Here is a 114,650-nt window from a genome sequence, read left to right on the forward strand (position 1 = left end):
CTCGCGCGGGTCACGGAACGAGCTTCAGCAGCCGGTTCGGGGAGCCGCTGCCGGGGCTGGTGACCACGTTGGCGGTGGCGCCGCCGGTGAGTGCGGAGGCCACCGCGGCCGGGGTGGCCGAGGTGTGGCTCGCCAGGTAGACCGCGGCGGCGCCGGCGACGTGCGGGGTGGCCATCGAGGTGCCGGAGAGCGTGGCGGTGGCGGTGTCGCTGGTGTTGTAGCCCGCGATGATCGACGAACCAGGCGCGAAGATGTCCAGCACCGAGCCGTAGTTGGAGTAGCTTGCCCGGGCGTCGGAGCTGGTGGTCGCGCCGACCGTGATCGCGGTGGCGACGCGGGCCGGGGAGTACGAGGAGGCGTTCGCGCTGCTGTTGCCGGCCGCGACCGCGTAGGTCACCCCGCTCGCGATGGAGTTCGCGACCGCGGTGTCCAGCGACGTGGAGGCGGAGCCGCCGAGCGACATGTTGGCGACCGAGGGGCCGGAGTGGTTCGCCGTCACCCAGTCGATGCCGGCGATCACGCCCGCCGTGGTGCCGGAGCCGCTGTTGTCCAGCACCCGGACCGCGACGATGTTCGCCTTCTTGGCGACGCCGTAGGTGCTGCCCGCGATCGTCGTGGCCACATGGGTGCCGTGGCCGTTGCCGTCGGAGGCGGTGGTGTCGCCGTCGACGGCGTCGTAGCCGTAGGCGGCCCGACCGCTGATCTGCTGGTGGGTGATGCGCACACCGGTGTCGATGACGTACGCCGTCACACCGCTGCCGGCGCTGTCCGGGTAGGTGTAGGTGCCCGAGAGCGGAAGCGCGGCCTGGTCGATGCGGTCCAGGCCCCAGGGGGCGCTGGTCTGCGTGGTGTCGGCCAGCCGGACGCGCTGGTTCTGCTCGACGGAGGCGACGGCCGGGTCGGCGGCGAGGCGTCTGGCCTCGGTCGCGGAGAGGGTGGCGGAGTAGCCGTTCAGCGCGGTGCCGAACGTCTTGTCCACCGAGCCGCCGTACTCCTTGACCAGGCTCTTGCCGGCACCGGAGGCCGCCTTGAGGCCGGCGCTCCTCTTCAGCGTGACGATGTAGCTGTCCTTGACGGCGGTGGGGGAGCCGGCGGCCAGGACCTTGCCCTCGGCCGGAGCGGCCTGGGCGGGGAGGGCGGTGAGTCCGCCGACGAGGGCGGCGGTCGCCAGGCCGGTTATCGCGGCGAACCGGAAGTTCTTGCTACGCAGTTGTGCCATTGCGAGGGAGTCCTCCTCCAGGCGGTGCGCATGTGGTGGGCGCACATGTGGGGGGTGCGTGCGGGGGCGCACGCACAGCCCGGAACGTCGCGTTCCCGTTCCAGGCCGAGGTAAAGGATCTGTGGTCCACCGGTGACGGACAAGAGAGTTGACGACCTGTCAACAAGCTTGTCATGAACACGAAATCAAACTCATAAGCCACTCATAGGTTGAGGGCCGCGATGCCCGGAAAAGTCTTGGCATGGACACTTCCCGTCAACACGCGTAGTTGGTACGACGGTTATGGCAGAGATCCTGCTATAGGGAGGTTCCATGAGACGTTCCCGACTTTCCGTATACGTCGCCTCACTCCTCCTCGCCGTCGGCACCGCCCTCACCGGGGCAGCCACCGCGCAGGCCGCCGACTCCGCCGCGATCGGCGGGTACGTGGCCCTCGGCGACTCCTACTCCTCGGGCCTCGGCTCGGGCAGCTACATCAGCTCCAGCGGCGACTGCAAGCGCAGCACGAAGGCGTACCCCTACCTGTGGGCGGCCGCCAACTCACCCTCGTCGTTCGACTTCACCGCCTGCTCGGGCGCTCAAACGGGTGATGTGACCGCGAGTCAACTCGGTCCGCTCAGCTCCGCCACCGCACTGGTGTCCATCTCGATCGGCGGCAACGACGCCGGTTTCGCGGACATCATGACGACCTGTGTGCTCCAGTCCGACAGCGCGTGCGTCTCACGCATCAACACCGCCAAGGCGTTCGTCGACTCCACACTGCCCGGCCGGCTCGACACCGTGTACTCGGCCATCCGGGCCAAGGCCCCCACCGCCCATGTGGTCGTGCTGGGCTACCCGCGCTTCTACAAGCTGGGCGCGACGGGGTGCCTCGGCCTGTCCGAGACCAAGCGCAAGGCGCTCAACGGAGCCGCCGACTACATCGACGCGGCCGCCGAGAAGCGCGCCCTGAACCACGGGTTCGCCTTCGGTGACGTACGGACCACCTTCACCGGGCACGAACTCTGCTCCGGCAGCTCGTGGATGCACGCCGTCAACTGGCTCAACATCCCCGAGTCGTACCACCCGACGGCCGCGGGCCAGTCGGGTGGCTATCTCCCGGTCCTGAACAGCGCGGCCTGAGACCCCCGCCGAGCCGGTTCCGCTACGACTCCGGTGACCCGCTCGGCGTCTGCGAGACCCCGCCCGTCGGGGTCTCCGTCTCACATGTCACCGAGAACGGCACCGAGTTGGACTTCGTCTTCACCGGGTCGCGGACCTCGACGCTGATCTGATTCTCGAAGGTCCCGTCGTCGTCGTACGTCGTCACGAACGCCCGGTCCTGCTTCGTCCGACCGCCGCCCTCCGGGAACGACAGGGTCTTCCAGCCCTGGTCCATCACCTTGCCGTCCTCGGACACCCACCGATAGGTGACCTCGGCCGGCAGCCGCCCCACCGTGAACGAAGCCGTGAAGGCGGGCGCCTCACCGCTCGGCGGCGGACACGCCCCCGAGTACTCCAGGTTCGAGCCCGTCAGCGCCACCTGCACCGTCTGCGGCGCCGGCGCGCTGGTACGGCTCTCGCTCGGACTCGGCGACGGACTGTCCTTCTCGCCCGAGCCGCCCTCGTCCTCGGTCTCCTTCTGCGAGGTCCCGCCGCCCGCCCGGCTCGTCGTGCCGTCGTCACCCGCGTTCCCGCCGCCGCCCCCATGGTTGAGGAGGGCGTACGTCAGCCCCGCCACTGCCAGCGCGAGGACGGCGATCCCCGCGATCAGGGTGAGCGCGGCACGCCGGTTGCGGTCGGGCCGGACGGGGCCCGTCGCCGGGCCGGGAGTCACGGGCCGGGTCGGCCCGGGCGCGGGGACCGGAGCCGTCGGGGCGGTCCGCGACGGCGCCGGGAACGCCGCGACGGTCGGGGCGTACGGGGTCGCCCGTACGGTGCCCGCGCTGGGCGTGCCTCCCGCGCCGACGATCCGCAGATCCTGCTCCGCCTGCCCGGCCGACAGCCGCTCGGCCGGGTCCTTGCGCAGCAGCCCCTCGATGACGGGGGCCAGCGGGCCGGCCCGGTGCGGCGGGGGCAGCTCGTCGTCGACGATCGCGCGCAGGGTGCTCAGCGGGGTGTTCTGGCGGAACGGGGAGTTGCCCTCCACCGCCGCGTACAGCAGCACCCCCAGGGACCACAGGTCCGACTCCGGGCCCGGTGTGCGGCCCAGCGCGCGCTCCGGGGCGAGGAACTCGGGGGAGCCGATGACCTCGCCGGTCATCGTCAGTGCCGAGCTGCCCTCGACCATCGCGATGCCGAAGTCGGTCAGCACGACCCGGCCGTCGTTCGACATCAGCACGTTGGCCGGTTTCACGTCCCGGTGCAGCACCCCGGCGTCGTGCGCGGCCCGCAGCGCGGACAGCACCTCGGCACCGATGTGCGCGGCACGCTGCGGGCTCAACGGGCCCTCGGCGTCCAGCAGCTCGGCCAGCGAGATGCCGCGGACCAGCTCCATCACGATCCAGGGCCGGCCGTCCTGCGCGGCCACGTCGTACACCGTGACGACATTGCGGTTGGCGACCCGCGCCGCCGCCCACGCCTCGCGCTCCAGCCGGGCGTACATCCGCTCGACCTCCGACGTCGCAAGGCCGGCCGGCGCCCGCACCTCCTTGACGGCCACCTCGCGGTGCAACACCTCGTCGCGGGCCCGCCACACGGTGCCCATGCCGCCCTCGCCGAGCGGGGACAGGAGGCGGTAGCGGCCCGCGATCACCCGTTCACTGCCGTGTTCTTCGGACACGGGCGTCCCCCATTCGCATCCGTGCGAAATCTCCACTCCGTGCGATTTCTTCCCAAAAGTAGCTCAGCCGAGTACTGATGCCGCCCCCTTGAACACCAATCCGGCCCCGAGCAGCACGACGAGGAGCGCGGACGCCAGCGGGGCCGTCCTGCGCAGGAACGTCGTGACCGGGTGCGCGGTCCAGCGCGGGCGCCTGTCCAGTACCCGGGTGACACCGGTACCCAGCTTCACGACGGCGAACCCGGCCGCGGTCAGGGTCAGGGCGAGCCCGACGCCGTACGCCACGACGAGCAGCAGCCCGAACCACGCCTTGCCGAGCGCCGCCGCGCCGACGAGCACGACGACCGCGGAAGGACTGGGGACCAGCCCACCGGCGAAGCCGAGCAGGATCGTGCCGCGGAGGGTGGGGGCGGTGGAGTGGGTGTGCGTGAAACCGCCGTGGGTGTGGGTGAGCATGCCGCGCTTGGGGGCGGGGTTGTGGGGGTGGTGGGGATGGGGATGTGCGGGGGCGTGCGTGTGGGCGAGGGGCTGGGTGGCTGTGGGGGTTTCGGTGGGGGAGTGGGTGTGGGCGGCGACCAGGACCGGTTCTCGGTCGTGGTCGTGGTCGGTCTCGTGGGTGTGCTCGTGGGGGTGATCGCTGTGGTCGTGCGGATGCTTGTGGTCGTGGTCGTGGTCGTGGTCGTGGGAGTGCCCGTGCCCGTATCCGTGCTGTCGGATGTGCCAGGCGCGGCGTACGAGGGTCGTGCCGGCCGCGAGCACCAGGGCGCCGCTCGCCATGCCCAGCCAGGTGATGACCGAGGGCGCGGCGGCCGAACCGGCCGTGATCAGCAGGCCCAGGGCGACCACGCCCAGGGTGTGGGTGACCGTCACCGAGGCGGCGAGCGGCATGACGTCCTTCAGGCGTGCCCGGCCGCCGCGGGCCGTGGCGACCGCGGCCATGATGGTCTTGCCGTGGCCGGGTGCGAGCGCGTGCATCGCGCCCAGGAAGACCGCGATGACCAGGGCGAGCGCGGCGAAGCCGAAGGTGAGTTCGTGCCGGGAGACCAGGTCGTCCAGGGCACGGGTCCAGCGGTCGGCACCACGCGGCAGGACCGAGGCGGCGGGGGCGTCCTTCTCGGACTCCGCGAGCGCGGGACCGCCGGGGCGCACGCGCAGCGAGGCGGTCGTGGTGTCCGCCGGGGAGGAGAGCAACTCCTCGGGATATTTGGTCAGCTCGCCGGAGACCGAAGTCTTCGGTACGTCCGACGCGGTGAGCGTCATACGGTCGCCGCGCGCCGTGACCTCCCGCCATCCAGGGCCGGAGTCCGCGCCCGCGCCGCGGAAACCGAGGGCGACGGTCGCGCCCTCGGAGACCGGTGCCGAGAGCCGGCACTCCACCCGGAGCGTGTCGAGGCCCGCCTGGCCGGGGCGCACGCGCGCCCGGCTGCTCCTGAGCTTCAGTTCGACCGTACGGCCGTCGACCGTGACCTCGCTGCCCCGCGCGGCGGTTTCGCAGCGCTGCCGGGCCCACGCCGTCATGCCCGCCTTCTCGATGTCGGGCTTCGCCTGTGTCGCCGGGATCTCGGCGAGGTCCTCCACGTGGTGGACGCGCAGTTCGCCGGGGGCGACGACCAGGCCGTCGTAGCGGTTGACGGTGAAGTTGCCGAGGGGGTGCGCGCTCGCGGGAGGGGAGGCGAACAGCGCGAGCGCGCAGGCCGCCGTGAGAGCGGCGGCGCCGGAGGCGAACAGACGACGGGGAGTCACTTGGCCGCCTCCAGGTCCTTCAGTGCCGTACGGGCCTGACGGGCGCCCAGCGGGGAGAAGCCGGGGTTCAGCTTCAGAGCGGCCGACAGGTGCTCGCGGGCGTCCTTCGCCTTGCCCGTGGCGTGCTCGATGACGCCTCGGTGGTAGAGGAACGCGGCGTTGCGGTAGCCGGTGGCCGTGGCCTTGCGGGCGTACGGGAGGGCCTCTTCGTCCTTGCCGTTGACGTGCAGCGCCCAGGCGAGGGCGTCCGCGGTGTGCACCGTCTGCCGGCGGTCCCACTCGGCCCGGGCGGCGCGCAGCGCGGACTTCGTGTCGCCGTGGTCGGCTGCCGCGAGTGCGGTGTCGAGGTCGGCGTTGACGCCGTTGGCGCGGGCGAGGGCCGTCCAGGCGTCGACGAGGGCGTACTGGTCGTCCGCCTTCACCTTGTCGCCGGCCGACTCGTACAGCTCGCCGAGTTCCACCAGCGGGCCGGGGAGGGGGTAGCGGGCGACGACGTCCTTGAGGCCCTTGAGCGCGCCGGCCCGGTCGCCGCTCGCGGCCTGGGCGCGGGCGCGGCCCTCCAGGGCGGGGAGGTAGTTCTCGTCGGCGGCGAGGGCTCGGGCGTAGTGCGTGAGCGCGGTGTCGTAGTCCCCCTGGTTCCAGGCGAGTTGGCCGAGCTGTGTCGCGACGTACGCGAGGTCGCCTGGGGAGATCGCGGAGGAGAGTGCCTGTCGCAGTACGCGCTCGGCCGTGCGGACGTCACCGCGCAGCTCGCGCACGTACGCGTAGCGGGTGAAGACCGGGATGCCGGGGCGGCGGTCGTCGGCGGTGTCGGCCGCCTTGGCCGCGTCGGCGTAGCGACCGAGTTCGACCAGCGCGTCGACGCGGGTGCACAGGGCGCGTTCGCTGTAGGGATTCACCTTCAGGGCCTGGTCGGCGTACTTCAGGGCGTCCTCGAAGTCGTGCCGGGCGGCGGCGAGGGCGGCCCGGCCGGCGAGGGCCTGGTCGTTGTCGGGGGACAGGGCGAGTGAGCGCTTGAACGCCTGTTCCGCCTGGGGGTAACGGGAGGGGTCGCCCTTGGTGCGGGCCTGCTCGACGTAGGCGAGCCCGAGGGTGGACCAGCTGCCGAAGTCCCTCGGCTGGTCGCGGAGGTGGGACTGGAGGGAGGCGATGCCCGTGTCCAGGTCGCCGGTGGTGAGGAGGCCGGGGGAGACGGCGGCGGAGGCCGGGGCGACGTGCTGGCCCGTGTTGTCGCGGGCGGCGCCGAGGGCGATGGAGCCGGCGGTGAGGGCGACGGCCAGCAGCGCCGCGCAGCCGGCGAGGTGCAGGGCCCGGTGACGCCGTGCGGCGGCGGCGAAACGCCGCAGTGCGGCGACACGTTCCTCGCCCCCGCCGCCCCTACCCGTCCCGTCCCCCGGGGCTGCCGCCCCTGGACCCCCGCTCCGGCCCTGAACGGGCCTCGTCCTCAAACGCCGGACGGGCTGAAAGGCCTCGTCCTCGGGGGCGTCGTCGTTCTTGCGCGGGGCCATGCCCTCTCCTCGATTTCTTCTCGCGTGCTGCGGCGCGGCCCGCGCCGTGGGGGATGAGTACTTCGCGGGCCGCGCCAGTAAAAGGGGCGTCCGGCAACGCCCTGAGGGGCGCGGGGAACGCACTCGACCTACGGCCGTTCCCCGCACCCCCGCGGAGCGTCTAGTACGCCCGGTCCCGCATCCGGCGCCACCACATCAGGGCCCCGCCGATGAGGAGGATGCCCAGGGCGCCGGCACCGGCAGAGCCGGCGATCAGGGCCATGTTGTCGGTGCCGCCGGAGGCGCCGGCCGGCTGGAGGGCGTCGCCGAGCTGGCTGCGGACGTCCGTGCCGCCGTCGGTGCCCTTGGCGAGCGGACCGCGCGAACCCTCGGTCGGCAGGGCGACGTACGGGAAGGCCTTCTCGAAGTCCTTGTCGTTCTTGTCGACCGCGTCGCCCAGGTCGTTCTTGGCGCCCAGCAGCTCACCCTCGACGACCTGGAGAGAGGCGTCGATGACGTCGTCGCTGAGCCGGCGGCCGTTCGGGAAGCCCGCGTTGTCGCCGTCGAGGACACCGAGCCGCTTGGGCTTGTCCGTCGGCTTGATCGACGTGTTCAGGCGCAGTTCCTCGGCCGGGCGCACGTGCGGCGGCTGGTTGAGGCCCTTGACGCCCTTGAGGAAGACGTCGACCAGGTCGTTGCGCGGCTCGTCGGGCGCCGGGATCTTGTAGATCCCCTCGATGAGCTTCGGCAGCTCGGGGTTGGTGACGTTCTTCAGGAACTGGGCGTCGTCCCAGGGCGCGGACGCGTTGAACTTGTCCTTGTCCTTGATCGGGTTGACGACCTCGTTCACCAGCGGGCTGCCCAGGCGCGAGACCTGCTCGTAGTAGCCCTTGGCGTTCTGCCGCTGCGTCGTCGACCAGATGCCGACGATCGGCTGGTCCGCCGACTCGGTGATCATGTGGGTCGGGACCTGGAGGGCTATGGAGTTGACGTTGTAGCCCTTGAGCGTGTCGTTGCCGACCTCGGAGAGGTTCCCGCCGTACAGCAGGTCGAAGACGCGCAGGTCCAGGAAGAACGGGTCGTCGGCCTGACCGGCGAACGTGGTCGTGCCGCCGTGCAGCTCGTGCACGGCCTGCTCGCGCAGCTTCGCGTAGTCCGGCATCGACGCCTTGCCGACGTTCGAGGGCGCCACCGGAACGTCGTTGGCGACCTTCGTCTTCGAGACCAGCTTCTGGTTCTTGAGCTTGATCAGCTCGATGTCGTACGTCTGCGTGACGTTGAGGTCCGGGTCGTCCAGCGACTCGACCGCACCCGTGTTGTACAGGAACGTCTTCTTGTTCTTGACGTGGGTGTCGAACGTGAACCGGTACAGCAGTTCGCCCTGCGCGTCACCGTTGTTGTCGATGTGGAGGTCGTACTGCGCGTCCTCCGCGAAGGGGAAGAAGTTCGGTCCGCCGGCCGGTTCCTCGAACGGGATCCAGTTCGCGACGATCGTCGTCGTGTCCGGCTTGTCCGGGCTGACGAACGCGTACACGTCCGTGTTGTCGTACTGCGGGGTCCCCGAGATGAGCGGGGCCTCCCGGTGGCTGGAGGCGGAGGCCGCCCCCGGTTCCAGCGCGGCGACGCCGGCGGCTGCGAGCCCCCCGGCGGCCAGCGCACCACATACGAGGGTCGCGAGGCCCTTGCGTCCCGCACCGCTCCTGGAATTAGGTGTCATGCCGTCCGTCCTCAGTGCCAACTTGCCTGACGCACCGGGATTCGGAGCGGGGGGCGGGCCGGATTGGTCGATCTCGAAAACAAATTTTTCGGCCGCCCGACCCGCTTTTTCGGTCCGTTGATCCGTAACCCCATCCGGAGGTGTGTTCGTTGCGAATACCTCGTGGGACAAGGCGGCCGAGATGCGGTCTGGCTGGAGGGGGAGACGAGTTGGAGGCGGACGAGCTGCTGGTGCTCGTGGCGGGCGGTGACCAGAAGGCCTTCGAGGAGCTGTACGGCCTGGTCTCCGGCCCGGTGTTCGGGCTCGTGCGGCGTGTGGTGCGCGACCCCGCCCAGTCCGAGGAGGTGGCGCAGGAGGTGCTGCTCGAACTGTGGCGGTCCGCAGCGAAGTTCGACCCGGGCCGGGGCAGCGCCCTGTCCTGGGTCCTCACCCTCGCCCACCGCCGCGCCGTCGACCGGGTGCGCAGCGCCCGCGCGGCCGGTGAGCGCGAGCAGCGCGAGGCCCTGCGCGCGAACCACCCCGCCTTCGACCATGTGGCCGAGGAGGTCGAGGCCGGCCTCGAACGCGAGTGGGTGCGCCGCTGCCTGGAGCGCCTGACCGCCCTCCAGCGCCAGTCGGTCACCCTCGCCTATTACGACGGCTACACATACCGTGAAGTGGCCGAGCGGCTGTCCCTGCCGCTGGGCACGGTCAAGACCCGGATGCGCGACGGACTCACCCAGCTGCGCAAGTGCCTGGGAGGAGTCGCGTGAGCTTCGTCGACCGTCTGCTGCGCCGCGAGGACCTGCACTCCCTCGCCGCGCCCTACGCCCTCGACGCGCTGGAGCCCGGCGAGCGGCTCCGCTTCGAGAAGCACCTGAGGGCCTGCGACAGCTGTCCCGCCGAGGTGCGCGCGCTGTCCGAGGACGCCGTGCGCCTCGCCTGGTCGACGGCCGCCGCGCCGCCGGCCGCGATGCGCGACCGGGTCCTGGCCGCCGTACGCGCGACTCCGCAGGAGCATGTCGGGCGGGAGTCGGCGCACGCGCGGGCGCCTCAGTTGCCGCCGCACGTGTGGGGCACCCAGCCGCCGCCGCGCTCCCGTGCGCCCAGGACGCGCCCCTTGTTCGTGCCGTTCGCCACGGCCACCGCCGCCGCGGCCCTCGTCGTCGCCTCCCTCTTCGCCGTCCAGGCGAACCGGACGCAGGATCAGCTGGACGCCCAGCAGGCGCGGGCGAGTGAGATCGCTAACGTTCTGGGCGCTCCCGACGCCCGGGCGGCCGCCGGCGAGGACGCCGAGGGCCGGACGATCGGAGTGCTGGCCTCCGCATCCGAGGGGCGCGCCGTCGTCACTCTGAGCGGATACGGCGATCTGCCGAGCGGCCGGGTGCACCAGCTCTGGCTCATGCGCCCCGATGTGCAACCACGCTCCCTGGGGCTTTTCGACGGCGACACGCCCTTGGTCGCGTCCGGTCTCGACAAGTCGGCGACGTCACTGGCTGTGACGGTCGAGCCCGACGGGGGATCACCGCAACCCACCAGCCAGCCAGTTGTCCAACTCGCCCTGAAATCGGTCGGATTCGGAGAGTAACCGCGAACGAATCGTCAACACCCTTACGGGGAAGGTGAATCCTGTGACCGCGATACACGAGTGCCCCACCGGGACGATAGGGTTAACCTGCCCGGGCCGGGTGGACTCGTACGGGTGGGGAGTGACATGGATCAGATAACAGTGCGCAGCAGGGCCAGGGTCCCTGCTATCACCTGCGGGAGCAGCGCGACCAGCTCGCGTCTCGACCGCCATCTCTCGGTGCTGGCGGGTCCCGCCGTGCCCCAGCGGGAGGCGGCCGAGGCCACTTCGCTGATGCTTGAGCTGACGACGCGTGACAAGACGCACGAGCGCAGCGACCGTGGTGCGCGCGTCCGTCGGGTCTCGCTCTTCGCCCCGCTGCGCCGGCTCCGGCGTTCGCTCTTCGGCGGGCGCTGAGCCGCACCGGCGTTCCTCGCGCGACTCACGAGGCCCGCGCCCGGTTGCAGGCTCCGTCCCGGCACCGCGCTGTCGCCGCCGTCATCCCCACGGCAAGCAGCGGTGCCCCGGAGTGCTACCCGAGCGCGGGCACGTCCCCCAAGTCCACCCCGCCTCGTTCACCGGCCCGCGTCCTGTACGCAACGCTCCAGCCGCGTACGGACGTTGACGAGACGGCCCTTGCGAACCCCGGTCCTCCCCACCCGGGGTGTCAGCCCTCGCCGCGCCCGTACCGCCGCACGGCGAGCGGCGCGAACACCGCGATCAGTACCGCGCACCACATCAGTGACCCGGCGACAGGGTGTGCGACCGGCCAGGCGGCGTCCCGCGGCACGGGCGCGTTGCCGAACAGGTCCCGCAGCGCCGTGGTGACCGCGCTGATCGGATTCCACTCGGCGACGGTGCGCAGCCAGCCCGGCAGACCGTCCGTCGGAATGTAGGCGTTGGACAGCAGCGGCAGGATGAACGTCGCCCCGCCCAGCTGGCCGGCGGCCTCCTCGCTCCGGGTGAGCAGCCCCAGGAAGATCCCGATCCACGTCGTCGCGAACCGGAACAGCAGCAGCAGTGCCACGGCGCCCGCCGCCTCCGGCGCGGACCCCTCGATCCGCCAGCCCACCGCGAGCCCGACCAGTAGGAACGGCACCGTCCCGGCGGCCGTCACGGCCAGATCGGCGGCGGCCTGCCCGAGCGGTACGGCGGCCCGGCTCATCGGCAGCGTCCGCAGCCGGTCCATCACTCCGCGGTGGGTGTCCTGGGCGGCCTGGAACATCCCGGTCATGATCCCGTTCGCCGCGGTCGCCACCAGGAGCCCCGGCACCAGGAAGGACCGGTACTCCTCGCCCGGCATCGCCAGCGCGCTGCCGAACACGTAGCCGAAGAACAGCAGCATGGTGATCGGCATCGTCTGGGTCAGGATCAGCAGCCCGGGGTTGTTGCGGATCCGCCGCAGCTGCCGGCCCAGCATCGCGCCGCTGTCGTACGCCAGGGTGCTCATGCGGCACTCTCCTCGGTGAGTCGAAGGAAGACATCGTCGAGCGTCGGCGGCTGGATGCTCGCGTCCAGCAACGGCACCCCCGCCGCGTCGAGTTCGCGCACCAGCCGGGGCAGGGTGAGCGTGGCGTCCCGGGTGACCGCCCCCACGGAGCGCAGGTCGTGGTCGAACGACGGCTCCGAACCGGTCAGTTGATCGAGCACGGCCGCCGCCTTGACCAGGACGTCCGCGTCGGCCACGACGACCTCCACATGCGCGCCGATGGTCGCCTTGAACTGGGCCGGCGAGCCGCGATGCGCGACCCGGCCCCGGTCCACCAGGGCGATGTCGTCGGCCAGTTGGTCGGCCTCCTCCAGGTACTGCGTGGTCAGCAGCACCGTCGTGCCGTCGGAGGTCAGTTCCCGTACGGCGTCCCAGATCCGGTTGCGGCTCGCGGGGTCGAGGCCGGTCGTGGGCTCGTCGAGGAAGAGCACGTCGGGGCGGCGCACCAGGCTCGCCGCGAGGTCGAGGCGGCGGCGCATCCCGCCCGAGTACGTGGACGCCGGCCGGTCGGCCGCCTCCATCAGGCCGAAGCGGTCCAGCAGCTCGGCGGCCCGGTCGGCCGGCCCGCGCACCCGGTGCAGCCGGGCGAACAGCCGGAGGTTCTCGCGGCCGGTGAGGTCACCGTCGACCGAGGCGTACTGGCCGGTGACGCCGATGCTGCGGCGGACCGCCGCCGGGTCCCTGAGCAGGTCGTGCCCCGCGACCCGGGCCGAGCCGGCGTCCGGCCGCAGGAGCGTGGTGAGCAGCCGTACGGCCGTCGTCTTGCCCGCGCCGTTCGGGCCGAGGATGCCGCAGACGGTGCCCTGCGCCACGGCCAGATCGAGTCCGCGCAAGGCGTGGACCTCTGCTCCTTTGGGTCCGAATCGCTTCTCCAGACCCTCACTAAGTACAGCGTACGTAGAAGTCATGGGTCGACCATAGCGCACTACGTACGGTGTACGTAACTAGGATGGTGGTCGAGGTGATGATCGATGGCAGGCAAGGCGGCCGAGCCCGGCGTGATCTGGGCGCGTCCCGAGCGGACCGGGCGAGGCCCAAGGCCCGCGTTCACGCGTGCGGACATCGCGGCCGCGGCGGTGCGCATCGCCGACGCGCGCGGGCTGGACGCCGTGTCCATGCGGCACGTCGCGGCCGAACTGGGCTGCGGGACGATGTCGCTGTACAACTACGTCCCCCGTAAGGAGGACCTGCACGAGCTGATGATCGACGCGGTGGGCGCCGAGCACGAGATCCGGGAGCCCTCGGGCGACTGGCGTGCCGACATGATCCGCAACGCGCAGGAGACGCGCGGCATCATGCACCGCCACACCTGGGTGCCGCGGCTGATGTCAGGGGTGTACGGCTTCAGCCCCAACACCCTGCGCTACCTGGAGCACTGTCTCGCCTGCCTCGAACCACTCGGCCTTCCCTACAGCGTGAAGATGGAGCTGGTCGCGCTGCTCAACGGGGTCGTGACGACGTACACCGCGAACGAGATCGCCACCGCCGAGCGCACCCGGTCCATGCCGTGGTCCGAGGAGGAGGAGAACGCGGTCCGTATCGCGTATCTCGGCAGTCAGGTGGCCACCGGCAAGTATCCGCTCCTTGCCGCCGCCTTCATGGCGGACAGTGGGCCGATCGATCTGGAGGGGGTGTTCCGGCGGGCGCTGGAGCGGGTGCTGGATGCATTTGACCCCGAGTGCCGTGATGCGTAGTTGTTCGGGTGCGGCGCCGTTGTGGCTGGTCGCGCAGTTCCCCGCGCCCCTTGGTTGGCTAGATCAACGCGAATTGGCCTTCTGGCCCTTCCTCGTGATGGTCCAGGACTGAGGCCGGGCGGCGGGCCGTTTCCGGCACCGGCAGGACGCCCGCCTTTCTCAGGTCCGTTGCCGTGATCGAAGCTTCTTCCGTCAACTCTTCCTGCTGGGGCCGCAGTTCCGCCAGCAGGGTCAGGACCGTGATCAGTTCCAGCAGTTCCGACGTCCACGCCTGCGGCCAGGTCGGCGGGCGGATAGCCGCCAGGGTGCCCGGCTCCGGGTCGGCGGTGCGGGTCGTGAACCACTGCTCCAGGACCTTCACGCCCGCCACCTCGTAGTCCCAGGCCTGCGGCGGGACCGGTGAGATGCGGCCCTCGTCCAGCAGCAGGGCCTCCTCGTCGCGGTCGTAGTCCAGCGTCAGCGGGCGGGAGGGGAGTGGCGCCCGGACGTACGGGCGGCGGCCGCCGGGCAGTTTCGGGCGGTCGCCGTTGCGCCGCATCAGCCACAGGGCGCGGCGGCCCGACTCCACGCCGCGTGCCCAGAGTTCCGCGTCGGCGGTCAGGGGGACGGTGAGATCGGGGCGTACGGCCGCCAGGGTCCAGGCGAGGAGGTCCAGCGGCTCGACCGGCCCGCCCAGCCGGTCCCGGAGGTGCTCCACGAGGCCCGGCGCCAGGTTGGGTTCCGTGCCGCCCGGGCGACGGAACAGCGGGCGGACGCGCCCCGGACGGACCAGCGGGAGCACGGAGGTCGCCAGCAGGCCGGACTCCGGCGTCTCCAGGACGAAGACCTGGTGCTCGTCGATCACCCGCCACAACTCCGGGCGGGCCGCGTCGATCAGACGCTGGTCGGGGATCAGCCACTGCTCGTCGAAGGGGGCGTGCAGGACGCGCACCGGCTCCGGGCAGGGGCCCGAGGCGCGGACCAGCTTCTCCGTACCGGCGGAACCGCCGGGCAGTCGGCCGACCGCGGAGTGCAGGGTGCGGGAGCGGGTCGGCTCCAGCAGGGCCTCCCGGTCCGGGCCCTCGGCCTTGACGAAGGCGTCCCAGCGGGCCTTCAGGGTCGCCGGGTCGGGGCCCGCCGGCCACCCCCGGCCGAGCCGCGGCGGTGCGACGGACCACGGCATGAGGTCCGCCAGCGGCGGAGCGTCGTCGTGCGTCACGCTGGGCATCGTACGGCCTGGGTCCGACACGGTGGTCAGTTGGCGTCCAGGGTCACCGTGAAGGAGAAGCGGTCGCCCCGGTAGTGGATGACCGCCGCGTCCAGCACGCACCCGGCCGCGTCGTACGTCACGCCCGTGTAGTGCAGGATCGGGCTCAGCAGGGGCACTTGGAGCAGCTTCGCCGTCTCCGGGTCCGCCAGGCGCGCCTCCACGGTGTCCGTGATGCGGCTGATGTCCGCCCCGACGACGTCCCGCAGCACCTTCGTCATCGGCCAGCGGACGAGGTCGCCCAGGTCGATGCGCGCCGCCAGTTCGGGGCGGACGTAGTTGCGGGCGTGGTTGGTCGGCTCGCCCGTCTTCTCGTCGCTGCGCAGGCGGTGGTACGTCGCCACCTCGTCGACGTCCGGGAAGTACTCCGCGAGTTCGGCAGGCACCTGCGCCCTGCCGTGGTCCAGCAGTTCGGTCGCCATGCCTGACTGCTGGGCCACGATCGCGTCCACCGAGCCGAGCAGCCGCACGGGGGCGCCCCGGCGGGCGTCCGGCTCGATGAACGTGCCGCGCCTGCGATGGCGTGTGATCAGGCCCTCGTCCTCCAGCTCCTTCAGCGCCTGCCGCATGGTCAGCACGCTCACGCCGTAGTGCTCCGCCAACTGCTCCTCGGTGGGCAGCCGCAGCGGGTCCTGCGGTCGGCGGCCCAGTATCGAGGCGCGCAGCGACTGCGACACCTGGTACCAGAGCGGCAGCTTGCGGTTCAGGACGATCGAGTCCGGGGCGAAGGAGGTCACTGGGCCATCCGTACCGGTAGGGGATCTCTACTGCAAGGGGCGGAAGTGACGCTCCATGCCGAGCCAGACGTCGTCATAGCGCTGTTGCAGGTGGTCGGCGCCCGCCGCCTGCGGGGTCAGCGTCACCGGCCAGCGGGTCTCGAACATGAACGCAAGACCGTCGTCGATCTTCTGCGGCTTCAGCTCGGCCGCGCTGGCCTTGTCGAACGTCTCCCGGTCCGGGCCGTGCGCCGACATCATGTTGTGCAGCGAGCCGCCACCGGGCACGAAGCCCTCCGCCTTCGCGTCGTAGGCGCCCTCGACGAGGCCCATGTACTCGCTCATCACGTTCCGGTGGAAGTACGGCGGCCGGAAGGTGTCCTCGCCGACCAGCCAGCGCGGCGCGAACACCACGAAGTCGACGCCGGCGAGACCCGGGGTGTCCGAAGGGGACGTCAGCACCGTGAAGATCGACGGGTCGGGGTGGTCGTAGGAGATGGTGCCGATCACATTGAAACGGCGCAGATCGTAGATGTACGGCACATGGTTGCCGTGCCAGGCGACCACATCGAGGGGTGTGTGGTCGTACATGGCCGTCCAGAGATTGCCGCAGAACTTGTTCACCACCTCCACCGGGCCCTCGACCTCCTCGTACGCGGCCACCGGCGCCTTGAAGTCACGGGCGTTGGCGAGGCCGTTGGCGCCGATCGGGCCGAGGTCGGGGAGGTGGAAGGGTGCCCCATAGTTCTCACACACATAACCCCGGGCCGTCGCGCTCCGCGCGCCCTCGGACGCGGCGTCCAGCAGCTCCACACGGAAGCGCACCCCACGTGGAATCAGCGCCACATGTCCTGGCTCCACATGCAGCAGCCCGAACTCCGTGCGCAGCAGCAGCCCGCCGCGCTCCGGGACGATCAGCAGCTCGCCGTCGGCGTTGCTGAAGACACGGTCCATGGAGGAGTTGGCGTGATACAGGTGCACGGCCATGCCGGTGCGCTGGGCCGCGTCGCCGTTGCCGCCCAGGGTCCACAGGCCGGCCAGGAAGTCGGTGCCGGGCGCGGGCTCGGGCAGCGGGTTCCAACGCAGACGGTTCGGGTCCGGCACCGACTCCGTGAAGGGCGCCGTCCGGATCGCGCCGTTGTCCGTGCGGGTGAACGCCGGGTGGGCGGCCGACGGGCGGATGCGGTACAGCCACGAGCGGCGGTTGTGCGCCCTCGGCTCGGTGAAAGCCGAACCGCTCAGCTGTTCCGCGTACAGGCCCAGCGGGGCGCGCTGGGGTGAGTTCCGGCCCTCGGGGAGGGCGCCGGGCACCGCCTCCGAGCTGTGCTCGTTGCCGAAGCCGGAGAGGTAGGTCAGCCCCTCCGCGGTCTTCCGCGCTGCCTCACGCCCGAACACGTCCGCGCGGGAGGTGCCCCCATCGCTCATGATCGCTCCCTAGTGATCTGATTCCTATGCTTCACCGTAGGATTGCGATTTCCCCGGCGCAAGAGATCGGCCGGTCCTCCTCTGCGGGTACGACCGGAAACGGACGCCGACCCGACTCAAGGGGGATTCGGCTGTCGGACCGGTGTTCTAGTCTCCGGGCATGCCATGGACCCGGACCCTGCTCGCCGCGTCGGCGGTCTGTGTCCTGCTGCTGACCGGATCCGCCGCCTGTGGCTCCGGCGACGCCCGGGACCGGGGCGACGGCGGCGTATCGCCCTCCCCGGTGGGCAAGGTTCTCGACGACACCGACGACGACGGGCGGCACTACCGGGAGGTCGACAAGGACGAGGCGCCCGAGGTCGCCATAGAGGTCCAGCCGGACCCGGACGGCGAAGGGAGCGGCTGGGACGTACGGCTGACGCTCCACGCCTTCCGCTTCTCGCCCGCCGGCGCCGAGGCCCGGGCGGTGGCCGGGCGCGGGCTCGCGTACCTGTTCGTGGACGGTCGCCTCGTCACCCGGCTCCGTACCCTGGAGCACCGCCTCCCGGCGGACCTCGTCCCGCGCGGCACGCACCAGGTCACGGTCCGGCTGTACGCCGACGACGGCACGGTGTGGGCGGTGGACGGCGACCCCGTGGAGAGCACGGCCGACGTCACGGCCTCGGAAGCGGAGACCGGAACGGGAACGGGAACGGAGATGAAGACGGACGCGGAGACGACCGAGGTGCCGGCACCGACGGCATCCGCCCCTGTACCGAGCGCAGCACTGAGTGCACCGGGTACCCGCCTCCGTACCGGGGGGCAGGGTTCACCGGACCGAGCCGGAAAGGCATCATGAAGACCGTGCCCCATCCAGCAACGCTTCGCCGGGCGCCCGTGCAGCGGCGCAGCGCAGAACGGCTCACCAGGATCCTCGACGCCTGCGCCGACCTCCTCGACGAGGTCGGCTACGACGACCTGAGCACCCGGGCCGTCGCCCAGCGGGCCGGCGTCCCGATCGGCTCGGTCTACCGGTTCTTCGGCAACAAACGCCAGATGGCCGACGCCCTCGCCCAGCGCAACCTCGAGCGCTACACCGCCCGGGTGACCGAGCGCCTGGAGAGGGCCGGCGGGGGAGGCTGGCGGGTGGCGATGGACGCCGTGCTCGACGAGTACATCGCCATGAAGCGCACCGCGCCCGGCTTCTCCCTGGTCGACTTCGGCAACCAGATCCCCGTCGGCACCCGCGGCGAACCCAACCACCGCGTCGCCGACCGCCTCACCGAGCTGCTCTCCGGCTACCTCGACCGCGAGCCGGACGAGGATCTGCGCCGGACCTTCCTGGTCTCTGTCGAAACCGCCGACACCCTGGTCCACCTGGCCTTCCGGGTGGCTCCGGAGGGCGACGACCGGATCCTGGAGGAGGCCCGGGAGCTGCTGCGGGCGTATCTGGCGCGCGTGCTGGACTGACCACCCGCCGCGGCCGGTCCCGCGGCGCGGGACCGGCCTCTCGCGAATTTCCGACCTCACCTCCGGAGAGGGCTCCCCTCCATGCATACCGGTCGGTATGCTCGGCCCGAGTCCCCGCGCCACTGACGCCGCCATCCGGGAGGACCCCGTGTCCCGCACCGCACTGCGAATCTGCCCCCTGTGCGAGGCCACCTGCGGCCTCACGCTCACGATCGAGGGAACCGCCGTCACCGGCGCCCGCGGCGACCGTGACGACGTGTTCAGCCGGGGGTTCATCTGCCCCAAGGGCGCCTCCTTCGGCGCCGTCGACGGCGACCCCGACCGGCTGCGCACCCCGCTGGTGCGCCGGGACGGCGAACTGCGCGAGGCCACCTGGGAGGAGGCCTTCGACGCGGTCGCCGCCGGACTGCGCCCGGTCGTCGAGCGGTACGGGCCCAACTCCGTGGGCGTCGTGCTCGGCAACCCCAACGTGCACACCGTGGCCGGCGCGCTCTACCCGCCGATCCTGATGGCAGGACTGCGCACCCGCAGCGTCTTCACCGCCTCCACGGTCGACCAGATGCCCAAGCACGTCTCCAGCGGGCTGCTCTACGGCGACGCCCTCGCGATCCCCGTGCCGGACCTCGACCGCACCGACCATCTCCTGCTCATCGGCGCCAACCCCCTGGAGTCCAACGGCAGCCTGTGCACCGCCCCCGACTTCCCGGGCAAGCTCAAGGCGCTCAAGGCCCGCGGTGGCACCCTCACCGTCATCGACCCGCGCCGCACCCGCACCGCCAGGCTCGCCGACCGGCACGTCGCGATCCGCCCCGGCACCGACGCGCTGCTGCTGGCGGCGATGGCGTACGTGCTCTTCGAGGAGGACCTGGTCGCCCTCGGCGAGTTGGCCCCGCACGTCCAGGGAGTCGAGGAACTGCGCGCGGAGGTACGGGACTTCACCCCGGAGTCCGTCGCCGACGCCTGTGACGTGGACGCCGGCACGATCCGTGCCCTGGCCCGCGAGCTCGCCGCCGCCCCGACCGCCGCCGTCTACGGCCGCATCGGCAGCTGCACCGTCCCGCACGGCACCCTCGCCAGCTGGCTCGTGGACGTCCTCAACATCCTCACCGGCAACCTCGACCGCCCCGGCGGGGCCCTCTTCCCGCAGGCCGCCACCGACAAGACACCCCGCCCCGCCGGCCCCGGCAACGGCTTCGCGCTCGGGCGCTGGCACTCCCGGGTCAGCCGGCACCCCGAGGCCAAGGGCGAGTTGCCGCTGTCCGCGCTCGCCGAGGAGATCGACACCGCCACCGCCGAGGGCGAGCCGATCCGGGCCCTCGTCGCCGTCGCGTCCAACCCGGTCCTGTCGGCCCCCGACGGCGACCGGCTCGACAAGGCCCTCGGCTCGCTCGACTTCATGGTCAGCGTCGACCCTTACCTCAACGAGACCTCGCGGCACGCCCATGTCGTGCTGCCGCCGCCCCCGCCCTCACAGAGCCCGCACCACGACTTCGCCTTCAACACCCTCGCCGTGCGCAACCAGGTCCGCTACACCCCCGCGGCCGTCCCGCTGGAACCGGGCCGCATGGCCGAGTCCGAGATCCTGGCCCGGCTGATCCTGGCCGCGACCGGCATGCACGGCGCCGACCCCGCCGCCGTCGACGCGATGGTCGTCGACCAGACCCTCGGCAAGGCGGTCAAGGAGCCGCACTCCCCGGTGCACGGCCGCGACCCCAAGGAACTCGCCGCGCAGCTCACCGGCGTCAGCGGCCCCGAGCGACGGCTCGACATGATGCTGCGCCTCGGCCCCTACGGCGACGGCTTCGGCGTACGCCCCGACGGGCTGACCCTTCAGAAGCTGCTCGCGCATCCGCACGGCATCGACCTCGGGCCGCTGAAGTCCCGTCTGCCGCAGCCGCTGAAGACCGTCAGCGGCAAGGTGGAGCTGCTGCCGGCGCCCATCGCCGGCGATCTGCCCCGGCTGCGGGAGGCGTTGCGGCACCGCCCCGAAGGGCTCGTCCTCATCGGCCGCCGGCATCTGCGGTCCAACAACAGCTGGATGCACAACGTCCCCGCGCTCACCGGCGGCTCCAACCGCTGCACCCTGCACATCCACCCGCAGGACGCCGAACGGCTCGGCGTACGGGACGGGGCGGCCGTACGCCTCAAGGGCGCCGGCGGAGAGGTGACCGCGCCCGCCGAGGTCACCGACGCCGTGCGGCCCGGTGTGGTGAGCCTGCCGCACGGCTGGGGTCACGACCGTCCCGGCACCCGGCTCGGCCACGCCGCCACCGACCCCGGAGTCAACGTCAACCAGCTCCTCGACGGCAGCCTGCTCGACCCGCTGTCGGGCAACGCGGTGCTCAACGGAGTGGCCATCGAGGTGTCCCCGGTGTCCGAAAAGATCACGGCTCTGACCTGAGCAAAGCTCTGACCTGGAGTTTTGCGCTTATTGCTCGCATGTCAACGTCTTGTTAACGCTGCCGAGCGAGTCCTAACGTCGTCGCACCCCCGGCCCTCGTGGGATGTTCAAGGGCGAACGTTAGGTATCCACATGCTGACCATCCTCGGCTTCGCCATGATCGCGACCTTCCTGGTCCTGATCATGATGAAGAAGATGTCGCCGATCGCGGCGCTCGTGCTTATTCCGGCACTGTTCTGTGTGTTCGTCGGAAAGGGCGCCAAGCTCGGTGACTACGTCATCGAAGGCGTCACCAGCCTCGCCCCCACCGCGGCGATGCTCATGTTCGCGATCGTCTACTTCGGTGTGATGATCGATGTCGGCCTCTTCGACCCGATCGTTCGGGGCATCCTGAAGTTCTGCAAGGCCGACCCGATGCGGATCGTCGTCGGCACGGCGATCCTCGCCGCGATCGTCTCGCTCGACGGCGACGGCTCGACCACCTTCATGATCACCGTCTCGGCGATGTACCCGCTGTACAAGCGCCTGAAGATGAGCCTGGTCGTGATGACCGGTGTCGCGGCGATGGCCAACGGCGTGATGAACACCCTGCCGTGGGGCGGCCCGACCGCCCGTGCCGCCACCGCGCTCAAGCTCGACGCCAGCGACATCTTCGTCCCGATGATCCCGGCCCTCGCCGTGGGTCTGCTCGCCGTGTTCGTGCTCTCGTACTTCCTCGGTCTGCGCGAGCGCAAGCGCCTCGGCGTGCTCACGCTGAACGAGGTCCTGGTCGAGGAGAAGGAGACCGAGACGGTTCTCGTGGGCTCCGCCGGCTCCGGCTCCGGTGCGGCCAAGTCCCCGGTGACGACCGGCGGTTCGGGCTCCGGCACCGACGCGGAGGACACCGAGGACGACGAGCGTTTCCAGGCCCTGGACCCCGACCGGCCCACCCTGCGCCCCAAGCTCTACTGGTTCAACGCGCTGCTGACGGTCGGCCTGCTGACCGCCATGATCATGGAATGGCTGCCGATCCCGGTGCTGTTCCTGCTCGGCGCCGCGCTCGCGCTCACCGTGAACTTCCCGCACATCCCGGACCAGAAGGCCCGTCTGGCCGCGCACGCCGACAACGTCCTGAACGTCTCGGGCATGGTCTTCGCCGCCGCCGTCTTCACCGGCGTCCTCCAGGGCACCGGCATGGTCGACCACATGGCCAAGTGGATGGTGGACGTCATCCCCGAGGGCATGGGCCCGCACATGGCCCTGGTCACCGGTGTGCTGAGCCTTCCGCTCACGTACTTCATGTCCAACGACGGCTTCTACTTCGGCGTCCTGCCGGTGCTCGCCGAGGCCGGTGCGGCGCACGGTGTCACCCCGCTGGAGATGGCCCGCGCCTCCCTGGTCGGCCAGCCGCTGCACATGTCGAGCCCGCTCGTCCCCGCCGTGTACGTCCTCGTCGGCATGGCGAAGGTGGAGTTCGGCGACCACACCAAGTTCGTGGTGAAGTGGGCGGCCCTCACCTGTCTGATCATCCTCGCGGCGGGCATGCTCTTCGGAATCATCTGATCCGCATCGCCCGGTCCACGCACACAGCTCACGGAGGACACGTTCAATGAGGCCCGGTGGGAACCGCGGCTGGCTGCTCCGCCTCGTCATCGCCTTCAGCTTCGCGCAGGGGGCGGTGTCGATGGCACGGCCCGCCGTCTCCTACCGGGCCCTCGCGCTGGGTGCCGACGAGCGGGCGATCGGTGTGATCGCGGGCGTGTACGCCCTGCTCCCGCTGTTCGTCGCCGTCCCGTTGGGCCGCCGGACCGACCACGGCCGCTGTGCCCCGCTGCTGCCGGTCGGCGTGGTCCTGATATCCGGCGGCTGTGCCCTCAGCGGCCTCGCGGACTCGCTGTGGGCGATGGCGGTCTGGAGCGGGGTGATGGGCCTCGGCCACCTCTGCTTCGTGATCGGCGCCCAGTCCCTGGTCGCCCGGCAGTCCGCCCCGCACGAACAGGACCGCAACTTCGGCCACTTCACGATCGGCGCCTCCCTCGGCCAGCTGGTCGGCCCGATCGCCGCGGGCGCGCTGATCGGCGGCCCGGACATGGCGGGGACCAGCGCGCTCGCCCTGCTGGTGGCCGGTGCGGGCGGCGCGGTCGCTTTCACCTCGCTGTGGCGCATAGAGAGCCCCGCGACGGCCGACTCCCGCAGGGAACAGGGCGAGCGGGTGCCCGTGCAGCGCATCCTGCGGGCCCGCGGCGTGCCCGCAGGCATCTTCATCAGCCTCGCCGTGCTGTCCGCCACCGACATTCTCACCGCCTATCTGCCGGTGGTCGGCGAGCACCGGGGCATCGCGCCGGCCATGATCGGCGTACTGCTCAGCCTGCGCGCGGCGGCCACCATCGCGTGCCGGCTGGTCCTGACGCCCCTGCTGCGGCTGCTCGGCCGCACCCTGCTGCTGACCGTGACCTGTCTGCTGGCGGCCCTGTTGTGCGCGGGCATCGCGCTGCCGGTGCCGGTGTGGGCGCTCGCCGTGATCCTGGCGGTGCTCGGCTTCTGCCTCGGCGTGGGCCAGCCGCTGTCCATGACGACGGTCGTCCAGGCGGCCCCCGAGGGCGCCCGCTCCACCGCCCTCGCGCTGCGGCTGACCGGCAACCGGCTCGGCCAGGTCGCCGCACCGGCGTCGGCGGGGCTGGTCGCCGGGCTCGCGGGGGTGGCGGCGCCGTTCGTGATGCTGGGCGCACTGCTGCTGGTGTCGGCGGGGACAGCGCTACGAGCGCCCGCGCGGCCGGCGGGGGAGCCCGAGGACGCCGGTAAGGCGAGCCTGCCGAGGGCGATCTTGCGTCGAAAGAGTGGTATCTGATGGGCCGTAAGGCGCTGCTTCCACGATTCGGCGTGCACATGTGAAAGAGAGTCAGAAGAGCGATTTGTACGAAAATCGTCTGACTCGGAGGACTCGCATGCCCACCACGCCTCTTCCACGCCGCGCCGCGCGCATCGCCGCCGTCACGGCGCTGACCGCCGCGCTGACTCCGCTCACCGGGATGCCGACGTCGGGAGCCGCGCCGATGGCGCCCGGCGACAATGGCACGCTCAAGATCCACACGGCGCCGTGGGACGGGGTCGCGCGCACGCCGTACGGGGACGCGATCGACGAGCCGAGGGTCTGCCGGTTCTACCTCGACGCGGCCAACTTCGAGACCATCACGGCCGTCACCTGGAACATCGGGACCCAGCCGAATGTGCCGGGCGGCGCCACGCTGCGCGGGACCCTCAACCTCGCGGGGGGCATCGGCCACACCGAGGACCTGAACCTGCCCGACGGGCAGTACCAGCTGACGTGGACGTTCACGGGCATCACGGGCGGCGAGCGGCAGAAGACCTTCTCGGTCGACTGCCGTACCTCGATGACGACGCCCCCGCCCGGCCCGCAGGGCGGTCCGCCGGCCGGCGGTGGTGGCATCGCGCGCGGCGAGGCCTTCACCACGGTCGCCGGTGCCGGCATCGTCGGCCTGGCCGCGGTGGGCGGGGTGATGTGGTTCCGGCTCCGTCGCCGTACGCATGGCGCGTAGAAGACGCAGGCCCTGGTATCGCCGGCGCGCCTACCGCCTGGCGAGGACGGCCGTACTGACCGTCTCGCTGGTGGTGGTCTGCGTCCGGTGCGACCACGAGCGGCCCGGAGCCGGTACGACCGCTTCGGGCTCCGCCGAGGCCTCCGAGGTCCGAGCCGCCGGCACCGGAGACGGTGCCGGCGGGGCGGGCGCCGACTCCCGCCCTCGCGCGGGCGATCCGCCTCCCGGCACCCGCGAGGCACCACCCGAACCACCCCCCGCCCCTGCCGTGCCCGCGACCGCCGGTACGGGCACGGCGAGCACCCCGGCCCCACTCACGCCCTCCCCGACACCCCAACCCGCCCGCGCCGGAAAGTCCGCCAAGCGCCCCGCCGGCCCCGCCCCCCTGCCCCGCTCCCGCGCGACCCGCCTCGTCATCCCCTACATCAGCGTCGACTCCCCGCTGATGGACCTGCACCTCGACAGCGAGCGGCGCCTGCCCGCGCCCCCGGAGGACGAGCCGAACCTGGTCGGCTGGTACGCGGACGGACCCTCACCGGGGGAGACGGGAACCGCCATCGCCGTGGGCCACCTCGACACCGATACCGGCCCCGCCGTCTTCGGCGGCCTCGGCGAACTGAAGCGCGGCAAGCGCATCGAGGTCCGGCGCGCCGACGGGCGCACCGCCGTCTACTCCGTCGACGCCATCAAGACGTACCAGAAGGACAAGTTCCCCAACCGGGAGGTGTACGGCGCCCGGTCCCGGCCGGAGCTGCGGCTGATCACCTGCGGCGGCAACTACAACCGCAGGACCGGCTACACCGGCAACGTCGTCGTGTACGCCCATCTGAAGGCGACCCGGGAGCCGAAGGGCGGCGGCCGGCGCTGAATCCGGCCGTCCGTTTGCCCGCCTGATGGACAGCGGCGCCCGATTCGGCCCGTTCCCTTCCCCCGGCCGCATACATTCCGTTAACTTCCGTGACTCACACACCCCGTGCGACCCGCACGAGGCGTTCGACCGCGGAGCACCAGGGCCCGTCCGGCGGAGCGCGTGCCGGACCGTACGCACCCATCGCCCGGCATGCCGGACGGGCCCCGGCGCCTGAATGAGCCCCCGGGGGCATCCGTCATGACACGCGCCATCTCCCTGCACGACGTGAGCAAGTCCTACACGCGGGGCACCCGTGTCGTGGACCGGCTCACACTGGACATCGAGCCCGGTGAGTTCCTCGTGCTGCTCGGGCCCTCCGGCTGCGGCAAGTCCACCGTGCTCAGGATGATCGCCGGTCTTGAGGAGATCGACGAGGGCGAACTGCTGCTGGACGGCGAGTGGGCCAACGACCTGCTGCCGGCCGACCGGCGCATCGCGATGGTCTTCCAGAATTTCGCCCTCTATCCGAGCATGACCAGCCGCGACAACATCGGCTTCCCGCTGCGCATCGAGGCGCCCGGCGAGGACCCCGGTACGCGGGTGGACGCCACCGCCCGAATGCTGGGCATCGAGGACCTCCTCGACCGCTTCCCCGCCCAGCTCTCCGGCGGCGAACGCCAGCGCGTCGCCATGGGCCGGGCCATCGCAAGGCACCCCTCCGCGTTCCTGATGGACGAGCCGCTGTCCAACCTCGACGCCAAGCTCCGCAACCATCTGCGCGCCGAGATCTCCGGTCTCACCCGCAAGCTGGGCGTCACCACGGTCTACGTCACCCACGACCAGGCCGAGGCGATGTCCCTCGGCGACCGGGTCGCCGTGCTGCGCGGCGGCGTCCTCCAGCAGGTCGGCACGCCCCGCTCGGTGTACTCGCTGCCGCGCAACGTCTTCGTCGCCGCCTTCATCGGCACCCCGCGGATCAACCTGCTGCGCGGCGTCGTGCGCGCTCCGCTGGACGGTGCGATGACCATCAGCCTGGGCAAGCAGTACCTCCGGCTGCCCGAACCCCTTTGCCTGGACCACCAGTTGCTGCGGGTGCAGCAGGGGCGCGAGGTGATCGTGGGCCTGCGTTCGGAGGCCGTCCGCATCGCGAAGCCCGCCAGTGCCCGCCCCGGCGAGGTGCACATCACCGGCCTGGTCGAGCATGTGGAGTTCCAGGGCCACGAGGTCCTCGTCCACTTCAACACCGGCTCCCGGCCGGCCGTCGTCCCCGACCTGGAGGCCCCGCGTCCGGCGCCGCCGGTCCGGCGCAGACGCCGTGACTCCGGCTCGGTGCTGGAGCGGCTGCGCAACCGCGCGGGCGCCCTGCGCGCCGGTCCTGTGGTGGCACTGGAGCACCCGGCCGACGGCGCCCACGACCCCGCGCCGCCCGAGGGCCGGCTGCCCGGCGACCTCATCGTCCGCACCACCCCGGACTTCGACCTCCGGCACGGCATGCACGTCCCGCTCCTCGTCGACCTCGCCCATCTGTTCGTCTTCGACCAGCACGGCGACCGCATCTGCCCGGCCCCGACGCGACTGCCGGATCTGGAGGAATGACGCACCTCGGACATAGGTAGTCATGGGTGCATGAACGTGCAACTCACCCGAACTCGGGCTTCCTTGGTGGTCGCCGGCCTGCTCCTTGCCGTCGGCGCCCCGACCGCCTACGCCACCCTCGACGACACCGCCGCCGCGGTGCCGGCGCGCGGAGAGCCGTACGTCGAGACCCGGTTGTTCTTCGGCACCGCACGCCCCGACGGCGGCCCGGCCGTCACCGACCGGCAGTTCATGGAGTTCGTCGACGAGGAGGTCACGCCCGGTTTCCCGGACGGGCTCACCGTGCAGAGCGGGCGCGGGCAGTGGCGGGACGCGAACGGGACGATCGAGAAGGAGACCTCGTACGAGCTGATCCTGCTCTACCCCGAGGCGCTGGCGCAGGACGGCGACCGCAGGATCGAGGGGATCCGGAGCGCCTACGAGAAGGCCTTCGGGCAGGAGGCCGTGGGGAGGGTGGACGACCGGGCGCGGGTCGACTTCTGATGTCATGGGGTCCGGCTGATCGGCCGGGGTGTCTGGCGCGCAAAAACTATCGCCGCTAGTTTATGAGCCCGGCGACCGCAGCCGGACGACGAGGCGCCCCGCCCGGGAGGAAGCGTGATGAAGGCACACGACGGCATGTACATCGACGGCGCGTGGCGCCCCGCCACGAGCGGGGACGTGATCGAGGTGGTGAACCCGGCCGACGAGCAGGTCATCGGGCAGGTCCCGGCCGGCACCGCCGCCGACGTCGACGCGGCCGTACGGGCCGCCCGAGCCGCCTTCCCGGGCTGGGCCGCCACCCCGCCCGCCGAACGGGCCGCACGGCTGGCCGCCCTGCGGGACGTCCTGGTGGCCCGCAAGGACGAGATCGCCGAGACCGTCACCGCCGAACTCGGCTCGCCCCTGAAGTTCTCCGAGGCCGTCCAGACCGGCGCGCCGATCGGGGTCGCGGGCTCGTACGCGGAACTCGCGGCGACGTACGCCTTCGAGGAGCGGGTCGGCAACTCGACCGTGTACCTGGAGCCCCTCGGTGTGGTCGGCGCGATCACGCCCTGGAACTACCCGCTCCACCAGATCGTCGCCAAGGTCGCCGCGGCGCTGGCCGCGGGCTGCACGGTGGTCCTCAAGCCCGCCGAGGACACCCCGCTGGTCGCCCAGCTCTTCGCCGAGGCGGCCCACGAGGCCGGCGTCCCCGCGGGCGTCTTCAACCTGGTCACCGGCCTCGGCCCGGTCGCGGGCCAGGCGATCGCCGAGCACCCGGACGTCGACCTGGTCTCCTTCACCGGCTCCACGGCCGTCGGCCGGCAGATCGCCGCGGTGGCCGGAGCGGCGATCAAGAAGGTTGCCCTGGAGCTGGGCGGCAAGTCCGCCAACGTCATCCTGCCGAGCGCCGACCTGGCCAAGGCGGTCAACGTCGGCGTCGCCAACGTGATGTCCAACTCCGGCCAGACGTGCAGCGCCTGGACGCGGATGCTGGTCCACCGCGACCAGTACGACGAGGCCGTCGAGCTCGCCGCGACCGCCGCCGCGAAGTACGGCGAGCGGATCGGCCCGGTGGTCAGCGCCAAGCAGCAGGCACGGGTCCTCGGCTACATCGAGAAGGGCGTCGCCGAGGGGGCACGGCTGGTCGCGGGCGGCACCGAGGCGCCGCGCGAGCAGGGCTGGTACGTCAGCCCGACCGTCTTCGCCGATGTGACGCCCGAGATGACGATCGCCCAGGAGGAGATCTTCGGCCCGGTCCTGTCGATTCTGCGCTACGACGACGAGGAGGACGCCCTGCGCATCGCCAACGGCACCGTCTACGGCCTCGCGGGCGCCGTGTGGGCCGGCGAGGAGGCGGAGGCGGTGGCCTTCGCGCGCCGGATGGACACCGGGCAGGTCGACATCAACGGCGGCCGCTTCAACGTCCGCGCCCCCTTCGGCGGCTACAAGCAGTCTGGCGTGGGCCGCGAGCTGGGCGCACACGGCCTGGCCGAGTACCTCCAGACCAAGTCCCTGCAGTTCTGAGGAGCCCGCACATGGTTCGCGCCGCCGTCCTGCCCGCCGTCGGGGCCCCGCTGGAGGTCACCGACATCGAACTGCCCGAGCCCGGCCCCGGCCGGGTCCGCGTCCGCCTCGCCGCCGCCGGCGTCTGCCACTCCGATCTGTCCCTGTCGAACGGCACCATGCGCGTCCCCGTCCCCGCGGTCCTCGGCCACGAGGGCGCCGGCACCGTCGTGTCCGTGGGGGAGGGGGTCGGTCATCTCGCGCCGGGCGACGGAGTCGTCCTCAACTGGGCCCCCTCGTGCGGCAGTTGCCACGCCTGCGGGCTCGGCGAGGTCTGGCTGTGCGCCAACGCGCTGAACGGCGCCGCCGACGTCCACGCCCGCACCGCCTCGGGCACCGAACTGCATCCCGGCCTGAATGTGGCCGCGTTCGCCGAGGAGACGGTCGTCTCCGCCGGCTGCCTGCTGCCGCTCCCGGACGGCGTCCCGCTCACCGACGCCGCCCTGCTGGGCTGTGCCGTCCTCACCGGCTACGGCGCCGTGCACCACTCGGCGCGGGTGCGGGAGGGCGAGACCGTCGCCGTGTTCGGCGTCGGCGGGGTCGGCCTGGCCGCCCTCCAGGCCGCCCGGATCGCGGGAGCCTCGAAGATCGTCGCCGTCGACGTCTCCCCGGAGAAGGAGGAACTGGCGCGTGCGGCGGGAGCCACCGACTATGTGATCGCCTCCGAGAACACCGCCCGTGAGATCCGGGGCCTGACCGGCAAGCAGGGCGTGGACGTGGCCGTCGAGTGCGTGGGCCGCGCGGCCACCATCCGCACCGCCTGGGACTCCACCCGCCGCGGCGGCCGCACCACGGTCGTCGGCATCGGCGGTAAGGACCAGCAGGTCACCTTCAACGCGCTGGAGATCTTCCACTGGGGCCGCACCCTCTCCGGCTGCGTCTACGGCAACTCCGACCCGGCCCGGGACCTGCCGGTGCTGGCCGAGCACGTGCGCGCGGGGCGCCTGGACCTGGGCGCGCTGGTGACGGAACGGATCGCGCTGGAGGGGATTCCGGCGGCCTTCGAGAACATGCTCGCGGGCAAGGGCGGCCGGGCCCTGGTGGTGTTCTGAGCCTCTGATGTCGCCCGGGGCCCTCGGGTGCCCCGGGCAACCTTCCCGCGCAACCGTTGACCCCATACCGTCCGGTCAGTACGTTCGCCGCCAACGTCCCCACCGCACCCACCGGAGTGTGCACGCATGGACATGGCCCCCTCCGCTCACCCAGCCACCACGACCGCCCTCCCCACGGTCAACCGGCGCCGCGTGGCCACAGCGGCGGCCCTCGCCTCGGCCGTCGAGTGGTACGACTACTTCGTCTTCGGCATCGCCGCAGCCCTCGTCCTCGGCGATCTGTACTTCCCGGCCGGTAGCCCCACCGCCGGAGTGCTCGCCGCCTTCGCCACCTTCGCGGTCGGCTTCCTCGCCCGCCCCATCGGCGGCATCGTCGCGGGCCAGCTCGGCGACAAGCGCGGCCGCAAGCCCATGCTGGTCCTCGCGCTCACCCTCATGGGCATCGCCACCACCGGCATCGGCCTGCTCCCGACGTACGAGACGATCGGCGTCGCCGCCCCCATCCTGCTCGTCGTGCTGCGCATCGCCCAGGGCGTCGCCGTCGGCGCCCAGTGGGGCGGCGCGATGCTGATGGCCACCGAGTACGCCCCCGAGGGCAAGCGCGGCGTGTACGGCAGCGTCGTCCAACTCGGCGTCCCCATCGGAGTGGTGACCGCCAACACCGTCTTCCTGCTGGCCGGAGCGTTCACCAGCGACGCCCAGTTCGCCGCGTGGGGCTGGCGGGTGCCGTTCCTGATCGGCCTGTTCGTCCTCGCCCTCGCCTGGTACATCCACACCCGCGTCGAGGAGACCCCCGAATTCCGGGAGGCCGAGCGTGCGTTGACCGAGAAGGAGAAGACGGAGCAGGGCAGCCCGCTCCGCACCATCCTCAAGGACCACCTGGGCACGGTCCTCCTCGCCGGCGGCTCCTTCGCCGTCAACACCGCGACCTTCTACATCCTGATCACCGGCGTCCTCGACTACACGACCCGGGAACTCGACATGGAGAAGAGCGCGGTCCTCACCGTCTCGCTCTGCGTCAGCCTCACCCAGCTGGTGCTGATCCCGGCCGCCGCCGCGCTCTCCGACAAGGTCGGCCGCATCCGCGTCTACGCGCTCGGCGCGGCCGGCATAGCCCTGTGGGCAGTCCCCCTGTTCCTGCTGATCGACACCGGTTCACTGCTGTGGCTGGCGGTCGGCAGCTTCGTCGCGAGCTGCTTCCTCAGCATCATGTACGGCCCCCAGGCGGCCCTGTTCGCCGAGCTGTTCACGCCCGAGATGCGCTACACCGGCGCCTCCCTCGGCTACCAGATCGCGGCCGTGCTCGGCGGCGGGCTCGCCCCGTTCGTCATGGTGCTGCTGCTGGAGGCCACGGGCACCTCGATGGCGGTGTCCGCCTACATCATCGTCCTCGCCGTGATCGCCCTGCTGTCCATCAAGGTGCTCGCCGACAAGGCGCGTTCACTGTGACTCGCGGGTCTGCTCGGGTCGCGGCACGCTCGCCACGACCCGGGCCGACCGGGTCCTGGACCGGGACACCGCCACACCCGCCAGACACAGCAACCCGCCCGCCAGCGTCAGCAGCCCCGGTACCTCGCCGAGCGCCAGCCACGACATCAGCACGACCAGCGCGGGCACCGCGTACGTGGTCGCGCCCATCCGGCTCGCGGTCGTCCTGGCCAGGGCGTACGCCCACGTCGTGAACGCGAGCGCCAGCGAGAAGACGCCCAGATAGACCAGGTTGAGCGTCGCGGACAGCGAGGCGTGGGCCGCGTCGTCGACGAGCTGCCCGGCGAACGGCAGGCAGAGCGCCGCGCCGACCAGACACCCGTACGTCGTCACCTGGAGCGCGCTCGCATGGCCGAGCGCCGGCTTCTGCGCCACCGCGCCGCCCGCGTAGCCGATCGCTGCGAGCAGGCACAGCACCACGCCGAGCATCGAGGAGCCGCCTTCGCCGGACATCGAGAGCCCCACGGTGACGGCACCGGCGAACGACACGGCCATGCCCGCCAGCAGTCGCGGCGGCATCGGATCGCCGAGCACCCGGGCGCCGAGCAGCGCGATGAGGATCGGCCCGGTGTTCACCACGAGGGCCGCCGTGCCGGCGTCCACCTGCTGCTCGCCCCAGCTCAGGACGACGCTGTAGAAGCCGAACCACAGCAGCCCCGATATCGCGATCCCGGGCCAGGCCGCCCTGGGCGGCAGCCCCTCCCGGCGAACCAGGCAGATGAGCCCCAGCACCACGGCCCCGACGAGCAGCCTCCCCAGCGCGAGCGCACCGGGCGAGTACTCGGCCCCGGCGCTACGGATGGAAACGAAGGCCGAGGCCCACATCACGACAGTGACACCGGCCGCCCCGGCGGCGAGCAGGTCGGGACGGCTGGCGGAGGAGGTGTTCATCATGCTCCAGAGGCTAGAAACGAAGGCCGACGAAGACCGGCGGATTTCGGACGGGGCATGGCTGCCGGGCCCGGCGAAGACCCCGCCGACCCCCGCCAACCAGGGGCGCGGGGAACTGCGCGACCAGCCCCCACGCACCCGCACTCGACACGTCGAAGGACACGCCGGGCCCGGCGAAGACCCCGCCGACTCCCGCCAACCAGGGGCGCGGGGAACTGCGCGATCGACCCCCACGCACCCGCACTCGACACGTCGAAGGACACGCCGGGCCCGGCGAAGACCCCGCCGACTCCCGCCACCCAGGGGCGCGGGGAACTGCGCGACCAACCCCCACCCACCCGCACCCGGCACACAACACAAGGCCCCGAGCCGCCGTCTCACCCCAACGCCCCCGCCTCGATCCCCAAGAGTTCCCCCAGCGCCCGCGCCCCCGCCGGAGTCACCTTCACCGCCCGCTCCGACCCGATCCGCACGCACCACCCCGCCTCCAGCGCATGCCGGCACAGGGCAGCCCCGGAGACCCCCGCGAGATGGGGCCGCCGTTCGGTCCAGTCGAGGCAGCCCCGGGCCAGCGGACGACGGCCACTGCGGTCGAGGGGGATGCCCGCGGCGTCGAACCAGCCGAGCCCCGCCTCGGTCAGCGCGAACCCCGTGTCCTGCCGCAGCAACCCCCGCGAGGTCAACGCGTCGGTGACCGCGATACCGAGCCGCCCGGCGAGATGGTCGTAGCAGGTCCGGCCGCGGGCCATCGCCGAACCGGCGCTGGACTCCCGCAGATTCCGGGGCCGGCGCACCGCCCCGGGGCTCACCTGCGCGGCCAGGTCCTCCACCAGCTGTGCGACCCGCTCGTCGGCCAGCCGGACGTACCGGTGCCGCCCCTGCCGCTCCTCGGTGAGCAGCCCGCCCCCGACCAGCTTGCCGAGGTGCTCGCTCAGCGTCGACGCCGCGACGCCCGCGTGCCGCGCCAGCTCACCGGCCGTCCAGGCCCGCCCGTCGAGCAGCGCCAGCAGACAGGCGGCCCGGGTCTCGTCGGCGACGAGTCCGGCGAGGCGGGCGAGCTGCGTCGCCTGGGGGTCCTTGGTGGCCATGCGTCCAGGATGGGGCACGGACACTTCGGCGCGGGCCGAAGAATAGGCCGAGCCGACGCCCGCAGGGTAGTGATCGACCGACCCACCCGGCAGGACACTCAGGCGTCCGGTGCCGCAGGACCAGGTGCTCACGCGTCCCGCATAGCCCCACAGGGCTCAGACGTACCGCACCACCCAGCCCCGCAGGGCTCACGCGTCCCGCATCGCCCCGCAGGGCTCACGCGTCCGCCCCGCCCCGCAGCGCTCAGACGTCCCGGCCGACCTGCTCGTACTGCCCGGCCAGCCCGTCCAGCAGCGCCGTCAGCCCCGTTTCGAACGCCCGCTCGTCGATCTTCTCCTGCTGCTCGGCGAGGAGGTGGGCCTGCCCGAGGTGCGGGTAGTCGGCGGGGTCGTACGCGCTCGCGTCGTCCACGAACCCCCCGGCGAACGAGCCCAGCGCCGACCCCATGATGAAGTATCGCATCAGCGCGCCGATGGACGTGGCCTGCGCCGCCGGCCACCCCGCCGCCACCATCCCGCCGTACACGGCGTCGGCGAGCCGCAGCGCCGCCGGGCGACGGCCGGGCCCGCGGGCCAGGACGGGCACGATGTTCGGGTGGTCGCGCAGGGCCGCACGGTAGGAGACGGCCCAGTCGTGCAGCGCGGTCCGCCAGTCCCGGCCGTCCTCGAACATCGACAGGTCGACCTGCGCGCTCACCGAGTCGGCGACCGCCTCCAGGATCTCGTCCTTCGTGCGGAAGTGGTTGTACAGCGACGGCCCGCTCACCCCGAGCTCGGCGGCGAGGCGGCGCGTGGAGACGGCCGACAGGCCCTCCGCGTCCACGAGTTCGCGAGCCGTCTCGACGATCCGGTCGTAGCTGAGGAGGGGCTTGCGCGGTCGGGCCATGGCGCACATAGTAGGGCTGCTCAACGGAAACTAGCAGTGCTAATTTAAATGTACGGCTTTCAATCTACGTCTGTGGGGTGACTCCGCATGAACCTGGAGCTCAGCGAGGAGCAGACCGCCGTCCGCCGCCTCGCCCGGGACTTCGTGGACCGCGAGATCGCACCGAACGTCGTCGAGTGGGACCGTGCGGAGGAAGTGGACCGTGCGCTCGTCAAGAAACTCGGCGAGGTCGGCTTCCTCGGCCTGACGATCGACGAGGAGTACGGCGGCTCGGGCGGCGACCATCTCGCGTACTGCCTGGTCACGGAGGAGCTGGGACGCGGCGACTCCTCGGTGCGCGGAATCGTCTCCGTCTCCCTCGGCCTGGTCGCCAAGACGATCGCGACACGGGGCAGCGAGGAGCAGAAGCGGCGCTGGCTGCCCGGGCTCACCACGGGCGAGCTGGTCGGCTGCTTCGGCCTCACCGAGCCGGGCACCGGCTCCGACGCCGGCAACCTGTCCACGCGGGCGGTGCGCGACGGCGGGGACTACGTCCTCAACGGCACCAAGATGTTCATCACGAACGGCACCTGGGCCGACGTCGTCCTGCTCTTCGCCCGGTCCACCGACGCGCCGGGCCACAAGGGCGTCTCGGCCTTCCTGGTCCCCACCGACACGCCCGGCCTGACCCGCCGCACCATCCACGGCAAGCTCGGCCTGCGCGGCCAGGCCACGGCCGAGCTCGTGCTGGAGGACGTACGGGTGCCCGCGTCGGCCATGCTGGGGGAGGAGGGCAAGGGCTTCTCGGTCGCGATGGCGGCCCTGGCCAAGGGGCGGATGTCGGTCGCCGCGGGCTGCGTCGGCATAGCCCAGGCCGCACTGGACGCGGCCGTCCGCTACGCGGGGGAGCGCGAGCAGTTCGGCAAGCCGATCGCCCACCACCAGCTGGTCCAGGAGCTGATCAGCGACATCGCCGTCGACGTGGACGCGGCGCGGCTGCTGACCTGGCGGGTCGCCGACCTGATCGACCGCGGGCAGCCCTTCGCGGTGGAGTCCTCCAAGGCCAAGCTCTTCGCCTCCGAGGCGGCCGTGCGCGCGGCCAACAACGCCCTCCAGGTCTTCGGCGGCTACGGCTACATCGACGAGTACCCGGCGGGCAAGCTGCTGCGGGACGCCCGGGTGATGACCCTCTATGAAGGCACCAGCCAGATCCAGAAGTTGCTCATCGGGCGGGCGTTGACGGGAGTTTCGGCGTTCTGAGTATCCGCGCCCGCCGGCTAGGTACTTCGGCGGATGTGGTTACGGCCACATCCGCCGACCCTTGTCCCCATGAGTGACGCATCGGGCAAGCAGCAGAACACCGCCGCCTTCTACGGCCAAGCGGTCGCCTCCTTCGCGGTCGCCATGGCCGCCACCGCCATCGGCATCTTCAAACTCAACGCCGACGCCTGGGTGCGGGCCTTCCTCGCGATCGCCGTCCTGTACCTCGTCACCTCCGCCTTCACGCTCGCCAAGGTGATCCGGGACCGCCAGGAGGCCGACCGGCCCGCCTACCACCCCTTCGAAAAGCTCTGAGGACCCCGGACACCGTGTCGGGCCGCTAAGCGCCCGCTCACCCTGGGCGGTATGGTGGTCCCTCTGTCAGCGAGAGGGGCGAGTGAGCGATGAGTACGGCGGAGGAGACGGCCGGCGGCGAGACGTCGGCGTGGGCCGAGGTCACGCCCGACGCGGCCCGGCGGCTGCTGATCGCCGCCGTGGAGGCCTTCGCCGAGCGCGGGTACCACGCCACGACGACCCGTGACATCGCGGGCCGCGCCGGCATGAGCCCGGCCGCGCTCTACATCCACTACAAGACCAAGGAAGAGCTGCTCCACCGGATCAGCAGGATCGGCCACGAGAAGGCCCTGGACATCCTGCGGACCGCGGCCCGGCGCGAGGGCACCCCCGCCGAGCGGCTCTCCGACGCCGTGAGCTCCTTCGTCCGCTGGCACGCCGGGGGCCGCACCACCGCACGGGTCGTGCAGTACGAACTCGACTCGCTCGGCCCGGACGCCCGCGCCGAGATCCTCGCGCTGCGCCGGCAGTGCGACGCCGAGGTGCGCGCGATCATCGAGGACGGGATGGGCGCCGGCGACTTCGACGTCCTCGACGTCAAGGGCACGACCCTCGCCGTGCTGTCGCTGTGCATCGACGTGGCCCGCTGGTTCAACGTCGACGGCCCTTGGACGCCCGACGAGGTCGGCGCGCTGTACGCCGACCTCGTGCTGCGGATGGTGGGGGCGAAGTAGGCCCGGCCGGGAGCCCTCGGGCTACAGGTAGTAGCGCGAGACGGACTCGGCGACGCACACGGGCTTGTCCCCGCCCTCGCGCTCCACGGTGAACGCGACGCTGACCTGGACGCCGCCCGTCACGTCGTCCACGCCGGTGATCGTCGCGGTGGCGCGCAGCCGCGAGCCCACGGGCACCGGGGCGGGGAAACGCACCTTGTTCGAACCGTAGTTGACGCCCATCTGCACGCCCTCGACCGTGATGAGCTGAGGGCCGAAGAGCGGGAGCAGCGACAGGGTGAGGTACCCGTGGGCGATGGTCGTCCCGAAGGGGCCGGTCGCGGCCTTCTCCGGGTCGACGTGGATCCACTGGTGGTCACCGGTGGCCTCGGCGAACAGGTCGATCCGCTTCTGATCGACCTCCAGCCAGTCCGTGTACCCCAGCTGCTCGCCCACCGCCGACCTCAGGTCGTCGACGGAGGTGAAGATCCTCGGCTCTGCCATGTCCCGGCCTCCCGCGTCACGTATGCCCAGTGTGTGATGTGCCCAGTGGGCAATGCCTGCGCCCATGTCTAAGCAACTGCTTAGCATGCTAGGTGACGGGGCCTCTGTCAACGGACCGGGAGGGTGACGCGGGTAGGTAGGTTTGAGGGGTGCCCCAGATCCCCGAGAAGATCCACGAGCTCACGGTCGGCCAGCTGTCCGCCCGTAGCGGCGCCGCCGTCTCCGCCCTGCACTTCTACGAGTCCAAGGGCCTCATCAGCAGCCGGCGCACCTCCGGCAACCAGCGCCGCTACACCCGTGACACGCTGCGCCGCGTCGCCTTCGTGCGGGCCGCGCAGCGTGTCGGCATCCCCCTGGCCACGATCCGGGACGCCCTCGCCGAACTGCCCGAGGAACGCACGCCCACCCATGAGGACTGGGCGCGGCTGTCGGAGGCGTGGCGCTCCGAGCTGGACGAGCGCATCAGGCAACTCAACCGCCTGCGCGACCACTTGACCGACTGCATCGGCTGCGGCTGCCTCTCGCTGGACAGCTGCGTCCTGTCCAATCCGGACGACGCCTTCGGCGAGAGGATGGCGGGGTCGCGACTGATGGTGGAGCGAGGGAGAGGGCGTCGGGGATGAGGCGTTGCAACGCCCGCTCCGTTCACTCGTACTCCGTGCCGCCCTTGCGTGTCAGATAGGCCGGGCTGACCGCCTTCGCTATCGCCCGACCGCCGGTCACCGTGCTGTACCGCTCGACGGCCGGACGTATCACCACGCCCTCCCGCAGATGCAGCTCCCGCCCGGACACGGTCTCGCGCCCGCTCGCGACCTGAAGCACCCGCTCGATGTCGAAGGGACCCTCGAACAGCCGCGGCACCAGGGGCAGTTCCCCGTCCAGGACTTCCGCCGCGTCCAGCCACCGCACATGCCCGTCGATCTCCGCGGACACGTCGAACGCGGCGTACCCGAGCGTCTCGCGTCGGCCGTCGGCGCCGTACGTCAGGTCCTGCACGCCGGCTCCGAAGACCTCGCCGAAGACGCCGACCCGCCGGGCCCCGAGCCGTTCGGCCAGCCGGGCCGCCGCCTCGGCGACGCCGTGCCCCCGGATCGCCCGCCAGTACAGGTTCCGCGACTCCTCGCGCAGCGCCAGCGACTTCGATCCGAAGCCCTTGGAGGAGACGTACACCCGCTCCTCGTCGGCGACGTAGGTCAGCAGGCAGGCGGAGCCGTGCAGCTTTTCGGTCAGGACCACCGGCTCGCCGGGCGTGAAGATGTCCGGATACCGCTGGATGTTCTCGATGTCGACCCACGGCAGCAGATCCGGCGCCGATTCCACGTCGCCCGACATCGTCGGAGGGATCGGCGGCACCCACTTGGTGATCCCGAGCAGCTCGGCGAAGTCGGTGCCCTCCGCGGCCGCCCGCGTCAGGTCCACGTCGCCGAGCGCCTTGGGCCGGCACACGATCCCCTGCGACAGCTCACCGCGCAGCCGCACCGCCTTGACCCGGTCGGACGCGCTGCCCGCCAGCCGCCCGGTCAGCCCCAGCTCCTCGATCAGGCCGGCCGGCAGCACCGCCTGTTCGGGGATGTACACCGCGGCCTCACCGGAGCGGTACGCGCCCTTGGCGACGACGGCCCGGTACAGACCCACCTGGGCCAGCTCCAGCGCGTCGGCGTTGGGATGTTCATGGACGGTCAGCACTTCGGCGGTGACGCGCAGCGTCGACATGAGGGAGCTCCTTCAGGTCCTCGGTTCTCGTTTCATCGCCCCCAACTGTCCGTACGGGAAAGGGATGGAGCGACCGATTTACGCCCTGCTATCGTCGCGGACCCCGGCCCGGCGCTCAGGGCAGCCGGCCGTACTGGACCAGCCCTTCCGCCACCAACCGGGCGTTGGACAGGGCCCGTTCGCCGTTCGGCAGGGTCAGCGTGTCCTCCAGGCCGATGCGCGTCGCGAGCCCCAGCCGTCCCGCCAGTCGCAGCACCGGCCATGCGCCCCCGTCCTCCCCGTGCAGCAGCACCGGGCGGCCGAACGCCGGGCCCAGGCCGGCAAGCAGCGCCCGCGCGCTCGCCTCGGCCGTCTCCGCCGAGGTATCCGTCACCTCCGCCAGCACCCGCAACACCCTTGGCCCCAGCGGCGAGGCGGCGAACCGGGCCGCTCCGTCCGTGCCGGACCAGATGCCCGCCTCCACGCCCACGCCCCGCTCGATCAGCGCCGCCGCGAGCTCCTCGGCACCCGCCTCGTGCCAGTTGACCGAGGCGTGGTCCGGCAGCACCGTCCAGCTGCGAACACGCTGTAGCCGCGCCACGGGATCCGGCTCGGTCCACGCGCCCGTCGTCACCCCGACCGGCACCGACACCCGGGCCCGTATCGCCTCCAGCGTCGGCGCGAGCACGCGGGGCGAGAGGCTGTCCTGCCCGCAGGGGGTCTTGGGGTGGACGTGGATGTCCGTGGCCCCGGCCGCGACGGCCCCGGCCGCGGATTCGGCCAGCGCCTCGGGCGAGAGCGGCACCACGGCGCCGTCGCCCGCTCCGCGCGGTCCGTTCAGACACACCTGGATCATGTGCCGATGGTGCCAGTCACCACTGACAGTCGTCGCTGCCCCGGCAAAGGGGGGTGCGGCATCCCCGGCGCACCCCCGTCGTACTAGGCGGACACCAGCAGCCGCCGTCCGCGCCTGGCCGCCGCCAGCGCCTCGGGCGTGAGAACCGGACGCGGCACCACGATCCCGCAGTCCGTGCAGACCGGGCCCGACGAGGGTTCATGGGCCAGGTCGTACTTCCAGATCAGCCGCCCCCCGCTGCACGCCGGGCACTCCGAGCCCGGTTCGCGCTCCAGCGCGGCGATCAGCCGGCGCAGCACCTCGCCCAGGGATTCCTGCGGGTGGACCCGGGGGTCGTCGCACCAGGCGACTCCGAAACCGCCCCAGGTCAGCCGGTGCCAGTCGTCCACGCTGCCCGGCCTGCGCAGTCCATCGTGCTTTTCCTTCTTGCGCCGCTCGGCGAACTCGACCTCGTAGGCCAGCCAGACCGAACGCGCCTCCTCCAGCTCCTCCAACGCGGCCACGAGCCGCGCCGGGTCGGGGGAGCGGTCCTCGGGACCGAATCCCGCCCGGGAGCACAAGTGGTCCCAGGTCGCCCTGTGCCCGTAAGGAGCGAACCGCTCCAGGCACTTACGCAGCGAGTAGCGCCGCAGCGCGAGATCGCACCGCGGATCGCGCACCTGTCTCGCCAGACTCCGGAAACCGGCCATCGCCCTGCACCTCCGTCACATCTGCACCTGTACTTCGGTCACTTCGGCGTTGCCGCACGGACTTCGTGCGACGTTGACGAATAGACGTATCGACAAGCGATTCGGCTCCATCCGATTTCCGACGGCCTCCAAAGCGAGTCCTGGTGACTCGAAAAGTGACGCATGTTCATCTTCAATCCCGGGGATACCGCCGGTAACACTCTCGGCCCACCCTCGTCGGTAGGAGCTGCCATGCCACGGCGTACCCCACGCACCGCGCCAGTCAGACTGAGAACTCCCGGCAGATCTCCCGGGTTCCTGAAGGCCGCATCCGTATGCGCGCTGATTGCCGGACTTTTGTCTCCTCTTTCCCCGGCGGCCGCGGCGCCCCAGGTCGCGGCGGCCGAGGCCACGGCCGCGAACGACCACTGCGGGAACCAGTGCGCCGACATCCTGCCGCCCGGCCAGAACGGCAACGCCACCCTCGCCCAGATCCTGCTCAACCAGGCCTTCGGCACCCAGCCCGAACACGCGGAGGACCAGCTCGGCCCCTACGCCAACCTGGCCAAGGGCTACTCCGGCCTCACCAACGCGACGATTCTCAACTTCTTCAACGACGCCTCGTTCGGCGTCCCGTCCGATCAAGTCGCCTCCACCGTCAGTCCCGCAGGGCGCGGCGATGTGACGATCGTCCGCGACAAGAAGACGGGCGTGCCGCACATCACCGGTACCACCAGATACGGCACGGAGTTCGGTGCGGGCTATGCCGCGGCCCAGGACCGGCTGTGGCTGATGGACGTATTCCGCCACGTCGGACGCGGCGGGCTCACCTCCTTCGCGGGCGGCGCACCCTCCAACCAGGGCCTGGAGCAGCAGTTCTGGCGCAACGCGCCCTACACCGAGGCCGATCTCCAGGCGCAGATCGACAACGCCGTCGCCTCCAACGGCGAACGCGGACAGCTGGCCCTCGCCGACGCCAAGGCCTACCTCGACGGCATCAACGCCTACATCGACGCCTCCGACAGCGGCCGCTACTTCCCCGGCGAGTACGTCCTGACCGGCCACAAGGACTCCGTCACCAACGCCGGCACCATCGAGCACTTCAAGGTGACCGACCTGGTCGCGCTCGGCTCGGTGATCGGCGCCCTGTTCGGCTCCGGGGGCGGCGGCGAGGTCAACAACGCGCTCTCCCTGCTCGCCGCCCAGGAGAAGTACGGCGTGACCGAGGGCACCAAGTTGTGGGAGTCGTTCCGCGAGCGCAACGACCCCGAGGCCGTCGTCACCGTCCACGACGAGAGCTTCCCGTACGCCACCAAACCCGCCGACCCGCAGGGCGAGGCCCTGCCCGACGCCGGCTCGGTCAACGAGGAACAACTGGTCTACGACCGCACGGGCAGCGCGTCCGGCGCGGCGGCGTCCGGCGCCACGACCACGGCCGCCCGGACGGCGATGACCTCGGCGAAGCGGGGCATGTCCAACGCCCTCGTGGTCGGCGGCGAGCACACCGCGAGCGGCCACCCGGTCGCCGTCTTCGGACCGCAGACCGGCTACTTCGCACCCCAGCTGCTGCTCCTCCAGGAGATACAGGGACCCGGCATCAGCGCCCGCGGCGCCTCCTTCGCCGGCCTGAGCATGTACGTCGAGCTCGGCCGCGGCCAGGACTACTCGTGGAGCGCCACCACCTCCGGCCAGGACATCATCGACACCTACGCCGTCGAGCTGTGCCAGGACGACTACCACTACCTGTACCGAGGCACCTGCACGGCGATGGAGAAGATCGAGCAGAAGAACGCCTGGAAGCCCACGACCGCCGACAGCACCCCCGCCGGCTCGTACACGATGCGCGTGTGGCGCACGAAGTACGGTCCCGTCACCCACCGCGCGACCGTCGGCGGCAAGAAGGTCGCCTACACCACCCTGCGCTCCTCCTACATGCACGAGGCCGACTCCATCATCGGCTTCCAGATGCTGAACGACCCCGACTACGTCAAGGGCCCCGAGGACTTCCAGAAGGCGGCGCAGCACATCAACTACACCTTCAACTGGTTCTACGCCGACTCCGAGCACACCGCCTACTACAACAGCGGCGACAACCCGGTCCGCGCGAGTGGCGTCGACGCGGAGTTCCCGGTGTGGGCGCAGCCGGCGTACGAGTGGCGCGGCTGGAACCCGGTGACGAACACGGCGACCTACACCCCGCCGTCCGAGCACCCCAACTCCATCGACCAGGACTACTACGTCTCCTGGAACAACAAGCAGGCCAAGGACTACACGACCGCGTCCTGGGGCGACGGCTCGGTGCACCGCGGCAACCTGCTGGAGAACCGGGTGAGGAAGCTGGTCACCGCGGGCGGCGTGACCCGCGCCTCGCTGGTGAAGGCGATGGCCGACGCGGCCCTCGCCGACCTGCGCGCCGAGGACGTCCTGCCCGACCTGCTCAAGGTCGTGGGCAGCTCCCCGGTGACCGACACCACGGCGGCCGCGGCCGTGAGCAAGCTCCGGACGTGGCTGTCGGCAGGCGGCAGGCGCACCGAGACGTCCGCCGGTTCGAAGAAGTACGCCGACGCCGACGCGATCCGCATCCTGGACGCCTGGTGGCCGCTGCTGGTGAAGGCCGAGTTCGAACCGGGCCTCGGCAGCGAGCTGTACACGGCGATGACCGGCAACCTGCCCGTCGACGAGGCCCCGTCGGCCGGGCACGGCCCGACCGGCTCGCACGCCGGCAGCTCCTTCCAGTACGGCTGGTGGAGCTACGTCGACAAGGACATCAGGGCCGTGCTCGGTGAGTCCGTACAGGGCCCGCTCGACCGGAAGTACTGCGGCGGCGGCAGCCTCAGTGCCTGCCGGGACCTGCTGATCAGCACCCTGAAGACGGCCGCCGGCCGGACCGCGGCCCAGGTCTACCCGGGCGACGACCAGTGCTCGGCGGGCGACCAGTGGTGCGCCGACTCGATCGTCCAGCGCACCCTGGGCGGCATCAAGCACGGCAGGATCAGCTGGCAGAACCGGCCTACGTATCAGCAGGTCGTGGAGTTCACGTCACACAGGTGACGGTGGGCGGCCGGCGGCGGGGTCAGCGGATGCGCCCCGCCGCCAGCACCAGCCGCGCCAGCTCGGGATGCACGATGTCGCAGTGCGCCCCCGCGGGCGGCCCGCCCCGCCGGACCACCGCCGCCGCGTCGACGTTCACGCACCCCGACGCCGGCAGCTTCGCCCGCAGCGCGCCGACCAGGTCGTACGACTTCGTACCCGGCACCGCCTGGACCCCGTCGTGCCCCATCGCACCCCACTTGGCCCCCAGCATCCGGCCGATGTCCGGCGCCGCGATCCCGCGCGCGTCCCCGGCCATCCGGGAGGCCAGCGGGTACATCGTGGACAGGGCCGAGTCGTGCCGTGAGTGGCAGCACACCAGCGGCCCGTCGATCCGGTTGTGCTGGCCCTCCAGCACCCCGCCCGCCCGGGCGTCGTGCGGCAGCCGGGACGCGAACGCGTAGTGCGAGAAGGCGCCTTGGAGCAGCGTCACCGACTTCACCGACCGCACGCCCTCGGGCAGCCCGCGCAGCGCGAACGACACCAGCCGCGCGCCGAAGCTGTGCCCGACGAGGTGCACCCGCAGCTCGGGCGAGCGGGCGGCGAGCTGCCCGACGATCCGGCCGAGTCCGCGCTCGCCGACGGTCCCCGCGCGCCGCTTCATCGCGTAGTACGTCGCCTGCCGCAGCAGCTCGTGCGCGCCCTCCCACGGGTTCGGCAACGAGAAGGACGCCACGCTCTCCGGCGCCGGGTCCGGGGCCTCGAGATGCGTCAGTGCCTGCGCGAAGTCCTCGCAGACCGCCGCCGTGGAGTCCGCGAAGAGGTCCGGCGAGTCCTGCGGCACCCCCTCGCACAGCGTGTCCGCCGCGAACAGCGCCTGCGGCCCCGGCGGCACGACGTCCACCAGCAGCCGCACGAGGCGCCCGAACTCCGCCAACTCGGCCTCCTCGCGCGGCTGCTGGTCCAGCATCCGCGCGATCTGCTCGATCACGGTCGCCCGCCCCGGGAACGTCTCCAGCAGGGCGTGCCGGGTGTCCTTGTCGAGCGCCGGCCGGCGCGGCATCTCGGCCGCCACGGCCCGCGGGAAGTCCGGGATCGGCTCGTCCGAGAACCGCATCGAAGGCCAGACCACCCCGACGTACCCGACCCTCGCCTCGGGCACGAGCCCCGGGATCGGCGCGAAGAAGGCGTCGTAGAGCCGCGTCGCGCCGGAGCGGTCGCTGTTCCAGCCGTGCGCGAAGACGATCAGATCACGGACGCCGTGCCGCGCCACCCCGGCGAGCAGCCGGTCCCGGCGGCCCGCGTCCGGGTCCCCGTCCGCGTCGAAGGTCAGCTCCCAGTACGGACTCACGCCCACTGCCGGTTCCGCCATGACAGGCCCCCTCGTCCCCCGTGACAGTGCGATACGGGCGCATCGTCCTGCCGGCGGGCGGGAATGGCCATACGTCGGCACCCCATCCGTGGACCGCTCATGTGTACAGCAGGTACTCCCGACGGGTCCGGCGGAACGCCGACAGCTCCTGCTGCCAGTCCGCGACCACCTCGTCGGCGCTCGCGCCCGCGTCGATCAGCGTCCGCACCCGGGTGTTGCCGGTGAGCTTGTCGATCCAGTTGTCCGGGCGCCAGGCGAACCCGCTCCACACCTTCTTGGCGGTCACCAGCAGGGCGATTCCGGTGCGGACGGGGTCGTAGGCGGCGCGGTCGTGGATGTGGATCTGCACCCCGCCGACGGTCTTGCCCTGGAACTTCGAGAACGTCGGCGCGAAGTACGCCTCCCTGAAATGCACACCGGGCAGCCCGAGTGCCTCCGCCGCCTCGGCCCAGCGCCGGTCGATGCCCTCCGCGCCGAGCAGTTCGAAGGGCCGGGTGGTGCCGCGGCCCTCGGAAAGGTTCGTGCCCTCGAAGAGACAGGTGCCCGAGTACACCAGGGCCGTGTCCGGAGTGGGCATGTTCGGGCTCGGCGGCACCCAGGGCAGACCCCAGGCGTCGTAGAACGAGGACCGCTTCCAGCCGGACATCCGTACGGTCTCCAGGGGGACCGGGGTGGTCAGGAACTCCCCGTTGAACAGTCGCGCCAGCTCGGCGACCGTCATGCCGTGCGCCTGCGAGACGGGCCTGCGGCCGACGAAGGTGGAGAACTCCATGTGCAGGACCGGACCCTGCGCGGCGCGGCCGGTCACGGGGTTCGGCCGGTCCAGCACGACGAAGCGCTTGCCGGCGAGTGCGGCTGCCTCCATGCAGTCGAAGAGGGTCCAGATGTAGGTGTAGAAGCGGGCGCCCGCGTCCTGGATGTCGAAGACGACCGTGTCGACGCCGGAGGCGGTGAAGATGTCCGCGAGCGGCTGACCGCTCTTGAGGTACGTGTCGTACACGGGGAGGCCGGTCGCCGGGTCGTCGTAGCGGCCCTCCGAGCCGCCGGCCTGGGCGGTGCCGCGGAAGCCGTGCTCGGGGCCGAAGACGGCCCGCAGGTTCACCCTTTCGTCGGCGTGCATGACGTCCACGATGTGACGGACGGTCCTGGTGACGCCGGTGGGGTTGGTGACGATCCCGACCTTTTGGCCTTCCAGGACCGAGTATCCGTCGGCCGCGAGGCGCTCGAAGCCGGTCCGCAGGCGGCCGGTGCGTTCGGCTGCCGCCGCTGCCGAAGGGAGGGATGCTGCTGCCGTGGTCGCTGCGAGGAGAGCTCGTCTGGATAGGCGCATGGGGGGCACGGTATTGCTCCCGCAGGTTGTGGGGAAGGTGCGGGTACGTCGTGGCTTGTCGCGCAGTTCCCCGCGCCCCTGAGCGGTGTTGCAGTCGCCCTTCCCTGGCACATACCGACCGGTTAGTCTGACGATCGCAGGAGAGCCGCAGCCGAAGGAGACCGATGGTGGAAGCCGTGCAGGGTGCCGGAGTCGTCGTTACCGGGGCTGGGGGTGGCATCGGCGCGGCGCTTGCCCGGCGGTTCGCCGCCGAAGGGGCTCGTGTCGTCGTCAATGACCTCGACGCCGCGAAGGCCGGGGCCGTCGCCGAGGAGATCGGCGGCATCGCGGTTCCCGGCGACGCCTCCGCGGTGGTCGCCGACGCCAGGGACGCGCTCGGCGGTGCCGTCGACGTCTACTGCGCCAACGCCGGTGTCGCCTTCGGCGGGCCCGAGCTCGACGACCTCGCGGACGAGAAGTCCTGGTCGGCGTCCTGGGACGTCAATGTCATGGCCCACGTCCGTGCCGCCCACGCCCTGCTTCCCGAGTGGCTGGAGCGCGGCAGCGGACGGTTCGTCTCCACGGTCTCTGCCGCCGGCCTGCTCACCATGATCGGCGCCGCGCCCTACGCCGTCACCAAGCACGGCGCCTACGCCTTCGCCGAGTACCTGTCGCTGACCTACCGCCACCGCGGGATCAAGGTGCACGCCATCTGTCCGCAGGGGGTGCGCACCGACATGCTGGACGCCACCGGCAGCGCGGGCGACCTGGTGCTCAAGCCCACCGCCATCGCGCCCGAGGACGTGGCGGACGCCCTGTTCAAGGGCATGGAGGAGGACCGCTTCCTGATCCTGCCGCACCCCGAGGTCGCCGGGTTCTACGAGGCGCGGGCAGGCGACCCCGACCGCTGGCTGGCCGGCATGAACCACATCCAGCGGAAGTGGGAGGAGACCCTGTGACCGACTCCCGCTACACCGCGAAGCCCTGGCTGGCGCTGCTCAGCGACACCCAGCGCGCCCCCATAACCCCTGACGACTCCCTGGTGCACGCTCTGCGCCGGGTCGCCGACCGGCACCCCGACCGCCCCTTCCTCGCCTACTTCGACGGCCGTCTGACCTACCGCGAGGTCGACGAGCTCAGCGACTCCGTCGCCGGGCACCTCGCCGCGCGCGGCCTGGAGCGCGGGGAGCGGGTCGCTGTCCTGCTCCAGAACTCCCCGCACTTCGTGCTCGCCGTGCTCGGTGCCTGGAAGGCCGGGGCGGTCGTCGTGCCCGTCAACCCGATGTACAAGTCGGGGGAGGTCACCCACGTCCTGCGGGACGGCGAGGTGGCCGCGCTGATCTGCTCCGACCGGGCCTGGGAGTCGTATCTGCGCGAGACGGCGGCCGACTCGCCCGTGCGGATCGTGCTCACCGGGTGCGAGCTGGACCTCCAGACCCGCGGTGACGCACGCGTGCTGACCTTCGAACGGCTCCCGCAGGCCGGCGACGCCGACGACCTCGTGGCGATCGCGCGCGGTGGGCACAAGGCGCCGGACGGCCGCGACCCCGGCCCCTCTGACATAGCGCTGATCAGCTACACCTCGGGCACCAGCGGCACGCCCAAGGGCGCCACCAACACGCACGGCAACATCATGTACAACGCCGAGCGGCAGCGCACCGGCCTCGCGCTGCCCGAGGCGCCCGTCTACTTCGCGATGGCGCCGCTGTTCCACATCACCGGGATGGTCGCCCAGTTCGCCGCCTGCCTCAACAGCGCCGGACTGCTCGTGCTGGCGTACCGCTTCGAGGCGGGCGTCGTGCTCGACGCGTTCGCCGAGCACGGGCCGCACTACACCGTCGGCCCCTCGACGGCCTTCATGGCGCTGGCCGCCCACCCGGACGTCCGCCGCGAGCACTTCGCGTCCTTCGTCAACATCTCCTCCGGCGGCGCCCCGCTGCCGCCCGCCCTGGTGGAGAAGTTCCGGGCCGGCTTCGGGCCGTACATCCGCAACGGCTACGGCCTCACCGAGTGCACCGCCCCCTGCGCCGCCGTGCCGCCCGGCCTGGAGGCCCCCGTCGACCCGGCCTCCGGGACGCTGGCCGTGGGCGTGCCGGGGCCCGAGACGGTCGTACGGATCGTCGACGACCTGGGCGAGGAGGTGCCGTTCGGCGAGCAGGGCGAGATCGTCGTGCGGGGGCCGCAGGTCGTCCCCGGCTACTGGCGGCGCCCCGACGCCACCGCCGAGACCTTCCCGGACGGCGAGCTGCGCACCGGCGACATCGGCTTCATGGACGCCGAGGGCTGGCTGTACGTCGTCGACCGCAAGAAGGACATGATCAACGCGTCCGGCTTCAAGGTCTGGCCGCGCGAGGTCGAGGACGTGCTCTACACGCACCCGGCGGTGCGCGAGGCGGCCGTCGTCGGCGTACCCGACGGATACCGCGGAGAGACCGTCAAGGCGTACATCAGCCTCCGTCCGGGTGCCGAAGCGGACCCCGACGCACTCGCCGCGTACTGCCGGGAGAGACTGGCGGCCTACAAATACCCGCGGCAGGTGGAGGTCCTGCCCGACTTGCCCAAGACGGCAAGTGGGAAGATCCTCCGTCGGGAACTTCGTTCCCGCGCGAACGACGGCTAGACAGCGGTCGGCACCACGGCAAGCGGAACATCTCGGAAGGGCAGGTGGCGGCACAGTGGCCAGGACGACGGACGGAGACGGTACGCCCGTCCCGCAGCGGCTGCTCGCCGCCGCCACCCGGCTCTTCGCCGAGCAGGGCTACGACCGCACCTCGGTGCAGGAGATCGTCGAGGCGGCCGGCGTCACCAAGGGTGCGCTGTACCACTACTTCGGCTCCAAGGACGACCTCCTGCACGAGGTGTACGCGCGCGTGCTGCGCGTCCAGCAGGAGCGGCTCGACTCCTTCGCGGACGCCGACGAGCCGGTCGAGAAGCGGTTGCGGGGCGCGGCGGCGGACGTCGTGGTGACGACCATCGACAACCTCGACGACGCGATGATCTTCTTCCGCTCGATGCACCACCTGAGCCCGGAGAAGAACAAGCAGGTGCGCGCCGAGCGCCGGCGCTACCACGAACGCTTCCGTGCGCTCATCGAGGAGGGCCAGGAAGCGGGCGTCTTCTCGAGGGCGACCCCGGCCGACCTGGTGGTCGACTACCACTTCGGCTCCGTCCACCACCTGTCGACCTGGTACCGCCCCGACGGCCCGATGAGCCCCCAGCAGCTCGCCGACCACCTGGCCGACCTGCTGCTGAGGGCCCTGCGGCCCTAGCGCACGGGTACCTCAGCTCACAGGTACTTCTTCAGCTCCCGCCGCGCCAGTGACCGCTGGTGGACCTCGTCCGGTCCGTCGGCGATCATCAGCGTGCGCGCCCCGGCGTACAGCTCCGCCAGCGGGAAGTCCTGGCTGACGCCGCCCGCGCCGTGCAGCTGGATCGCGCGGTCGATGATGTCGACGACCGCGCGCGGGGTGGCGATCTTGATGGCCTGGATCTCGGTGTGGGCGCCTCGGTTGCCGACGGTGTCCATCAGCCAGGCCGTCTTCAGCACCAGCAGGCGCAGCTGCTCCACGGTCACCCGCGCGTCGGCGATCCAGTTGTGCACCACGCCCTGCTGGGCCAGCGCCTTGCCGAACGCCGTGCGGGAGACCGCCCGGCGACACATCAGCTCGATCGCCCGCTCGGCCATGCCGATCAGCCGCATGCAGTGGTGGATGCGGCCGGGGCCGAGCCGGGCCTGGGCGATGGCGAAGCCGCCGCCCTCCTCGCCGATCAGGTTCGTCACCGGCACGCGCGCGTGGTCGAAGATCACCTCGGCGTGGCCGCCGTGGGAGTGGTCCTCGTAGCCGAATACCTGCATGGCGCGCTTGATCGTGACGCCCGGGGTGTCGCGGGGGACCAGGACCATGGACTGCTGACGGCGGATGTCCTCGCCGTCCGGGTCCGTCTTGCCCATCACGATGAGGATCTTGCAGTCCGGGTTCATCGCCCCGGAGATGTACCACTTGCGGCCCGTGATGACGTACTCGTCGCCGTCCCGCTCGATGAGCGTGGTGATGTTGGTGGCGTCCGAGGAGGCCACCTCCGGCTCGGTCATCGCGAAGGCCGAGCGGATCTCACCGGCGAGGAGCGGCTCCAGCCACTGCTTCTTCTGCTGCTCGTCGCCGAACTGGGAGAGCACCTCCATGTTCCCGGTGTCGGGCGCCGCGCAGTTCGTGGCCGTCGGTGCCAGGTGCGGGGAACGGCCGGTGATCTCGGCCAGCGGGGCGTACTGGAGGTTGGTGAGACCGGCGCCGTACTCGGCGTCGGGCAGGAAGAGGTTCCACAGGCCCTGCCTGCGGGCCTCGGCCTTGAGCTCCTCCACCACGGCCGGGGTGTCCCAGGGGGAGGCCAGCTCGGCCCGCTGCTCCTCCGCGACCGCCTCGGCCGGATAGACGTGCTCGTCCATGAAGGCCAGCAGCTTGGCGCGCAGTTCCTCGGTGCGTGCGTCGAACGCGAAGTCCATGTCCCGTCAGCCTTCCTGGATGCCTTCTTGAAGAGTGGTCAGGCCGTGCTCGATGAAGACCGGGACCAGGTCGCCGATGCGGTCGAAGCCGCGGCCGACCGTCTGGCCCAGCGTGTAGCGGTAATGGATGCCCTCCAGGATCACGGCGAGCTTGAACCAGGCGAACGCCGTGTACCAGGAGACCGCGGAGACGTCGCGCCCCGAGCGCTCGGCGTACCGCTGGATCAGCTCGGCGGGGGAGGGGTGTCCGGGCGCCTCGGCGGTCGTGGAGACCGGGGAGTGCGTCATGCCCAGCGGCATGCTGTACATCACCAGCAGGCCGAGGTCGGTCAGCGGGTCGCCGAGCGTCGACATCTCCCAGTCGAGGATCGCCTTGATCCGGTCGTCCTCGCCGATCAGGACGTTGTCGAGGCGGTAGTCGCCGTGGATCACCGTCGCCGTGGGGGAGGAGGGAAGCTGCCGGCCCAGCGTGGCGTGCAGCTCGTCGATGCCGGCCAGCTCACGGTTGCGGGAGGCGTCCAGCTGCTTGCCCCAGCGGCGCAGCTGGCGGTCCAGGAAACCCTCGGGGCGGCCGAAGTCCTCAAGTCCCACCGACGCCGGGTCCACCGCGTGCAGCTCGACGAGGGTGTCCACCAGCGACAGCACCGCGCCCCTGGTGCGCTCGGGGCCGAGCGGGGCCAGCTGGTCGGCGGTGCGGTACGGGGTGCCCTCGACGAACTCCATGACGTAGAACGGCGCGCCGAGCACCTCCTCGTCCTCGCACAGCAGCACCGGCCGCGGCACCGGCACGTCCGTCGGGTACAGGGCGCTGATGACCCGGTGCTCGCGCTTCATGTCGTGCGCTGTGGCGAGGACATGGCCGAGCGGGGGGCGTCGTACGACCCAGTTCGAGGCACCGTCGGAGACCGCGTAGGTGAGATTGGACCGTCCACCCTCGATCAGCCGGCCGGTCAGCGGACCGTGCGCCAGACCGGGCCGCTCGCGCTCGAGCAGGCCGCGCAGCCGGTCCAGGTCGAGGCCGGGCGGATGGTCGGGGCTCATACGTGGCTCCTAAAGGCAGGTGAACGCGACCTGACTCATGATGCCGACCAGTCGGTATGTCGTCCAGTACGGGAGCCGAACGTGATCGGGGCCACGATAGGCCGACAGCTCCCCGCGCCGGGCGCCGGGGAGCTGTCGTTGGGGAGCTTTTTGGACTCGGTGGGGTGCCTGTGACCTCAGTGGTCGTCCCAGTGGCCGTCGTGCGCGGCGTGCCGGTGGCCGTCGTGGAGGTAGTCGACGTGGTCGCCGTGCAGCACGCTCTCGTGCCCGCAGTCGGCGCCGTGCCGGTGGGTGTGGCCCTCGTGTGCGTTGTGGCCGTCCGTCTCGCACTCGTCCCAGTGCCCGGCGTGCTCGCGGTGCAGATGGCCGTCGTGCGCGTAGTCGGTGTGGTCGCCGTGCGGCACCGCGGTGTGCCCGCAGGAGGGGCCGTGGGCGTGCGCGTGGGAGCGGTGTTCCGTATGGAGGGTGGTCATGGTGCTCACCTTCGGAGGAGCGGGTGATGACGTCGGACAGGCTGCCACGCGAACGCCGCATATCGGGCTATTCGGCTTGCGTGGCGTCCGGTCACCCCGGAGGGTCGAAGCCATGAAGGGGATCAGCTACTCACGCTACGGCGGGCCCGAGACGCTCGCACACGGAGATGTGCGCGACCCGCGGGTCGGGCCCGACTCCGTGCTGGTGAAGGTGCGGGCGGCGGCGGTCAACCCGGTCGACTGGAAGTGCCGCGAGGGCTACCTGGACGGGCTGATCGAACCGGTCTTCCCGGTGGTCCCGGGGTGGGACGTCGCGGGCGTCGTGGTCCAGCCCGGCGCGTCCGTCACGGAGTTCGCCGTCGGAGACGAGGTCATCGGATACGTCCGAGAGGACTTCCTGTCCCGGGGCACCTTCGCCGAGTACGTAGCCGCTCCCGTACGCACCCTCGCCCGCAAGCCCCGCAACCTCACCTGGGAGGCCGCGGCCGGGCTGCCCCTGGTGGGGCTTACGGCGTACCAGGTCCTGACCGGGGTGCTCCAGGTCAAGCGGGACGAGACCGTCCTGGTGCACGCCGCGGCGGGCGGGGTCGGCTCGATCGCCGTCCAGCTGGCCCGCCATCTGGGTGCCCGGGTGATCGGCACGGCGAGCGAGCACAACCACGACTTCGTCCGTGGCCTCGGCGGTGAGCCCGTGGCGTACGGCGACGGTCTGATGGAACGCGTGCGGGGGCTGGCTCCCGAGGGCGTGAACGTCGCCTTCGACACGGTCGGCGGCGACGCGCTGAAGGCGTCCGCCAATCTGCTGGCCCCCGAGGGCCGCCTGGTGTCGATCGCCGACCCGGACGTCGTGGACTACGGCGGCCGCTACTACTTCGTGCGCCCCGACGCCGGGGACCTGCTGCGGCTGTCCGAGCTGGCGGAGCAGGGCGTGGTGAGCGTCCATGTCTCCGAGACGTTTCCGCTGGAGCGGGCGGCCGATGCCCACCGGCTGAACCAGGAGGGCCGCACCCGGGGCAAGATCGTGGTCACCGTGGACTGGGACACGGAGGAGGCGTCGGCGCCGGACGGGCTGTGGCAGGAGCGCGAGCAGGCGGAATAGCGGGCGAGCGGTCGGGGCGGGGGCTCTCGGTTCAGCGGCGACGCCCCGCAGGCGGCCAGGGTCACCGAGGGTTGGGACAGGGGAAGCGACGGCGCTGTACGGGCTGTGGCACGAGCCCGGGCGGACGGGGCGCCGGCGTCGCGGTGCCCTCAGAACAGCAGCGCCGCCCCGCACGCGGCCAGGGCCACCGTGATCAGTACGGTCGCCGTGGCGTGCCGGGGAGCCAGCGCGGCCGGCCGGGGCGACGAGGAGAGGTCGCGGATGCGCCGGTGCGCGAGTGCCAGGAAGCCCAGCCACAGCCCGCAGCACAGGGCGCTGACGAGGCCCCCGGCCACCGAGACCCCGCCGTGCAGCGCGGTCTTCATCGCGAGCACGGCGGCGACGGTGCCGGCCAGCGTCGTACGGCGCCACGCGAGGCGTGTTCGCTCGGGCTGGAGTCCCGGGTCCCGGACGGGCTCCGCCGCGGAGGCGCTCATCCCTCCCACCCGACGAGCACGACGACCACCATCGCCACCGCCACGACCGCGACCACCAGGCTCAGCACCGCCGGGAACCGCGACACCGGCAGGTCCTCGCCCCGGCGCATCGCCCGCTCGCAGCGCACCCAGTGATTGACCGCGCGCAGCGAGCACAGCACGCCGGCCGCGAGCAGCGCGAGCGCCAGGCCGACGCGCCAGCCCCAGCGCAGGTCCGGCAGGAACTGGTCGACGGCGAAGCCGCCGCCGATGAGGGCGAGCGCGGTGCGCAGCCAGGCCAGGAAGGTGCGCTCGTTCGCCAGCGAGAATCGGTAGTCGGGGGTGCCGCCTTCCTGGCGCACCTCCTGCGGCGCGAACCACAGCCGGACGTTTCGCACGAACTCGCTCACATGCCCGACCCTATCCGGGCGCTCCGCCGGGGGCTTCGCCGGATCCGCCCGCCGGGGGTCGGCTCAGCGGGCCGCCCGCAGGGCCTTGAGCCGCTCGTAGGCGGCCAGCCCGTCCGGCACCCACGGCCAGTCCGTGAGTCGCCGCTCCACCTCGTCCTCGGGCAGGAAGTCGTACCAGGCGACCTCCTCCACCTGAGGGTTCACCGGCAGCTCGCAGCGCACCTCGTACACCGCCGACCACCAGGTCTGCCCGGCACCGTTGTCGTACAGGAACTTGAAGAGCAGTGTCGGCCGGGGCAGCCCGTTCACCCCGAGTTCCTCCTCGGCCTCGCGCAGGGCGGCCTCGTCGTACGACTCGCCCGCGCCGACCACCCCGCCCACGAACATGTCGTACCGCGAGGGGAACACCAGCTTGGTGGGGGTGCGGCGGTGCACGAAGAGGCGGCCCTCCGCGTCCCGTGCCTCGATGAAGACGCAGCGGTGGCGCAGCCCCTTGGCGTAGGCCTCGCCGCGCGGGGACCGTCCGATGACCCGGTCCTGTTCGTCGACGATGTCGAGGATCTCGTCAGCAGAGCTCATGGGGCCATCCAAGCAGGGGCGGCCCGGACGCGTTCAGGGCGTCTGCAGAGCCGGCGTGCGCTTCGGCTGGATGACTCCGGACGGCATCGCCCTGTGCGTGCCGAGCATGATGATGCCGACCACGATCCCGGCGAGTCCGGCCGCCTCCCAGGCCAGCGCGCCCGCGTCGGTGCGCAGCCGGTCGCCGAGGAAGCCGACGCCGCAGAGGATGCCGGCCAGCGGCTGGGCGGCGGTCAGGGCGGGCAGGGACATGCGCAGGGAGGCCGTCTCGAAGGCGCTCTGCACCAGGATCAGGCCGGTCAGACCGAGCGCCACCACGGCGTACGGCTGCCAGCCGGTGAGGACCTCGGCCATGCCGCCCTCGGCGAACCGCTCGCCGGTCACCCGGGTCAGGGCGTCCTGCACGCCGTAGAGGAGACCGGCCGCGGTCGCCAGCAGTGCGGGGCCCGAGCTGAGCCGGGAGCGCTTGGCGTAGGCGGTGAGCAGCAGGGCCACGCCGACCATGAGGCCGATGATCAGCCAGTGCCGCATGGGGTCGCTGGTGGCTGTGCCGCCGGTCGGCTGGCCGGCCACGATGAAGGCCGTCACACCGCCCGCGAGCAGCGCGAGGCCGGTCCAGCCCTGGCGTCCGAGGGGCTGCTTGGTCTGGCGGCGGGAGAGCATCAGCGCGAACAGCAGGTTCGTCGCGAGCAGGGGTTCCACCAGGGAGATCTCGCCCTGGCCCAGCGCCATCGCGCCCAGGGCCATGCCGACCACCATCAGGCCGATGCCGCCGAGCCAGCGCGGCACCTTCATCAGGTCCAACAGGATCCGCGGCGAGAGGAAGTCGCTGAGCGGAGCCTTCTGGGCCGCGTTCTGCTGGAGGACGAAACCGAATCCAAGACAGCATGCGGCGGTCACGGCGAGTATCAGGATCTGGAGCGACACGCTGCGTACCTCGAATCCTGCCGGGCTGGGACGGGGTGCGTTAAGGGCCGACTGTAGCGGCCCCTGGCCCGGCGTGCGCGTTCCACCATCGTGCGATGCCCAAACGGACCTCGCCATGACGTACGCCACACACAACGAACAAATCCGGCATTGTGGACAGGTTGAATGCCACAACTGCCTCATCAGTAACACTAGTTGACGCGTGTAACGCGTCGGCGGCACTTGACGCGCACCCTTGGCGGGGGGTTTGCTGCGAGTGATCGCTTGATGACAGTCCACGATTTGCTCACAACAGGACCCAAGACGGTGTCCCCACCACCTCCTCTGGGCCGCGGCCGAAAGCGCGCTGCCCACGCCTACGACGCGGCCCTCGACGACGCCGAGCTCGCCGCCGCCCGCACCGCCCTCGCCCAGGGCAGGTGGCAGACCGCCCGCTCGCTGCTCGCCCGAACCGGCGACGAATGGGACCGCAGGGGCCACCGCGTCACCGTCCTCGCCCGGGAGCAGTACTGCGTCCCCTGGACCCGCGACTGGCTGCTCGCCGAGCCCGACTCCGCGGACGCCGCCGTCCTGCTGGCCCTCGCCCAGGTGCAGCGCGCGCTGCGCGGCAAGGAGAAGCCGCCGCGCGCCCGTGAGGCCTGCCATGCCGCCGCCGCGCTCGCGCCCGCCGACCCCACGCCCTGGCTGGGCCTGCTCATGCTGGAGAAGGCCCTGGGCGCCGAGCCCGAGGTGCGCCGCCTCTTCGCCGAGGTCCGCGCCCGGTACGCCGACCACCACCACGCCCACCACCTGATGATCGCCCGGCTCGCCGAGCACCAGTCCGGCACCGGCACCGACCCGCTGCACGAGGTCTACGACTTCGCCAACGCGGCCGCGGAACGGGCGCCCGCCGACTCCCCGCTCGCCGTCCTGCCGGTCATCGCGCACGCCGAGCGGTACCGCGTCCTCGCGGCGGCGGGCCACGAGCCGCGGGACGCGGCCGCCTCCGGGCACTGGACGGGCCGCCGGGCCCGCCAGGTGATGCGGGCCGCCTTCGACTGGTGGCTGGAGTGGGAGCAGGAGGGCCACCCGCGGCGGCTGATCGACCTGAACTTCCTGGCCCACGCCAAGGTGTGCGAGGGCCGGGGCGCCGAGGCCGCCGCCCTCTTCCACCGCATCGGCGAACACGCCACCCCGTCGCCGTGGTCCTACCCCGACCGCGATCCGTACCCCGCCTTCCGCACCGCCCGCGACACCGCGCTCGGCACGGCCTAGGGCCCGCGGGGAGCCGCTCGACATCGCCCGACCAAGACGCACCGCCCCGACGAACACGCACCGGCACCGACCGCACACCAGCGCCCCCGACCCGACGAAGGACGGTCATTCGATGACGACGGGCAGTTCCAGCACGAGCAGAGCCACCGCCGACGGCGGCATCAGTACGTTCAAGGGACAGGACCGCGCCCTGCGCGCCGACCGGCTGGGCACCACGGGCCTGCTGCTGTCCGTGCTCGCCGCCACCGCGCCCCTCATGGTCGTCGCGGGTGTCATGCCCACGACTTTCGGGGTCATGGGGGTCCTCGGCCAGCCGCTGCTCTTCGTGATCCTCGGCGTCGTCCTCGCCCTGTTCAGCGTCGGGTACGCCGAGATGAGCCGGCACGTCCACAACGCGGGCGCCTTCTACGCCTACATCTCCCGCGGCCTCGGCGGCACCGCCGGCGCCGGCGCCGCGATGGTCGCGCTCGTCGCGTACAACGCGCTCCAGGTCGGCATCTACGGCATCTTCGGCTTCGAGGTCTCCGGGCTGTTCGCCACCTACCTCGACACCGAGATCGCCTGGTGGATACCGGCGCTGCTGGCGGTGCTCGCCGTCGGCGCGCTCGGCTGGCTGAAGATCGACCTCAACGCGCGCGTCCTCGGTGTGCTGCTGATCATCGAGGTCGTCCTCGTGGTCATCTTCGACGTCGCCGCCATCGCCGACCCGGCCAAGGAAGGCCTGTCCCTGCACGCCTTCAACCCGGACACCCTCAGCGGCGCGGGCATCGGCACCGCCCTGTGCTTCTGCGTCGCCGCCTTCCTCGGCTTCGAGCAGGCCCCCGTCTACGCCGAGGAGACCAGCCGCCCGCACGTCCTCGTGCCGCGCGTGATGTTCCTGGCCATCGGCGGCATCGCCGTCTTCTACACGATCAGCTGCTGGGCGTACACCGTCGCCGCGGGTCCCTCCGCGATCGTCGGCACCGCGCAGGACCAGAGCGCCGGGCTGCTGTTCTTCCTCACCGAGGACCTGCTCGGCAACACCTTCACCGACGTGCTGCACGTGCTCTTCGTGACCGGCATGTTCGCGGCGATGCTCAGCTTCCACAACGTCGTCGCCCGCTACGCCTTCGCCATGGGCCGCGAGGGCCTGCTGCCCGCCGCGTTCGGCCGCACCAGCGGCGCGAGCGGCGCCCCCGGCACGGGATCGCTGCTCCAGACCGCGATCTCGCTCGTGGTCGTCGCCGTCTTCGCCCTCACCGACGACAGGCCGACCGGCGACCCGACCGCGCCGGTGCTGCACCTGTTCACCTGGATGGGCAACCTCGGCGCGCTGGGCGTCGCCGCGCTGATGGCCGCCGCGTCGGTCTCCGTCATCGCCTTCTTCGTGCGCCGCGGGGCCGCCGCCGCCCAGTTCTGGCGGCTGGCCGCCTCCGGGCTCTCGGTCGTCGGGCTGCTGTTCATCGTCGTCTACACCGTCAAGGACTTCGATGTCCTGATCGGCGCGGGCCCCGACTCCGCCCTCAGCTGGGCGCTGCCCGCCGTCATCGTCCTCGCCCTGGCCGCCGGCGTCGCCCAGGGGCTGCTCCTGCGCTCCCGCGCCCCCGAGCGGCACGCCCGCATCGGGCTCGGCAACGAGGCGTTCCAGCTGGACAAGGCGGCGGCGGAGACGCCGTAGCCGCGCCCCCGGCCCGCGGCCACGCAGGAACCGAGAGCCACGTAAGAACTGATTACGGAACTCTGACGAGCACCCGCGATCCCTGGCCCCGCCGGGGTCGCGGGTGTTCGAATGAAGAGGTGAACCCCGAACAGCCCGCACCGCGCGACGAGGAACCGGGCGAGGGGAAGGGCAGGCCGATCGGCCGCCGCGTCCTCCTCGGCACCCTCGGCCTGGGCGTCCTCGGCGTCGTCACCGCGCCCACCCTCCAGCGCGGCCTGGAGTCCTTCCTCGCCGGGGCCTCCGACAAGGACCCCACCGGCCTGACGGACCTGCTGCCCAACGGCGGCGGCTTCCGCTACTACTCGGTGACCTCCTCCGTACCCCGCAAGACCGCCACCACCTACCGCCTCACCGTCGACGGCCTCGTCGACCGCCCCGGGTCCTACACCCTCGCCGACCTGCGCGCCCTGCCGCAGACCCGGCTGGTGCGCGACGTCCAGTGCGTCACCGGCTGGCGGGTCCCCGGCACGCCCTTCGAAGGGGTGCGCCTGTCCCGGCTGCTGGACGCCGCGGGAGTGCGCGAGGGGGCCGGCGCGGTCCGCTTCACCTGCTTCGACGGCGCCTACAGCGAGAGCCTCACCCTCGACCAGGCCCGCCGCGCGGACGTCCTGGTCGCCCTGCGCATGCAGGACAAGGACATCGGCCACGCCCACGGCGGCCCCGCCCGCCTCTACGTCGCCCCCATGTACTTCTACAAGTCGGCCAAGTGGCTCTCCGGCATCACCGTCACCAAGGACGTGAAGCCGGGCTACTGGGAGGAACGGGGCTACGACGTCGACGCCTGGGTCGGCCGCTCGAACGGACGCGACGATGAGCCTACGACTTGACGCGCCCGGCGCGGCCACCGGCGTCCGGCGCTTCGGCCGGGCCACGCGCTGGGTGCACCGCACGACGGCCGTGCTGATGGGTGTGTGCGTGGCGACGGCGGCCTGTCTGTACATCCCGCAGTTCGCCGAACTCGTCGGCCGCCGCGAACTGGTGGTCCGTATCCACGAGTGGGCCGGCCTCGCCCTGCCGGTGCCCCTCCTGGCCGGCCTCGCCTCCCGGCTGTTCCGCGCCGACCTGGGCTTCCTCAACCGCTTCGGCCCGCACGACCGCGTCTGGCTGCGGGCTGCCGTGCGGCGCGACAAGCGTCGGTCCTCACGTCCGGCGGGGAAGTTCAACGCCGGGCAGAAGATCTACGCGGCCTGGATCGCCGGTGCGACGCTGGTGATGCTCGGCACCGGCCTGATCATGTGGTTCACGCATCTCACGCCCCTTCAGTGGCGCACCAGCGCGACGTTCGTCCACGACTGGCTGGCTCTCACGATCGGGATCGTTCTCGCCGGTCACATCGGGATGGCGCTGGGGGATCCGGAGGCCCGCCGCGGCATGCGGACCGGCCTGGTCAGCCGGGAGTGGGCCGAGCGGGAGCACCGGCTTTGGCGGCCGTGACGGGCGCCCAGAGGGATGGGGCGGCTTGTGTGCGCGGGTTCGTTGCGGCTGGTCGCGCAGTTCCCCGCGCCCCTTGGGGGGTGGGTGGACCGTCGGTTGCTTCGTCGGGGGCGTTCGGCTCGGGCAGGGCGACGGTGAAGGCCATCGGCAGCCGGACCTCCGTGCCGCCGTACCGTACCGCCACGTCCACCGGACCCGGCGCCAGTGCCGGTACGACCACCGACAGCACCCCTCGATCACTCAGCACCGGCACCTCCTGACCTCCGATACTCACGCCCCCACCGCGCGGCAGTTCGCCCGGGTCGAAGTACGTGTCCGCCAGCTCGATGCCGATCGTCTCGCCCGGTATCGCCGTTCCGTCTCCGCCCGTGTCCACCCCGGCGATCCGGTAGCCGCAGGCAGGCGGGCCGCCCGACGCGGGCTTCAGCCGCACCGAGGCTCCGGGATGCCGTCGATGGAAGTCGAGCAGCCCGCCGAGCACGGCGTGCGCGGCCCGCCCCTTGCAGGAGTCGCCCCCGCCCGCCGACGCGGCATGGTCCCGGACCGCCTGCGCCCAGTCGCCGCCCTCGCCCTGCACGGCGAGACACGCGGAGGCCAGGCCCCGCAGCAGGGCCCGGTCGCCGTCGGTGGTGAGCCGGGGGATCACGCCGAGGGCGGCCCGGCAGTCGGCGGGGTCGCTCAACAGGTCGTACACGCTCGCCGGGTCGGGGACGCCGTCGGCGTCCGGCGAGGCGGGGCCGGGCGGCAGCCAGCCGGGGACTTCGATAACCCTCCGGCTCACGGAAGGGCTGGGGGAGGGGCTCGGGAGTTCGCTCGGGGTGCGGCCGGCCGGAGGAGCGACGGGCCTCCCCGTGACCGCGGGTGCGCCGATGTGCCCGTCGGGCCGCTGTTCCGTCGGGGCCGAGGCATTGCCGGCCGGGTCGGTCGGCGGCCTCGCGGCGCCTGCCGTCGGTCCGGCGGTGACGACGGTGCCTCCGCCGCCCCTGCCGTCCGCCGTGCCGCGCCCGTCACCGGTGAAGGCCGCGGCGGCCACCGCCACACGCCCCTACCACCAGCAGCCCCGAGATGCGCATCCCGAGGGAAACCGCCATGACGCCCCCCGTCGTCCTCGCCCCCGAAGGCCGTCACCGCCTTCGGGAGTCTCCTCATCATCGGGCTCGCGGCGCTCCCGGGGAAGGAGCTTCAGCTGATCGTCGGGGCGAGTTCAGGCCCGCGTGGATCACGGACCGGGCAACCGGAAGCCGGACCGGTCAGCCCTCGAAGTCCAGCAGCACCTTGCACGACCGGCTCCGGTCGGCCGCCAGCGCGAACGCCTCCTCGGCCCGCCGCACCGGCACCACAGCGCTGACCAGCCCGTCGAAGGAGCCCTCGACGGCCAGCAGTTCCAGCGCCGCGTCGAACTCCGTGTCGAAGCGGAACGCCCCGCGCAGCTCGATCTCCCGGCTCACGACGAGGTTGCCCGCAAACGGACTCTGCCCCGGCGGCAGCATCCCCAACTGCACCACGACACCGCCCCGCCGCACCAGCCGCAGACAGGTGTCCAGTCCGGCGGCCACCCCGGACGCCTCGATCGCCACGTCCACCTCGGCGGGCCACCCGGCATCGTCCGGCTCGTCGGCCCGTACGACGGTGTCGGCGCCGGCGGCACGGGCGTACTCCAGTGCCGCAGGCAGCAGGTCCGTCACCGTCACGCTCGCCGCGCCGGCCGCCTTCGCCGCCGCGACCACCAGACACCCGATGGGCCCGGCGCCGGTGACCAGGACATGCCTGCCGGCCACGTCCCCGGCCCGCCGCACGGCGTGCAGCGCGACGGACAGCGGCTCGGCGAGCGCCGCCCGCCGCAGGTCGAGCCCCGCCGGGAGCGGCCGCAACTGGTCGGCGGGGACGACGACTCGGGCCGCGAATCCGCCCTGTACGTGCGGGAAGCGTGCCGCGCTGCCGAGATAGCGGGTGTCCCGGCAGACGTTGCGCCGCCCGTCCACGCACTCCGGGCAGCGCCCGCAGGGCGTGGCGGGGTGGACCGCGACGGCCGTACCGGCGAGGGGGCCCGACGCCCCGTCGCCGTACGCGACGACCGTTCCGACCACCTCGTGCCCGAGCAGCATCGGCTCCCTGAGCCGGAAGTCGCCGACCCCGCCGTGCCGCCAGTAATGCAGGTCGGAGCCGCAGACCCCGCCGTACCGGACGGCCACCAGTGCCTGTCCGGGGCCCGGGAGCGGCACCGGGAGTTCCTCGACCCGCAGGTCGTCCCGACCGTGGATCACACAACCGAGCATCCCTCGGGCCTCCTTCACAGCACGCTGGTCATGCCGCCGTCGACGTACAGCACCTGCCCGCCGACGAAGTCCGCGGCCGGGGAGGCGAGGAAGAGCAACCCGCCCACCAGGTCCTCGGTGCGTCCCCAGCGGCCGGCCGGGGTGCGGCGGCGCACCCAGGCGCTGAACTCCTCGTCCTCGACGAGGGGCCGGGTCAGCTCGGTCTCGATGTAGCCGGGGCCCAGGCCGTTGACCTGGACGCCGTAGGGGCCCCAGTCGGCGCACATGCCCTTGGTGAGCATCTTCAGGGCGCCCTTGGTGGCCGCGTACGGCGCGATGCCGGGGCGGACCACCTTGCTCTGGAGGGAGCAGATGTTCACGATCTTTCCGTGCCCGCGTTCCGTCATCCGGCGGGCCGCCTCCCGGCCCACCAGGAACGCGCTGGTGAGATTGGTGTCCAGGATGCGGTGCCAGTCCGCGTCCCCGAACTCCAGCAGGGGCGCGCGCAGTTGCATCCCCGCGTTGTTGACCAGGATGTCGAGCGGGCCCACCCGCTCCTCGACGTCCGCGATCCCGGCGGCCACCGACGGGCCGTCGGTCACGTCGAACGCGGCCGTGCGGACGTCGCCGGGGAGTTCCCCGGCGGCCTTCGCGAGGCGTTCCGAGTCGCGTCCGTTGAGGACGACCGTGCAGCCGGCCTCGGCGAGACCGCGGGCGAGCGCGAGGCCGATGCCCCGGCTGGAGCCGGTGACCAGGGCCGTGCGGCCGCCGATGTCGAAGAGCGGGTGGCTCATGGGCGTACCCCTAGATCACGAGCGAGAGCAGCAGGACCAGACCGCCGGCGACCACCGAGATGATCGTCTCCATGACGGACCAGGTCTTGACGGTCTGTCCGACGTTCAGGCCGAAGTACTCCTTCACCAGCCAGAAACCGGCGTCGTTGACATGGCTGAAGAACAGCGAGCCGGCGCCGATGGCGAGGACCAGCAGGGCCGCGTGCGTCGTCGACATGTCGGCCGCGAGCGGGGCGACCAGACCGGCCGCGGAGACCGTGGCCACCGTCGCCGAGCCCGTCGCCAGCCGGATCGCGACCGCGATCAGCCAGGCCAGCAGCAGCGCCGGGATCGACCAGTCCTTGGAGATCTCCAGGACCATCTGGCCGACGCCGGTGTCGATCAGCGTCTGCTTGAAGCCGCCGCCGGCGCCCACGATGAGCAGGATGCCCGCGATGGGGGCGAGGCTCTTCTCGACCAGCGGCGAGATCCGCTCCTTGCTGAAGCCCGCGGGCCTGAGCAGGGTGAAGATGCCGACGAGCACGGAGGCCAGCAGCGCGATCAGCGGCGAGCCGATGACGTCGAAGACCCGCTGGACGGTGTTCTCGGGGTCGTCGACGACTATGTCGACCAAAGCCTTCGAGAGCATCAGGACGACGGGCAGCAGGATGGTCGTGAGCGTCGCGCCGAAGCCGGGCCGCTTCTCCAGGTCCTCCGACGCACGCTGCGGAATCATCCGGTCCGGAGCCGGTACGTCGACCCAGCGGGCCGCGTACCGCGAGAACAGCGGCCCCGCGATGATCACCGTCGGGATGGCGACCAGGACGCCGAGCGCCAACGTCACACCCAGGTTGGCGCCGATCGCGTCGATGGCGACCAGCGGGCCCGGGTGCGGCGGGACCAGGCCGTGCATCACGGACAGGCCGGCGAGGGCGGGGATGCCGATGCGCATCAGCGAGTAGTTGCCGCGCTTGGCGACCATCAGCACGACGGGGATCAGCAGGACGACGCCGACCTCGAAGAACAGCGGCAGACCGATCACCGAGGCGATCAGCACCATCGCCCAGGGCATCGAACGGCCGCTCGCCCTGGCGAGGATGGTGTCGACGATCTGGTCGGCGCCGCCGGAGTCGGCGAGCATCTTGCCGAGGATCGCGCCGAGCGCGATCAGCACGCCCACGCCGGCGACGGTGGTGCCGAGACCGGTGGTGAAGCTGACGATGACCTTGTCGAGCGGTGCCCCGGCGAGGGCGCCGAGCACGAGCGAGCCGAGGGTCAGCGACAGGAAGGCGTGGAGCTTGAACTTGGTGATGAGCAGGACGATGACGGCGATGCCCACCAGGACGGCGACACCGAGCTGAGCGTGGCCGGCCGAGGTGATGGGCTCGACGGTGTCCGCTGCCAGCATCTCGACGCTGAGTCTGGTCACGGGGGTTCCCTTGCAGATACGGGGGTTGGGGAGGGGGTGCTGCCGTGGGGGGTTTCCGGCGGCTGCCGGAGGTGGAGCGCGGGTGGTGCGGGTGGTGCGGGTTACGCGGCCGACTCGGGAATCCCGCTCAGCGCTTCGACGGCCCGTTCGGTGATCTCCTCGGGGCTGCCTGCGACATCCACCGCGACCCCGGCCTCGTCGGCCTGGAGCGGCTGGAGCGTGGCGAACTGCGAGTCCAGCAGCGCGGTCGGCATGAAGTGCCCCTGCCGGTGCGCCATCCGGTCCTCGATGAGGGCCCGGTCGCCGCTGAGGTGCACGAACACGACTCCGGGCGCCTCGGCCCGCAGCCGGTCACGGTACGACCGCTTCAGTGCCGAGCAGCTGACCACCCCGCCGAGCCCGGCCCTCTCGTGCGCCCAGGTGCCGATGGCGTCGAGCCAGGGCCACCTGTCGTGGTCGTCGAGCGGGACGCCGGCCGACATCTTGGCGATGTTGGCCGGAGGGTGGAAGTCGTCGCCCTCGGCGTAGGGCACGCCGAGCCGGGCGGCGAGCAGGGGACCGATGGTGGTCTTCCCGGTGCCCGCGACGCCCATGACCACGACGACATGGGGGGTACTCATCGCTGCCTCACTGTCTGCTGTCCTCGTCGACACGTGATGTCGACGCCCATGAAACGCATTAGGTACGACGAATTCAAGAGTGTGTGATGTATAAGTCTGACTTTTTAAGATCGTGATCCACCGCGTACGCTGAGTGCATGACCACTCCGGGCCGGGGTCTGCACGGCCATGTACTGGAAACACTCGGCCCCGCGATCACCGCCGGCGAGTACCCGCCGGGCAGCGTCCTGCGCACCGACGAACTGGCGCAGCGCTTCGATGTGTCCCGCTCGGTGATGCGCGAGGCGGTCCGCGTCCTGGAGTCCATGCACCTGGTCGAGTCCCGCCGCCGCGTCGGTGTGACGGTCCGCCAGAAGTCCGAGTGGAACGTCTACGACCCCCAGGTCATCCGCTGGCGGCTGGCCGGCGCCGACCGCCCCCACCAGCTGCGCTCGCTCACGGTCCTGCGCTCGGCGATCGAACCGGCCGCCGCCGGCCTCGCCGCGAAGCACGCCACCGCCGAGCAGTGCGCCGAGCTCACCGAGTGCGCCCTCGGCATGGTCGCCCACTCCCGCGGCCACCAGCTGGAGGGCTATCTGATCCACGACATGGCCTTCCACCGCGTCGTCCTGAACGCCTCCGGCAACGAGATGTTCGCGCGCCTCGGCGACGTCGTGGCCGAGGTCCTGACGGGCCGCACCCACCACGAGATCATGTTCGAGGACCCCGACCCCGCCGCCGTCACCCTCCACGTACAGGTCGCCGAGGCGATCCGCGCCGGCGACGCCGCCCGCGCGGAACACCTGACCCGCGAGATCACGGTCGGCGCACTCCAGGAGCTGGACATCCTGGCGCCATGACCGAGGACGGCCGGCGGGCGGACATCGAGCGCGTCATCGCGCCGCTGACGGAGAACATGCTGAAGGCCGGCGACTTCGGCTTCGACGCGATCCGGCGCCTGGGCAACCCGATGCCCATGCTCGTGCACAACGAGGGGCAGGAGCGGTTGGAGCTGTGGCTGGAGCCGTTCGGGCAGGACTACTGGCTGGAGCCCGGGGAGGCCGTCCACGTCACGTCCTACGGGACCTGGAGCGACCATCCGTTCGAGACGGTCCACGAGCCCGGCCGTCTCACCGTCTGGGCCACGTCCTGGTTCGCGACCGTCACCGACCGCGAGGGCAACGAGTTCCCGCCGGGCCGGCGGGACGCCACCCCCTAGTCAGTCCAGGAACTCCCCGTCCACGTACACCCAGGCCCCGTCCACCCGCTCGAACCGGCTGCGTTCGTGCAGTGAGCCGCCCCGGTAGGAGGCGCGGAAGGTCACCGTGCCCGTGGTGTGGAACGCCGAGCCGTCCGTCGTGGCCACGATCTCGAGGCCGGTCCACCGCATGCCGGGATCGAGGTCCAGCCGGGCGGGACGCGTCCGTGGATGCCAGGTGCGCAGCAGGTACGCCGGATCGCCCTTGACGAAGGCGCTGTAGCGCGAGCGCATCAGCGCCTCGGCGGTCGGCGCGGCCGCGGCAACGGAATGGAAGCGGCCGCAGCACTCGTCGTACGAAGCGGGCAGGCCGCACGGGCAGGAACGCGTGGTCATGCGTGCCATTGTGCTAGCCCGCCGCCCGTGTCTCGGCCCCCGGCAGCGGCGGCAGCGCGGGTCCGTGCAGCCACGCCCGCAGCAGCTCGTCCACCGGCTCGCTCGCGAAGCGGGCCACATGGGACGTGAACGCCGTCGTCGTCACCGTGCCGCCCCGGTGCAGCTGACCCCAGCTGCGCAGCATGCGGAAGAAGGCGATGTCGCCCAGCGCGCAGCGCACCGCGTGCAGGGTCAGCCCGCCGCGCTCGTAGAGCCGGTCGTCGAACATCGCCTTGCGGCCCGGGTCGGCCAGCCGCAGGTCCTGCGGCATCGACGACAGCAACCGGTGCGCCGCGGAAGCGAGTTGCTGCGCCGTCCGCCCGCCCGAGCGCTCCGACCACAGCCACTCCGCGTACTTCGCGAGCCCTTCGTTCAGCCAGATGTGCCGCCAGTCCGCGATGGACACGCTGTTGCCGAACCACTGGTGCGCCAGCTCGTGCGCCACCAGCCGCTCCGAACCCCGCCCCCCGTCCACATGGTTGGCGCCGAACAGCGACAACCCCTGTGCCTCGACGGGCACATCGAGTTCCTCCTCGGTCACCACGACCGCGTACTCGTCGAACGGGTACGGCCCGAACAGCTCCTGGAAGACGTCCATCATCTGCGGCTGACGCGCGAAGTCCCGCGAGAAGTCCGCCAGCAGATGCGCCGGGATGTGCCCGTGCTGCGGCACCCCGCCCAGCCCCGGGTCGCCCAGCAGCACCGTCTGGTACTTCCCGATCGACAGCCCGACGAGATAGCTGGAGGTCGGCGCGGCCTGCTCGTAGACCCAGGTGGTGGTGCTCGCCTTCGTCGTCCGCGTCAGCAGCCGCCCGCCCGCGACCACCGCGTACGCCGACGGCGTGGTGATCGAGATCTGGTACGACGCCTTGTCGGCCGGCCGGTCGTTGCACGGGTACCACGACGGCGCCCCGATCGGCTGGCTCGCCACCAGCGCCCCGTCCTCCAGCTCCTCCCAACCGACACCGCCCCACGGGCTGTTCACCGGCTTGGGATTGCCCGACCAGTGCACCTCGACCGTGAAGGCGGCCCCGGCCCGGACCGGCTTCGCCGGGCGCACCCGCAGCCTGCCGCCGCGGTGCGTGTAGTGCGGCTGGCGCCCGTCCACCCGGACCCGCCCGATCTTGAAGTCGGCGAGGTTCAGCACGAACTCGGCCAGCGGCGAGCGCCCCGCGATCGCGTTGATCCGGGCCGTCGCCGACAGCCGGTTCGGGCCCGGGCGGTAGTCCAGCGCCAGCTCGTACCGGTGCACCCGGTAGCGGGAATCGCCGTGCTCCGGGAAGTACGGGTCCGCGCCCGCCGCCTGCTGAACTGCCACTGCTGTCTGTGCTCCCTGCGCCTTGCCGCTGCCACTCCGTGCCGGTCCACCGCTCTCCGGCCCGGGGTGGGCCGTGCTCAGGGACGCCATGCCTCGATCGGGTTGCCCAGCCAACGGGTGTCGTCAGGGACGGACTCCGCAGCCATGACGAGCGACGCGGGACCCAGAGTCGTGCGGGCCCCGATCGCGCTGCCGGGCAGGACGATCCCGCCAGGACCCAGCGTCGCGCCCTCACGGAGGACCACAGTATCCGTCCGCAAGATCCGGTCGTGGAAGAGGTGTGTCTGGAGCACACAGCCCCGGTTCACGGTCGCGGCGTCCTCCAAGGTCACCAAGTCCGTCTCCGGCAGCCAGTAGCTGTCCACCCACACGCCCTTGCCGATCCGCGCGCCGAGCCCCCGCAGCCACGCCGTCATCACCGGCGTACCCGGTACCGAGCCCGCCAACCACGGCACGGCGAGCACCTCGACGAAGGTGTCGGCCAGCTCGTTGCGCCACACGAAGGACGACCACAGCGGATGCTCCCCGCTGCGGTGCCGCCCCACGAGCAGCCACTTCGCGACGATCGACACCAGCCCGGCGGCGGCACCCGCCGCGAGCAGCACCAGCCCGGACAGCAGCGGCGCCCAGACCCCCAGCACGCACAGCGCGGCGACCGTCAGCACCGCGATGCCCGCCGAGCAGAACACCGGCACGATCCGGCACAGCTCCACCAGGCCGCGCGCCCACAGCAGCCGGGCCGGCGGGTCGTACGTCCGGCTCTGGTCGCCGTCGGACGCGGCACGCGGCAGCTTGACCGGCGGCAGCCCCAGATACGAGGTGCCCTTCTTGGCCTTCTTCGGCGTCGCCGACAGCACACCGACAAGCCCGCCGTCCGGCACGGTCCGCCCGGGCCCGGTCATCCCCGAGTTCCCGAGGAACGCCCGCCGCCCGATCTCCGCGCGCCCGATCCGCATCCAGCCGCCACCGAGCTCGTACGGCGCGGTCAGCGTGTCGTCGGCCAGGAACGCGCCCTCGCCGACCGTCGTCAGACTCGGCAGGGCGAGCACCGTGGACACCTCGGCGCCCCGCCCGATCCGCATCCCGAGCAGCCGCAGCCACACCGGCGTGGCCAGCCCGGCGTACAGCGGGAACAGGGTGTCGCGGGCACGGTCCATCAGCTGCGTCACGGTCCAGGCCTGCCAGCCGACCCTGCTGTGCGTGGGATGAGTGCCCTCGCGCAGCCCGAGGCTCAGCAGCCGTACGGAGACCAGGATCAGCAGCGCGTACGCCGCCCCGAAGGCGAGCGTCGCCGGTACGAGGGCCAGCGCGGCGCCCACCAGGGGCGAGCCCGGCGTGAAGAACACCCGGCCGACGAGGAACGCGGCCGCACCCGCCAGCACGGGCAGCGCGCTCAGCGCGAAACCGGTCAGGCCGTACATCACCCGCCAGTACGTGCCGCGCCGCGGCCGGTCCTTGGGCCAGTTGCGCTTGGCCTTGCCGAGCTTGACCGCGGGCGCACCCGCCCAGCGCTGCCCGGTCGGGACCTGCCCGGTCACCGCCGAGCCGGGCGCCACCTCGGCCCGCTTGCCGACCCGGGCGCCCGGGAAGAGCATGCTGCGGGTGCCGACGACGGCGTGCGCGCCGACCTTGACCGAGCCGATCTCCAGCCGGTCCCCGTCCAGCCAGTACCCGGACAGGTCCACCTCGGACTCGACCGCGGCGCCGCGCCCCAGCTTCAGCAGCCCGGTGACCGGCGGCAGCGAGTGCAGGTCCACCTCGGGCCCGACCTTGGCGCCCAGCGCCCGCGCGTACCGCTCCAGCCAGGCCCCGGTCAGCGAGGTCGCCCCGCTGAACTCGGCCAGCCGCTCGGCCGTCCACAGCCGCAAGTGCACACTGCCACCGCGCGGGTACCGGCCCGGCTTCACGCCCCTGAGCAGCAGCCGCGCCCCGCCGGCGGCCAGCGCGAGCCGCCCCGGCGGGCTGAACAGCGCCACCGCCCCGGCCGCGAGCAGCCACCAGGGCGCCGTCGGCAGCCACCCGTAGGCGGGCAGCAGGTTCCCGAGCGCGGCCAGCACGACCGTCCAGCGCAGGCCGAGCAGCGTGAACAGCGGAACGAGCAGCAGAAGCTGGATCAGCTGCGCACTCCGGGGCACCGGCGCGACGATCCGCTCCGCCCCGTCGTCGTGCGCGGACTTCTCCAGGTGCCGGGCCAGCTTCCGCAGCACCGGCTGCTGGTAGATGTCCAGGACGGCCGCGCTCGGATAACGGGTGCGCAGCCGCGTCGTCAGCTGTGCGGCGGCCAGGCTGCCGCCGCCGATCGCGAAGAAGTCGTCGGAGGCGCTGGTGACGGGGATGCCGAGGACCTCGGTCCACTGCTCCGCCAGCCATGCCTCGGTGCCGTACAGATGCTCCGCAGGTCCGCCCGTCTCCAGGCCCTCCAGCGGCCAGGGCAGCGCGTTGCGGTCCACCTTGCCCGAGGTGCGGGTCGGCAGGTCGTCCACCGGCGCCAGCAGCGGCACCAGCGCGGCCGGCAGCTCCGCGCGCAGCTTCTCCACCGCGGTCGCCTGGTCCCAGCCGTCCTGCGTGACGACGTACCCGACGAGAAGCTGATTGCCGCTGCGGGCCGTCCGCACGGCGGCCGCCGCACCGGCGACACCGGGCAGCGCCTGCAGCGCTGCGTCCACCTCACCGAGCTCGATCCGCCGCCCGCCGAGCTTGATCTGCTCGTCGGCCCGCCCGAGGAAGACCAGCCCCTCCGGCTCCGCCTTGACGAGGTCACCACTGCGATACGCCCGCTCCCAGCCCAGCGACTGAAGCGGGGCGTACTTCTCCGCGTCCTTCTCGGCGTCGAGATACCGGGCGAGACCGACCCCGCCGATCACCAGCTGCCCGCTCGCGCCCATCGGCACGGGCTCCCCGGCCTCGTCCACGACGGCCAGCTCCCAGCCGTTCAGCGGCAGCCCGATCCGGATCGGCTCCTCGCCGCTCATCAGCGCCGCGCAGGCCACCACGGTCGCCTCGGTGGGCCCGTAGGTGTTCCAGACCTCACGGCCCTCGGTCACCAGCCGCTGCGTCAGCTCGGGCGGGCAGGCCTCACCGCCGAAGATCAGCAGTCGTACGTCGTTGAGGGTCTCCGGCTCCCAGAGCGCGGCGAGCGTGGGCACGGTCGACACGACCGTGATCTCCTGCTCCACCAGCCACGGCCCGAGATCGGCACCGCTCCTGACCTGCGAACGCGGCACCGGCACCAGACAGGCGCCGTACCGCCAGGCCAGCCACATCTCCTCGCAGGAAGCGTCGAACGCGACCGACAGGCCCGCCATGACCCGGTCGCCGGGCCCGATCGGCTCCTCGGTGAGGAACAGCGCGGCCTCGGCGTCCACGAAGGCGGCGGCACTGCGGTGCGAGACGGCGACGCCCTTCGGCTTCCCGGTCGAACCGGACGTGAAGATGATCCAGGCGTCGTGCCCGACACCGGGGCGCGCGGCGGGAACGTCACTGCGGGAGTGCACGGTCAGCTCGTGCCCGGCGCCCACGACGGCCCGTACGTCCGCCTCGCCGAACACCAGCTCGGCCCGCTCGTCCGGGTCCTCGGCGTCCACCGGGACATAGGCGGCACCGGCCGCGAGCACGGCGAGGATCGCGACGTACAGGTCGTTGGTGCCGGACGGCACCCGCACGCCCACCCGGTCCCCGAGCCCGACCCCGGCCGCGCCCAGCGCGCGCCGCAGCCGCTCCACCTCGACCGCCAGCTCCCGGTAGGTCAGGCCGGTCGTGCCGTCGTCCAGCGCCGGCTCGTCCGGGAAGGAGCGCACCGACGCGTCGAAGACGTCGACGAGCGTGCGCGGGGAGGCCGCGGGGCCTCCGGAGAAACGGGCGGTGTCGCCGAACTTCTCGCGGAGTTCTTCGTCGAGCAGGCCGAGAGCATCGCTCTCGTGTATCGCTGCCATCCGGTCCTCGCGTCTCGATCCCGGATGCCTCCGGGGCGCTGGCGGGCCCGCAGGTTTGCCTGGGGTTGTCCGGCTCCAGCTCCGTAACAAGCCGGAAATTTTAGTACGACGCTAGGTTCGGGGTCGGGGAACGGCCACTCGGAGCACCCGTTCGAGGCTACACCGGAGCCCGGCGAACCCACGCTGACCTGGTGATCTTCTCTCGAACGAGACATCGCCCACACAGTGCGTGACAACGCGGTCGACGCAGCGTCCGGATGGCCCATCCCGGGATGCCGGGATCCCCGCGTTCGGCGGGAATGGACTTGAGCCGCGGCGGGTCGCGGCCGGTGTCCCGATGCCGGAGGGCGGATGACGAACCCACCACAGGGAAGTCGCGCGACCAAGATCCTGCGGAGCACGGCCTCGGCCGTACTGATCGTCCTCGCGTGCATCCTCGTCCCCGTCACCGTGATCACGGTGTGGGTGCACGACATCGCCCTCGACACCGACCGCTACGTCAAGACGATGAAGCCGCTCGCCACCGACCGCGACATCGAGGACGCCGTGCGCCACCGGCTCGTCGACGCGGTGGACGTCCGTGTGGACGGCAAGCAGGTCACCTCCGACATCTCCGACTGGCTGAAGTCGCAGGGCCTGCCGCCCCGCGCTGCCGACGCCGTCAAGGCACTGGCCCCGCAGGTGGACGAGGCCGTGAACGCCGCCGCGGACCGGGTGGCGAAGCGCTTCGTCGAGAGCGACCGGTTCGAGAAGCTGTGGGTCACGGCGAACCGGACCGCCCACTCGGCCGTGGTGCACGCCCTCACGGGCAAGGGCCGCGGGGCCATCGGCGTCGAGGAGGGCACCGTCACCCTCGACGTCGGAACCGCCGTGGAGCAGGTCAAGAAGGACTTGGTGAACGCCGGTATCCAGCCGGCTTCCAAGATCCCGGCCGTCGAGAAACAGGTGGTCCTGTTCAAGTCCGACAAGCTCGACCAGTTCCAGGACGGGGCGCGCGCGCTGGACCTGGCCGGCTACTGGATGCCGGTGATCACCGTGCTGCTCGGGGCGGTGGGCGTCCTGCTGGCCCGACGGCGACGCCGCGCCCTGGCGAAGGCGGCCCTGGGAGCGGCCTTCGGCTGTCTCGTCGTGGCCATCGCACTCGTCATCGCCCGCCACTACTACCTGGACCATCTGCCGCCGACCGTCCTGTCCGAGCCGGCCGCCGCCTCCGTCTTCGACACCCTGCTGCGCTTCCTGAAGGTCACCCTGCGGACCGTGATCGTGCTGGGTGTGGTGGTCGCCCTCGGCGCCTACTTCGTCGGTCCCGGGCGGCTGCCGCGCGCGGTGCGCGGCTGGGCCGAGCAGGGCGCGGACACCACGGCGGGATGGGCGGGCTCGCACGGCGTCACCACGGGCCGCGTCGGCACCTGGACCGAGGCCAACCGCAAGTGGCTCACCGTCGGCGTCCTGCTGCTGATCACGCTGGTGTTCGCGCTGTGGAACAACCCCACGGTCCTCACGGTCGTGGTGCTGGTGATCATCCTGCTCGCGGCGCTGGCGGTGATCGCCCTGCTCGCGGCCGACGGCCGCGGCAACGCGGGGAGAACCCCGGAAAAGCAAGAAACCCCTGGTTGACAGGGGTTTCAGCTGGTGTCCGAGGGGGGACTTGAACCCCCACGCCCGATAAAGGGCACTAGCACCTCAAGCTAGCGCGTCTGCCATTCCGCCACCCGGACAAGGTGTCTGTCGTGCGGGATTTCCCCCGCGGCGACAGAGGAAACATTACCAGGCTTTCGAGGGGTGCCCGATCACCCCCCGTCGCGACGTGAACGGCGTGTGACGGGTCGCGGCCGGTCTTGGGCAGGGCCGTGGTCGGGGGGAGGATGAGGGGGACCACCAGCAGCGACCGCGCGGAAGGAAGCAGCGTGAGCGACACGGACACGGCCAGGGGCGTCACCGGCGAGGACGAGGTCGTGGACCTCTGCCGCGAGCTGATCCAGATCGACACCAGCAACTACGGCGACCACTCGGGACCCGGAGAGCGCAAGGCGGCCGAGTACGTCGCCGAGAAGCTCGCCGAGGTGGGCCTCGAACCGCAGATCTTCGAGTCGCACCCGGGGCGCGCCTCCACGGTGGCCCGCATCCAGGGCGAGGACCCCTCCAGGCCCGCACTGCTGATCCACGGCCACACCGACGTCGTACCGGCCAACGCCGACGACTGGACCCACCACCCCTTCTCCGGCGAGGTCACCGACGGGTGCGTGTGGGGACGTGGCGCCGTCGACATGAAGGACATGGACGCGATGACCCTGGCGGTCGTCCGTGACCGGCTGCGCAGCGGTCGCAGGCCCCCGCGGGACATCGTCCTCGCGTTCCTCGCCGACGAGGAGGCAGGCGGCAAGTTCGGCGCCCGCTTCCTGGTCGACAAGCACCCGGACCTCTTCGAGGGTGTCACCGAGGCGATCAGCGAGGTGGGCGGCTTCTCGTTCACGGTGAGCGAGCAGCGGCGGCTCTATCTGATCCAGACGGCCGAGAAGGGCATGCACTGGATGAAGCTGACCGTGGCCGGCACCGCCGGGCACGGCTCGATGATCCACCGGGACAACGCGATCACCGAACTGTCGGAGGCGGTCGCGCGCCTGGGCCGCCACAAGTTCCCGGTGCGGGTCACCAAGACCACCCGGGCCTTCCTCGACGAGCTCGGCGACGCCCTCGGCACCGAGCTGGACCCGGAGAACATGGAGGGCACCCTCGCCAAGCTCGGCGGCATCGCCAAGCTCATCGGCGCGACCCTCAGCAACACGGCCAACCCCACCCAGCTCGGCGCCGGCTACAAGGTCAACGTCATCCCCGGCGAGGCCACCGCCCATGTCGACGGCCGCTTCCTGCCCGGCTTCGAGGAGGAGTTCCTCGCCGACCTCGACAAGATCCTCGGCCCCAACGTCAGGCGCGAGGACGTGCACTCCGACAAGGCCGTCGAGACGAGCTTCGACGGGGCCCTCGTGGACGCCATGCAGTCCGCGCTGGTCGCCGAGGACCCGGCCGCGAAGGCGATCCCCTACATGCTCTCCGGCGGTACGGACGCCAAGTCCTTCGACGACCTCGGCATCCGGGGCTTCGGCTTCGCCCCGCTGAAGCTGCCGCCCGAGCTGGACTTCGCGGGCATGTTCCACGGCGTCGACGAGCGGGTGCCCGTGGACGGGCTGAAATTCGGGGTCCGTGTACTCGACAGGTTCATCGACGCGTCCTGAAAGGGACGGCCGTTACAACCATCCAGTAATCGTCCAGACGTACTGGCCGTGACTGGCGAGAGTGAACCCGCTCATAGGGTCGTAGCCCTATTAGTTCCTCCTCGTTACAGGTGATGCGATCAGCTACTTGAGATCGCATTGCCAACAAGGAGGAATAATGATCAAGAAGGTCGTCGCCGCTGCGGCTGCCACCGGTGGGCTGGTTCTCGCGGGCGCGGGCCTGGCCGTCGCCGACTCGGGTGCCCAGGGTGCCGCGGTGCACTCCCCGGGTGTCCTGTCCGGCAACGTGGTCCAGGTTCCGGTTCACGTCCCCGTGAACGTCTGCGGCAACACGATCTCGGTGATCGGGCTGCTGAACCCCGCCTTCGGCAACACCTGCATCAACAAGTGACGTTGTGCCTCGCCCCGTGATTCGGGGCTGAGCCCGTCGGCCCCGGAGCGCGCGCCATGCGCTCCGGGGCCGACCGGCCTTTCGGACGTCGGTCGAATTCCGACGTCGTCCTCTCGGAACAACGTCGAAGGCAGGTAATCAGCAAATGCGACAGGTCACCCGCAAGGGCCTGATGACCGTGGCGGCCGCGACCGGCGTCATCGCCGCAGCGGGCGGCACGGCCCACGCGACCGGCGCGGGAGCGCACGGCTCCAGCGTGAGTTCGCCCGGCGTGCTGTCGGGCAACACGGTGCAGGTACCGGTGGACGTGCCGGTCAACGTCTGCGGCAACACCGTGAACGTCGTCGGCGTGCTCAACCCGGCGGTCGGCAACAAGTGCGCCAACGGGGGAGGCCACGGCGGCTCCAACGGCGGTGGTCATGGTGGTGGGGGCTCGTCCTCCGACGGTCACGCCAGTGACTCGCCCGGCGTCGGCTCCGGCAACCACGTCGAGGTGCCGGTCCATGTACCGGTCAACGTGTGCGGCAACAGCGTCGACGTCATCGGCATCGGCAACCCCAGCGCGGACAACGACTGCGGCAACGGCGGCGGTCACAACTCGCCGGGCGAGCCGGGCAACCCCGGAAACCCGGGCAACCCCGGGAACCCCGGCAATCCGGGGAACCCCGGTAACCCGGGAGAGCCCGGAAATCCGGGAGAGCCGGGGAATCCGGGGGAGCCCGGTAACCCTGGAAATCCCGGTGAGCCCGGCAACCCCGGTAACCCCGGGAACCCCGGAAACCCGGGCAATCCGGGGAACCCCGGTAACCCGGGGGAGCCGAACCAGCCCGGTACCCCGAGCACGCCGCCCGGAACCGGCGGCGAGACCCCGGGCGGTGGCCCCTCGAACCCGAATCAGCCGGGCGCGCACTTCGTCACCCAGCCCGGGGGCGACGCGGAGCTCGCCCAGACCGGCAGCGACCTGCCGCTGGGCCTCGTCCTCCCGGTGGGCGCGGGCGCGCTGCTGGCGGGCGCGGTGCTGTACCGCAAGGCACGGCCGTCGCAGTAGGGCGGCCCGCCAGGAGGCTCTGACCTCCGGTACGAACGGAGCGGGCCCCGCCTCGGCGGGGCCCGCTCCATATGTTTCCTGTCCGGCGCCCTAACTCACCACGTGGCCCGCACCTGCCGGATGATCCGGCGGCGCAACCGCACCCGGCGGCTTCCGTCCCGCAGCAGGCTCAGGCGGTCCAACTCCCAGTGTCCGTACTCGGCATGGTCCGTCAACAGGCGCGTGGCGTCCTTGCGGGAGACCCCGCGAGGTACGTACACGTCGACAAATTCGTATTCCGGCATCGCATCTATTGTGCGGGCTGGGGCCCGGTACGGATAGCGTCTGCACTATGTCTGATGCTGTGCAGCCCACCGCTGCCGAGGTACGCGCCGCCGCCGAGGCGGTCAAGACCGCGCTCGACCGCCATCTGGCCGCGGTCGAAGGCCGGTCGGGGGAGGACGACCCGGCCGTCTACGAGGCGTTCAACCAGCTGGCCGCGGCCGCCGAGGCCTACGACGAGCTGCTCTACGACCGCTACGACGAGGTCACACCCTTCGAGATCCCCGGTACGGAGGACGCGCTGCCGCCGTACACGGGCCCCGAGGAACCGAACGCGCTGAGCGTGCTGATCCGCCGCGACTACGCCGTGGCGGAGCCGCAGCGGCTGCTGGCACAGGCCCAGCGGGTCGAGGCGGCGGACTACGACGAAGGTGCGGACGGCGAGGCCTCCGGCACGGTGCACGGGGCGCTGGGCATCCTGTTCGGCGAGTTCGAGCCGGACGAGATCGCCTCCCGGCACAAGGAGTTCGGCCTGGAGGAGGGTGACTCGACGCTCTGGGTGACCGCGGCGGACGACCAGACCGATCCCGGCGAATGGCTGGAGGCGCCCTTCGAGGGGGTCGACCCGCAGCGGGTGGTCTGCCGCTTCGACGTCAGCACGGTGTTCGACGACGACCTCGACGACGAGGACAGAGCCGGCGGCACCCGCAGGCGGCTCCCGGTGGACTCCGAAGGGGACATCGAGGACGAGCTCGACACCGACCTCGACGAGGACGACCTCGAACCCATGGACGCGGATCGCTGATCCACGGCTGAGGCTGCCCGGGCGGCGGCGGTCACGGAGCCGATGCTTCCGTGACCGCCGCCGTCGCGCGTCGGGGGCGCCGGACGCCGTCGCGCCCGGCGGGGGTCAGCCGGCCGCCGGCGGCTGAGGTGCCAGCAGCGCCGGCAGGCGGGTCGTGCGCGGCTTGGCCGGGATCTCGGCGACCGCCCGGGCGAGAGCCTGCTCGACGCCGTGGACCACGGACAGATGACGGTCGGCCCGGCTGAAGGCCGTGTAGACCCACGGGCGGCTCAGGGCCTGGGCCGCGTCACCGGGCAGGACCACGACGACCGCGGGCCAGCGGGCGCCCGCCGCCTGGTGGGCGGTCAGCGCCCAGCCGTGCCGCAGCGACTGCTCCACCCGCTGCTTCGGTACGACCACGGCCTCGCCGGCGCAGGACAGGTGCAGCCCCTCGGCGTCGGCCTTCACCACCTGGCCCGGCACCGTACGGCCCGGCGCGGGGGAGTACGCGATGCGGTCACCGGGGTCGAACCCGCCGAAGCGCCCGGGGCCCGGGTTGAGCCGCTCCTTGAGCGCGGCGTTCAGCGCGCGGGTGCCGGCCGCGCCGCCGTGGCCCGGCGTGATCACCTGGGTCTGCTCCGCCGGGACACCGATCGCCCGCGGCACCGAGTCCGCGACGAGCTGCACGGTGCGGTGCACGGCCTCGCCCGCGTCCCGCACCGGCACGATCACGACCTCCTTGGCGGGCGCCTCGACCTGGTTCAGCTCACCGATGCCGACACCGGACACCAGCTCGCCGAGCGGGCCGGGATCCGGCCGGCGCGAGGCGATCTGCGGGCAGATCCGCGCCGCCAGCAGATCGGCGAACACCCGCCCGGGCCCCGCCGACCACAGCACCCCGGGATCCCCGGCGAGCACCAGCCGGGCCCCGTCCGGCAGCGACTCCGTGAGCAGCGCGGCCGTCTCGACGTCCAGCTGGGGTGCGTCGAGCAGGACGAGCAGGTCGAGGTCGAACGCCCCGTCCGCGTCCCTTCCGGGCCCCTCGCCGGACAGCAGCCCGGCCATGGTGGTGACGCTGGGCGACACGGCCCCGGTCCCAGTGGCGTCGCCGGGCAACTCGGCTGCGGTCCCAGTGGCGTCGCCGGGCTCGCTCAGCAGCGCCGAGAAGCGCTCCTTGCCCTGCGGGCCCGCTGTGGCCGCCCAGGCGCGCAGTCCGAGGGCCCGCGCGGCACGCAGCAGCGCCGCCGGTTCGGCGCGGGACGCCTCCCCACCGGTGTGCAGGACCAGGCCGTGGCCCGCGACCGCCCGGACCAGGTCGGCGGCGGAACCCGCGCCGCCCGCCTCCCGCTCCCAGTCCTCGGCCGAACCGTCCTGCTTGGGCGCCGAGTTGATCAGGCGGCCCAGTCCGTCGGCGAGGCTCTCCTCCGCCAGGGCGTACCGCTCCAGGCCGACGAGGACACGGACCGGCCGCTCCTCGCCCTCCTCCGCCTCCTCGTCCCGCCGGGCCGGGGCGCCGGGCTCGTCCAGGGCGTCCTGGAAGGCCAACGCCTCACCTTCGGCGAGGGTGTTCTGCACGGCCGCATCGGCGTCCGGCACGCCCCGCTGGGCCAGCGCGGCGGTGAGCGCCGGCAACTCCAGGGCCGTGTGCCCGGCCAGAGCCGCCTGCTCCAGGAGCCAGACGGTGACCGCGCGGCCGCGCCGCTCGTCGTCCGGTCCGGCCTCCGCGCCGAGCAGCGCCCGCGCGAACCCGTCGGCCTGCTCGGGCCGTACACCGGCGATACGCAGCAACTGCCAGGGGTCCGCCCGAAGCTGGTCCGCGGCGCCCTCGCCGAGCGCGGCGGCGACCTGCGCGGCCAGCGCCTCCGGGGCGCCGCCCTCGGTCAGCAAGGCTCGCACGGACTCCACGGTCTCCGACGCGGGGGCCGCGGGCGCGGCGGACCCGGGTGCGGGCTCCGGTCGGCGGGCCGGCTCCGCAGCGGGGCGCCGCGGCGGCTCAGGCTCGCTGAAGACGGTCGCCGTGGGCTTCGCACCGCTCTCCACGGCCCGTACGGCGGCGAGGAGATCGGCGGCCTGCCCGCTGAGCTTGGCCCCGCTGTCGACGGGCGCCGCCCGCTCGGCCTTGCGCCGCGCGATCCGCTCCCGCTCGACCCGCTGGGCCGCGAGCTCGGCCTCGGCCTCCGACTGCTGCGCCGCACCCTCGGAGGCTTCGCCATCGCCGCCGTCCGACTCGGCCCCGGTGACGTCCTCGCCGTCGGTGGACGTGCCGTCCGCGCCGTCGCCTCCCGACCCCGAAGCGGCGGCCCCGTCCTGGGCGGCGGCCCCCGGCTCCGAGTTCTCCGTGGTCTCGGGTGGCTCCGTGCTCACAGCGTGCTCCAGTCGTGATCGGGATAGCGGTGCACGGGCGCCGACACGTCGTCGAGCGCCCGGCAGATCTCGTCAGGAAGACTAAGGGCCTCCACTGACAACGCCGCTGTGAGCTGCTGGGCGTTGCGCGCGCCTATCACGGGAGCGGTCACGCCGGGCCGGTCGCGGACCCAGGCGAGGGCGACCTGGAGCGGGGAGACGGCCAGCCCGTCGGCCGCCGTCTGCACGGCGTCGACGATCCGGCTGGCCGTGTCGTCGAGGTACGGCGCGACGAACGGCGCCAGATGCTCCGAGGCGCCGCGCGAGTCCGCAGGAGTCGCGTTGCGGTACTTGCCGGTCAGCACGCCCCGGCCGAGCGGGGACGAGGGCAGCATGCCGATGCCGAGGTCGAGCGCGGCCGGCAGCACCTCCCGTTCCACACCGCGCTGGAGCAGTGAGTACTCCAGCTGTGTGCTCGCCAGCCGGGTGCGCGTGCCGGGCGCCGCGAGCTGCCATGTCGCGGCCTTGGCAAGCTGCCAGCCGCAGAAGTTGGAGACCCCGGCATAGCGCACCCGACCGCTGCTGACAGCGAGGTCGAGCGTCTGGAGGGTCTCCTCCAGCGGGGTGTACGGGTCGAAGGCGTGGATGTGCCAGACGTCGACGTGGTCCGTGCCGAGCCGGGCCAGTGAGGCGTCCAGCGCGGAGAGCAGATGGCCGCGCGAGCCGTCGAAGCGGCGGTCGGGGTCGGGCACGCTGCCCGCCTTCGTCGAGATGACCAGGTCCCGCCGCGGGATCAGCCCTTCCATCAGCCGCCCGAGCAGATACTCGGCCTCCCCGTCGCCGTACACGTCGGCCGTGTCGACGAGGGTGCCGCCCGCCTCCCAGAACGTCTTCAAGAGGTCCGCGGCGTCGTGCTCGTCGGTGTCCCTGCCCCAGGTGAGGGTGCCGAGCCCGATCCGGGACACGCGCAGGCCGGTGCGGCCGAGATGCCTCTGCTCCATGAACGCCGAGATTACTGGCCAGAACCTGCCATGTGGGGGCCTGTGGATAACCAGTTTTCCGGACCGTCACCAGGGATGGGCGGGGGCAGTCGGGCGACGCCCGCCACATCGGCCTCCCCGTGAGTGGCCCCCCGCGCTAAGGTCTGGCCCACAAGGGACGTTACTGATCGGTAAGGGGATCGGCCATGCAGCTCGGGATCAACCTCGGCTACTGGGGTGCCGGAATGGACGCGGACAATCTCGCCGTCGCGCAGGAGGCCGACCGGCTGGGCTACGCCGTGTGCTGGGCCGCCGAGGCGTACGGGTCGGACGCGGCCACCGTGCTCAGCTGGGTCGCCGCCCAGACCGAGCGCATCGACGTCGGCTCCGCCATCTTCCAGATCCCGGCCCGCCAGCCCGCGATGACCGCGATGACGGCCGCGACCCTCGACTCCCTGTCCGGTGGCCGTTTCCGGCTCGGCCTCGGCGTCTCCGGACCGCAGGTCTCCGAGGGCTGGTACGGCGTCAAGTTCGACAAGCCGCTGGCACGCACGCGTGAGTACGTCGAGATCGTCCGCAAGGCCATGACCCGCGAGCGCCTGACCTACGAAGGCCGGCACTGGACGCTGCCGCTGCCCGGCGGCCCGGGCAAGCCGATCAAGCTGACCGTGCACCCGCAGCGCGAGCACATCCCGCTGTACATCGCCGCCATCGGCCCGAAGAACCTGGAGCAGACCGGCGAGATCGCCGACGGCGCACTGGTGATCTTCCCCTCCGCCGACCACCTGGAGGACACCACCGTCAAGCACCTGCGCGCCGGGCGCGAGAAGGCCGGCAAGAGCCTCGACGGGTTCGACATCTGCCCGACCCTGCCGCTCGCCGTCGGCGACGACAAGGACGTGGCCACGCTCGCCGACACCTTCCGCCCCTACACCGCGCTGTACGTCGGCGGCATGGGCAGCCCCAAGCAGAACTTCTACAACCAGCTCGCCCAGCGCATGGGGTACGAGAAGGAAGCCGCCGAGATCCAGACCAAGTACCTCTCCGGCGACAAGCAGGGCGCCGCGGCCGCCGTACCGCACGACCTGATCGACCAGACCACGCTGCTCGGCTCCGTCGACCGGATCGCGGACCGGATGAAGGCCTACGCCGCCGCCGGGGTCACCACCCTGTCCCTCGCGCCGGCCGGCTTCACGCTCGACGAGCGGCTCGCCTCCCTGCGCGCCGGCACCGAGGCCCTGGAGCGTGCCGGACTGGCGTGACGCGAGGGCCGTACGGGCCGGGGAAGTTCTGCGGCCGTGGTGGGGGCTCGGGGGTCTTCCCCGCCACGGCCGTCACGCAGAACAACGCGCGCGTGCCCACCCGGTTACGCCCCCGTCGTGACCCCGATGGTCATTCTTTTGGCGGAGTTGTCCGACTCAGCTGTTGCAGCGGCTCTCTCACCGCATTTGACTCGTTCTTTGCGGAATCCTGCGGCGTCCTGAGAGAGGTGCCCCACGATGCTTTCGGCCAAGAGTCTGTTCCAGGAGATCCTCGACAACGACGATTCCTTCCGGCTGTTCTGCTCGATCGCCGCCAGCGGCGAGTCCCAGGGCGGCTGGGAGAACGCGCGCATCGCCGCGCTCGTGCCCGACAGCGAGCGCGCCATGGCGCCCAAGATCACCCGGCACGGCGCGGACGAGGACAAGCACGGGCGGATCTTCAACGCCCTGCTGAAGAAGCGCGGGCTCGACCCCGTCCCCGTCCCGCCCGAGACCGATTACACGATGCTGCTCGAGAAGCACGGCATCGGCCTCGCCCACGACAAGCTGAAGGCCGACAGGTCGCTCACGGTCGACGACATCATCACCTACCTCGCGCACAGCCGGGTCACCGAACAGCGCGCCTCGGAACAGATGATCATGCTCCACAAGTACTTCGCCGACGACCCCGTGATCGGCAAGGCCGTCCGGATGATCTCCAACGACGAGGACAACCACCTCGCCTACACGCACGAGGAACTCCTGCGCTTCGCGGCCGCCGGCCACGGCCGGCAGATCCAGGCCACCCTGCGCGAGTGCGCCCTCGCCGAGATCCGGGTCTACCGGGACGTCAGCCTCGCGGTCATGGACCACATGGGACGCGTCCTCGGCTGGCCCCGGGCCAAGGCCGCCGCGCTCGCCGCCGGCATCCACGCCGTGTACGCCTGGGAGCGGCTCGCGGGCTGGCGGCGCATGGTGTCCCTGGCGATGCCGGAACGCCGCGACGCACTCGGCGGACCCGCCACCTCGGCACCCGAGTTCGCCTGACCGCTACAACCAGCCCCGGCGTTTGAACAGCCGGTACAGCAGCACCTCGACGGCGGCCATGGCCAGGATCAGCACCGGATAGGAACCGGTCCAGTGCAGCTCCGGCATGTGCTCGAAGTTCATGCCGTAGATCCCCGCGATCATCGTGGGGACCGCGGCCATGGCCGCCCACGCGGAGATCTTCCGCATGTCGTCGTTCTGCCGGACGCTCATCTGCGCCAGATGCGCCGACAGGACGTCCGACACCAGCCGGTCCAGGCCCTCCACGGCCTCGTTCACGCGCGTGAGGTGGTCGCTCACGTCGCGGAAGAAGGGCTGCGCCTTGTCGTGCACGAACGGCACACGCGCGCCGATCAGGCCCGTGCCCGCGAGCCGGGACACCGGCTGCGCGAGCGGGCCGGTGGCCCTGCGGAACTCCATGATCTGCCGCTTGAAGGCGTAGATGCGCGAGGCCGTGTGCCGGGAGCCGCCGGCGGTCGGCGAGAACACCTCCGCCTCCAGCTCCGCCAGGTCGGTGCCCAACTCGCCCGCCACCTCCACGTAGTGGTCGACCACCGCGTCCGCGATCGTGTAGAGCACCGCCGTGGGACCGTGCCGCAGCATCTCCGGCTCGTGCTCCAGACGTTCCCGGACGACCCCCAGCGGCGCCTCCTCGCCGTGCCGGACGGTCACCACGAACGAGTCGCCGATGAAGACCATGACCTCGCCGGAGGAGACGATGTCGCTCTTCGGCTCGTAGCCGACCGGCTTGAGGACCATGAACAGCGAGTCGTCGTACACCTCCAGCTTGGGCCGCTGGTGCGCGTTCAGGGCGTCCTCCACAGCCAGCGGATGCAGCCCGAACTCCTCGGTGACCTTGTCGAACTCCGTCTCCGTCGGCTCGTACAGACCGATCCAGACGAACGCGTCGTCCTGAAGGCGGCACAGATCCAGGGCGTCGGAGAAGTCCGCGGGCCCCTCCGTCCGGCGCCCGTCCCGGTAGATGGCGCAGTCGACGATCACGGAGCGTATTCTCCCGCCCTCCGCCCGCTGACGCACCCCGTCGTGCGCCTACGCTGGGCGGCATGCCCACGCTGATCCTGGTCCGGCACGGACGTTCCACCGCCAACACCGAGGGAGTGCTCGCCGGGTGGACACCCGGCGTCGCCCTCGACGAGCGCGGCGGCGAGCAGGCCGCCGCACTGCCCGCCCGGCTCGCAGCCCTGCCGATCTCCGAGGTCGTCACCAGCCCGCTGCAGCGCTGCCAGGAGACGATCCGGCCGCTGCTGGAGGCCCGGCCCGGACTTACCGCGCACACCGAGGAGCGGATCGGGGAGTGCCACTACGGCGACTGGTCCGGCCGCAAGCTCGCCGACCTCAAGGACGAGCCGCTGATGGAGGTCGTGCAGGCCCATCCGTCGGCGGCGGCGTTCCCCGGCGGGGAGTCGATGCGGGCCATGGCGACCCGGGCCGCGGAGGCGGTACGGGAGTGGAACGCGCGCGTGGAGCGCGATCACGGTGCCGACGCCGTGTACGTGATGTGCTCGCACGGCGACATCATCAAGTCCCTCGTGGCGGACGCACTCGGTCTTCATCTCGACCTCTTCCAGAGGATCTCCGTTGAACCGTGTTCCATCACCGCGATCCGTTACACACGCCTGAGGCCGTTCCTCGTACGTCTAGGGGACACCGGGGACTTCGCGTCCCTCGCCCCGCGCGAGGAGCCGCCGGCCGGTGACGCGACGGTCGGGGGCGGCGCGGGCGCACCGTGATCGTCGGGCGCAGTAGGGTGAAGCGGTCGAAGCAGCGCCGCACTCACGAGTCGTCGCACTCACGATTCGCCGTACCCACGATTCCAATGGAGACAGGACGTGTCCCGTCAGGTGTTCCTCTACGACCCCCCGGACCGCTTCGTGGCCGGCACGGTAGGACTGCCCGGACGCCGTACGTTCTTCCTCCAGGCCGTCGCCGGCTCCCGCGTGACCAGCGTGGCCCTGGAGAAGACCCAGGTCGCCGCACTCGCCGAGCGCATGGACGAACTGCTCGACGAGGTCGTACGGCGTAGTGGCGGAAGCGCAGCCGTCCCCGCCATGACGCCCAGCGAGGTCGCCGACACCGGCCCGCTGGACACCCCCATCGAGGAGGAGTTCCGCGTCGGCACCATGGCTCTTGCCTGGGACGGCGAGGAACAGCGCATGATCGTCGAGGCGCAGGCCCTCGTGGAGCTCGACGCCGACTCCGAGGAGGACCTCGCCGAGGCCGAGGAGCGGCTGCTCCAGGACGAGGAGAACGGTCCCCCGATGCTGCGGGTCCGGCTCACCGGCGCGCAGGCGAGGGCTTTCGCCAAGCGTGCCCTGGACGTCGTCAACGCCGGGCGGCCGCCGTGTCCGCTGTGCAGCCTCCCGCTCGACCCGGAAGGACACGTATGTCCGCGCCAGAACGGATACCGCCGCGGAGCGTGACCTCGGTGGAGCTGCTCACCCGGGGTGAGCTGACGGTGCGCGGACGTATCCGCGAGGCGTCCAACGCCGCCCTGTACTGCACCGTCGCGCACGAGGGCCGTGAGGCCACCTGCGTCTACAAGCCGGTCGCCGGTGAGCGGCCGCTGTGGGACTTCCCCGACGGCACCCTCGCCGGGCGCGAGGTCGCCGCGTACGAGATCTCCGAGGCGACCGGCTGGGGTCTCGTACCGCCCACCGTGCTGCGCGACGGGCCGTACGGCGAGGGCATGTGCCAGCTGTGGATCGACGTGACCCCCGAGGCCGAGCTGCTCGCGCTGGTGGACGGCGAGGAACCCGAACCGGGCTGGAAGGCGGTCGCCTTCGCCGAGGTCGGCGACGGGAAGACCGCGCTGCTGGTGCACGCCGACGACGAGCGGCTGCGGCGCCTCGCCGTGCTGGACGCCGTGATCAACAACGCCGACCGCAAGGGCGGCCATCTGCTGCCCACCGAGGACGGGCGGCTCTACGGCATCGATCACGGCGTCACCTTCAACGCCGAGAACAAGCTGCGGACGCTGCTCTGGGGCTGGGCGGGGGAGCCGCTCACCCAGGAGGCCGTCGAGGTCCTCGGGACGCTGCGGGAGGGCCTGAAGGAGGGCGGCGAGCTGGCCGTACGGCTGGCCGGGCTGATCACCGGCGCCGAGGTGGACGCCACGCGCGCGCGTGTGGACGCCCTGCTCGCCTCCGGCAGGCACCCGGAGCCGAGCGGGGAGTGGCCTGCCATTCCGTGGCCGCCGGTCTAGCCGCACCCACGGACACGACTGCGACCCAGGGCGTCTAGCACAAGGGCCGGTGTCGCGCAAGAACGCCTCTCCGGCCATCCGGCCCGGTCCGGTTCGTGTACGGAACATCAGTCCGGTTAGGCTCATGACATGTATGCCTGGCCCGCTTCTGAGGTCCCCGCCCTGCCCGGTCAGGGCCGCGACCTGAGGATCCACGACACCGCGACCGAGGGTCTCGTCACCCTGGACCCCGGTCCCGTCGCCCGTATCTACGTCTGCGGTATCACGCCGTACGACGCGACCCACATGGGGCACGCGGCGACCTACAACGCGTTCGACCTCGTGCAGCGCGTGTGGCTCGACACCAAGCGGCAGGTCCACTACGTGCAGAACGTCACCGACGTCGACGATCCGCTCCTGGAGCGGGCCCTGCGCGACGACATCGACTGGGTCGCCCTCGCCGAGAAGGAGACCGCCCTCTTCCGCGAGGACATGACCGCGCTGCGCATGCTGCCGCCGCGCCACTACATCGGTGCCGTCGAGGCGATACCCGGGATCGTCCCGCTCGTCGAGCGGCTCCGGGACGCGGGCGCCGCGTACGAACTCGACGGCGACATCTACTTCTCCGTCGAGTCCGACCCGAACTTCGGCAAGGTGTCGAACCTCGACGCCGCCGCCATGCGCCTGCTGTCCGCCGAGCGCGGCGGCGACCCCGAGCGGCCCGGCAAGAAGAACCCGCTCGACCCGATGCTGTGGATGGCCGCCCGCCCGGGCGAGCCCAGCTGGGACGGCGGTTCGCTCGGACAGGGCCGGCCCGGCTGGCACATCGAGTGCGTCGCCATCGCCCTCGACCACCTCGGCATGACCTTCGACGTCCAGGGCGGCGGCTCCGACCTCGCCTTCCCGCACCACGAGATGGGCGCCTCGCACGCCCAGGTGCTGACCGGCGAGTTCCCCATGGCCAAGGCGTACGTCCACGCGGGCATGGTCGGCCTGCACGGCGAGAAGATGTCCAAGTCCAAGGGCAACCTCGTCTTCGTGTCCCAGCTGCGCCGCGACGGCGTCGACCCGGCCGCCATCCGGCTCACCCTCCTCGCCCACCACTACCGGGCCGACTGGGAGTGGACCGACCAGGTGCTCCAGGACGCCGTGGACCGCCTCGGCCGCTGGCGGGCCGCCGTGTCCCGGCCCGACGGACCCGACGCGGAGGTGCTCGTCGAGGAGATCCGCGAAGCCCTCGCGAACGACCTCGACGCCCCGGCCGCGCTCGCCGCGGTCGACCGCTGGGTGACCCGGCAGGACACCGAGGGCGGCACGGACATCGGCGCCCCCGGCGTCGTGTCGCGAGCCGTCGACGCACTGCTGGGCGTGGCCCTGTAGCGGACGCAGCACGAGAGAGAGGGGGCGCTTCCTCCCCGCGGGTGGAAGCGCCCCTTTTCGGTGGCCGGCCGGTTCGGCTACGGCCGGTCAGATCCTGCGGATCTGGATGCTCCGCAGGACCAGCGGCTGGCTGCTGTCCCAGACGCCGACGACCTGGTGGCCGTGTGCGAAGGCCTCCTGGACCTGGCTGTGGATCTGCGGGTTCGGGTTGTTGAAGACCCGGAACACGTCGTGGATGCGCAGGAAGATCTGCGCCGGCTGCCCGGGCAGCGGCTGGACGATGTCGATGTAGCCGTCCGCGACGCCGGCCTGCGGGGCCTGCTGTACGGCGGCCTGCGTGACCTGCTGCATCAGGTGCAGCACCTGCTGCTCGGACTGCTGTTGCTGCTGCTCGCCCTGGAACGCCTGGCCCTGGACCTGCTGCTGCCCGTAGCCCTGCGGCTGGCCGAGCTGCTGGAGCAAGTGCTGGAACGGCTGCTGCCGGCCGAGCTGCTGGAGCTGCTCGAGGGAGCCGCTCATGCCGTACGCCTGCTGCTGGCCGTAGCCCTGCTGCTGCCCGAAGGGCTGCTGGTACGGCGACGTGCTCGGGTACTGCTGGCCCTGCTGTTGTCCCATGTGACTCATCTGCGGGGTGGTGCTCATACGGGTGTCACCTTCCCTTGATGCGATGGGCTGCGTCAGCCGGTGATGACCAGGCCGACGATCTCGTCGTCCGAGAACCACACTCGGACCTCCGGCCGTCCCCCCGCGAAGGCGGTATGGACTGCCTGGCGGATCTCGGGGGACGGATGGTTCAGGTTCCGCCACTCACCGGCCACGAACAGCCGGAGCCGGGGCGGAAGTTCGCGGGGATACGGCAGCAACTCGTCCCAGTACCGCTCGGCGAGGCCGGAGCCGACCGCCTGCGGCACCAGATGGGTGACCGCCGCCTTGATGTCGGGCCGGTTGCCGATCCGTTGCGAGGCCGGCCGGCCCGGCGCGTCCTGCTGCGGGGAACCCGTCGCCCGCAGCACCGCACGCGCCTGCTCGGGGGACATCGGAGGCTGCGCGGCGGCCTTCAGCATGCCCTGGAGCGCGGCCAGCGCGCCGACCACCACCGGGGACGCGGACGACGTACCCGAGAACGTGTCGGTGTACCAGGCGATCTCCTCGGGTCCGCCCTGGAGGTCGCCGGGCCGGTCCCAGAAGCCGCCGGTCGTCGTCACCTCGCGGCCCCAGCCCTGCGCGTCCACCCGGGCGCCGTAGTTGGAGAAGGCGAGCCGGGAGCGGTCCGGGCCGTGATCGCGGCCGTGCGTGCCGGGGGGCGGGGCGCCGGCGCCGACCAGGACCGCCCCCGAGGACGGGTTGGACGGGTTGAACGGGTTGCGCCACGACTCCGGGAACTCGTCCGGGCGGCGCTCGTAGACCGCGTCGTCGAGGGACTCGCCGCCGTTGCCCGCGGCGGCCACGACCAGCACGCCCCTGGCGGTGGCGCAGCGGATCGCGGCGTGGTCGTCCGGCCACCATTCCAGCGCGACGTAGCCGCACTGGTCGTCGCGGTCGGCGAACTCGAACCGGGGTCCCGGGCGGTGCAGTTCGACCAGCACGATGTCGCCGGGGCCGAGCCGCTCGGCCGCCGCGTGGATCGCGGCCGCCGTGCCGATGCCGTGGAAGGAGGCGGCCGCGGTCACCGTCTCCGGCACGATGCCGGTGACGCCGTGGTCGTTGCGGTCGCCGCCGATCACGCCGATCACCGCGGTGCCGTGGTTGCGCCAGGCCAGGTCGGTGAGAGGGGTGCCGACGACGACGCCGGCCAGCTTGCCGGCCAGGTCCTCGTGGCCCAGCTGCCAGGAGCCCTCGACGTCGATCACGGTCACGCCCTGACCGGCGCCGCCCGGCCGCTGCCAGGCCCAGAGCGCGTCGACGCCCTCGGGCGCCGGGCGCAGATAGCCCTGCCGGCCGCTGTAGTCGGGCGTGAGGGGCGCGCCCTCCTTCAGGCGCCCGCTGCCCTCGCCGAACTGCCCGAGAGAGGCGGGCACCGCGCCCGGTTTCACGTACGCCGTGTCGATGCCGGGCAGCGCGGCCATACGGGCCCGCAGTACCTCGGCGCGGCTCTCCCCGCCGCGCACCCGGTAGAACAGGGCCAGGTCGGACGTGTCCTGCGTGTCCGTGGTCTGCTGAAGCCGTTCCTCGCTGCCGAACAGCGGCTCCAGCGCGAGCTGTTCGTCACTGAGGAACATGTTGAGAGCCGACACATCGGCGCCCGCGACCGACCGGACGCCCTCGGCCTGGGCCCGCAGCCGGGCCTCGGGACGGGCGACGACGATCAGTTCCGGCTCGGCTCCTCGATAGGTGAATCCCGCTCCGTCGGGCCCCGGCCCGGCCGTTCCCGGGCCCTGCGCCGGCTGTCCCTGGTCGGTCATGGTCTGCCGCTCCCTTCGGTCCTGGGGTTGCCAAGTGCGGTTGGTGCGGCGCGCCTTCGGTGGACAACCAAGCACGCGCGGGCCGGTCCGTCCAGACTAATTTCGCCAACTTGGTTTGGGAACAAGTTGAATTGGGCAACGTGTGCAATCCGTCCGGAAAGAGATGTCACGTCATAATCCGGCCAGCTGCTGTCCAGTCCCTGTCGAGACACCGGCCTCGGCTGCGGAGGTGCCCGGCGTGTGGTGGGGTGGGGGAGTCAGTTGACCGTTGGACCAGCTGTCGGCCGGTCCTCTCAGCGGAAGGACGCACAGTGGCCCCCGAACACCGCTCCTTCGCACCTCGTCCCACCCGCCGCAGACTCCTCGCGACGGGCGCCGCGACCGTCGGCGCCGCACTCGTCCCGGCCACCGGCACCCCCGCCGCCGCGGCCGGAAAGCGCCGCCCCACGGTGCTCCGCCTCCCGAACGGCTTCCGCCCGGAGGGCATCGCCGTCGGCGGCGGACCGTACGCCTATCTCGGCTCGCTCGGCGACGGCTCCCTCTACCGCGCCGACCTGCGCACCGGCGAGGGCGCGATCTTCTCGGCGGGACCCGGCACGCCCTCGGTCGGTCTCAAACTTGACCACCGGGGGCGCCTGTTCGTCGCCGGACGCGGGCAGGGCGCCCGCGTGGTGGACGCCCGCAGCGGCGCGATCCTCGCCTCCTACGCCCTGACCTCGGCGACCCCGACCTTCGCCAACGACGTGTTCCTCACCCCGCGCGCGGCCTGGTTCACGGACTCCTTCCAGCCCGCGCTGTACGCCCTGCCGCTCGGCCGGAACGGGCAACTGCCGGACGCGGACGAGGTCGTGACGCTCACCCTGAGCGGCGACTGGAGCCAGGTCGCGGGCGAGGTCGTCAACGCCAACGGCATCACCGCCACGCCGGACGGCTCCGCGCTGCTCGTCGTGCAGTCCGGGGTCGGCGGGCTGCACCGGGTGAACCCGCGCACGGGCGTCACCGAACTCGTCGACCTCGGCGACGCGGCACCGCTCACCAACGGCGACGGCCTGCTGCTGATCGGTCGGACGCTGTACGTCGTGCAGAACCGGCAGAACGCCATCGACGTCTTCAGGCTCGCCGCCGACGGCCGCAGCGGCGTCTTCCAACGCCGCGTCACCGACCCGCTGTTCGACGTGCCGACCACGGTGGCCGCGTACAAGGGCCGCCTCTACCTGCCCAACGCCCGCTTCACCACGACACCTACACCGGACACGACGTACGACGTGATCTCCGTGCCCTTGTGACGCATGCGCCGATCGAGGAAGAGGGCGGTGCGCATATCCGGCGCACCGCCCTCTTCCTCGATCAACCGGCTTCAGTCGTCCGACGAGTCCTCGTCGTCCCTGTTGCCCGGCTTCGGAGGCATCGGCGGACGCGTACGGTCCTCGGGCGACGGGCCGCCGTCCCGGCGCCGCAGATATCGCTCGAACTCGCGCGCGATGGCCTCGCCGGACGCCTCCGGCAGCTCCGCGGTGTCGCGGGCCTCCTCCAGCGTCTGCACGTACTCCGCCACCTCGCTGTCCTCGGCGGCCAGCTGATCGACGCCGACCTGCCAGGCGCGCGCGTCCTCGGGCAGCTCGCCCAGCGGGATGCGGACGTCGATCAGGTCCTCCAGCCGGTTGAGCAGCGCCAGTGTCGCCTTCGGGTTCGGCGGCTGCGAGACGTAGTGCGGTACGGCGGCCCACAGGCTGACGGCCGGAACGCCTGCGTGCGTGCACGCCTCCTGGAGGACGCCGACGATGCCCGTAGGGCCCTCGTACTTGGTCTCCTCCAGATCCATGCGGCGGGCCAGGTCCGGGTCGGACGTGGTGCCGCTGATCGGGACCGGACGCGTGTGCGGGGTGTCACCGAGCAGGGCGCCCAGGATGACCACCAGCTCCACGCCCAGCTCGTGCGCGAAGCCGAGGAGCTCGTTGCAGAACGAGCGCCAGCGCATGGACGGTTCGATGCCTCGGACGAGAACGAGATCACGTGGCTTGTCGCCGCCGACCCGGACCACCGAGAGCCGGGTCGTCGGCCACGTGATCTTGCGGACGCCCGCGTCCATCCACACCGTGGGGCGGTTCACCTGGAAGTCGTAGTAGTCCTCGGCGTCCAGCGCCGCGAAGACCTCGCCCTTCCATTCCCTGTCCAGATGCGCGACCGCGGTGGAGGCGGCGTCGCCGGCATCGTTCCAGCCCTCGAACGCGGCCACCATGACCGGGTCGATCAGCTCGGGAACCCCCTCGAGCTCGATCACCCAGTGCCTCCTTCCGACGTGCCCTCGCCTGACGAACCAACCTTACGGCGTGCGACGGGGGCGCCCGCAGCCCCCTTGCACGGGGACATGAACGGATCACTGCCCCGTTCGTCCCCCCGAAACACCCCACAGTCATCCGAGCTGTGCCCGGGCGGGGGCGGGGGTTGATCTGGGGGGTTCGGCGACTGCTCAGGTCGTCTCCGGGCCGCCGCGCGCAGGAACGCATCATACGTCGGATGATCGTTCAGAGGTCCGATGTCCGGCCCGTGCCGGGAGCCGGGCGGCCCGCATCCGCCCGGACCGGTCACCCACTCGTGTGGCCGCGGCCGGAACGGCTCCGGACGGGGGAGCGGCTGCGGAACTCTACGTCGGGTGAGCGGAGTTGCCCCCAGGTCGCGTGTGCGGCGGGTCGGGATCGGGTATCTGACGCTGCTTGGGGTGGGGACGCTGGGGGCACTGCTGGTCGCGCCGCGCGTCGAGGACCCGGCGGCTGTCGTCGCCGCGCTGCTGCCCACCCTGGCCGGCGCCTACCTGGCGTGGAGCGCCTACCGGGCGGACCGCGCCGAAGCGGCGTTCACGCCCGCCGACCCGGGCGACGTCGCCGACCGGCTCGCCGTCGCCGTACGCCGGCAGTGGGAGGCGGAGGCGCGGGCACGGCGGCTCGCGGACCCGTACCCGCTGCCGGTCGCCTGGCACGGCGCCGATGCCGGCCTGGCCGAGGTGACCGAGGGCCTGGCGGGCCGGGACGGCGAGATCGGCACGATCCTCGCGGGCCTGATGCCCGATCCACGGCTGCTGGTGCTGGGCGCCCCGGGATCGGGCAAGACGCTGCTGCTCGTACGGCTGCTGCTCGCGCTGATCGAGGACCGCGCGGCCGGCGATCCGGTGCCCGTGCTCTTCCCGCTGGCCTCCTGGAATCCGACGGCCCTGGACCTACGGGGCTGGATGGAGCGCAAGCTGGTCCAGGACCACGCCGAGCTGGGCGTGCCGGCGCCGGGGGAGTACGGGGACGTCACGCTCGCCAGGATGCTGCTGGAGCGGAGGCTGGTGTTCCCGGTTCTGGACGGGTTCGACGAACTGCCCGCCGGGACGAGCGGGTTGGCGCTGCACCGGATCGGCGAGGCGTTGCCGTACGGCTGCGGACTGGTGCTGTCGAGCCGGCCGGCCGAGTACCGGGCGGCGCTGCGGCCCCGCACGGGCGTGCCGGCGCGGCTCTCCGGCATGGCCGGAATCGAACTGGAACCGCTGGACGCCATTGATGTCTCCCGCTATCTGCTGCGCGACGCGGGCGGCGACGGCACACCGGCTGCGGAGCGGTGGGCGCCGGTCGTCTCGACGCTGGGCACGGGTACGCCCGCTGCGAGGGCACTCACGAGCCCGTTGACGGTCTCGCTGGCCCGTGCCGTGTACAACCCGCGGCCCGGGGAGCGTGAGGGGGAACTCCCCGAGCCGGCCGAACTGCTGCGGCATCCGACGCGGGCCGCGGTGGAGCGGCGTCTGCTCGACGCGTTCGTCGATGGCGCCTACCGGCCGGGGGCGGAGCGGCGCTGCCCGTGGACCGTTCGTGAGGCGCGGCATGCGCTGCGGTTCCTGGCGCGGCACATGGAGCGCGGTGCGGACGGAGCCGCCGAGGTGGCGTGGTGGAAGCTGGGCCGTGCCGTGCCGGACGTCCTGTTCCAGGTGCTGGGCGGCATCCTGCTGGGTGCGCTCGGATGGCTGGTCGAGGGCGTGGTCATGGAAGTCATCCATTCCTTCGCTCCACAGTTGCAGTCGTCGCCACGCTGGGAGGAGCGCGGAGGGCTCGGAGTCGTGGCGGCCGGGATCTGCGGCGGTCTGGCGGGGGGTCTCGCGGCGGCCCTGACCGTCACGCTGCTGTGTGTGGCGGTCGCCGCTCCCGAAGTCCTCGACGAACTCGTGCTGCGCCGCCTGGCCGACGGTGGTTCCCTGGCGCTCGTCGGAGTGATCATCTGCGGGTTCGCCTTCGGCGGCCGGACCGACGTGCGGCCGCCCGCCGACTGGGACTGGAGGCTCCCGACGACCGGGTTCGCGGCCGCGATCTGTTACGGACTCTGTTTCGACAACGCCTGCGGAACCGTCAGCGCACTGCTCTACGGCATCACGGCGGCAACCGTCGGCAGGGACGGCGTGGGCACGGACCCGGCCTGTCCTGTCGCCCGGGTGCGCTGGCACTGGAGCCGGAGGGGCGTGTGCCGCGGGCTGCTGGGCGGGCTGCTGCTCGGGGGCAGCATCCTGCTGGAGGGCCTGCTCGCGGATGTGCTCTCGGGAGGGTCCACCCAGATGTACATCGCGCCCGCCGATCCCGTCGCGGCCACTTGGGCGGCACTCCAGGTGGGCGCTGTGTTCGCGGTGGCCGGTCTGCTCCTGAACGGCCTGCGGACGGTTCCGGTCGACCTCGGCGCAGATGTCGAGGGCCGCGCCCTGCTGGTCAACGACCGGCGAACGCTCGGCACCTGTGTCCTGACGTCGGTCGTGGTCGGTGCTCTGGTGATCGGTACGCAAGGTTGGTGCGCGACCGTATGGGGGTCCACGGGGGTGTGGGGCGCGACCACCGGCGAGAGCGGGCAGTGGGCCTACGCGGTGGGGCTGATCCCCTCGCTGCTGACGGGCCTGGCCATCGGAATCCGCCAGTCGGCCTGGACCCGCTACGCGGTCGCCCGCTGCTATCTGGCCCTGCGCGCCAGGGCGCCCTTCGACCTCATGGCCTTCCTCGCCGACGCTCACGAGAACCGGGGTGTCCTGCGCCGCACCGGCGCCGTCTACCAGTTCCGCCACATCGAGTTGCAGCACCGCCTCGCCGAGGCCGAACCCGGCACCGTGAACCCTTCACCACGGCCCTGACTCACAGCGTGGAGCGCAGCCACTGTTCCACGCTCGCGATGTGCACCGTCGCCCACGAGCGTGCCGCCTCCGCGTCCCGGTCGCGCAGGGCCGCCAGGATCGCCCGGTGTTCGTGCAGGGTGCGGCTGACCGCGTCCTCCTGGGTCAGGCCGCGCCAGATGCGTGCCCGGGTCGTCGGTCCGGAAAGGCCGTCCAGGAGCGAGCACAGCACGGAGTTGCCGGAGCTCTGCACGATGCCCCGGTGGAACTCCAGGTCGCAGGCGACGAGTTCCTCCACCGACGGGGCGTCGCCCAGCTTCTCCAACTGGGCCGACAGCGCGTCCAGTTGCTGCTCGCTGATCCGGGACGCGGCCATCGCCGTTGCCGCCGGCTCCAGGATGCGGCGCACGGCGAGGAACTCCAGCACCGTGTCGTCGCGGTGGAAGTCGACGACGAAGCTCAGCGCCTCCAGCAGCAGTTGCGGGTCCAGGCTCGTGACGTAGGTGCCGTCGCCCTGCCGTACGTCCAGGATCCGGATCAGCGACAGGGCGCGCACGGCCTCCCGCAGGGAGTTGCGGGACAGTCCGAGTTCGGCGGCCAGCTCGCTCTCCTTGGGGAGCCGGTCGCCGGGGCGCAGGGCGCCGGAGACGATCATGCCCTTGATCTTCTCGATCGCCTCGTCGGTGACTGCCATGGCCGGCCTCCCTGTCGTTCAGGATGTCGTGATGAGACATCCGACGTATCCCGCCATTATGCGGGGCTCCGGTCCGGGCCCCCGAGCGGCTACCGGCGGGCGTGCGGCCGCTGATCCTCGGTATGGGGGGCCGGCTCCGAGGCCAGTTGCCGCTGGAGCCGCAGATGCCGGAACTCGTAGTACGCCCCCGACTGCCGCAGCACCCCCCGGCGGTGCGCCTCGTCCAGGAACGCCATGAGCCGCCAGGGCATACGGCCGGACGCGGCCAGCCAGACCCGCGTGACGGCCAGACGGCCCCAGGCGCTCAGGGCGAGTGCGGCGGTGCCGACGGGAACCCACAGCTGGGTGCCCGCGTGCATGAACCCGCCCCAGTCGCGGGAGAAGGCCACGACCGGCAGGCAGACGGCCCCGGTGACCAGGGCCGCGACCCCGCCCCGCGCGAGGGTGGCCGTGCGGTCGGTGCGCAGCGAGGACCGGGGACCCGCCGCTCGTATCACGTCGGACGGCGCGCTCAGGGCGTGATGCACACCGCACACGCAGCCGCCGACCACCCCGACCAGGAGGCCCGCCGCCAGGATCGGCGGAAGCAGCCGCCCCGCGACGCCCCACGCGGGCCCCTCGGTGAGCCAGTCACGACCTCGCGGCGGCAGCGCGTCCCGCATGCCCGCCGCCTCGGCCGTCACCGGCCCCCGCGAGGTGGCCAGGCGGAGGACCACGGCGCCCCGGTGCGACCGGAACTCGGTGCGGGCGGAGACGAAGGCGCGGCACCGCCGACCGGTCAGCAGCGGCACCTCGCAGTTCGGCGGTGTGGTCCCCCTCGGATAGGCCACCGGCCGGGTGCGCTCGGCGGGGTACAGCAGAGTGCCTCGCACCGGCCGCTCGGTGTCCGCGATCCGCACGCCGTGCCGCTCCCGGAACTCCCAGCTCTCGATCCGCCGCCCGTCGAGGTCGTCCCGGGACCCCGATTTGAGGACCGTGACACTCACCGCGACGGTGCCTCCGACGCCCGTCGCGACCAGGCCGATCAGCAGCGTCGCAGCCGTACCGCGCGCCAGCTCCGCCGCGAGGCGCCGGGTCGTCCGGCCGGGCCGGGCCCGTGGGACGCTGTCCCGTTCGGCCCGCCGGGTGGCGCTCAGCAGCAGCACGGCCCCCGCCACCGCGCAGACCGTGCCGATGAGCGCGGTCCAGGGGCTGTCCGCCACTCCGAGCAGCACCCCGCCGACCACCGAGAGACCGCCCACCAGGAGCGCGCCCCCGCAGCCCCGTGCGGCGGCCCGCCCCCGGTGATCGCCCGTCCAGGGCAGGCTCAGCGGCACGGGACGCCTCGGCAGCCCCGCGATGCCGAAGAACAGCGTGAACAACAGCGCGAACAGACAGCCCCCGAACATGTCCGGCATCCAGCCGTCGGTCACCGCGCCGAAGCGGTAGCCGAAGCGCAGATCGTCCCCGAGCGCGAAGCCCGCCCACAGCACACCGGCGGCCGCCGTGGTGATCGCCAACTGCCGGCGCAGGAAGACGATCCGGCGCACCCGGCCGGCCACCGGCTGCAGCAGGAAGGCCACCCCGAGCGAGTAGCCCAGCGTCTGGCCCACCAGGTTCATCACGAACGAACCGGTGTCCTCCACCGTGGCCAGATCCGCCGACGCACGGCTCAGCAGCCCGGGGACCAGCAGCACGGCGGTCGCCGCGATCGCCACCAGCCCCGGCGCGTACACCCGCAGCACCCGCGGCGCCATGGCCTCCAGCTCCCACCACCCCAGGCGCCAGGTCCCGCGTTTCTGCAACTCCCGCGCCAGCGCCCCGAGTCGGCGCCGCGCCTCCACCGCGCCCCGGTCCCCGGCGTCATGGAACGCCGCCGGCACGAACGCCTCCAGCAGGTGTTCCTCGATCCGCTCGGCGCTCTCGAAGCGGGCGTCGTCCAGGAGTTCGGCCGGATCCCGGGACCTGTCGCCGTAGACCGTGCGGGCCAGGGCCACCATCAGCGGCACCGTCAGCACCGCGGCCAGCGGGTGCCCCGGCTCCTCCTCCAGGTACCGCAGCACCGGCGTCCACACGGTCGCCCGACGGCCACCGTCGGCGGGCAGGGGCCGGGCTGTGCGCTCCAGATACGCCGCCGACTGCCCGATGTCCAGCGGCAGCAGCTTCACGACCTGGGCGGCCGTGAGGACATCGCCCTCGTCCACGGCCGTCGCCCAGGCCTGCGGACGGCTGGTGAGCAACAGCGGCAGGTCGTCGTCGAGTTCGGCGTTGATCCGCCGTACGGCCTCCCCGTACACGGCCTGCGGCAGTTCGTCGAAGCCGTCGAGGACGGGCAGCACCAGCCCGGTGTCGAGCAGGGCGCGTGCCATGGTGCGCCGCCCGTCCGCGGGCGCGGCCAGGGGGCGGTAGTCGGCGGCCAGGCGCTCGGCGAGCCAGTCGCGCAGCCCGCTGTGCCGGGGGTCCCAGCCGGCCAGTGGGAAGATCACCGGCACCGCGCCGCCGGGTCGCCGGACTGCCAGCCGGCCCAGGGTGAACCGCAGGGCCAGCACGCTCTTGCCGGAACCGGGGCCGCCGAGGACCACGAGCCGGCGGCCCGGCGCGGCCGCGAACGCGTCCACGATGCCGCCCAGTTGCCGTTCGCCGTCGCGGGGCGCGGGGATCCGCCGGACGTTCTCCGGATGGTCGGCCAGCCGCGGATCCGCAGCGATCCACCGCACGTCCACCGGCTCCGGGTCCTGGAGCCTGCGCAGCCGGAACTCCGCCGCCCACTGCTCCCGTACGGCGTCGGCGAGCGCGTCCGCGGCCCGGTGCCGTAACTCCGCGGCCGGCCGGGGCAGGGGATCGGCGTCACCGCGCAGCACGTCGGCGAGGAGTGCGGCGACCGACACGACCGCGCCGATCACGGAGACGAGCACGCTCGCGGCACTCACGTCGTCGATCGTGCGCAGCACGGCCGCCAGCGCCACCAGCGCGGCTCCGCACACCCCGAAGGCCACGCGTCGGCGCAGCCGCGCACTCCGCCATCCGCCACTCATGACCGAACGCTCCCCGTGCCGAACCGAACCCTGTGCAAAGGCACTTTTCTAGCGGCCGTTCCAGGTGCGGATCACCGATTCACCGGTCCGGGGGAGGGGCGCGCGGAAGCAGTCGGAGGGCTGCCGGAAGCTCGGGCCGCCGGCCTCGTGCATCAGTTCCGCACAGACGGAAGGGGCGGCTCCCATCGGCGTGGGGCCGCCCCTTCCGGTGGTGGCCGGCCCCGGTGCGGAAGGGGCCGCCCTCGTACGGTCCGGCGTGGTCAGGGGAGTGGCCGGACCCTGCGCGGCGAGTGGCTCATCCGGCGAAAATCCGCCCGCCGCGCGTGCGAGGTCACTTCTTGTCGAGCAGGTCCTGCACCTTCGCCCGGACGTCGTCCGTCGCAAGACCGCGGATCGTCAGCGTCGTACGGCGGCGCAGCACGTCGTCCTGCGTCTCGGCCCACTCGTTGTCCCGGGCGTAGACGACCTGCGCCCAGATCTCCGGGGCGTCCGGGTGGACACGCTCGCCGAGCTCCGGGTTCTCGTTGGCGATGCGGGCGATGTCGAAGGCCAGGGAGCCGTAGTGCGTCGCCAGGTGCTTCGCCGTGTCGGCAGCCATGCGCGGACCCGGCGCCGGACGGTCGGTGAGCAGCCGGTGGGCGACCGCGCGCGGGTTGGCGATACCCGGCAGCGGCAGCTTCTTCGGCAGGGAGGAGATGGGCTCGAAGTCGTCGCCGAGCGGGTGGCCCGGCAGCGCCTCCAGCTTCTGCATGATCGTGCGGCCGATGTGGCGGAACGTCGTCCACTTGCCGCCCGCGACGGACAGCATGCCGCCGGTGCCCTCGGTCACGACCGTCTCGCGCTTGGCCTTCGCCGTGTCACCGGGACCGCCCGGCAGCACACGCAGACCCGCGAAGGCGTAGGTGATCAGGTCGCGGTCGAGCTGCTGGTCGCGGATGGAGAACGCGGCCTCGTCGAGTATCTGGGCCGTGTCCTTCTCGGTGACCGCGACATCCGCCGGGTCGCCCTCGAACTCCTCGTCCGTGGTGCCGAGGAGCAGCATGTCCTCCCAGGGCAGGGCGAAGGTGATGCGGTACTTGTCGATCGGGGTCGCGAGCGCCGCCTTCCAGGGCGCCGTCCGCTTCAGGACCAGGTGCGCGCCCTTGGACAGCCGGATCGACGGGGCGGCGTTCGGGTCCTCCATCTTGCGCAGGTGGTCGACCCAGGGGCCGGTCGCGTTCAGCACGAGACGGGCGTTGACGCCGAACTCGTCACCGGACAGACGGTCCTTGAGGTCCGCGCCGGTCACCCGGCCCTTGGTGAAGCGCAGGCCGGTGACCTCGGCGTGGTTGAGCACGACCGCGCCGGCCTCGACGGCCCCGCGGACCGTCATCAGCGCCATGCGCGCGTCGTTCATCTGGTCGTCGCCGTACACGGCCACGGCCTTGAGGTTGTCGGTGCGCAGCTCGGGCACGTCCTGTGCCGCCTTGGCGGGGGACAGGAGGTGGCCGACGCCGTCACCGAAGGCGGAGAGCGCGGAGTAGGCGAAGACGCCCGCTCCGAGCTTCGCGGCGCCGTGCGGCCCGCCCTTGTACACGGGGAGGTAGAACGTGAGCGGGTTCGCCAGGTGGGGAGCCACCTGACGGGAGACCGCACGGCGCTCGAAGTGGTTCTCCGCCACCAGCTTCACCGCGCCGGTCTGCAGGTAGCGCAGACCGCCGTGGAGCAGCTTGGAGGAGGCGGAGGAGGTGGCGCCGGCGAAGTCGCCGGCGTCGACCAGAGCCACCCTGAGGCCGGACTGCGCGGCGTGCCAGGCGGTGGAGATGCCCAGGATGCCGCCGCCGATCACGAGAAGGTCGTACGACGCCTTGGAGAGCTGCTCCCGGGTCTCGGCTCGGCTCGGGTTGAAGCCGGAGGCCGGGCGCGTACCGAGGGCAGGCACGGACTGCAGGGTGGTCTGACTGGTCATTTCGGGTTCTTACTCCTCATCAGAGTTCGAGGGCCGGCGAGTGCTGTGGTCAGCTCTCGTCGTCCTCGATCCAGCCCATGGTCCGCTCGACGGCCTTGAGCCAGTTCTTGTACTCACGGTCGCGGGTCTCCGCGTCCATGCGGGGGGTCCACTCGGCGGCCCGGCGCCAGTTGGCGCGCAGTTCGTCCGTGCTGGACCAGAAGCCGACGGCGAGACCGGCGGCGTAGGCGGCACCGAGGCAGGTGGTCTCGGCGACCATCGGGCGCACCACGGGGGCGTCCAGGAAGTCCGAGAGGGTCTGCATCAGCAGGTTGTTGGAGGTCATGCCGCCGTCGACCTTGAGGGCCACCAGCTCGTCGCCGGAGTCCTTGACCATGGCGTCGGCGATCTCGCGGGTCTGCCAGGCGGTGGCCTCCAGGACGGCGCGCGCGAGGTGCGCCTTGGTGACGTACCGGGTCAGACCGGCGATCACACCGCGGGCGTCGGAACGCCAGTGCGGGGCGAACAGACCGGAGAAGGCCGGCACGAAGTAGGCGCCGCCGTTGTCTTCGACCGAGAGCGCGAGCGTCTCGATCTCGGCGGCGGTGGAGATCAGCCCCATCTGGTCGCGCATCCACTGCACCAGGGAGCCCGTGACGGCGATCGAGCCCTCCAGGGCGTAGACCGTGTCCTGGTCGCCGATCTTGTAGCCGACAGTGGTCAGCAGCCCCGCGTAGGAGTTGATGATCTTGTCGCCGGTGTTCATCACCATGAAGGTGCCGGTGCCGTACGTCGACTTGACCTCGCCCTCGGAGAAACAGGTCTGGCCGAACAGGGCCGCCTGCTGGTCGCCGAGCGCGGAGGCGACCGGGATGCCGCCGAGCAGGTCGCCCAGCTTGCCGCCGGTGACCTCGCCGTAGACCTCCGCGGAGGAGCGGATCTCGGGCAGGATCTGCAGCGGCACGCCGATCGACTCGGCGATCTTGTCGTCCCACTCCATGGTGTGCAGGTTCATCAGCATGGTGCGGGACGCGTTCGTGACGTCGGTGACGTGCTTGCCACCGTTGACACCGCCGGTCAGGTTCCAGATGACCCAGGTGTCCATGGTGCCGAAGAGGATGTCGCCGGCGGCGGCGCGCTCCTGGAGGCCCTCGACGTTGTCCAGCAGCCAGCGGGCCTTGGGACCGGCGAAGTAGGAGGCGAGGGGCAGACCGGTCTCACGGCGGAAGCGGTCCTGCCCGACGTTGCGCCCGAGCTCCTTGCAGAGCCCGTCGGTGCGGGTGTCCTGCCAGACGATGGCGTTGTGGACGGGCTCACCGGTGTTCTTGTCCCACAGCACGGTGGTCTCGCGCTGGTTGGTGATGCCGATGGCCTTGATGTCGTCACGGGTGATGCCGGCCTTCTGGATGGCTCCGGCGACGACCTCCTGGACGTTGGTCCAGATCTCGTTGGCGTTGTGCTCGACCCAGCCCGGCTTCGGGAAGATCTGCTCGTGCTCCTTCTGGTCGACGGAGACGATCCGGCCGTCGCGGTCGAAGACGATGCAGCGGGACGAGGTCGTGCCCTGGTCGATCGCGGCGATGAAGGGGCCGGCGGTGTGGGCGTCGGTCACAGTTAGCTCCTGGAAGTTCCGTGGTTATGGGGCTTTACGTACGGCGCGCGCTGAGAGTTTCGGTGCATCTCACCCGGATGGGTGAACTCACTGTTCCTAAGCGAAAGCGACGTTGTAGATGCCTGCCGCGATGGCGCCGCCGACGAGCGGACCGACCACGGGGATCCAGGCGTAGCCCCAGTCGGAGCCGCCCTTGTTGGGCAGGGGCAGAAGGGCGTGCACGATGCGCGGACCGAGGTCACGGGCCGGGTTGATCGCGTAGCCGGTCGGGCCGCCGAGCGACAGACCGATCGAGACCACCACGAGCGCGGTGATCAGGGCGCCCAGGGTGCCCAGGCCCTTGCCACTGTCGTTCAGGCCCTGGGTCAGGACCGCGAGCACCAGCACGATGGTGCCGATGATCTCCGTGAGGAGGTTCTGCACCGCGTTCCGGATCTCAGGACCGGTGGAGAAGATGCCCAGGACCGGGCCCGCGCCCTTCTCCTGGGCCTCGACGGCCTTGGCGGCCGTGGCCTGTGCGCCCGGACCGCCGACGATCTCCTTGTCGGTGAGGTGGGCCTGGAACTGCCCGTAGTAGGCGACCCAGACCAGAGCGGCACCGATCATGGCGCCGAGGAGCTGACCGGCGAAGTACGTCGGAACGTTGCTCCAGTCGTTGTCCTTGATGGCCAGAGCGACCGTCACGGCCGGGTTCAGGTGGGCGCCGGACAGCGGCGCCGAGGTGTAGACCGCCGTGAGCACTGCGAAGCCCCACCCGAAGGTGATGGCGAGCCAGCCGGCGTTGCGAGCCTTGGAGGCCTTCAGCGTGACGGCGGCGCAGACGCCCCCGCCGAGCAGGATGAGTATGGCGGTACCGATGGTCTCGCCGATGAAGATGTCGGAGCTGGACACCCGCGACTCCTTTGTCCTTCGTCCAGGGGAAGCCGAACCCCGGGTCCCACCGGTGGTTCGCGTTGCCCTCGGGGGTGAGGGCGATGCCGGCCCTTGGCACTGTCACACTCTAGCGCGTATTGCCGGTAGGTGTTCGACAATGCCGACCGATGGACGGGAGCTTGCCCCGGTGTAAGGCGTGCGTCAAGGGTCCTGTTATCGAATGCTCGATCGTTATCGGATGTGTTGATTTGTCGACACGGGTCGATCGAATGCGTACTGCCGCGTAGGGAACACGGTGAGTTCCCGGAGGGTGATTCGCCCGGCTGTGTGTGGTTATGCCGAAGACCGGAACGTCCTATGACGTCCCGGTCGGTAACTACTTGTCCGTACGGCGCTCAGAAGCGTCCGGCGCCCAGATCCCGTGACACGGCCCGCGCGCAGTCCCGCACCGCCGCGATCAGCTCGGGACGCAGCTCGCCGTCCCGGCACAGCCGCTCCACGGCGCCGGTGATGCCGACGGCGCCGACCGGCATACGTCGGCGGTCGTGGATGGGGGCGGCCACGGAGGCGACGCCCTCCCAGGTCTCCTCGACGTCGGCGGCGTACCCACGCGCGCGTGTCATGTCGAGGATGTGCTCGAAGCCGTCCAGCTCGCACATGGTGCGGTCGGTGAAGGCCTTGCGGTCGGCCTCGATCGCCTCGCTGTGCGCGACCGGGTCGTACGCGGACAGGACCTTGCCGAGCGCCGTGGAGTGCAGCGGCTGCATGGCGCCGATCTCCAGCACCTGCCGGCTGTCGTCGGGGCGGAAGACGTGGTGGACGATCAGCACGCCCTGCTGGTGCAGGACGCCCAGATAGACGCTCTCGCCGCTGGAGCGGGCCAGATCGTCCGTCCAGACCAGGGCGCGTGCCCGCAGCTCGTGCACGTCCAGATAGGTGGTGCCCAGGCGCAGCAGCTCGGCGCCCAGCTGGTAGCGCCCCGACGCCTCGTCCTGCTCGACGAAGCCCTCCTGCTGGAGGGTGCGCAGGATGCCGTGGGCGGTGCCCTTGGCGAGGCCCAGTGAGGAGGCGATGTCCGACAGGCCGAGGCGTCGCTCGCCGCCTGCGAGAAGCCGCAGCATCGCGGCCGCCCGTTCGAGCGACTGGATGTTCCGTGCCATCCCCGTGCTGCCTCCGTCCCCTTCGAGCGTCGACCCTGCGACGTCGTTGCCGCCGTTCGGCAATGTCGAACACTACCGGTCGATGCCGACCTCTCGCTAATGGTCGGCCGGTATCGGTCCGCTTCGGTCACCGCACCCGTGGCCGAAGATCGACCCGGGCATCATGCCCGTCCCGCGTCGTGGACTGCCCGACCACTTCCGCACGGACCCGGCTACGCTGGCGGCGTGCGCCCACAGCGGACCGTTCCGTGCCGGGCGCAAAGCCGACAGCCGTCGCACTCCAGGGAGCCCTTTCATGGCCTCGTTGCCACCGACCCCTTCCGCCGACAGCCGGACCCGTGTGTCCGCACTCCGTGAGGCGCTCGCCACCCGAGTGGTGGTGGCCGACGGAGCGATGGGCACCATGTTGCAGGCCCAGGAACCCACCCTGGAGGACTTTCAGAACCTCGAGGGCTGCAACGAAATCCTGAACGTCACCCGTCCGGACATCGTCCGCTCCGTCCACGAGGCGTACTACGACGCCGGCGTGGACTGCGTGGAGACCAACACCTTCGGCGCCAATTACGCCGCGGCGGCCGAGTACGACATCGCCGACCGGGTGTACGAACTGTCCGAGGCCGGCGCCCGTATCGCCCGCGAGACCGCCGACGCGTTCGGGGCCCGGGACGGCCGCCAGCGCTGGGTCCTCGGCTCCATCGGGCCGGGCACCAAGCTGCCCACGCTCGGCCACATCGGCTACACCACGATCCGCGACGCCTTCCAGCAGAACGCCGAGGGCCTGATCGCGGGCGGCGCCGACGCCCTGATCGTGGAGACCACCCAGGACCTGCTCCAGACCAAGGCCGCCGTGATCGGCGCCCAGCGCGCCCGCGAGCTCGCCGGCCTGGACGTGCCGATCATCGTCTCCGTCACCGTCGAGACCACCGGCACCATGCTGCTGGGCTCCGAGATCGGCGCCGCGCTCACCGCGCTGGAGCCGCTCGGCATCGACATGATCGGCATGAACTGCGCGACCGGCCCCGCCGAGATGAGCGAGCACCTGCGCTACCTCTCCCGGCACTCCCGCATCCCGCTGTCGTGCATGCCGAACGCGGGCCTGCCGGTCCTCGGCAAGAACGGCGCCACCTACCCGCTCACCGCCCCGGAACTCGCCGACGCCCACGAGACCTTCGTACGGGACTACGGCCTCTCCCTGATCGGCGGCTGCTGCGGCACCACCCCCGAGCACCTGCGCCAGCTCGTCGAGCGCGTCCAGGGCGTCACCCCGACCGTTCGCGACCCGCGCCCCGAACCCGGCGCCGCCTCCCTCTACCAGACGGTTCCGTTCCGCCAGGACACCTCCTACCTGGCCATCGGCGAGCGCACCAACGCCAACGGCTCGAAGAAGTTCCGCGAGGCCATGCTGGAGGCCCGCTGGGACGACTGCGTGGAGATGGCGCGCGAACAGATCCGCGAGGGCGCGCACATGCTCGACCTGTGCGTGGACTACGTCGGCCGCGACGGCGTCGCCGACATGGAGGAGCTCGCCGGCCGCTTCGCCACCGCCTCCACCCTGCCGATCGTCCTGGACTCCACCGAGGTGCCGGTCATCCGGGCCGGCCTGGAGAAGCTCGGCGGCCGCGCGGTCATCAACTCCGTGAACTACGAGGACGGCGACGGCCCCGAGTCCCGCTTCGCGAAGGTCACCGAGCTCGCCCAGGAGCACGGCGCCGCCCTGATCGCGCTGACCATCGACGAGGAGGGCCAGGCCCGCACCCCGGAGAAGAAGGTCGCGATCGCCCAACGGCTGATCGAGGACCTGACCGGCAACTGGGGCATCCACGAGTCGGACATCCTCATCGACACCCTGACCTTCACCATCTGTACCGGTCAGGAGGAGTCGCGCAAGGACGGCATCGCCACCATCGAGGCGATCCGCGAACTCAAGCGCCGCCACCCGGACGTCCAGACCACCCTCGGTCTGTCCAACATCTCCTTCGGCCTCAACCCGGCCGCCCGCATCCTGCTGAACTCCGTCTTCCTCGACGAGTGCGTCAAGGCGGGCCTGGACTCGGCGATCGTGCACGCCTCGAAGATCCTGCCGATCGCCCGCTTCAGCGAGGAAGAGGTCCAGACGGCCCTCGACCTCATCCACGACCGCCGCAGCGAGGGCTACGACCCCCTCCAGAAGCTGATGCAGCTCTTCGAGGGCGCCACCGCCAAGTCCCTGAAGGCGGGCAAGGCCGAGGAACTGGCCGCCCTCCCGCTGGAGGAACGCCTCAAGCGCCGCATCATCGACGGCGAGAAGAACGGCCTGGAGGCCGACCTGGACGCCGCGCTCCAGGACCGCCCCGCCCTCGACATCGTCAACGACACCCTCCTGGACGGCATGAAGGTCGTCGGCGAACTCTTCGGCTCCGGCCAGATGCAGCTGCCGTTCGTCCTCCAGTCCGCCGAGGTCATGAAGGCCGCCGTCGCTTACCTCGAACCGCACATGGAGAAGACCGACGCCGACGGCAAGGGCACCATCGTGCTGGCCACCGTGCGCGGCGACGTGCACGACATCGGCAAGAACCTCGTGGACATCATCCTGTCCAACAACGGCTACAACGTGGTCAACCTGGGCATCAAGCAGCCCGTCTCCGCGATCCTGGAGGCCGCCGAGGAGCACCGGGCCGACGTCATCGGCATGTCCGGCCTGCTGGTGAAGTCCACGGTGATCATGAAGGAGAACCTGGAGGAGCTCAACCAGCGCGGCCTGGCGGCGGACTACCCCGTCATCCTCGGCGGCGCCGCCCTGACCCGTGCCTACGTCGAGCAGGACCTGCACGAGATCTACGAGGGCGAAGTCCGCTACGCCCGCGACGCGTTCGAGGGCCTGCGCCTGATGGACGCCCTCATCGGCGTCAAGCGCGGCGTGCCCGGCGTCCAGCTGCCCGAGCTCAAGCAACGCCGCGTGCGGACCGCCGCCACGGCGGCCGTGGTGGACGAGCGGCCCGAGGAGGGCCACGTCCGCTCCGACGTCGCCACCGACAACCCGGTCCCCGAGCCCCCCTTCTGGGGCACCCGCGTCATCAAGGGCATCCAGCTCAAGGAGTACGCCTCCTGGCTCGACGAGGGCGCCCTGTTCAAGGGGCAGTGGGGCCTCAAGGAGGTCCGCAGCGGCGAGGGACCGTCGTACCAGGAACTCGTCGAGACCGAGGGTCGCCCGCGGCTGCGCGGTCTGCTCGACAAGCTCCAGACGGAGAACCTCCTCGAAGCGGCCGTCGTCTACGGCTACTTCCCGTGCGTCTCCAAGGACGACGACCTGATCCTGCTCGACGAGCACGGCAACGAGCGCACCCGCTTCACCTTCCCGCGCCAGCGCCGCGGCCGCCGGCTGTGCCTCGCGGACTTCTTCCGTCCGCAGGAGTCCGGCGAGACCGACGTCGTGGGCCTCCAGGTCGTCACCGTGGGCAACCGCATCGGCGAGGAGACCGCCCGGCTCTTCGAGTCGAACTCCTACCGCGACTACCTCGAACTGCACGGCCTGTCCGTGCAGTTGGCCGAGGCGCTCGCCGAGTACTGGCACGCGCGCGTGCGTTCGGAACTCGGCTTCGCCGGTGAGGACCCGGCCGAGATGGAGGACATGTTCGCGCTGAAGTACCGGGGTGCCCGCTTCTCGCTTGGCTACGGCGCCTGCCCGAACCTGGAGGACCGGTCCAAGATCGCCGACCTGCTCCAGCCGGAGCGCATCGGCGTCCACCTGTCCGAGGAGTTCCAGCTGCACCCCGAGCAGTCCACGGACGCGATCGTGATCCACCACCCGGAGGCGAAGTACTTCAACGCACGGTGAGGCGCCCCGCGCCGCCGCCCCCGGGCCCGCTTCCACGCAGGTCGGAGCGTCCCCCGGCGTGTTTCCGGTGTGCCCCGGGGCACACCGGATAAACCAGGCGCTTCGGCGGCGCACGTCGTACACTGGACGGTCCACCGCAGGCCGGTTCCCTTAGTGGGAGCCGGCCTGTCCGCCCCTCAAGGAGGTGCGCCAGGATGACCAGCACGGTCCCCGCGCCAGGAACCCTTCCCCAAGCTCTCGGCTCCGCTCGAGCAGGGGACACCCCAATGGCCGATGGGTCGGCTCTTCAGGCTGTTCTCCTCGACATGGACGGCACTCTGGTGGACACGGAGGGCTTCTGGTGGGACGTCGAGGTCGAGATCTTCGCCGGCCTCGGTCACACCCTCGACGACTCCTGGCGTCATGTGGTCGTCGGCGGCCCCATGACCCGCAGCGCCGGCTTCCTGATCGAGGCCACCGGCGCCGACATCGCGCTCGCCGAACTCACGGTGCTGCTCAACCAGGGCTTCGAGGACCGTATCGACCGCGCCCTGCCGCTGATGCCGGGAGCGGCCCGGCTGCTGGCCGAACTGGCCGCGTACGAGATCCCCACGGCCCTGGTCTCCGCCTCGCACCGGCGCATCATCGACCGCGTCCTGACCTCGCTCGGCCCTCAGTACTTCGCGCTGACCGTCGCGGGTGACGAGGTCGAGCGCACCAAGCCGCACCCGGACCCCTACCTGCTCGCCGCGGCCGGACTCGGCGCCGACCCGGCCAGATGCGCGGTGGTCGAGGACACGGCGACCGGCGTCGCCGCGGCGGAGGCAGCCGGCTGCCATGTGGTGGCCGTACCGTCGATCGCCCCCATCGCGCCGGCCGACCGCCGCACCGTCGTGTCCTCCCTCGAAGAGGTCGATCTGGCATTTCTGCGCGGGCTGATGGCCGCCTGACAACGCAAATGCGCCGGACGTTCACCCAGCGTGCAACATCGATAACGCGAGAATTCCACGGGTGAATTCGAACGTGCCGGATGGCTGAATTCCGGTGCCTCCGAAGACCGTTCAGTTTGTGATGTTCAACACTTCAACGGGGGTCGACAGAAGCCGCACGCTGTGCCGTCGACCCCCGGCCGGGGGTGCCGGACGCACCTTTGTGTCCCGATTGATGGACCGGTGCACGAATCCTTCCCCGGTCAGGTTTTCGTTGCGTCCGCGCCCGGTTCCGCTCCGTGATGGATCCTCAACTCCGGTCGCTTCGAACCGTCCTGCGCGCGCGGACTAATCTCATCGCGAGAACATCGAACTTACCCCGTGATCCGCCGCGACACCCCTGCATGCCGGGTACACGGAGTCGACCGCTGGAGAAACCCGAGCATGAACCGCAAGACTTTGGTGCTGCCGGCCGTCATCGGCCTGCTCGTGCCGGTTCTCGCCGCCTGTGGCGGGACCGACAGCGGCAGCGACAATGGCGACGCGATCGTCGTCGGCACCACCGACGCGTTCACTGCCTCGAAGGACGCTCCCGCCCCCCTCGACCCGGCCTTCGCCTATGACGTCGGCACCTGGAACATCCTGCGCCAGACGGTGCAGACCCTGATGATCCAGCCGCGCGGTGAGGGCGAGCCGGTCCCCGAGGCCGCCGAGAGCTGCGGTTTCACCGACAGCGGCAACGAGCGCTACGCCTGCACGCTGCGCAAGGACCTGAAGTTCGCGAACGGCGACCCGGTCACCGCCTCGGACGTCAAGTACTCCATCGACCGCGCCCGCGCCCTCAAGGCCGACAGCGGTGTCTTCGCCCTGCTGTCCACGATCGACACCGTCGAGACCCAGGGCGACAACGAAGTCATCTTCCACCTGAAGACCGCGGACGCCACGTTCCCGTTCAAGCTGTCGACCCCGGTCGCCGGCATCGTCGACCCCGACATCTACGACAAGAGGAAGCTGCGCGACGGCTTCGAGCTCGACGGGTCCGGCCCTTACACGCTCAAGGCCGAGGTCGAGGACGACAAGCTGGTCTCCGCCGTGTTCACCAAGAACCCCAATTACCAGGGGAGCCTGAAGGTGAACAACGACAAGGTCGAGCTGCGGAACTTCAAGGACGCCGACGAGATGGGCAGCGCCCTCGACAAGGGCGACATCGACCTGATGACCCGCACCATGTCGCCCGAACAGATCCAGAAGCTGTCCGCCGACTCCGACGACAAGGTCGACCTCGTCGACATGTCCGGCCTGGAGATCCGCTACCTGGCCTTCAACACCAACGCCCCGACGGTGAAGAGCAAGGCCGTCCGCCAGGCGATGGCCCAGGTCATCGACCGCGGCGAGCTCGTCTCCAAGGTCTACGGCTCGCAGGCCGAGCCGCTGTACTCGCTGGTCCCGGCCAGCATCACGGGCCACTCCAACTCGTTCTTCAACAAGTACGGCGACCCCGACGTCGACAAGGCCAAGTCGATGATGGAGCGGGCCGGCGTCACCACCCCGGTGAAGCTGACCCTGCACTACACGACCGACCACTACGGCTCGGCCACCGAGAAGGAGTTCGAGCTGCTGAAGAAGCAGCTGAACGACAGCGGTCTGTTCGAGGTCGACATCAAGGGCACGCCCTGGGCGACGTTCCGCCCCGCCGAGCAGAAGGGCGCGTACGACGTCTACGGCATGGGCTGGTTCCCGGACTTCCCCGACGCCGACAACTACCTCGCGCCGTTCCTCGACAAGGACAACTTCCTCGGCTCGCCGTACGCCAACTCCGCGATCCGCAGCGATCTGATCCCGGAGTCCCGCCGGGTCGCCGACCGGCTGTCCGCCTCCGGCAGCCTGACGGAGATGCAGGACATCGTCGCCAACGACGTGCCGGTGCTGCCGCTGTGGCAGGGCAAGCAGTTCGTCGCGGCGAACGACGCCGTCACGGGCACGGCCTACGTCCTCAACTCCTCCTCGACCCTTCAGCTGTGGGAGCTCGGCCGTGGCGTGAGCGGCTGACGTCTCTCCGAGCCCGGCGCCCCCACCGGGACGCCGGGCCTGGCCCGGGGACCCGGGACGGGTTCCGCACAATCGACGACAAGGCACTCGTAAGTGAACATGCGCAACCAGTGGCCAGTCCTGCCCGTAGTGGCAGGGCTGGCCTCCGGCCTGTTGACCGGCTGTGGCACGGAGACGGGGGACGCCGGCGGCACCGGCACCTCGGTGGTCATGGGGATGTCGGACGACGTCCTGGCCACGGACCCCGCCTCGGGCTACGACCCCGGCTCCTGGCTGTTGTTCAACAACGTCTTCCAGTCGCTGCTCAGCTTCCCCAAGGGAGCCACGGAACCGCAGCCCGAGGCCGCCGAGGAGTGCGCCTTCTCCGACTCCAAGGCCACGGTCTACGAGTGCACGCTCAAGGACGGCCTGAAGTTCAGCAACGGCGACGAGCTCACCTCGAAGGACGTCAAGTTCTCCTTCGACCGCCTGCTGAAGATCAATGACCCCGACGGCCCCGCGGTCATGTTCCCCACCCTGAGCAAGGTCGAGACGCCGGACGACAAGACGGTCGTCTTCCGGCTCAACTCCTCCGACGCCACCTTCCCGAGCAAGATCGCCTCGGGTGCCGGCTCCATCGTCGACGAGGACCAGTACGACGCCGCCGGCCTGCGCAAGGACGGCCAGGCGGTCGGCTCCGGCCCGTACAAGCTCGACAAGTTCGACGACGACGAGGCCGTCTTCTCGGTCAACGAGAACTACAAGGGCACCGCCGAAGTGCAGAACTCCGGCGTGACGATGAAGTTCTTCCACGGCGACCAGGAAGCCCTGAAGAAGGCCATCAAGGAGAACGAGGTCGACATCGCCTACCGCGGTCTCACCGCCGGCGACATCACCGACGTCGAGAACTCCGGCGGCGACTCCGGCATAGAGGTCGTCGAGGGCGGCAGCGCCGAGGTCCAGCACCTGGTCTTCAACATGGACGACCCGGTCACCGGCAAGCTCGGCGTGCGCAAGGCCATCGCCTACCTGCTCGACCGCGACGCCCTCATCAGGGATGTCTACCAGGGCACGGCCACGCCGCTGTACTCGATCATCCCGGCCGGCATCGGCGGCCACAACACGGCCTTCTTCGACACCTACGGCGCCCGCCCCTCCCGCTCCAAGGCCGCCGCGGCGCTCCAGGACGAGGGCGTGAACGGCAAGGTCAAGCTGACCCTGTGGTCCACCCCGTCGCGCTACGGCCCCGCCACCGACGACGAGTTGAAGGCGATCGCCAAGCAGCTCAACGCCAGCGGCCTGTTCGACGCGGACGTGCAGTCCGTCGCGTTCGACCAGTACGAGAAGGACATCGCCGACGGCAAGTACGGCGTGTACGTGAAGGGCTGGATCCCGGACTACCCGGACGCCGACAACTTCACCGCGCCCTTCTTCGGCAAGGGCAACGTGCTGAGCAACAACTACAGCAACAACGCGATCACCGGCACGCTCATCCCGCGCACCGCGGCCGAGAGCGACCGCGCCGCGACAGAGGACGACTTCGGCCAGCTCCAGGACATAGTCGCCAAGGAGCTGCCCGTCCTGCCGGTCTGGCAGGCCAAGCAGTACGCCGTCGTCCGGGACAACGTCTACGGCCTGGAGTACTGCCTCGACGCGTCCACCGTGTTCCGCTTCTGGGAGCTGAGCAAGGGCTGACGGACGGCTGCACACGGCCCGAACGCACCGAGGGCGCCCCTTCCTTCCGGAAGGGGCGCCCTCTTCGTCGTGACCCGGCCTCCTACTGCGCGCCGGGGCGCACCAGACCGCTCTCGTACGCGTACACCGCGGCCTGCACCCGGTCCCGCAGACCCAGCTTGGTCAGCACATGACCCACATGGGTCTTCACGGTCGTCTCGCTGACGAACAGGTCGGCGGCGATCTCGGCGTTAGACAGCCCACGCGCCACCAGCTTGAGCACCTCGACCTCGCGCTCGGTCAGCGTGTGCAGGGTGTCCGGGACCGGCTCGTCGCCCGAGGGCAGATGCGTGGCGTACTTGTCGAGCAGCCGGCGCGTGATGCTCGGCGCGAGCATCGCCTCACCGGCGGCGACGACCCGGATCGCCTGCACCAGCTCGTTGGCCGGGGCGTCCTTCAGCAGGAATCCGCTGGCGCCCGCCTTCAGCGCCTCCACCACGTACTCGTCGAGATCGAAGGTCGTCAGCACCAGAACCTTCGCCGGGCCGTCCCGCCCGGGCCCGGTGATCTGCCGCGTCGCCTCCACCCCGTCCATGCGGGGCATACGGATGTCCATCAGGACCACGTCGGGCTGCAGAGCCCGCACCTGGTCGAGGGCCTGGAGGCCGTCACCGGCCTCGCCCACGACCGCGATGTCCTGCTCGGCCTCCAGGATCATCCGGAAGCCGGTTCGCAGCAGGGGCTGGTCGTCGACCAGTAGGACGCGGATGGCCACGTGAGTCTCCTTCGCTAGTCCGGCCCCATTCTGCCCTGCGCACCGCCACCGGACTCGCCCGCCCCGACCGGCAACGGATACGGCGGGGGAGTGCCCCCGAATTCCGGGCAGTGGGCCTGGTGATCGCACCAGCCGCACAGCTTCGTCGGCCGGGGCCGCCAGTCGCCCGACTCCGTCGCCTGCCGGATCGCGTCCCACAGCGCGAGCAGCTTGCGCTCGACCCGCTCCAGGTCCGCGAGCACGGGGTCGTACGTCAGTACGTCACCGCTGCCGAGGTACACGAGCTGAAGCCGGCGCGGGACGACGTTCTTCAGCCGCCAGACCACCAGGGCGTAGAACTTCATCTGGAACAGCGCGCCCTCGGCGTACTCGGGCCGGGGCGCCTTGCCCGTCTTGTAGTCGACGATCCGCACCTCGCCCGTCGGCGCCACGTCGACGCGGTCGATGATCCCGCGCAGCTTCAGGCCCGAGTCCAGCCGGGCCTCGACGAACAGCTCGCGCTCGGCGGGCTCGAGGCGGGTCGGGTCCTCCAGCCCGAACCAGCGCTCGACGAGCTGCTCCGCCTCGCCCAGCCAGGTCGCCAGCCGCTCGCCCTCGGGGTCGTCCGCGAACAGCTCCACGACCTCCGGCCTGCTCTCCCGCAGCCGGTCCCACTGCCCGGGGATCAGGGACTTGGCCCGCGGAGCGGTCCGCTCGGCGGCAGGGGAGTCGAAGAGCCGCTCCAGCACCGCGTGCACGAGCGTCCCCTTGGTCGCCGCCGCACTCGGCTTCTCGGGCAGCCGGTCGATCACCCGGAACCGGTACAGCAGAGGGCACTGCATGAAGTCACTGGCACGGGACGGGGACAGCGAGCTCGGCGGTATCACCGGCAGGGCGGCGACCTCCACGGCCTCGCCGGCCGGGCCCTCAGCGGCCGTTCCCTCACCCGTCACGCCCTCACCGGT

The 114,650-nt window shown here is 71.6% G+C and carries 98 protein-coding genes and 1 tRNA gene (1 of these 99 cut by a window edge); 49 read left to right on the forward strand and 50 right to left on the reverse strand.

The features are described 5' to 3' along the window. Positions 1–10: 10 nt before the first annotated feature. Positions 11–1,219: a S8 family peptidase gene (locus CP983_RS34325; RefSeq protein ID WP_107909183.1), complete on the reverse strand. Its 1,209-nt coding sequence runs from the start codon at positions 1,217–1,219 to the stop codon at positions 11–13. 312 nt (positions 1,220–1,531) lie between these two features. Here CP983_RS34325 and CP983_RS34330 point away from each other — a divergent pair, with 312 nt between their 5' ends. Beyond that, on the forward strand, positions 1,532–2,341 hold the full coding sequence (locus CP983_RS34330; protein ID WP_150503922.1) for an SGNH/GDSL hydrolase family protein: 810 nt from the start codon (positions 1,532–1,534) through the stop codon (positions 2,339–2,341). 22 nt (positions 2,342–2,363) lie between these two features. Here the strand turns inward: CP983_RS34330 and CP983_RS34335 are convergent, their stop codons facing one another. From CP983_RS34335 to CP983_RS34350, 4 genes are all read right to left on the reverse strand, one after another. Next, positions 2,364–3,980 carry a serine/threonine-protein kinase gene (locus tag CP983_RS34335; RefSeq protein WP_107909184.1) on the reverse strand — a complete coding sequence of 539 codons (1,617 nt, stop codon included), beginning with the start codon at positions 3,978–3,980 and terminating at the stop codon, positions 2,364–2,366. Between the two features lie 63 nt (positions 3,981–4,043). Next, complete coding sequence (locus tag CP983_RS34340) at positions 4,044–5,723, reverse strand: sulfite exporter TauE/SafE family protein (protein ID WP_150503924.1); 1,680 nt, start codon at positions 5,721–5,723, stop codon at positions 4,044–4,046. After that, positions 5,720–7,231 carry a tetratricopeptide repeat protein gene (locus tag CP983_RS34345; protein WP_150503925.1) on the reverse strand — a complete coding sequence of 504 codons (1,512 nt, stop codon included), beginning with the start codon at positions 7,229–7,231 and terminating at the stop codon, positions 5,720–5,722. The genes CP983_RS34340 and CP983_RS34345 overlap by 4 nt, the downstream gene beginning before the upstream one ends. Positions 7,232–7,391: 160 nt before the next feature. Beyond that, the gene (locus CP983_RS34350) at positions 7,392–8,927 is read right to left on the reverse strand and encodes a DUF4331 domain-containing protein (protein WP_125527869.1); all 1,536 of its coding nucleotides are present in this window, start codon (positions 8,925–8,927) and stop codon (positions 7,392–7,394) included. 209 nt (positions 8,928–9,136) lie between these two features. On the opposite strand from CP983_RS34350, the gene CP983_RS34355 reads away from it, so the two are divergent. The 3 genes from CP983_RS34355 to CP983_RS34365 all read left to right on the forward strand — a co-directional run bounded on the left by CP983_RS34355 (position 9,137) and on the right by CP983_RS34365 (position 10,890). Then, a complete protein-coding gene (locus tag CP983_RS34355) occupies positions 9,137–9,679 on the forward strand; it encodes a sigma-70 family RNA polymerase sigma factor (RefSeq protein WP_093745449.1) in 543 nt (180 codons plus the stop codon). Further along, the gene (locus CP983_RS34360; protein WP_107909186.1) at positions 9,676–10,494 is read left to right on the forward strand and encodes an anti-sigma factor; all 819 of its coding nucleotides are present in this window, start codon (positions 9,676–9,678) and stop codon (positions 10,492–10,494) included. Before CP983_RS34355 ends, CP983_RS34360 begins: the two co-directional genes overlap by 4 nt. Positions 10,495–10,620: 126 nt before the next feature. Further along, on the forward strand, positions 10,621–10,890 hold the full coding sequence (locus CP983_RS34365; protein WP_030956439.1) for a hypothetical protein: 270 nt from the start codon (positions 10,621–10,623) through the stop codon (positions 10,888–10,890). Between the two features lie 250 nt (positions 10,891–11,140). Here CP983_RS34365 and CP983_RS34370 read toward each other — a convergent pair whose 3' ends face one another. Continuing rightward, positions 11,141–11,923 (reverse strand): ABC transporter permease, encoded by a 783-nt coding sequence (locus CP983_RS34370; protein WP_150503927.1) that lies wholly within the window; start codon positions 11,921–11,923, stop codon positions 11,141–11,143. Next, entirely contained in the window at positions 11,920–12,870 is a 951-nt protein-coding gene (locus tag CP983_RS34375) for an ATP-binding cassette domain-containing protein (protein WP_150503929.1), read from the reverse strand. The genes CP983_RS34370 and CP983_RS34375 overlap by 4 nt, the downstream gene beginning before the upstream one ends. Before the next feature lie 63 nt (positions 12,871–12,933). On the opposite strand from CP983_RS34375, the gene CP983_RS34380 reads away from it, so the two are divergent. Next, a complete protein-coding gene (locus CP983_RS34380) occupies positions 12,934–13,656 on the forward strand; it encodes a TetR/AcrR family transcriptional regulator (protein ID WP_150503931.1) in 723 nt (240 codons plus the stop codon). A gap of 58 nt (positions 13,657–13,714) precedes the next feature. Here the strand turns inward: CP983_RS34380 and CP983_RS34385 are convergent, their stop codons facing one another. The 3 genes from CP983_RS34385 to hmgA are packed head-to-tail and all read right to left on the reverse strand — an operon-like array spanning position 13,715 to position 17,043. Further along, complete coding sequence (locus CP983_RS34385) at positions 13,715–14,863, reverse strand: type ISP restriction/modification enzyme (RefSeq protein ID WP_150503933.1); 1,149 nt, start codon at positions 14,861–14,863, stop codon at positions 13,715–13,717. A 26-nt stretch (positions 14,864–14,889) separates the two neighbouring features. After that, positions 14,890–15,639, reverse strand: a complete 750-nt coding sequence (locus CP983_RS34390; RefSeq protein WP_150503935.1) for a GntR family transcriptional regulator — start codon at positions 15,637–15,639, stop codon at positions 14,890–14,892. Between the two features lie 27 nt (positions 15,640–15,666). Beyond that, complete coding sequence (gene hmgA, locus CP983_RS34395) at positions 15,667–17,043, reverse strand: homogentisate 1,2-dioxygenase (RefSeq protein ID WP_150503937.1); 1,377 nt, start codon at positions 17,041–17,043, stop codon at positions 15,667–15,669. Between the two features lie 160 nt (positions 17,044–17,203). Between hmgA and CP983_RS34400 the strand changes: the two genes are divergently transcribed. From CP983_RS34400 to CP983_RS34455, 12 genes are all read left to right on the forward strand, one after another. Next, a complete protein-coding gene (locus tag CP983_RS34400) occupies positions 17,204–17,881 on the forward strand; it encodes a hypothetical protein (RefSeq protein ID WP_150503939.1) in 678 nt (225 codons plus the stop codon). Then, positions 17,878–18,492 carry a TetR/AcrR family transcriptional regulator gene (locus tag CP983_RS34405; RefSeq protein WP_107909194.1) on the forward strand — a complete coding sequence of 205 codons (615 nt, stop codon included), beginning with the start codon at positions 17,878–17,880 and terminating at the stop codon, positions 18,490–18,492. The genes CP983_RS34400 and CP983_RS34405 overlap by 4 nt, the downstream gene beginning before the upstream one ends. 148 nt (positions 18,493–18,640) lie before the next feature. Next, on the forward strand, positions 18,641–20,893 hold the full coding sequence (locus tag CP983_RS34410) for a molybdopterin oxidoreductase family protein (RefSeq protein ID WP_150503941.1): 2,253 nt from the start codon (positions 18,641–18,643) through the stop codon (positions 20,891–20,893). A gap of 132 nt (positions 20,894–21,025) precedes the next feature. Continuing rightward, on the forward strand, positions 21,026–22,435 hold the full coding sequence (locus tag CP983_RS34415) for a CitMHS family transporter (RefSeq protein ID WP_107909195.1): 1,410 nt from the start codon (positions 21,026–21,028) through the stop codon (positions 22,433–22,435). A gap of 46 nt (positions 22,436–22,481) precedes the next feature. Continuing rightward, positions 22,482–23,720, forward strand: a complete 1,239-nt coding sequence (locus tag CP983_RS34420; protein ID WP_150503943.1) for an MFS transporter — start codon at positions 22,482–22,484, stop codon at positions 23,718–23,720. Between the two features lie 97 nt (positions 23,721–23,817). Next, on the forward strand, positions 23,818–24,429 hold the full coding sequence (locus tag CP983_RS34425; protein ID WP_107909197.1) for a hypothetical protein: 612 nt from the start codon (positions 23,818–23,820) through the stop codon (positions 24,427–24,429). Then, positions 24,419–25,297 (forward strand): class F sortase, encoded by an 879-nt coding sequence (locus CP983_RS34430; protein ID WP_150503945.1) that lies wholly within the window; start codon positions 24,419–24,421, stop codon positions 25,295–25,297. The genes CP983_RS34425 and CP983_RS34430 overlap by 11 nt, the downstream gene beginning before the upstream one ends. Positions 25,298–25,537: 240 nt before the next feature. Next, positions 25,538–26,875, forward strand: a complete 1,338-nt coding sequence (locus CP983_RS34435; protein WP_150503947.1) for an ABC transporter ATP-binding protein — start codon at positions 25,538–25,540, stop codon at positions 26,873–26,875. A gap of 30 nt (positions 26,876–26,905) precedes the next feature. Then, positions 26,906–27,358, forward strand: coding sequence for a DUF3574 domain-containing protein (locus CP983_RS34440; RefSeq protein WP_150503949.1), 453 nt, complete (start codon positions 26,906–26,908; stop codon positions 27,356–27,358). 117 nt (positions 27,359–27,475) lie between these two features. Continuing rightward, complete coding sequence (locus CP983_RS34445) at positions 27,476–28,864, forward strand: aldehyde dehydrogenase family protein (protein WP_150503951.1); 1,389 nt, start codon at positions 27,476–27,478, stop codon at positions 28,862–28,864. 11 nt (positions 28,865–28,875) lie between these two features. Further along, a complete protein-coding gene (locus tag CP983_RS34450; protein ID WP_107909202.1) occupies positions 28,876–29,955 on the forward strand; it encodes a Zn-dependent alcohol dehydrogenase in 1,080 nt (359 codons plus the stop codon). Between the two features lie 126 nt (positions 29,956–30,081). Further along, positions 30,082–31,404 (forward strand): MFS transporter, encoded by a 1,323-nt coding sequence (locus CP983_RS34455; protein WP_150503953.1) that lies wholly within the window; start codon positions 30,082–30,084, stop codon positions 31,402–31,404. Here the strand turns inward: CP983_RS34455 and CP983_RS34460 are convergent. From CP983_RS34460 to CP983_RS34470, 3 genes are all read right to left on the reverse strand, one after another. Then, complete coding sequence (locus CP983_RS34460; protein ID WP_150503954.1) at positions 31,396–32,337, reverse strand: DMT family transporter; 942 nt, start codon at positions 32,335–32,337, stop codon at positions 31,396–31,398. The genes CP983_RS34455 and CP983_RS34460 overlap by 9 nt on opposite strands. A 374-nt stretch (positions 32,338–32,711) precedes the next feature. Beyond that, positions 32,712–33,422 carry an ArsR/SmtB family transcription factor gene (locus CP983_RS34465; protein ID WP_150503956.1) on the reverse strand — a complete coding sequence of 237 codons (711 nt, stop codon included), beginning with the start codon at positions 33,420–33,422 and terminating at the stop codon, positions 32,712–32,714. A gap of 244 nt (positions 33,423–33,666) precedes the next feature. Then, a complete protein-coding gene (locus CP983_RS34470) occupies positions 33,667–34,308 on the reverse strand; it encodes a TetR/AcrR family transcriptional regulator (protein WP_150503958.1) in 642 nt (213 codons plus the stop codon). An 87-nt stretch (positions 34,309–34,395) separates the two neighbouring features. On the opposite strand from CP983_RS34470, the gene CP983_RS34475 reads away from it, so the two are divergent. From CP983_RS34475 to CP983_RS34485, 3 genes are all read left to right on the forward strand, one after another. Further along, positions 34,396–35,547 (forward strand): acyl-CoA dehydrogenase family protein, encoded by a 1,152-nt coding sequence (locus CP983_RS34475; RefSeq protein WP_150503960.1) that lies wholly within the window; start codon positions 34,396–34,398, stop codon positions 35,545–35,547. 69 nt (positions 35,548–35,616) lie between these two features. Next, on the forward strand, positions 35,617–35,862 hold the full coding sequence (locus tag CP983_RS34480) for a YiaA/YiaB family inner membrane protein (protein ID WP_030955107.1): 246 nt from the start codon (positions 35,617–35,619) through the stop codon (positions 35,860–35,862). A gap of 89 nt (positions 35,863–35,951) precedes the next feature. After that, positions 35,952–36,575, forward strand: a complete 624-nt coding sequence (locus tag CP983_RS34485; protein ID WP_107909204.1) for a TetR/AcrR family transcriptional regulator — start codon at positions 35,952–35,954, stop codon at positions 36,573–36,575. A gap of 21 nt (positions 36,576–36,596) precedes the next feature. On the opposite strand, the gene CP983_RS34490 is transcribed toward CP983_RS34485, so the two are convergent. After that, complete coding sequence (locus CP983_RS34490; protein ID WP_150503962.1) at positions 36,597–37,058, reverse strand: MaoC family dehydratase; 462 nt, start codon at positions 37,056–37,058, stop codon at positions 36,597–36,599. A gap of 149 nt (positions 37,059–37,207) precedes the next feature. Between CP983_RS34490 and soxR the strand changes: the two genes are divergently transcribed. Further along, positions 37,208–37,681: a redox-sensitive transcriptional activator SoxR gene (gene soxR / locus CP983_RS34495; RefSeq protein ID WP_107909206.1), complete on the forward strand. Its 474-nt coding sequence runs from the start codon at positions 37,208–37,210 to the stop codon at positions 37,679–37,681. Between the two features lie 22 nt (positions 37,682–37,703). Here soxR and CP983_RS34500 read toward each other — a convergent pair whose 3' ends face one another. From CP983_RS34500 to CP983_RS34510, 3 genes are all read right to left on the reverse strand, one after another. Continuing rightward, positions 37,704–38,771 (reverse strand): RNA ligase (ATP), encoded by a 1,068-nt coding sequence (locus CP983_RS34500; protein ID WP_150503964.1) that lies wholly within the window; start codon positions 38,769–38,771, stop codon positions 37,704–37,706. 115 nt (positions 38,772–38,886) lie between these two features. Continuing rightward, entirely contained in the window at positions 38,887–39,606 is a 720-nt protein-coding gene (locus tag CP983_RS34505; RefSeq protein WP_167537803.1) for a 3-keto-5-aminohexanoate cleavage protein, read from the reverse strand. A gap of 83 nt (positions 39,607–39,689) precedes the next feature. Further along, entirely contained in the window at positions 39,690–40,295 is a 606-nt protein-coding gene (locus tag CP983_RS34510) for a hypothetical protein (protein ID WP_125526403.1), read from the reverse strand. 231 nt (positions 40,296–40,526) lie between these two features. Here CP983_RS34510 and CP983_RS34515 point away from each other — a divergent pair, with 231 nt between their 5' ends. Continuing rightward, positions 40,527–43,325 carry a penicillin acylase family protein gene (locus CP983_RS34515; protein ID WP_150503966.1) on the forward strand — a complete coding sequence of 933 codons (2,799 nt, stop codon included), beginning with the start codon at positions 40,527–40,529 and terminating at the stop codon, positions 43,323–43,325. Positions 43,326–43,347: 22 nt separating this feature from the next. Here the strand turns inward: CP983_RS34515 and CP983_RS34520 are convergent, their stop codons facing one another. After that, on the reverse strand, positions 43,348–44,676 hold the full coding sequence (locus CP983_RS34520) for a serine-threonine protein kinase (protein ID WP_150503968.1): 1,329 nt from the start codon (positions 44,674–44,676) through the stop codon (positions 43,348–43,350). Between the two features lie 97 nt (positions 44,677–44,773). Beyond that, complete coding sequence (locus tag CP983_RS34525; protein ID WP_150503970.1) at positions 44,774–46,006, reverse strand: exo-beta-N-acetylmuramidase NamZ family protein; 1,233 nt, start codon at positions 46,004–46,006, stop codon at positions 44,774–44,776. A 164-nt stretch (positions 46,007–46,170) separates the two neighbouring features. On the opposite strand from CP983_RS34525, the gene CP983_RS34530 reads away from it, so the two are divergent. From CP983_RS34530 to CP983_RS34540, 3 genes are read left to right on the forward strand one after another with little or no spacing between them, the layout of a single operon-like run. Then, entirely contained in the window at positions 46,171–46,944 is a 774-nt protein-coding gene (locus CP983_RS34530) for an SDR family oxidoreductase (RefSeq protein WP_150503972.1), read from the forward strand. Further along, positions 46,941–48,605 (forward strand): class I adenylate-forming enzyme family protein, encoded by a 1,665-nt coding sequence (locus CP983_RS34535; protein ID WP_150503974.1) that lies wholly within the window; start codon positions 46,941–46,943, stop codon positions 48,603–48,605. The genes CP983_RS34530 and CP983_RS34535 overlap by 4 nt, the downstream gene beginning before the upstream one ends. A gap of 55 nt (positions 48,606–48,660) precedes the next feature. Next, positions 48,661–49,254: a TetR/AcrR family transcriptional regulator gene (locus CP983_RS34540; protein ID WP_150503976.1), complete on the forward strand. Its 594-nt coding sequence runs from the start codon at positions 48,661–48,663 to the stop codon at positions 49,252–49,254. Positions 49,255–49,271: 17 nt separating this feature from the next. On the opposite strand, the gene CP983_RS34545 is transcribed toward CP983_RS34540, so the two are convergent. From CP983_RS34545 to CP983_RS34555, 3 genes are all read right to left on the reverse strand, one after another. Then, positions 49,272–50,486 (reverse strand): acyl-CoA dehydrogenase, encoded by a 1,215-nt coding sequence (locus CP983_RS34545; protein WP_150503978.1) that lies wholly within the window; start codon positions 50,484–50,486, stop codon positions 49,272–49,274. A 6-nt stretch (positions 50,487–50,492) separates the two neighbouring features. Beyond that, on the reverse strand, positions 50,493–51,527 hold the full coding sequence (locus CP983_RS34550) for a phosphotransferase family protein (protein ID WP_125526411.1): 1,035 nt from the start codon (positions 51,525–51,527) through the stop codon (positions 50,493–50,495). 176 nt (positions 51,528–51,703) lie between these two features. Beyond that, on the reverse strand, positions 51,704–52,000 hold the full coding sequence (locus tag CP983_RS34555; RefSeq protein WP_107909216.1) for a hypothetical protein: 297 nt from the start codon (positions 51,998–52,000) through the stop codon (positions 51,704–51,706). A 112-nt stretch (positions 52,001–52,112) separates the two neighbouring features. Between CP983_RS34555 and CP983_RS34560 the strand changes: the two genes are divergently transcribed. After that, on the forward strand, positions 52,113–53,099 hold the full coding sequence (locus CP983_RS34560; RefSeq protein ID WP_150503980.1) for an NADP-dependent oxidoreductase: 987 nt from the start codon (positions 52,113–52,115) through the stop codon (positions 53,097–53,099). Between the two features lie 149 nt (positions 53,100–53,248). Here CP983_RS34560 and CP983_RS34565 read toward each other — a convergent pair whose 3' ends face one another. The 4 genes from CP983_RS34565 to CP983_RS34580 form a co-directional block, all read right to left on the reverse strand. Continuing rightward, positions 53,249–53,575: a DUF202 domain-containing protein gene (locus CP983_RS34565; RefSeq protein ID WP_107909218.1), complete on the reverse strand. Its 327-nt coding sequence runs from the start codon at positions 53,573–53,575 to the stop codon at positions 53,249–53,251. Beyond that, positions 53,572–53,964: a YidH family protein gene (locus CP983_RS34570; protein WP_107909219.1), complete on the reverse strand. Its 393-nt coding sequence runs from the start codon at positions 53,962–53,964 to the stop codon at positions 53,572–53,574. The genes CP983_RS34565 and CP983_RS34570 overlap by 4 nt, the downstream gene beginning before the upstream one ends. Before the next feature lie 63 nt (positions 53,965–54,027). Beyond that, a complete protein-coding gene (locus CP983_RS34575) occupies positions 54,028–54,543 on the reverse strand; it encodes an NUDIX domain-containing protein (protein WP_150503981.1) in 516 nt (171 codons plus the stop codon). A 33-nt stretch (positions 54,544–54,576) separates the two neighbouring features. Then, positions 54,577–55,470, reverse strand: coding sequence for a DMT family transporter (locus CP983_RS34580; RefSeq protein WP_125526415.1), 894 nt, complete (start codon positions 55,468–55,470; stop codon positions 54,577–54,579). A gap of 267 nt (positions 55,471–55,737) precedes the next feature. Here CP983_RS34580 and CP983_RS34585 point away from each other — a divergent pair, with 267 nt between their 5' ends. The 4 genes from CP983_RS34585 to CP983_RS34600 all read left to right on the forward strand — a co-directional run bounded on the left by CP983_RS34585 (position 55,738) and on the right by CP983_RS34600 (position 59,857). Then, positions 55,738–56,724: a hypothetical protein gene (locus CP983_RS34585; RefSeq protein ID WP_125526416.1), complete on the forward strand. Its 987-nt coding sequence runs from the start codon at positions 55,738–55,740 to the stop codon at positions 56,722–56,724. A 112-nt stretch (positions 56,725–56,836) separates the two neighbouring features. Beyond that, complete coding sequence (locus tag CP983_RS34590) at positions 56,837–58,381, forward strand: APC family permease (protein WP_107909223.1); 1,545 nt, start codon at positions 56,837–56,839, stop codon at positions 58,379–58,381. Positions 58,382–58,500: 119 nt separating this feature from the next. Continuing rightward, entirely contained in the window at positions 58,501–59,250 is a 750-nt protein-coding gene (locus CP983_RS34595; protein WP_107909224.1) for a molybdopterin-dependent oxidoreductase, read from the forward strand. Beyond that, positions 59,234–59,857, forward strand: coding sequence for a cytochrome b/b6 domain-containing protein (locus tag CP983_RS34600; RefSeq protein ID WP_150503983.1), 624 nt, complete (start codon positions 59,234–59,236; stop codon positions 59,855–59,857). The genes CP983_RS34595 and CP983_RS34600 overlap by 17 nt, the downstream gene beginning before the upstream one ends. On the opposite strand, the gene CP983_RS34605 is transcribed toward CP983_RS34600, so the two are convergent. The 5 genes from CP983_RS34605 to CP983_RS34625 form a co-directional block, all read right to left on the reverse strand. Then, complete coding sequence (locus tag CP983_RS34605; RefSeq protein ID WP_150503985.1) at positions 59,811–60,896, reverse strand: hypothetical protein; 1,086 nt, start codon at positions 60,894–60,896, stop codon at positions 59,811–59,813. The two genes, CP983_RS34600 and CP983_RS34605, sit on opposite strands and share 47 nt — an antisense overlap. Positions 60,897–61,107: 211 nt before the next feature. Next, positions 61,108–62,133 (reverse strand): L-idonate 5-dehydrogenase, encoded by a 1,026-nt coding sequence (locus CP983_RS34610; protein WP_150503987.1) that lies wholly within the window; start codon positions 62,131–62,133, stop codon positions 61,108–61,110. A 14-nt stretch (positions 62,134–62,147) separates the two neighbouring features. Next, positions 62,148–62,906 (reverse strand): SDR family oxidoreductase, encoded by a 759-nt coding sequence (locus CP983_RS34615; protein WP_150503989.1) that lies wholly within the window; start codon positions 62,904–62,906, stop codon positions 62,148–62,150. A gap of 10 nt (positions 62,907–62,916) precedes the next feature. Next, on the reverse strand, positions 62,917–64,314 hold the full coding sequence (locus CP983_RS34620) for a GntP family permease (protein ID WP_107909229.1): 1,398 nt from the start codon (positions 64,312–64,314) through the stop codon (positions 62,917–62,919). A 101-nt stretch (positions 64,315–64,415) separates the two neighbouring features. Continuing rightward, the gene (locus CP983_RS34625) at positions 64,416–64,934 is read right to left on the reverse strand and encodes a gluconokinase (protein WP_150503991.1); all 519 of its coding nucleotides are present in this window, start codon (positions 64,932–64,934) and stop codon (positions 64,416–64,418) included. Positions 64,935–65,071: 137 nt separating this feature from the next. Here CP983_RS34625 and CP983_RS34630 point away from each other — a divergent pair, with 137 nt between their 5' ends. Both CP983_RS34630 and CP983_RS34635 read left to right on the forward strand, forming a co-directional pair. Then, entirely contained in the window at positions 65,072–65,773 is a 702-nt protein-coding gene (locus CP983_RS34630) for a FadR/GntR family transcriptional regulator (RefSeq protein ID WP_150503993.1), read from the forward strand. Continuing rightward, on the forward strand, positions 65,770–66,132 hold the full coding sequence (locus CP983_RS34635) for a hypothetical protein (protein ID WP_150503995.1): 363 nt from the start codon (positions 65,770–65,772) through the stop codon (positions 66,130–66,132). The genes CP983_RS34630 and CP983_RS34635 overlap by 4 nt, the downstream gene beginning before the upstream one ends. Here the strand turns inward: CP983_RS34635 and CP983_RS34640 are convergent, their stop codons facing one another. The 3 genes from CP983_RS34640 to CP983_RS34650 all read right to left on the reverse strand — a co-directional run bounded on the left by CP983_RS34640 (position 66,133) and on the right by CP983_RS34650 (position 71,796). Continuing rightward, a complete protein-coding gene (locus CP983_RS34640; RefSeq protein WP_150503996.1) occupies positions 66,133–66,507 on the reverse strand; it encodes a YchJ family protein in 375 nt (124 codons plus the stop codon). Between the two features lie 13 nt (positions 66,508–66,520). After that, positions 66,521–67,864, reverse strand: a complete 1,344-nt coding sequence (locus CP983_RS34645) for a M1 family metallopeptidase (RefSeq protein WP_150503998.1) — start codon at positions 67,862–67,864, stop codon at positions 66,521–66,523. Between the two features lie 77 nt (positions 67,865–67,941). Continuing rightward, a complete protein-coding gene (locus CP983_RS34650; protein ID WP_150504000.1) occupies positions 67,942–71,796 on the reverse strand; it encodes a Pls/PosA family non-ribosomal peptide synthetase in 3,855 nt (1,284 codons plus the stop codon). Positions 71,797–72,147: 351 nt separating this feature from the next. Here CP983_RS34650 and CP983_RS34655 point away from each other — a divergent pair, with 351 nt between their 5' ends. After that, positions 72,148–73,413, forward strand: a complete 1,266-nt coding sequence (locus tag CP983_RS34655) for a hypothetical protein (RefSeq protein WP_107909235.1) — start codon at positions 72,148–72,150, stop codon at positions 73,411–73,413. A gap of 13 nt (positions 73,414–73,426) precedes the next feature. On the opposite strand, the gene CP983_RS34660 is transcribed toward CP983_RS34655, so the two are convergent. Next, a tRNA-Leu gene (locus tag CP983_RS34660) sits at positions 73,427–73,514 on the reverse strand. A gap of 189 nt (positions 73,515–73,703) precedes the next feature. Between CP983_RS34660 and CP983_RS34665 the strand changes: the two genes are divergently transcribed. The 3 genes from CP983_RS34665 (at position 73,704) to CP983_RS34675 (ending at position 76,468) form a co-directional block, all read left to right on the forward strand. Further along, positions 73,704–75,029 carry a M20/M25/M40 family metallo-hydrolase gene (locus CP983_RS34665; RefSeq protein WP_107909236.1) on the forward strand — a complete coding sequence of 442 codons (1,326 nt, stop codon included), beginning with the start codon at positions 73,704–73,706 and terminating at the stop codon, positions 75,027–75,029. 157 nt (positions 75,030–75,186) lie between these two features. Further along, the gene (gene chpH, locus CP983_RS34670; RefSeq protein WP_030954008.1) at positions 75,187–75,420 is read left to right on the forward strand and encodes a chaplin ChpH; all 234 of its coding nucleotides are present in this window, start codon (positions 75,187–75,189) and stop codon (positions 75,418–75,420) included. Between the two features lie 145 nt (positions 75,421–75,565). After that, entirely contained in the window at positions 75,566–76,468 is a 903-nt protein-coding gene (locus CP983_RS34675; RefSeq protein ID WP_150504002.1) for a chaplin, read from the forward strand. A 95-nt stretch (positions 76,469–76,563) separates the two neighbouring features. Here CP983_RS34675 and CP983_RS34680 read toward each other — a convergent pair whose 3' ends face one another. Next, a complete protein-coding gene (locus CP983_RS34680) occupies positions 76,564–76,752 on the reverse strand; it encodes a DUF5703 family protein (protein ID WP_005485166.1) in 189 nt (62 codons plus the stop codon). 47 nt (positions 76,753–76,799) lie between these two features. On the opposite strand from CP983_RS34680, the gene CP983_RS34685 reads away from it, so the two are divergent. Then, positions 76,800–77,534, forward strand: coding sequence for a hypothetical protein (locus CP983_RS34685; RefSeq protein ID WP_150504004.1), 735 nt, complete (start codon positions 76,800–76,802; stop codon positions 77,532–77,534). A gap of 105 nt (positions 77,535–77,639) precedes the next feature. Here CP983_RS34685 and CP983_RS34690 read toward each other — a convergent pair whose 3' ends face one another. Further along, on the reverse strand, positions 77,640–79,877 hold the full coding sequence (locus tag CP983_RS34690) for a helix-hairpin-helix domain-containing protein (protein ID WP_150504006.1): 2,238 nt from the start codon (positions 79,875–79,877) through the stop codon (positions 77,640–77,642). After that, on the reverse strand, positions 79,874–80,857 hold the full coding sequence (locus CP983_RS34695) for an aldo/keto reductase (protein WP_107909240.1): 984 nt from the start codon (positions 80,855–80,857) through the stop codon (positions 79,874–79,876). Before CP983_RS34695 ends, CP983_RS34690 begins: the two co-directional genes overlap by 4 nt. Positions 80,858–81,042: 185 nt before the next feature. Between CP983_RS34695 and CP983_RS34700 the strand changes: the two genes are divergently transcribed. Together CP983_RS34700 and CP983_RS34705 are read left to right on the forward strand one after the other, a co-directional pair. Next, positions 81,043–82,098, forward strand: coding sequence for an LLM class F420-dependent oxidoreductase (locus tag CP983_RS34700; protein WP_125526221.1), 1,056 nt, complete (start codon positions 81,043–81,045; stop codon positions 82,096–82,098). 237 nt (positions 82,099–82,335) lie between these two features. Then, positions 82,336–83,124, forward strand: a complete 789-nt coding sequence (locus CP983_RS34705; protein ID WP_150504008.1) for a ferritin-like domain-containing protein — start codon at positions 82,336–82,338, stop codon at positions 83,122–83,124. A 3-nt stretch (positions 83,125–83,127) separates the two neighbouring features. Here the strand turns inward: CP983_RS34705 and corA are convergent, their stop codons facing one another. Next, positions 83,128–84,126 carry a magnesium/cobalt transporter CorA gene (corA, locus tag CP983_RS34710; protein WP_107909243.1) on the reverse strand — a complete coding sequence of 333 codons (999 nt, stop codon included), beginning with the start codon at positions 84,124–84,126 and terminating at the stop codon, positions 83,128–83,130. Positions 84,127–84,188: 62 nt separating this feature from the next. On the opposite strand from corA, the gene CP983_RS34715 reads away from it, so the two are divergent. From CP983_RS34715 to mshC, 4 genes are all read left to right on the forward strand, one after another. Further along, positions 84,189–84,875 carry a histidine phosphatase family protein gene (locus CP983_RS34715; protein ID WP_093745413.1) on the forward strand — a complete coding sequence of 229 codons (687 nt, stop codon included), beginning with the start codon at positions 84,189–84,191 and terminating at the stop codon, positions 84,873–84,875. 99 nt (positions 84,876–84,974) lie between these two features. Next, positions 84,975–85,565, forward strand: coding sequence for a DUF3090 domain-containing protein (locus CP983_RS34720; protein WP_125526223.1), 591 nt, complete (start codon positions 84,975–84,977; stop codon positions 85,563–85,565). Beyond that, on the forward strand, positions 85,529–86,347 hold the full coding sequence (locus CP983_RS34725) for an SCO1664 family protein (protein ID WP_125526224.1): 819 nt from the start codon (positions 85,529–85,531) through the stop codon (positions 86,345–86,347). The genes CP983_RS34720 and CP983_RS34725 overlap by 37 nt, the downstream gene beginning before the upstream one ends. A gap of 129 nt (positions 86,348–86,476) precedes the next feature. Beyond that, positions 86,477–87,706 (forward strand): cysteine--1-D-myo-inosityl 2-amino-2-deoxy-alpha-D-glucopyranoside ligase, encoded by a 1,230-nt coding sequence (gene mshC, locus CP983_RS34730; protein ID WP_107909245.1) that lies wholly within the window; start codon positions 86,477–86,479, stop codon positions 87,704–87,706. An 87-nt stretch (positions 87,707–87,793) separates the two neighbouring features. Here the strand turns inward: mshC and CP983_RS34735 are convergent, their stop codons facing one another. Next, positions 87,794–88,348, reverse strand: a complete 555-nt coding sequence (locus CP983_RS34735; RefSeq protein WP_107909246.1) for a hypothetical protein — start codon at positions 88,346–88,348, stop codon at positions 87,794–87,796. Between the two features lie 35 nt (positions 88,349–88,383). Next, positions 88,384–90,108 carry a S8 family peptidase gene (locus CP983_RS34740; RefSeq protein WP_150504010.1) on the reverse strand — a complete coding sequence of 575 codons (1,725 nt, stop codon included), beginning with the start codon at positions 90,106–90,108 and terminating at the stop codon, positions 88,384–88,386. Between the two features lie 311 nt (positions 90,109–90,419). Between CP983_RS34740 and CP983_RS34745 the strand changes: the two genes are divergently transcribed. Next, complete coding sequence (locus CP983_RS34745) at positions 90,420–91,394, forward strand: SMP-30/gluconolactonase/LRE family protein (RefSeq protein ID WP_150504012.1); 975 nt, start codon at positions 90,420–90,422, stop codon at positions 91,392–91,394. 71 nt (positions 91,395–91,465) lie between these two features. On the opposite strand, the gene CP983_RS34750 is transcribed toward CP983_RS34745, so the two are convergent. After that, positions 91,466–92,389, reverse strand: a complete 924-nt coding sequence (locus tag CP983_RS34750) for a PAC2 family protein (RefSeq protein ID WP_107909249.1) — start codon at positions 92,387–92,389, stop codon at positions 91,466–91,468. A 438-nt stretch (positions 92,390–92,827) separates the two neighbouring features. On the opposite strand from CP983_RS34750, the gene CP983_RS34755 reads away from it, so the two are divergent. Further along, positions 92,828–95,248, forward strand: a complete 2,421-nt coding sequence (locus tag CP983_RS34755) for an NACHT domain-containing protein (RefSeq protein WP_150504014.1) — start codon at positions 92,828–92,830, stop codon at positions 95,246–95,248. 1 nt (position 95,249) lies between these two features. Here CP983_RS34755 and CP983_RS34760 read toward each other — a convergent pair whose 3' ends face one another. The 6 genes from CP983_RS34760 to CP983_RS34785 all read right to left on the reverse strand — a co-directional run bounded on the left by CP983_RS34760 (position 95,250) and on the right by CP983_RS34785 (position 104,507). Beyond that, complete coding sequence (locus CP983_RS34760; RefSeq protein WP_030953901.1) at positions 95,250–95,921, reverse strand: FadR/GntR family transcriptional regulator; 672 nt, start codon at positions 95,919–95,921, stop codon at positions 95,250–95,252. Between the two features lie 89 nt (positions 95,922–96,010). Then, on the reverse strand, positions 96,011–98,935 hold the full coding sequence (locus CP983_RS34765) for an NACHT domain-containing protein (protein ID WP_150504016.1): 2,925 nt from the start codon (positions 98,933–98,935) through the stop codon (positions 96,011–96,013). 331 nt (positions 98,936–99,266) lie between these two features. Further along, positions 99,267–100,883, reverse strand: coding sequence for a glycerol-3-phosphate dehydrogenase/oxidase (locus tag CP983_RS34770; protein WP_107909251.1), 1,617 nt, complete (start codon positions 100,881–100,883; stop codon positions 99,267–99,269). A gap of 49 nt (positions 100,884–100,932) precedes the next feature. Next, positions 100,933–102,474, reverse strand: coding sequence for a glycerol kinase GlpK (gene glpK / locus CP983_RS34775; protein ID WP_107909252.1), 1,542 nt, complete (start codon positions 102,472–102,474; stop codon positions 100,933–100,935). Positions 102,475–102,570: 96 nt separating this feature from the next. Beyond that, positions 102,571–103,365 (reverse strand): MIP/aquaporin family protein, encoded by a 795-nt coding sequence (locus tag CP983_RS34780; RefSeq protein ID WP_150504018.1) that lies wholly within the window; start codon positions 103,363–103,365, stop codon positions 102,571–102,573. 377 nt (positions 103,366–103,742) lie between these two features. Further along, a complete protein-coding gene (locus tag CP983_RS34785; protein WP_030946437.1) occupies positions 103,743–104,507 on the reverse strand; it encodes an IclR family transcriptional regulator in 765 nt (254 codons plus the stop codon). 295 nt (positions 104,508–104,802) lie between these two features. Between CP983_RS34785 and metH the strand changes: the two genes are divergently transcribed. From metH to CP983_RS34805, 4 genes are all read left to right on the forward strand, one after another. Continuing rightward, positions 104,803–108,321 carry a methionine synthase gene (gene metH / locus CP983_RS34790; RefSeq protein ID WP_125527795.1) on the forward strand — a complete coding sequence of 1,173 codons (3,519 nt, stop codon included), beginning with the start codon at positions 104,803–104,805 and terminating at the stop codon, positions 108,319–108,321. A 194-nt stretch (positions 108,322–108,515) separates the two neighbouring features. Next, the gene (locus tag CP983_RS34795; RefSeq protein WP_373309870.1) at positions 108,516–109,250 is read left to right on the forward strand and encodes an HAD family hydrolase; all 735 of its coding nucleotides are present in this window, start codon (positions 108,516–108,518) and stop codon (positions 109,248–109,250) included. 423 nt (positions 109,251–109,673) lie between these two features. After that, positions 109,674–111,278: an ABC transporter substrate-binding protein gene (locus CP983_RS34800; RefSeq protein WP_125527794.1), complete on the forward strand. Its 1,605-nt coding sequence runs from the start codon at positions 109,674–109,676 to the stop codon at positions 111,276–111,278. Between the two features lie 93 nt (positions 111,279–111,371). Next, the gene (locus CP983_RS34805; protein ID WP_150504022.1) at positions 111,372–112,952 is read left to right on the forward strand and encodes an ABC transporter substrate-binding protein; all 1,581 of its coding nucleotides are present in this window, start codon (positions 111,372–111,374) and stop codon (positions 112,950–112,952) included. A gap of 82 nt (positions 112,953–113,034) precedes the next feature. On the opposite strand, the gene CP983_RS34810 is transcribed toward CP983_RS34805, so the two are convergent. Continuing rightward, positions 113,035–113,706 (reverse strand): response regulator, encoded by a 672-nt coding sequence (locus tag CP983_RS34810; protein ID WP_030946450.1) that lies wholly within the window; start codon positions 113,704–113,706, stop codon positions 113,035–113,037. 14 nt (positions 113,707–113,720) lie between these two features. Further along, on the reverse strand, positions 113,721–114,650 hold the 3' portion of the coding sequence (locus CP983_RS34815; RefSeq protein ID WP_150504024.1) for a RecB family exonuclease. Its footprint extends 129 nt past the window's final position; 930 of the gene's 1,059 nt are visible here — the last part of the coding sequence; its start codon lies off the right edge, out of view; the stop codon is at positions 113,721–113,723.

It is taken from the genome of Streptomyces chartreusis, assembly GCF_008704715.1.
Taxonomy (GTDB): Bacteria; Actinomycetota; Actinomycetes; order Streptomycetales; family Streptomycetaceae; genus Streptomyces; species Streptomyces chartreusis.

What these genes read in the sequence shown, in the direction of transcription:
- CP983_RS34325 (WP_107909183.1), bottom strand. Translation starts at nt 1,219, where the DNA reads ATGGCACAACTGCGTAGCAAGAACTTCCGGTTCGCCGCGATAACCGGC.
- CP983_RS34330 (WP_150503922.1), top strand. Translation starts at nt 1,532, where the DNA reads ATGAGACGTTCCCGACTTTCCGTATACGTCGCCTCACTCCTCCTCGCC.
- CP983_RS34345 (WP_150503925.1), bottom strand. Translation starts at nt 7,231, where the DNA reads ATGGCCCCGCGCAAGAACGACGACGCCCCCGAGGACGAGGCCTTTCAG.
- CP983_RS34350 (WP_125527869.1), bottom strand. Translation starts at nt 8,927, where the DNA reads ATGACACCTAATTCCAGGAGCGGTGCGGGACGCAAGGGCCTCGCGACC.
- CP983_RS34365 (WP_030956439.1), top strand. Translation starts at nt 10,621, where the DNA reads ATGGATCAGATAACAGTGCGCAGCAGGGCCAGGGTCCCTGCTATCACC.
- CP983_RS34370 (WP_150503927.1), bottom strand. Translation starts at nt 11,923, where the DNA reads ATGAGCACCCTGGCGTACGACAGCGGCGCGATGCTGGGCCGGCAGCTG.
- CP983_RS34375 (WP_150503929.1), bottom strand. Translation starts at nt 12,870, where the DNA reads ATGACTTCTACGTACGCTGTACTTAGTGAGGGTCTGGAGAAGCGATTC.
- CP983_RS34380 (WP_150503931.1), top strand. Translation starts at nt 12,934, where the DNA reads ATGGCAGGCAAGGCGGCCGAGCCCGGCGTGATCTGGGCGCGTCCCGAG.
- CP983_RS34385 (WP_150503933.1), bottom strand. Translation starts at nt 14,863, where the DNA reads ATGCCCAGCGTGACGCACGACGACGCTCCGCCGCTGGCGGACCTCATG.
- hmgA (WP_150503937.1), bottom strand. Translation starts at nt 17,043, where the DNA reads ATGAGCGATGGGGGCACCTCCCGCGCGGACGTGTTCGGGCGTGAGGCA.
- CP983_RS34400 (WP_150503939.1), top strand. Translation starts at nt 17,204, where the DNA reads ATGCCATGGACCCGGACCCTGCTCGCCGCGTCGGCGGTCTGTGTCCTG.
- CP983_RS34405 (WP_107909194.1), top strand. Translation starts at nt 17,878, where the DNA reads ATGAAGACCGTGCCCCATCCAGCAACGCTTCGCCGGGCGCCCGTGCAG.
- CP983_RS34415 (WP_107909195.1), top strand. Translation starts at nt 21,026, where the DNA reads ATGCTGACCATCCTCGGCTTCGCCATGATCGCGACCTTCCTGGTCCTG.
- CP983_RS34420 (WP_150503943.1), top strand. Translation starts at nt 22,482, where the DNA reads ATGAGGCCCGGTGGGAACCGCGGCTGGCTGCTCCGCCTCGTCATCGCC.
- CP983_RS34425 (WP_107909197.1), top strand. Translation starts at nt 23,818, where the DNA reads ATGCCCACCACGCCTCTTCCACGCCGCGCCGCGCGCATCGCCGCCGTC.
- CP983_RS34430 (WP_150503945.1), top strand. Translation starts at nt 24,419, where the DNA reads ATGGCGCGTAGAAGACGCAGGCCCTGGTATCGCCGGCGCGCCTACCGC.
- CP983_RS34435 (WP_150503947.1), top strand. Translation starts at nt 25,538, where the DNA reads ATGACACGCGCCATCTCCCTGCACGACGTGAGCAAGTCCTACACGCGG.
- CP983_RS34440 (WP_150503949.1), top strand. Translation starts at nt 26,906, where the DNA reads ATGAACGTGCAACTCACCCGAACTCGGGCTTCCTTGGTGGTCGCCGGC.
- CP983_RS34445 (WP_150503951.1), top strand. Translation starts at nt 27,476, where the DNA reads ATGAAGGCACACGACGGCATGTACATCGACGGCGCGTGGCGCCCCGCC.
- CP983_RS34450 (WP_107909202.1), top strand. Translation starts at nt 28,876, where the DNA reads ATGGTTCGCGCCGCCGTCCTGCCCGCCGTCGGGGCCCCGCTGGAGGTC.
- CP983_RS34455 (WP_150503953.1), top strand. Translation starts at nt 30,082, where the DNA reads ATGGACATGGCCCCCTCCGCTCACCCAGCCACCACGACCGCCCTCCCC.
- CP983_RS34460 (WP_150503954.1), bottom strand. Translation starts at nt 32,337, where the DNA reads ATGATGAACACCTCCTCCGCCAGCCGTCCCGACCTGCTCGCCGCCGGG.
- CP983_RS34465 (WP_150503956.1), bottom strand. Translation starts at nt 33,422, where the DNA reads ATGGCCACCAAGGACCCCCAGGCGACGCAGCTCGCCCGCCTCGCCGGA.
- CP983_RS34470 (WP_150503958.1), bottom strand. Translation starts at nt 34,308, where the DNA reads ATGGCCCGACCGCGCAAGCCCCTCCTCAGCTACGACCGGATCGTCGAG.
- CP983_RS34475 (WP_150503960.1), top strand. Translation starts at nt 34,396, where the DNA reads ATGAACCTGGAGCTCAGCGAGGAGCAGACCGCCGTCCGCCGCCTCGCC.
- CP983_RS34480 (WP_030955107.1), top strand. Translation starts at nt 35,617, where the DNA reads ATGAGTGACGCATCGGGCAAGCAGCAGAACACCGCCGCCTTCTACGGC.
- CP983_RS34485 (WP_107909204.1), top strand. Translation starts at nt 35,952, where the DNA reads ATGAGTACGGCGGAGGAGACGGCCGGCGGCGAGACGTCGGCGTGGGCC.
- CP983_RS34490 (WP_150503962.1), bottom strand. Translation starts at nt 37,058, where the DNA reads ATGGCAGAGCCGAGGATCTTCACCTCCGTCGACGACCTGAGGTCGGCG.
- CP983_RS34500 (WP_150503964.1), bottom strand. Translation starts at nt 38,771, where the DNA reads ATGTCGACGCTGCGCGTCACCGCCGAAGTGCTGACCGTCCATGAACAT.
- CP983_RS34505 (WP_167537803.1), bottom strand. Translation starts at nt 39,606, where the DNA reads ATGATCCAGGTGTGTCTGAACGGACCGCGCGGAGCGGGCGACGGCGCC.
- CP983_RS34510 (WP_125526403.1), bottom strand. Translation starts at nt 40,295, where the DNA reads ATGGCCGGTTTCCGGAGTCTGGCGAGACAGGTGCGCGATCCGCGGTGC.
- CP983_RS34515 (WP_150503966.1), top strand. Translation starts at nt 40,527, where the DNA reads ATGCCACGGCGTACCCCACGCACCGCGCCAGTCAGACTGAGAACTCCC.
- CP983_RS34520 (WP_150503968.1), bottom strand. Translation starts at nt 44,676, where the DNA reads ATGGCGGAACCGGCAGTGGGCGTGAGTCCGTACTGGGAGCTGACCTTC.
- CP983_RS34525 (WP_150503970.1), bottom strand. Translation starts at nt 46,006, where the DNA reads ATGCGCCTATCCAGACGAGCTCTCCTCGCAGCGACCACGGCAGCAGCA.
- CP983_RS34530 (WP_150503972.1), top strand. Translation starts at nt 46,171, where the DNA reads ATGGTGGAAGCCGTGCAGGGTGCCGGAGTCGTCGTTACCGGGGCTGGG.
- CP983_RS34545 (WP_150503978.1), bottom strand. Translation starts at nt 50,486, where the DNA reads ATGGACTTCGCGTTCGACGCACGCACCGAGGAACTGCGCGCCAAGCTG.
- CP983_RS34550 (WP_125526411.1), bottom strand. Translation starts at nt 51,527, where the DNA reads ATGAGCCCCGACCATCCGCCCGGCCTCGACCTGGACCGGCTGCGCGGC.
- CP983_RS34555 (WP_107909216.1), bottom strand. Translation starts at nt 52,000, where the DNA reads ATGACCACCCTCCATACGGAACACCGCTCCCACGCGCACGCCCACGGC.
- CP983_RS34560 (WP_150503980.1), top strand. Translation starts at nt 52,113, where the DNA reads ATGAAGGGGATCAGCTACTCACGCTACGGCGGGCCCGAGACGCTCGCA.
- CP983_RS34565 (WP_107909218.1), bottom strand. Translation starts at nt 53,575, where the DNA reads ATGAGCGCCTCCGCGGCGGAGCCCGTCCGGGACCCGGGACTCCAGCCC.
- CP983_RS34575 (WP_150503981.1), bottom strand. Translation starts at nt 54,543, where the DNA reads ATGAGCTCTGCTGACGAGATCCTCGACATCGTCGACGAACAGGACCGG.
- CP983_RS34585 (WP_125526416.1), top strand. Translation starts at nt 55,738, where the DNA reads ATGACAGTCCACGATTTGCTCACAACAGGACCCAAGACGGTGTCCCCA.
- CP983_RS34590 (WP_107909223.1), top strand. Translation starts at nt 56,837, where the DNA reads ATGACGACGGGCAGTTCCAGCACGAGCAGAGCCACCGCCGACGGCGGC.
- CP983_RS34600 (WP_150503983.1), top strand. Translation starts at nt 59,234, where the DNA reads ATGAGCCTACGACTTGACGCGCCCGGCGCGGCCACCGGCGTCCGGCGC.
- CP983_RS34610 (WP_150503987.1), bottom strand. Translation starts at nt 62,133, where the DNA reads ATGCTCGGTTGTGTGATCCACGGTCGGGACGACCTGCGGGTCGAGGAA.
- CP983_RS34615 (WP_150503989.1), bottom strand. Translation starts at nt 62,906, where the DNA reads ATGAGCCACCCGCTCTTCGACATCGGCGGCCGCACGGCCCTGGTCACC.
- CP983_RS34625 (WP_150503991.1), bottom strand. Translation starts at nt 64,934, where the DNA reads ATGAGTACCCCCCATGTCGTCGTGGTCATGGGCGTCGCGGGCACCGGG.
- CP983_RS34630 (WP_150503993.1), top strand. Translation starts at nt 65,072, where the DNA reads ATGACCACTCCGGGCCGGGGTCTGCACGGCCATGTACTGGAAACACTC.
- CP983_RS34635 (WP_150503995.1), top strand. Translation starts at nt 65,770, where the DNA reads ATGACCGAGGACGGCCGGCGGGCGGACATCGAGCGCGTCATCGCGCCG.
- CP983_RS34640 (WP_150503996.1), bottom strand. Translation starts at nt 66,507, where the DNA reads ATGACCACGCGTTCCTGCCCGTGCGGCCTGCCCGCTTCGTACGACGAG.
- CP983_RS34650 (WP_150504000.1), bottom strand. Translation starts at nt 71,796, where the DNA reads ATGGCAGCGATACACGAGAGCGATGCTCTCGGCCTGCTCGACGAAGAA.
- CP983_RS34655 (WP_107909235.1), top strand. Translation starts at nt 72,148, where the DNA reads ATGACGAACCCACCACAGGGAAGTCGCGCGACCAAGATCCTGCGGAGC.
- chpH (WP_030954008.1), top strand. Translation starts at nt 75,187, where the DNA reads ATGATCAAGAAGGTCGTCGCCGCTGCGGCTGCCACCGGTGGGCTGGTT.
- CP983_RS34675 (WP_150504002.1), top strand. Translation starts at nt 75,566, where the DNA reads ATGCGACAGGTCACCCGCAAGGGCCTGATGACCGTGGCGGCCGCGACC.
- CP983_RS34680 (WP_005485166.1), bottom strand. Translation starts at nt 76,752, where the DNA reads ATGCCGGAATACGAATTTGTCGACGTGTACGTACCTCGCGGGGTCTCC.
- CP983_RS34685 (WP_150504004.1), top strand. Translation starts at nt 76,800, where the DNA reads ATGTCTGATGCTGTGCAGCCCACCGCTGCCGAGGTACGCGCCGCCGCC.
- CP983_RS34695 (WP_107909240.1), bottom strand. Translation starts at nt 80,857, where the DNA reads ATGGAGCAGAGGCATCTCGGCCGCACCGGCCTGCGCGTGTCCCGGATC.
- CP983_RS34700 (WP_125526221.1), top strand. Translation starts at nt 81,043, where the DNA reads ATGCAGCTCGGGATCAACCTCGGCTACTGGGGTGCCGGAATGGACGCG.
- CP983_RS34705 (WP_150504008.1), top strand. Translation starts at nt 82,336, where the DNA reads ATGCTTTCGGCCAAGAGTCTGTTCCAGGAGATCCTCGACAACGACGAT.
- CP983_RS34715 (WP_093745413.1), top strand. Translation starts at nt 84,189, where the DNA reads ATGCCCACGCTGATCCTGGTCCGGCACGGACGTTCCACCGCCAACACC.
- CP983_RS34725 (WP_125526224.1), top strand. Translation starts at nt 85,529, where the DNA reads ATGTCCGCGCCAGAACGGATACCGCCGCGGAGCGTGACCTCGGTGGAG.
- mshC (WP_107909245.1), top strand. Translation starts at nt 86,477, where the DNA reads ATGTATGCCTGGCCCGCTTCTGAGGTCCCCGCCCTGCCCGGTCAGGGC.
- CP983_RS34735 (WP_107909246.1), bottom strand. Translation starts at nt 88,348, where the DNA reads ATGAGCACCACCCCGCAGATGAGTCACATGGGACAACAGCAGGGCCAG.
- CP983_RS34740 (WP_150504010.1), bottom strand. Translation starts at nt 90,108, where the DNA reads ATGACCGACCAGGGACAGCCGGCGCAGGGCCCGGGAACGGCCGGGCCG.
- CP983_RS34760 (WP_030953901.1), bottom strand. Translation starts at nt 95,921, where the DNA reads ATGGCAGTCACCGACGAGGCGATCGAGAAGATCAAGGGCATGATCGTC.
- CP983_RS34765 (WP_150504016.1), bottom strand. Translation starts at nt 98,935, where the DNA reads ATGAGTGGCGGATGGCGGAGTGCGCGGCTGCGCCGACGCGTGGCCTTC.
- CP983_RS34770 (WP_107909251.1), bottom strand. Translation starts at nt 100,883, where the DNA reads ATGACCAGTCAGACCACCCTGCAGTCCGTGCCTGCCCTCGGTACGCGC.
- CP983_RS34785 (WP_030946437.1), bottom strand. Translation starts at nt 104,507, where the DNA reads ATGGCACGGAACATCCAGTCGCTCGAACGGGCGGCCGCGATGCTGCGG.
- metH (WP_125527795.1), top strand. Translation starts at nt 104,803, where the DNA reads ATGGCCTCGTTGCCACCGACCCCTTCCGCCGACAGCCGGACCCGTGTG.
- CP983_RS34795 (WP_373309870.1), top strand. Translation starts at nt 108,516, where the DNA reads ATGACCAGCACGGTCCCCGCGCCAGGAACCCTTCCCCAAGCTCTCGGC.
- CP983_RS34800 (WP_125527794.1), top strand. Translation starts at nt 109,674, where the DNA reads ATGAACCGCAAGACTTTGGTGCTGCCGGCCGTCATCGGCCTGCTCGTG.